Annotated in this window: 101 protein-coding genes, 1 rRNA gene and 1 riboswitch (1 of these 103 running past the window's edge); of the genes, 33 read left to right on the forward strand and 69 right to left on the reverse strand. The window is 36.1% G+C overall.

Translation table 11 applies throughout. The features are described 5' to 3' along the window. Positions 1-330, reverse strand: a 16S ribosomal RNA gene (locus ACFO7M_RS01655); the annotation flags it as partial. Between the two features lie 1,110 nt (positions 331-1,440). After that, on the reverse strand, positions 1,441-2,694 hold the full coding sequence (locus tag ACFO7M_RS01660; RefSeq protein WP_379733674.1) for an ABC transporter permease: 1,254 nt from the start codon (positions 2,692-2,694) through the stop codon (positions 1,441-1,443). 6 nt (positions 2,695-2,700) lie between these two features. On the opposite strand from ACFO7M_RS01660, the gene ACFO7M_RS01665 reads away from it, so the two are divergent. Beyond that, positions 2,701-3,936 carry an exo-beta-N-acetylmuramidase NamZ domain-containing protein gene (locus ACFO7M_RS01665; protein ID WP_379733676.1) on the forward strand — a complete coding sequence of 412 codons (1,236 nt, stop codon included), beginning with the start codon at positions 2,701-2,703 and terminating at the stop codon, positions 3,934-3,936. Between the two features lie 13 nt (positions 3,937-3,949). Here the strand turns inward: ACFO7M_RS01665 and ACFO7M_RS01670 are convergent, their stop codons facing one another. Then, the gene (locus ACFO7M_RS01670) at positions 3,950-4,447 is read right to left on the reverse strand and encodes a YkgJ family cysteine cluster protein (protein WP_379733678.1); all 498 of its coding nucleotides are present in this window, start codon (positions 4,445-4,447) and stop codon (positions 3,950-3,952) included. A gap of 70 nt (positions 4,448-4,517) precedes the next feature. On the opposite strand from ACFO7M_RS01670, the gene ACFO7M_RS01675 reads away from it, so the two are divergent. Then, positions 4,518-5,222 (forward strand): class I SAM-dependent methyltransferase, encoded by a 705-nt coding sequence (locus ACFO7M_RS01675; protein ID WP_379733680.1) that lies wholly within the window; start codon positions 4,518-4,520, stop codon positions 5,220-5,222. Here the strand turns inward: ACFO7M_RS01675 and ACFO7M_RS01680 are convergent. From ACFO7M_RS01680 to ACFO7M_RS01735, 12 genes are all read right to left on the reverse strand, one after another. Next, positions 5,212-6,369: an aminotransferase class V-fold PLP-dependent enzyme gene (locus ACFO7M_RS01680; protein WP_379733682.1), complete on the reverse strand. Its 1,158-nt coding sequence runs from the start codon at positions 6,367-6,369 to the stop codon at positions 5,212-5,214. The two genes, ACFO7M_RS01675 and ACFO7M_RS01680, sit on opposite strands and share 11 nt — an antisense overlap. A gap of 54 nt (positions 6,370-6,423) precedes the next feature. Then, complete coding sequence (locus tag ACFO7M_RS01685; protein ID WP_379718942.1) at positions 6,424-6,816, reverse strand: energy transducer TonB; 393 nt, start codon at positions 6,814-6,816, stop codon at positions 6,424-6,426. A 189-nt stretch (positions 6,817-7,005) separates the two neighbouring features. Then, a complete protein-coding gene (locus ACFO7M_RS01690; protein ID WP_379718939.1) occupies positions 7,006-7,398 on the reverse strand; it encodes an energy transducer TonB in 393 nt (130 codons plus the stop codon). A 303-nt stretch (positions 7,399-7,701) separates the two neighbouring features. Then, positions 7,702-8,097, reverse strand: a complete 396-nt coding sequence (locus ACFO7M_RS01695; RefSeq protein WP_379718936.1) for an energy transducer TonB — start codon at positions 8,095-8,097, stop codon at positions 7,702-7,704. Continuing rightward, entirely contained in the window at positions 8,097-8,729 is a 633-nt protein-coding gene (locus tag ACFO7M_RS01700) for a 7-carboxy-7-deazaguanine synthase QueE (RefSeq protein WP_379718933.1), read from the reverse strand. The genes ACFO7M_RS01695 and ACFO7M_RS01700 overlap by 1 nt, the downstream gene beginning before the upstream one ends. 135 nt (positions 8,730-8,864) lie before the next feature. Continuing rightward, the gene (locus ACFO7M_RS01705; protein ID WP_379733684.1) at positions 8,865-10,553 is read right to left on the reverse strand and encodes a tetratricopeptide repeat protein; all 1,689 of its coding nucleotides are present in this window, start codon (positions 10,551-10,553) and stop codon (positions 8,865-8,867) included. A gap of 16 nt (positions 10,554-10,569) precedes the next feature. Continuing rightward, on the reverse strand, positions 10,570-11,481 hold the full coding sequence (locus ACFO7M_RS01710; protein WP_379733686.1) for a PstS family phosphate ABC transporter substrate-binding protein: 912 nt from the start codon (positions 11,479-11,481) through the stop codon (positions 10,570-10,572). A gap of 1 nt (position 11,482) precedes the next feature. Next, the gene (locus ACFO7M_RS01715) at positions 11,483-11,704 is read right to left on the reverse strand and encodes a hypothetical protein (RefSeq protein WP_379718925.1); all 222 of its coding nucleotides are present in this window, start codon (positions 11,702-11,704) and stop codon (positions 11,483-11,485) included. Next, positions 11,705-12,526, reverse strand: a complete 822-nt coding sequence (locus ACFO7M_RS01720; RefSeq protein ID WP_379718922.1) for an energy transducer TonB — start codon at positions 12,524-12,526, stop codon at positions 11,705-11,707. 21 nt (positions 12,527-12,547) lie between these two features. Further along, positions 12,548-13,093, reverse strand: coding sequence for an ExbD/TolR family protein (locus tag ACFO7M_RS01725; protein ID WP_379733687.1), 546 nt, complete (start codon positions 13,091-13,093; stop codon positions 12,548-12,550). A gap of 18 nt (positions 13,094-13,111) precedes the next feature. After that, a complete protein-coding gene (locus tag ACFO7M_RS01730; protein WP_379718917.1) occupies positions 13,112-13,732 on the reverse strand; it encodes an ExbD/TolR family protein in 621 nt (206 codons plus the stop codon). Between the two features lie 53 nt (positions 13,733-13,785). Then, the gene (locus ACFO7M_RS01735) at positions 13,786-14,619 is read right to left on the reverse strand and encodes a MotA/TolQ/ExbB proton channel family protein (protein ID WP_379718914.1); all 834 of its coding nucleotides are present in this window, start codon (positions 14,617-14,619) and stop codon (positions 13,786-13,788) included. Between the two features lie 369 nt (positions 14,620-14,988). Here ACFO7M_RS01735 and ACFO7M_RS01740 point away from each other — a divergent pair, with 369 nt between their 5' ends. The 4 genes from ACFO7M_RS01740 to ACFO7M_RS01755 are packed head-to-tail and all read left to right on the forward strand — an operon-like array spanning position 14,989 to position 17,678. Further along, positions 14,989-16,494 (forward strand): helicase HerA-like domain-containing protein, encoded by a 1,506-nt coding sequence (locus ACFO7M_RS01740; RefSeq protein WP_379733688.1) that lies wholly within the window; start codon positions 14,989-14,991, stop codon positions 16,492-16,494. A 1-nt stretch (position 16,495) separates the two neighbouring features. Further along, entirely contained in the window at positions 16,496-16,864 is a 369-nt protein-coding gene (locus tag ACFO7M_RS01745; protein ID WP_379718908.1) for a DMT family protein, read from the forward strand. Positions 16,865-16,868: 4 nt separating this feature from the next. After that, positions 16,869-17,303, forward strand: a complete 435-nt coding sequence (locus tag ACFO7M_RS01750; RefSeq protein WP_379733690.1) for a YybH family protein — start codon at positions 16,869-16,871, stop codon at positions 17,301-17,303. 12 nt (positions 17,304-17,315) lie between these two features. Then, positions 17,316-17,678, forward strand: coding sequence for a cupin domain-containing protein (locus ACFO7M_RS01755; protein WP_379718902.1), 363 nt, complete (start codon positions 17,316-17,318; stop codon positions 17,676-17,678). Between the two features lie 40 nt (positions 17,679-17,718). Here the strand turns inward: ACFO7M_RS01755 and ACFO7M_RS01760 are convergent, their stop codons facing one another. The 15 genes from ACFO7M_RS01760 to rsgA all read right to left on the reverse strand — a co-directional run bounded on the left by ACFO7M_RS01760 (position 17,719) and on the right by rsgA (position 35,994). Further along, positions 17,719-19,062 carry an FAD-dependent oxidoreductase gene (locus tag ACFO7M_RS01760; protein ID WP_379718899.1) on the reverse strand — a complete coding sequence of 448 codons (1,344 nt, stop codon included), beginning with the start codon at positions 19,060-19,062 and terminating at the stop codon, positions 17,719-17,721. Positions 19,063-19,128: 66 nt separating this feature from the next. Next, positions 19,129-21,513: a penicillin acylase family protein gene (locus tag ACFO7M_RS01765; protein WP_379733691.1), complete on the reverse strand. Its 2,385-nt coding sequence runs from the start codon at positions 21,511-21,513 to the stop codon at positions 19,129-19,131. A gap of 111 nt (positions 21,514-21,624) precedes the next feature. Further along, on the reverse strand, positions 21,625-22,026 hold the full coding sequence (locus tag ACFO7M_RS01770) for a glycine zipper family protein (RefSeq protein WP_379733693.1): 402 nt from the start codon (positions 22,024-22,026) through the stop codon (positions 21,625-21,627). A 146-nt stretch (positions 22,027-22,172) separates the two neighbouring features. After that, on the reverse strand, positions 22,173-23,264 hold the full coding sequence (locus tag ACFO7M_RS01775) for an agmatinase family protein (RefSeq protein ID WP_379733695.1): 1,092 nt from the start codon (positions 23,262-23,264) through the stop codon (positions 22,173-22,175). Positions 23,265-23,654: 390 nt separating this feature from the next. Continuing rightward, the gene (gene kynU, locus ACFO7M_RS01780) at positions 23,655-24,935 is read right to left on the reverse strand and encodes a kynureninase (RefSeq protein WP_379733697.1); all 1,281 of its coding nucleotides are present in this window, start codon (positions 24,933-24,935) and stop codon (positions 23,655-23,657) included. A gap of 36 nt (positions 24,936-24,971) precedes the next feature. Beyond that, positions 24,972-25,499 (reverse strand): hypothetical protein, encoded by a 528-nt coding sequence (locus ACFO7M_RS01785; RefSeq protein ID WP_379733699.1) that lies wholly within the window; start codon positions 25,497-25,499, stop codon positions 24,972-24,974. 38 nt (positions 25,500-25,537) lie between these two features. Further along, positions 25,538-26,587, reverse strand: coding sequence for a tRNA preQ1(34) S-adenosylmethionine ribosyltransferase-isomerase QueA (queA, locus tag ACFO7M_RS01790; RefSeq protein WP_379718884.1), 1,050 nt, complete (start codon positions 26,585-26,587; stop codon positions 25,538-25,540). A 176-nt stretch (positions 26,588-26,763) separates the two neighbouring features. Continuing rightward, positions 26,764-27,993 carry a 3-phosphoshikimate 1-carboxyvinyltransferase gene (aroA, locus tag ACFO7M_RS01795; RefSeq protein WP_379733701.1) on the reverse strand — a complete coding sequence of 410 codons (1,230 nt, stop codon included), beginning with the start codon at positions 27,991-27,993 and terminating at the stop codon, positions 26,764-26,766. Then, positions 27,993-28,319, reverse strand: a complete 327-nt coding sequence (locus tag ACFO7M_RS01800; RefSeq protein WP_379718878.1) for a DMT family transporter — start codon at positions 28,317-28,319, stop codon at positions 27,993-27,995. The genes aroA and ACFO7M_RS01800 overlap by 1 nt, the downstream gene beginning before the upstream one ends. A 1-nt stretch (position 28,320) precedes the next feature. Beyond that, positions 28,321-28,647, reverse strand: coding sequence for a nucleotide pyrophosphohydrolase (locus ACFO7M_RS01805; protein WP_256552489.1), 327 nt, complete (start codon positions 28,645-28,647; stop codon positions 28,321-28,323). 2 nt (positions 28,648-28,649) lie between these two features. Further along, positions 28,650-30,635, reverse strand: coding sequence for a hypothetical protein (locus ACFO7M_RS01810; protein WP_379733703.1), 1,986 nt, complete (start codon positions 30,633-30,635; stop codon positions 28,650-28,652). 2 nt (positions 30,636-30,637) lie between these two features. Then, positions 30,638-32,653 (reverse strand): DUF3857 domain-containing protein, encoded by a 2,016-nt coding sequence (locus tag ACFO7M_RS01815; protein ID WP_379733705.1) that lies wholly within the window; start codon positions 32,651-32,653, stop codon positions 30,638-30,640. A gap of 12 nt (positions 32,654-32,665) precedes the next feature. Beyond that, on the reverse strand, positions 32,666-34,501 hold the full coding sequence (locus tag ACFO7M_RS01820; protein WP_379733707.1) for a DUF3857 domain-containing protein: 1,836 nt from the start codon (positions 34,499-34,501) through the stop codon (positions 32,666-32,668). 69 nt (positions 34,502-34,570) lie between these two features. Then, positions 34,571-35,023 carry a D-aminoacyl-tRNA deacylase gene (gene dtd, locus ACFO7M_RS01825; RefSeq protein WP_379733709.1) on the reverse strand — a complete coding sequence of 151 codons (453 nt, stop codon included), beginning with the start codon at positions 35,021-35,023 and terminating at the stop codon, positions 34,571-34,573. After that, the gene (gene rsgA, locus ACFO7M_RS01830) at positions 35,023-35,994 is read right to left on the reverse strand and encodes a ribosome small subunit-dependent GTPase A (RefSeq protein WP_379733711.1); all 972 of its coding nucleotides are present in this window, start codon (positions 35,992-35,994) and stop codon (positions 35,023-35,025) included. Before rsgA ends, dtd begins: the two co-directional genes overlap by 1 nt. A 63-nt stretch (positions 35,995-36,057) precedes the next feature. Here rsgA and ACFO7M_RS01835 point away from each other — a divergent pair, with 63 nt between their 5' ends. Further along, on the forward strand, positions 36,058-36,501 hold the full coding sequence (locus ACFO7M_RS01835) for a hypothetical protein (RefSeq protein ID WP_379733713.1): 444 nt from the start codon (positions 36,058-36,060) through the stop codon (positions 36,499-36,501). 24 nt (positions 36,502-36,525) lie between these two features. On the opposite strand, the gene ACFO7M_RS01840 is transcribed toward ACFO7M_RS01835, so the two are convergent. The 9 genes from ACFO7M_RS01840 to ACFO7M_RS01880 form a co-directional block, all read right to left on the reverse strand. Beyond that, entirely contained in the window at positions 36,526-37,605 is a 1,080-nt protein-coding gene (locus ACFO7M_RS01840) for a chorismate mutase (protein ID WP_379733715.1), read from the reverse strand. 32 nt (positions 37,606-37,637) lie between these two features. Beyond that, positions 37,638-38,783 carry a pyridoxal phosphate-dependent aminotransferase gene (locus tag ACFO7M_RS01845; protein WP_379733717.1) on the reverse strand — a complete coding sequence of 382 codons (1,146 nt, stop codon included), beginning with the start codon at positions 38,781-38,783 and terminating at the stop codon, positions 37,638-37,640. Next, complete coding sequence (locus ACFO7M_RS01850; protein ID WP_379718848.1) at positions 38,780-39,607, reverse strand: prephenate dehydratase; 828 nt, start codon at positions 39,605-39,607, stop codon at positions 38,780-38,782. Before ACFO7M_RS01850 ends, ACFO7M_RS01845 begins: the two co-directional genes overlap by 4 nt. Positions 39,608-39,822: 215 nt before the next feature. Then, the gene (folE, locus tag ACFO7M_RS01855; RefSeq protein WP_379718845.1) at positions 39,823-40,509 is read right to left on the reverse strand and encodes a GTP cyclohydrolase I FolE; all 687 of its coding nucleotides are present in this window, start codon (positions 40,507-40,509) and stop codon (positions 39,823-39,825) included. Positions 40,510-40,540: 31 nt separating this feature from the next. After that, positions 40,541-40,852 (reverse strand): TIGR03643 family protein, encoded by a 312-nt coding sequence (locus ACFO7M_RS01860; protein ID WP_379718842.1) that lies wholly within the window; start codon positions 40,850-40,852, stop codon positions 40,541-40,543. Between the two features lie 5 nt (positions 40,853-40,857). Further along, positions 40,858-42,384 carry a cryptochrome/photolyase family protein gene (locus ACFO7M_RS01865; RefSeq protein WP_379733719.1) on the reverse strand — a complete coding sequence of 509 codons (1,527 nt, stop codon included), beginning with the start codon at positions 42,382-42,384 and terminating at the stop codon, positions 40,858-40,860. A 32-nt stretch (positions 42,385-42,416) separates the two neighbouring features. Further along, the gene (locus ACFO7M_RS01870) at positions 42,417-42,617 is read right to left on the reverse strand and encodes a DUF2256 domain-containing protein (RefSeq protein WP_379733721.1); all 201 of its coding nucleotides are present in this window, start codon (positions 42,615-42,617) and stop codon (positions 42,417-42,419) included. Then, entirely contained in the window at positions 42,565-43,872 is a 1,308-nt protein-coding gene (locus ACFO7M_RS01875) for an ABC1 kinase family protein (protein WP_379733724.1), read from the reverse strand. Before ACFO7M_RS01875 ends, ACFO7M_RS01870 begins: the two co-directional genes overlap by 53 nt. Then, a complete protein-coding gene (locus ACFO7M_RS01880) occupies positions 43,869-44,543 on the reverse strand; it encodes a TetR/AcrR family transcriptional regulator (protein WP_379718833.1) in 675 nt (224 codons plus the stop codon). Before ACFO7M_RS01880 ends, ACFO7M_RS01875 begins: the two co-directional genes overlap by 4 nt. A 120-nt stretch (positions 44,544-44,663) precedes the next feature. Between ACFO7M_RS01880 and gldA the strand changes: the two genes are divergently transcribed. Beyond that, positions 44,664-45,560 carry a gliding motility-associated ABC transporter ATP-binding subunit GldA gene (gene gldA / locus ACFO7M_RS01885; protein WP_379733726.1) on the forward strand — a complete coding sequence of 299 codons (897 nt, stop codon included), beginning with the start codon at positions 44,664-44,666 and terminating at the stop codon, positions 45,558-45,560. Positions 45,561-45,877: 317 nt separating this feature from the next. Here gldA and metF read toward each other — a convergent pair whose 3' ends face one another. The 6 genes from metF to ACFO7M_RS01915 all read right to left on the reverse strand — a co-directional run bounded on the left by metF (position 45,878) and on the right by ACFO7M_RS01915 (position 55,619). Further along, positions 45,878-46,834, reverse strand: coding sequence for a methylenetetrahydrofolate reductase [NAD(P)H] (metF, locus tag ACFO7M_RS01890; RefSeq protein ID WP_379718827.1), 957 nt, complete (start codon positions 46,832-46,834; stop codon positions 45,878-45,880). A 40-nt stretch (positions 46,835-46,874) separates the two neighbouring features. After that, positions 46,875-49,547 carry a methionine synthase gene (gene metH / locus ACFO7M_RS01895; protein WP_379733728.1) on the reverse strand — a complete coding sequence of 891 codons (2,673 nt, stop codon included), beginning with the start codon at positions 49,545-49,547 and terminating at the stop codon, positions 46,875-46,877. A gap of 4 nt (positions 49,548-49,551) precedes the next feature. Continuing rightward, entirely contained in the window at positions 49,552-50,541 is a 990-nt protein-coding gene (locus ACFO7M_RS01900; protein ID WP_379718821.1) for a homocysteine S-methyltransferase family protein, read from the reverse strand. 84 nt (positions 50,542-50,625) lie between these two features. Continuing rightward, positions 50,626-50,745: riboswitch (SAM riboswitch) on the reverse strand. A gap of 124 nt (positions 50,746-50,869) precedes the next feature. After that, a complete protein-coding gene (locus ACFO7M_RS01905; RefSeq protein WP_379733730.1) occupies positions 50,870-52,090 on the reverse strand; it encodes a sterol desaturase family protein in 1,221 nt (406 codons plus the stop codon). A gap of 23 nt (positions 52,091-52,113) precedes the next feature. Further along, positions 52,114-54,522: a bifunctional aspartate kinase/homoserine dehydrogenase I gene (thrA, locus tag ACFO7M_RS01910; RefSeq protein ID WP_379718814.1), complete on the reverse strand. Its 2,409-nt coding sequence runs from the start codon at positions 54,520-54,522 to the stop codon at positions 52,114-52,116. Between the two features lie 65 nt (positions 54,523-54,587). Further along, positions 54,588-55,619 carry an alpha/beta fold hydrolase gene (locus ACFO7M_RS01915; protein ID WP_379733732.1) on the reverse strand — a complete coding sequence of 344 codons (1,032 nt, stop codon included), beginning with the start codon at positions 55,617-55,619 and terminating at the stop codon, positions 54,588-54,590. Between the two features lie 664 nt (positions 55,620-56,283). On the opposite strand from ACFO7M_RS01915, the gene ACFO7M_RS01920 reads away from it, so the two are divergent. Next, positions 56,284-57,231 carry a hypothetical protein gene (locus tag ACFO7M_RS01920; RefSeq protein ID WP_379733734.1) on the forward strand — a complete coding sequence of 316 codons (948 nt, stop codon included), beginning with the start codon at positions 56,284-56,286 and terminating at the stop codon, positions 57,229-57,231. 88 nt (positions 57,232-57,319) lie between these two features. Here the strand turns inward: ACFO7M_RS01920 and ACFO7M_RS01925 are convergent, their stop codons facing one another. The 12 genes from ACFO7M_RS01925 to ACFO7M_RS01980 form a co-directional block, all read right to left on the reverse strand. Then, complete coding sequence (locus tag ACFO7M_RS01925) at positions 57,320-58,774, reverse strand: TSUP family transporter (RefSeq protein ID WP_379718805.1); 1,455 nt, start codon at positions 58,772-58,774, stop codon at positions 57,320-57,322. 67 nt (positions 58,775-58,841) lie between these two features. After that, positions 58,842-61,415 carry a TonB-dependent receptor gene (locus tag ACFO7M_RS01930; protein ID WP_379733736.1) on the reverse strand — a complete coding sequence of 858 codons (2,574 nt, stop codon included), beginning with the start codon at positions 61,413-61,415 and terminating at the stop codon, positions 58,842-58,844. 132 nt (positions 61,416-61,547) lie between these two features. Continuing rightward, positions 61,548-63,191, reverse strand: a complete 1,644-nt coding sequence (locus ACFO7M_RS01935) for an NADPH-dependent assimilatory sulfite reductase hemoprotein subunit (protein WP_379718799.1) — start codon at positions 63,189-63,191, stop codon at positions 61,548-61,550. Positions 63,192-63,209: 18 nt separating this feature from the next. Further along, on the reverse strand, positions 63,210-64,904 hold the full coding sequence (locus ACFO7M_RS01940; protein ID WP_379718796.1) for a diflavin oxidoreductase: 1,695 nt from the start codon (positions 64,902-64,904) through the stop codon (positions 63,210-63,212). Further along, complete coding sequence (gene cobA, locus ACFO7M_RS01945) at positions 64,894-65,715, reverse strand: uroporphyrinogen-III C-methyltransferase (protein WP_379733738.1); 822 nt, start codon at positions 65,713-65,715, stop codon at positions 64,894-64,896. Before cobA ends, ACFO7M_RS01940 begins: the two co-directional genes overlap by 11 nt. A gap of 111 nt (positions 65,716-65,826) precedes the next feature. Beyond that, positions 65,827-66,738 carry a cysteine synthase A gene (gene cysK, locus ACFO7M_RS01950; RefSeq protein ID WP_379733740.1) on the reverse strand — a complete coding sequence of 304 codons (912 nt, stop codon included), beginning with the start codon at positions 66,736-66,738 and terminating at the stop codon, positions 65,827-65,829. A gap of 82 nt (positions 66,739-66,820) precedes the next feature. Continuing rightward, on the reverse strand, positions 66,821-67,636 hold the full coding sequence (gene epsC, locus ACFO7M_RS01955) for a serine O-acetyltransferase EpsC (RefSeq protein WP_379718787.1): 816 nt from the start codon (positions 67,634-67,636) through the stop codon (positions 66,821-66,823). Between the two features lies 1 nt (position 67,637). Beyond that, positions 67,638-68,870, reverse strand: a complete 1,233-nt coding sequence (locus ACFO7M_RS01960; RefSeq protein ID WP_379733742.1) for a sulfate adenylyltransferase subunit 1 — start codon at positions 68,868-68,870, stop codon at positions 67,638-67,640. A 101-nt stretch (positions 68,871-68,971) separates the two neighbouring features. Continuing rightward, positions 68,972-69,877: a sulfate adenylyltransferase subunit CysD gene (cysD, locus tag ACFO7M_RS01965; RefSeq protein ID WP_379733744.1), complete on the reverse strand. Its 906-nt coding sequence runs from the start codon at positions 69,875-69,877 to the stop codon at positions 68,972-68,974. A 33-nt stretch (positions 69,878-69,910) separates the two neighbouring features. Then, a complete protein-coding gene (locus tag ACFO7M_RS01970; protein ID WP_379733746.1) occupies positions 69,911-70,603 on the reverse strand; it encodes a phosphoadenylyl-sulfate reductase in 693 nt (230 codons plus the stop codon). A gap of 496 nt (positions 70,604-71,099) precedes the next feature. Then, positions 71,100-72,587 (reverse strand): PLP-dependent transferase, encoded by a 1,488-nt coding sequence (locus tag ACFO7M_RS01975; protein WP_379733748.1) that lies wholly within the window; start codon positions 72,585-72,587, stop codon positions 71,100-71,102. After that, the gene (locus ACFO7M_RS01980; RefSeq protein WP_379733750.1) at positions 72,587-73,759 is read right to left on the reverse strand and encodes a trans-sulfuration enzyme family protein; all 1,173 of its coding nucleotides are present in this window, start codon (positions 73,757-73,759) and stop codon (positions 72,587-72,589) included. The genes ACFO7M_RS01975 and ACFO7M_RS01980 overlap by 1 nt, the downstream gene beginning before the upstream one ends. 508 nt (positions 73,760-74,267) lie before the next feature. Here ACFO7M_RS01980 and metK point away from each other — a divergent pair. The 4 genes from metK to ACFO7M_RS02000 all read left to right on the forward strand — a co-directional run bounded on the left by metK (position 74,268) and on the right by ACFO7M_RS02000 (position 77,517). Further along, entirely contained in the window at positions 74,268-75,542 is a 1,275-nt protein-coding gene (gene metK, locus ACFO7M_RS01985; protein WP_379733752.1) for a methionine adenosyltransferase, read from the forward strand. An 80-nt stretch (positions 75,543-75,622) separates the two neighbouring features. Beyond that, a complete protein-coding gene (locus tag ACFO7M_RS01990) occupies positions 75,623-76,414 on the forward strand; it encodes a hypothetical protein (RefSeq protein ID WP_379733753.1) in 792 nt (263 codons plus the stop codon). Continuing rightward, entirely contained in the window at positions 76,414-77,028 is a 615-nt protein-coding gene (locus tag ACFO7M_RS01995; RefSeq protein WP_379718762.1) for a deoxynucleoside kinase, read from the forward strand. Before ACFO7M_RS01990 ends, ACFO7M_RS01995 begins: the two co-directional genes overlap by 1 nt. A 30-nt stretch (positions 77,029-77,058) precedes the next feature. After that, the gene (locus tag ACFO7M_RS02000; protein WP_379733755.1) at positions 77,059-77,517 is read left to right on the forward strand and encodes a hypothetical protein; all 459 of its coding nucleotides are present in this window, start codon (positions 77,059-77,061) and stop codon (positions 77,515-77,517) included. Between the two features lie 67 nt (positions 77,518-77,584). On the opposite strand, the gene ACFO7M_RS02005 is transcribed toward ACFO7M_RS02000, so the two are convergent. From ACFO7M_RS02005 to ACFO7M_RS02025, 5 genes are all read right to left on the reverse strand, one after another. Beyond that, positions 77,585-80,158: a sodium-translocating pyrophosphatase gene (locus ACFO7M_RS02005; RefSeq protein ID WP_379733757.1), complete on the reverse strand. Its 2,574-nt coding sequence runs from the start codon at positions 80,156-80,158 to the stop codon at positions 77,585-77,587. Between the two features lie 113 nt (positions 80,159-80,271). Further along, on the reverse strand, positions 80,272-80,802 hold the full coding sequence (locus ACFO7M_RS02010; protein ID WP_379718756.1) for an inorganic diphosphatase: 531 nt from the start codon (positions 80,800-80,802) through the stop codon (positions 80,272-80,274). A 97-nt stretch (positions 80,803-80,899) separates the two neighbouring features. After that, a complete protein-coding gene (locus ACFO7M_RS02015) occupies positions 80,900-81,604 on the reverse strand; it encodes a DNA-3-methyladenine glycosylase family protein (protein ID WP_379733759.1) in 705 nt (234 codons plus the stop codon). Next, the gene (locus ACFO7M_RS02020; RefSeq protein ID WP_379733761.1) at positions 81,519-83,987 is read right to left on the reverse strand and encodes a DUF5686 family protein; all 2,469 of its coding nucleotides are present in this window, start codon (positions 83,985-83,987) and stop codon (positions 81,519-81,521) included. Before ACFO7M_RS02020 ends, ACFO7M_RS02015 begins: the two co-directional genes overlap by 86 nt. A gap of 136 nt (positions 83,988-84,123) precedes the next feature. Next, positions 84,124-85,101 carry a pyruvate dehydrogenase complex E1 component subunit beta gene (locus tag ACFO7M_RS02025; RefSeq protein ID WP_379718747.1) on the reverse strand — a complete coding sequence of 326 codons (978 nt, stop codon included), beginning with the start codon at positions 85,099-85,101 and terminating at the stop codon, positions 84,124-84,126. A gap of 1,171 nt (positions 85,102-86,272) precedes the next feature. Between ACFO7M_RS02025 and ACFO7M_RS02030 the strand changes: the two genes are divergently transcribed. The 10 genes from ACFO7M_RS02030 (at position 86,273) to ACFO7M_RS02075 (ending at position 95,114) form a co-directional block, all read left to right on the forward strand. Next, the gene (locus ACFO7M_RS02030; protein ID WP_379718744.1) at positions 86,273-87,019 is read left to right on the forward strand and encodes an electron transfer flavoprotein subunit beta/FixA family protein; all 747 of its coding nucleotides are present in this window, start codon (positions 86,273-86,275) and stop codon (positions 87,017-87,019) included. 71 nt (positions 87,020-87,090) lie between these two features. Beyond that, positions 87,091-88,059 (forward strand): electron transfer flavoprotein subunit alpha/FixB family protein, encoded by a 969-nt coding sequence (locus ACFO7M_RS02035; protein WP_379733763.1) that lies wholly within the window; start codon positions 87,091-87,093, stop codon positions 88,057-88,059. A 104-nt stretch (positions 88,060-88,163) separates the two neighbouring features. After that, on the forward strand, positions 88,164-88,787 hold the full coding sequence (locus ACFO7M_RS02040; RefSeq protein ID WP_379718738.1) for a bifunctional nuclease family protein: 624 nt from the start codon (positions 88,164-88,166) through the stop codon (positions 88,785-88,787). 46 nt (positions 88,788-88,833) lie between these two features. Next, positions 88,834-89,658 (forward strand): thymidylate synthase, encoded by an 825-nt coding sequence (locus tag ACFO7M_RS02045; protein ID WP_379733765.1) that lies wholly within the window; start codon positions 88,834-88,836, stop codon positions 89,656-89,658. A 27-nt stretch (positions 89,659-89,685) separates the two neighbouring features. Then, positions 89,686-90,708, forward strand: a complete 1,023-nt coding sequence (locus tag ACFO7M_RS02050) for an energy transducer TonB (RefSeq protein ID WP_379718732.1) — start codon at positions 89,686-89,688, stop codon at positions 90,706-90,708. Positions 90,709-90,715: 7 nt separating this feature from the next. Beyond that, entirely contained in the window at positions 90,716-91,741 is a 1,026-nt protein-coding gene (locus ACFO7M_RS02055) for an energy transducer TonB (protein WP_379733767.1), read from the forward strand. A gap of 604 nt (positions 91,742-92,345) precedes the next feature. Further along, complete coding sequence (locus ACFO7M_RS02060) at positions 92,346-92,675, forward strand: 2TM domain-containing protein (RefSeq protein ID WP_379733769.1); 330 nt, start codon at positions 92,346-92,348, stop codon at positions 92,673-92,675. Next, complete coding sequence (locus tag ACFO7M_RS02065; RefSeq protein WP_379733771.1) at positions 92,672-93,157, forward strand: dihydrofolate reductase; 486 nt, start codon at positions 92,672-92,674, stop codon at positions 93,155-93,157. The genes ACFO7M_RS02060 and ACFO7M_RS02065 overlap by 4 nt, the downstream gene beginning before the upstream one ends. Before the next feature lie 509 nt (positions 93,158-93,666). Continuing rightward, the gene (gene ubiE / locus ACFO7M_RS02070) at positions 93,667-94,398 is read left to right on the forward strand and encodes a bifunctional demethylmenaquinone methyltransferase/2-methoxy-6-polyprenyl-1,4-benzoquinol methylase UbiE (RefSeq protein WP_379733773.1); all 732 of its coding nucleotides are present in this window, start codon (positions 93,667-93,669) and stop codon (positions 94,396-94,398) included. Positions 94,399-94,403: 5 nt separating this feature from the next. Next, complete coding sequence (locus ACFO7M_RS02075) at positions 94,404-95,114, forward strand: porin family protein (protein WP_379733775.1); 711 nt, start codon at positions 94,404-94,406, stop codon at positions 95,112-95,114. Between the two features lie 24 nt (positions 95,115-95,138). Here the strand turns inward: ACFO7M_RS02075 and ACFO7M_RS02080 are convergent, their stop codons facing one another. Then, positions 95,139-95,873, reverse strand: a complete 735-nt coding sequence (locus tag ACFO7M_RS02080; protein WP_379733777.1) for a TrmH family RNA methyltransferase — start codon at positions 95,871-95,873, stop codon at positions 95,139-95,141. A gap of 36 nt (positions 95,874-95,909) precedes the next feature. Here ACFO7M_RS02080 and ACFO7M_RS02085 point away from each other — a divergent pair, with 36 nt between their 5' ends. From ACFO7M_RS02085 to accD, 3 genes are all read left to right on the forward strand, one after another. After that, the gene (locus tag ACFO7M_RS02085; protein WP_379733779.1) at positions 95,910-98,453 is read left to right on the forward strand and encodes a BamA/TamA family outer membrane protein; all 2,544 of its coding nucleotides are present in this window, start codon (positions 95,910-95,912) and stop codon (positions 98,451-98,453) included. A gap of 43 nt (positions 98,454-98,496) precedes the next feature. Then, positions 98,497-99,564 carry a class II fructose-bisphosphate aldolase gene (gene fbaA, locus ACFO7M_RS02090; RefSeq protein ID WP_379718704.1) on the forward strand — a complete coding sequence of 356 codons (1,068 nt, stop codon included), beginning with the start codon at positions 98,497-98,499 and terminating at the stop codon, positions 99,562-99,564. 73 nt (positions 99,565-99,637) lie between these two features. Beyond that, positions 99,638-100,492 (forward strand): acetyl-CoA carboxylase, carboxyltransferase subunit beta, encoded by an 855-nt coding sequence (accD, locus tag ACFO7M_RS02095; protein ID WP_379718701.1) that lies wholly within the window; start codon positions 99,638-99,640, stop codon positions 100,490-100,492. Positions 100,493-100,535: 43 nt separating this feature from the next. On the opposite strand, the gene ACFO7M_RS02100 is transcribed toward accD, so the two are convergent. Together ACFO7M_RS02100 and ACFO7M_RS02105 are read right to left on the reverse strand one after the other, a co-directional pair. Further along, complete coding sequence (locus ACFO7M_RS02100) at positions 100,536-101,807, reverse strand: T9SS type A sorting domain-containing protein (protein ID WP_379733781.1); 1,272 nt, start codon at positions 101,805-101,807, stop codon at positions 100,536-100,538. 69 nt (positions 101,808-101,876) lie between these two features. Further along, positions 101,877-103,127, reverse strand: a complete 1,251-nt coding sequence (locus ACFO7M_RS02105; protein ID WP_379733783.1) for an ABC transporter permease — start codon at positions 103,125-103,127, stop codon at positions 101,877-101,879. 122 nt (positions 103,128-103,249) lie between these two features. Between ACFO7M_RS02105 and purH the strand changes: the two genes are divergently transcribed. The 6 genes from purH (at position 103,250) to rodA (ending at position 110,567) form a co-directional block, all read left to right on the forward strand. Beyond that, on the forward strand, positions 103,250-104,782 hold the full coding sequence (gene purH, locus ACFO7M_RS02110; protein WP_379718689.1) for a bifunctional phosphoribosylaminoimidazolecarboxamide formyltransferase/IMP cyclohydrolase: 1,533 nt from the start codon (positions 103,250-103,252) through the stop codon (positions 104,780-104,782). A 140-nt stretch (positions 104,783-104,922) separates the two neighbouring features. Further along, complete coding sequence (locus tag ACFO7M_RS02115) at positions 104,923-105,951, forward strand: rod shape-determining protein (RefSeq protein WP_073308847.1); 1,029 nt, start codon at positions 104,923-104,925, stop codon at positions 105,949-105,951. Between the two features lie 84 nt (positions 105,952-106,035). Then, the gene (mreC, locus tag ACFO7M_RS02120) at positions 106,036-106,866 is read left to right on the forward strand and encodes a rod shape-determining protein MreC (protein WP_379718686.1); all 831 of its coding nucleotides are present in this window, start codon (positions 106,036-106,038) and stop codon (positions 106,864-106,866) included. Further along, positions 106,859-107,365 (forward strand): rod shape-determining protein MreD, encoded by a 507-nt coding sequence (locus ACFO7M_RS02125; RefSeq protein WP_379718683.1) that lies wholly within the window; start codon positions 106,859-106,861, stop codon positions 107,363-107,365. Before mreC ends, ACFO7M_RS02125 begins: the two co-directional genes overlap by 8 nt. Beyond that, positions 107,362-109,311, forward strand: coding sequence for a penicillin-binding protein 2 (mrdA, locus tag ACFO7M_RS02130; protein ID WP_379718680.1), 1,950 nt, complete (start codon positions 107,362-107,364; stop codon positions 109,309-109,311). Before ACFO7M_RS02125 ends, mrdA begins: the two co-directional genes overlap by 4 nt. Then, positions 109,311-110,567, forward strand: coding sequence for a rod shape-determining protein RodA (gene rodA, locus ACFO7M_RS02135; RefSeq protein ID WP_379718677.1), 1,257 nt, complete (start codon positions 109,311-109,313; stop codon positions 110,565-110,567). The genes mrdA and rodA overlap by 1 nt, the downstream gene beginning before the upstream one ends. 7 nt (positions 110,568-110,574) lie before the next feature. Here the strand turns inward: rodA and ACFO7M_RS02140 are convergent, their stop codons facing one another. Beyond that, positions 110,575-111,375 carry a DNA/RNA non-specific endonuclease gene (locus ACFO7M_RS02140; protein WP_379733785.1) on the reverse strand — a complete coding sequence of 267 codons (801 nt, stop codon included), beginning with the start codon at positions 111,373-111,375 and terminating at the stop codon, positions 110,575-110,577. A 72-nt stretch (positions 111,376-111,447) separates the two neighbouring features. Here ACFO7M_RS02140 and ACFO7M_RS02145 point away from each other — a divergent pair, with 72 nt between their 5' ends. Then, the gene (locus ACFO7M_RS02145; RefSeq protein ID WP_379733787.1) at positions 111,448-112,140 is read left to right on the forward strand and encodes a hypothetical protein; all 693 of its coding nucleotides are present in this window, start codon (positions 111,448-111,450) and stop codon (positions 112,138-112,140) included. A 57-nt stretch (positions 112,141-112,197) separates the two neighbouring features. On the opposite strand, the gene ACFO7M_RS02150 is transcribed toward ACFO7M_RS02145, so the two are convergent. The 3 genes in view from ACFO7M_RS02150 to ACFO7M_RS02160 are tightly spaced (at most 27 nt apart) and all read right to left on the reverse strand, a layout consistent with a single transcriptional unit that may run on beyond the window. Further along, on the reverse strand, positions 112,198-114,279 hold the full coding sequence (locus ACFO7M_RS02150) for an OmpA family protein (RefSeq protein WP_379733789.1): 2,082 nt from the start codon (positions 114,277-114,279) through the stop codon (positions 112,198-112,200). Positions 114,280-114,289: 10 nt separating this feature from the next. Further along, positions 114,290-115,225, reverse strand: coding sequence for a type IX secretion system membrane protein PorP/SprF (locus ACFO7M_RS02155; protein ID WP_379733791.1), 936 nt, complete (start codon positions 115,223-115,225; stop codon positions 114,290-114,292). A 27-nt stretch (positions 115,226-115,252) separates the two neighbouring features. Beyond that, a protein-coding gene (locus ACFO7M_RS02160; protein ID WP_379733793.1) for a gliding motility-associated C-terminal domain-containing protein crosses the window boundary here: on the reverse strand, positions 115,253-115,343 show its final stretch. 2,570 nt of this gene lie beyond the right edge of the window; only the last 91 of its 2,661 coding nucleotides appear in the window; the start codon falls outside the window, past its right edge; the stop codon is at positions 115,253-115,255.

Raw genomic sequence — 115,343 nt, forward strand, 5'->3', positions numbered from 1 at the left:
GGTCCGTGTCTCAGTACCAGTGTGGGGGATCTCCCTCTCAGGACCCCTACCCATCGTTGCCTTGGTGTGCCATTACCACACCAACTAGCTAATGGGACGCATGCTCATCTTGTACCGTTGGAACTTTAGTAACAAAAAGATGCCTTTTCGTTACACTATGGGGTATTAATCCAAATTTCTCTGGGCTATCCCCCTGTACAAGGTAGATTGCATACGCGTTACGCACCCGTGCGCCGGTCTCAAAGGAGCAAGCTCCTTCTACCCCTCGACTTGCATGTGTTAAGCCTGCCGCTAGCGTTCATCCTGAGCCAGGATCAAACTCTTCATCGTATAATTTTTAAAGCTTGCACTTAATTTTGTAGACAAAGTGCTAGGTTATTCGAATCTTACGATTCCTCTTACTCTCATTTTATTTGCTTCAAACATCTCTGTTTAAAGCGGCTGTCAATTCAATATGTCTATGAACGTGTCTTCTTATTTTTTCGCTAAACATCTTTCGTTGTTTGCGGGTGCAAAGGTATAAACTCTTTTCACATTACCAAAACTTTTTGAAACTTTTTTTTGAGAAAATTTTCTTTCCGTTTTTAGTGTCAATATTACTTAAGAACCTCTCCGTTGCGGGGTGCAAAGATAACATCTTTATTTTCTTCTTTCCAAATCTTTTTGCGATTTTTTTTAAGTTTTTCTCTCTCGATTCAAACTCAATCACTTAGACTTTTTAAGAACATTATTATAAAGAACTTTGCGGTTTCGCATGTCACTTGTTGTTCAATGCGGGTGCAAAAGTACCACTTCTTTTTACATTTCCTAACCTTTTCATAACCTTTTTTGTATCTTTTTTTTACTTCATCTGAACCTCAGCAAGTTAGCTACCAAAGTTTTTTACAGCTTTGTAGCACATCCGCTAAACTACCCTATCCCCATTGCACCATACAATACACAAAGTAAGCTTTTAGCAGGAGCGATGGCATGATTTTATATCCTTTACTAGTAGCCCAACACTACCTTTATATTACTTTGATACTACTTTGATATTACTTTAATACTACTTTAATACTACTTTAATACTACTTTGATACTACTTTGAACAATTCGATACAAACCTTATACCCTATTTAGGGATTATCATCATTGTAATTCTTGTGGCAGGCTATTGAAATCACCGGCTTTACTAAGTTCTACTTTTGGAAGCAACCGCTGTCAGGATTGGAAACCGCTGACAGGGTTAACTACTTAGTTGTTTCGAATTCTACACACCTATATATTTACTCCTATATATATAGGTGTACTTTCTTTGAACCCAATACTTGCGTGAGCGGGTGAAGTGGCATCCTTTTATGGTTGACTGAGGCTCACGAAGACAACAATAAAAGATACAACGGAACACGCGACCCGAAGGGACGAAGGGACACGCCATGAATTGGATTATACCTGTAGTAACTAGGTAAACTTGATTGCTTTAACTGGAGATATTTGGGTGATAATATACGATGGAATCAACAACACAAATAAGCAGACAAAGATTGTTCCAAGGTTGAGTCCTATTATATAAAGAGGATTAATATCGACTGGCGCTACGTTTACGTAATAATTTTCAGGATTCAACTTGATGATCCCGTAGTATTTTTGAATGAGAAGCAGACCAATTCCGATGACATTACCCCACAAAAGTCCTTTTGATATTAGATGAAACGCATTGTATAAGAAGATTTTTCGGACCGACCAGTTGTTCGCGCCCATCGCTTTTAGGATTCCGATCATTTGTGTTCGTTCCAGAATAAGCACCAATAATGCGACCACCATATTGATGGTTGCGACAATAATCATAATAATTAGGATAACTATAATATTCGTATCGAACAATTTGAGCCATTCGAAAATATAGAAATACTTTTCGGCGATAGTTTGCGTGTTGAGCGTTTTGGTCGGATCGATTTTGTTTTGTGTGTTATTGTACACTTCGGTTCCTTTTTCTTCAATTTGGTTGAAATCATTAAGAAAGACTTCGAAAGAACCCACTTGATCTGCCTGCCATTTGTTGATACGTTGAATATGTCGGATATCACCGATTAGAAAAGTCGCATCGAATTCCTGGAATCCAGAGTTGTAAATCCCTACTATTTTAAAAACACGAAGGTTGGGCAGTTTGTTTTCACCTTCCTTCATGAAGAACGTATTGCATTTATCACCCACTTTCAATTCCAAGCGATTGGCTAGGTATTCAGAAATAACAATTTCATTATTCAGTTCCGATTTCAGGTTAGGTATTTTCCCTACCTTAATATATTCTTGCAAGTTTTCCCAATCGTAATCTTTCCCCACTCCTTTAAAAACAATACCCTCGAATGATTTTTCGGTTCGAATAATACCTGCTTTACTGGCTACCGCCTGAATATGTTTGATTCCATCAACAGCCGTAAACTTAGGATAAAAATCCTGATTAGTAGAAACCGGCTGAACACTGGCTTGGGATTGATTGTCTTCTAAGTTAGAGATAATAATATGTCCGTTAAAAGCAGAAACCTTTTGGCGTATTTTTTGCTGTAAACCAATACCGGTTGCTACAGAAACCATCATCATCGTTAGTCCGATTGCAATAGCAGCAATGGCAATTTTTATAATTGGTGAAGATATGCTACTTTTATGGCCTTTAGCTTTCGTTAATCGGTTAGCAATAAAATACTCTAAATTCAAAAGACAATGGTTTATAAATTGGTCCTCAAAAATACATTTTTATTCTTGTTTCTAACAATAGTGTCATGCGGAAATTGCAAGAAGACAACAGAAACTAAAAAAGAAGCGATAGATTCTGCCTCAGTTGTTATCACAGAAAATGTTTCGATTGCAACTATACAAACCGGAGCCGACAATTACAAAGCCTATTTACCTGTATTGAAAGGTAAGAAAGTGGGCATTGTAACCAATCAGACCGGAATTTTGAGCAATAAAACCCATTTGGTTGATTTTTTGTTGGCACAGCAAGTCGATTTACAGAAAATTTATGCACCCGAACATGGCTTCAGAGGAACGGCTGATGCTGGAGAATTGATCAAAGACGGCAAAGACACCAAAACCGGATTACCGATAGTTTCCCTTTATGGCAACAACAAGAAACCGAAACCTGAGCAATTAGTCGGGATTGATATCTTGATTTTCGATTTACAGGATGTCGGTGCGCGTTTTTACACCTATATTTCCTCATTGCATTATGTGATGGAAGCCTGTGCGGAGAACAACATTCCGTTACTTGTTTTAGACAGACCTAATCCGAATGGCGGAATAGTTGACGGTCCGATATTAGAAAAAGAGCATACTAGTTTTGTGGGAATGCATGAAATTCCGGTATTGCATGGAATGACTATTGGTGAATATGCTAAGATGATCAATGGAGAAAGATGGTTGAAAAATAATGTACAGTGTAAATTGGAAGTAATACCATGTTTGAATTACAACCGAAACATGACGTATAGCTTATTAGTAAAACCCTCTCCGAATTTACCGAATGACCAATCGATTAATTTGTATGCCAGTTTGTGTTTTTTTGAAGGCACCAATGTAAGTGTAGGGCGCGGAACGGAGAAGCAATTCCAAATTTACGGTTCGCCTTATTTAGAAAACCATGGATTTTCGTTTACACCGAAGCCAAATTTTGGTGCGAAAGATCCGGTGTGGAACGGAAAAGAATGTTTTGGAGAAGACTTAAGCCAAATTAAGAAAGTGAATCGTTTGGAATTACAATGGTTGATTAAAGCCTATCAAGAAAACAGTAAGACGAAAAATCCATTTTTCAATGACTTCTTCACCAAACTAGCTGGCACTAAAAAACTGCAACAGCAAATTGAAAGTGGCGTTTCTGAAACTGAGATTAGAAATTCATGGACAAAAGGTTTGGAAGATTTTAAAGCGAAACGAAAGCAGTATTTATTGTACCAATAACTAAAAATGCCTTTTACAAAGGCATTTTCTTTTTCATTTCTTCCACTATATTATAGGCTGCGGGACAGATAGCCACGTTTTTTAAAGTCAGATTAGATATTTGCTGAAACTTTTTACGGTCGGTATGCGGGAATTCTCGGCATGCTTTAGGGCGGACATCGTATATCATACAGTAATTTTCGGCATCTAGGAATGTACATGGAACGCTTTGCAACACATAATCATTGTCTTCATCAACACGCAAATACTGATCAATGAACTGTTGTGGTTTTTGACGGAAGTGTTTCGCAATGCGTTCGATATCGGCAGAAGTAAATAAAGGCCCAGTAGTTTTACAACAATTGGCACATTGCAAACAGTCGGTACGTTTGAATTCGGCATCATGCAACTCCTGCATAACATAATCGATATTCTTCGGAGCTTTCTTTTTCAGCTTGTCAAAATACTTTTTATTTTCGTTATGCTTATCTTTGGCTAACTTTTGTAATTCTTGTAATGAAGGCTTCAGCATGTAATTCGGTTTCAGAATGCAAAATTACTCAAATCAAGTCAAGAAACAATCAAATTAACACATCATCATTATGAAAGATCTTTTCGGGAAAGCTATTTTAGATTACCAAACCAATAATTCACCTGAGGATTTGATTACCGAAACGAACATTTCTGAGGCAGATGTAATGGATGTTGCGTATTTGTTTCGAGATTTTTTAGAAATGCCAAAACTGGAACAAAAAGCGTTACAACTCGCTAAAGGAAAGGTATTGGATGTGGGATGTGGAGCAGGAAGTCATGCCTTATATCTTCAGGACAAAAGACAATTAGACGTTCAAGCCATTGATATTTCGCCTAATGCGGTTGAAGCCTGCCGATTGAGAGGTGTGAAAAACGTCCGAGTCCAAAATATTCTCGAGGTTGAAAACGACACATTCGATACGATTATCTTATTAATGAATGGCACAGGTATCTTTGGGACTTTGGAAGAAACAACCAAATACCTTCAGAAATTAAAATCGCTACTCAATCCACAAGGTCAGATTTTGATTGATTCATCTGACATCATTTATATGTTTGATGAAGACGAGGATGGCGCATACCTGATTCCAGCTGATGGTTATTATGGCGAATTGGTCTTTACAATATCCTATAAAGAAGAAACCGAAGATAGTTTTCCTTGGTTATATTTAGACTACAACACCTTACAAAATGCAGCTCATGCCAATGGTCTGAACTGCAAATTGATTATGGAAGGTGAGCATTTTGATTATTTGGCAAAAATCACACTATAATTAAATCGGTTGTTTCGATAATTTCTTTCAACGCATTATACAAACGATCTAAATCCTCTTGAGAATTATAAGCATTGATAGAATAACGGATATAAATTGCATCATTCAAAGGCATTACCGGTATTTGAATTTTGTATTTGGTATATAAAACTTCCTTTAATTCTAAAGGTTTTGTTGTTTTGATGGGAATACTTGCCATTTGCCCCAAGAATTCTGAGGTAACTGGACAAATAGGATTCGTACCTACTAAATCGCAAAATTTTTGATAATTCTCCAATACAATTTGCTTACAAGTTTGTGAAATCTGTTTCCAATTATAGGATTCTAAAAAATCAACAACCTTAGGCGTACACAAATACGCCGAAATTTCATTAGTACCTTGATATTCGTGATAATCCAGAAACTGACTTTCACCCGGAGCTACACTTTCGTAACCCCAAGAAACCACTAAAGGTTCTAAGTCGTTTTGAAATTCCTTTTTCACATATAGAAAAGAACTTCCTTTGGGTGCCAACATCCATTTGTGCAACGTTCCTGTGTAATAATCAGGATTAAGATCTGTTATATTTAAGTCGATATGTCCCGGAACGTGGGCACCGTCAATAATGGTAATCAACCCTAGCTCTTGAGCCTTATCACAAATTTCTTTAACAGGAAAGATCAAAGCGGTAGCACTGGAAATATGATTTAAGAAAATAACCTTTGTTTTAGAAGTATAGCCACTCCAGAATTCTTCCAGTAGTTTCTCTTTAGAAACAACAGGTAGCGAAATAGACTGACGGACATACTTTGCTCCGACTTTCTTGAAATAGAAATTCCATGTACGATCCATGGCGCCATACTCGTGATTTGTACTTAAAATCTCATCACCAGGTTGTAGGTTTAGACTACGCATTATGGTATTTACTGCAAAGGTTGGATTGGGTGTAAAGTACAAATCTTGTGCATCACAGCCCACAAATGGAGCCAAATGTTCACGAGCTGTTTTTAAATATTGAGGTTGTTTTTTTTGGATAAAGACGACCGGATCAAATTCGAGTTCGGATTGAAACCTTTGGTATTCGTCGAAAATTGGTTTTGGACAAGAACCAAAAGAGCCATGGTTCAGAAAAGTAATGGAGTTATCTAACTGGAAAAGTGATTTCATTATATTGTTATTTCCAGTAAAAATAAAAAATCCCAACCGAAGTTGGGATGTAAATTATTTTATAATGATAGGAAAATTATATTCTACCGATACATTTTGCCCTTTCATACGACCGGGAGTCCATTTTGGACATTTCGACAGAATACGTTTTATTTCTTTACCTGCATTACCTACATCACGCAATATATTAACTTGAGATACAGAACCATCAGCACTAATAATAATACTAACCTGTACCGTTCCTGTTGGTATATTACCTTCTTCATCTTCTTGAATTTGGAAATTTTTCATCACAAACTGCATAAACTCAGACATGCCACCTGGAAACAATGGTTTCACTTCCACTGCGTCATACTGAATAGGAACTTCGATACCGTTAATTAGAGCTTTAGAAAAACTTAAATTAACACATAACATACTCAAGAATACTGCAATAATCTTTTTCATAATAATCTATTTTATGTGTTACTAATTGGGGACTAATCAAATAGCTTAAACAATAATACAAAATTGTCGTCAAAGGATGCAATAAAATCGATAAAGTGTTAAAAAAAGCTTAAAAAATACAACAATACGTACAAAAAAAACCTTTGCCATATTAAGCAAAGGTTTGATTGTCAGTATTTTATGTGTTATTTAATTTCGTAAAGTAATAGGAAGTGTATAAACTACACTTACTGGTTTTCCATCTTGATCTCCTGGAGTCCATTTAGGTGATAATGAAACCACTCTTTTGGCTTCTTCTCCAGTTCCGCTTCCAAGATCATTCAAGACTTTAATATCGGTTACAGCTCCGTTCGTATCGATTACAAAACTCACTTTAAGCACTCCACTCAGTCCTTCAACTTCAGGTGCTTTAAAATTTTTTCCGATAAATTTAATGAATTCATTAATCCCTCCAGGATAAAGTGGTCTATTTTCAACAGATTCGTAAGGAATTGGTGCATTTTTACTGATGGCACTGATTGGCGCTTGTGAAAACCCGAACTGAGTCACAAACAATACTGCGATTAGAAGTAGTTTTTTCATATTTACTGTGGTATTTTTAATTAGTAAAATAAACCAATACAGTATCTAAGTTTTTTGTTTTGGGACAAATAGCTTTTGAAAACTTCGCGTAAATGTATATAATTAATTTTTTATTAGCAAAATATTAACATTTATAATTTACACATCATTGCAATCAAAAGAAAACTTTAACAAATCATTGGTACGATAGTGAATTTTACATCTCTTTGAAACCATACTAAATAAAGGCTCTAGCTACTTCTACTCTCAACAACTATTTAGAATTAAAAAAAAAGGTTGAATTCTTGAATTCAACCTTTTGCTTTAGTTCACATTAATGTTAATAGGCAACAAAAATCTTGATCTGACTATACGTCCATTTTGTTCTCCCGGTTTCCAACGTGGAGATGCTTTTAAAACCCTAATCGCTTCCTCACCTGTACCATATCCAACATCACGTAACACCTTAATATCTCCAAGACTACCATCTCTTTCAACTACAAATTCGACAACAACCTTACCATTCAAGCCTTTTACATTTGGGTATTTGTAATTTGTACTTATATATTTACCGAATTCCGGAATACCTCCAGGATATTCAGGCATGACATCTATTCCAACAGAACTGTAAATGTTATCATCGTCTTTTGTATTATTTTCCTGAGCAAAGAAAGCAGATGAAAGAAATAGACATAGGATTAAGAACACAAACTTTTTCATTATGGTATATTTAAATATTTATGGGTTTGAAGTGAAACTCGCCATTTCGGGTTATTCATCACATAATCCACAATCAAAGGGGTTATCTCCTCTTTTTTACTCCATTCCGGTTGTAAAAATAAAATAGCATTCGGATTAACTTTTGCCGCTTGTTCTTCTGCAAAAATAAAATCATGTTTATTATACACTATAACCTTTAGCTCATTTGCAATATCGTAAGCCTCTTGAACAGGCAATTTGTTTTTCTTAGGTGACAAACAAAACCAATCCCAATCTCCCGAAATTGGATAAGCGCCAGAAGTTTCAATATGAACTCTTAAATTTTGGCTTTTCAAACGAGTGGTCAATTGGGTCATATCCCATGTTAATGGCTCCCCTCCTGTCACCACAACTGTTTCAGCGTATTTTTTGGCATTATCCACTATTTTGTCAATGCTTGTTGGTGGATGAAGTTCTGCATTCCAACTCTCCTTAACATCACACCAATGACAACCTACATCACATCCGCCGATACGGATAAAATAAGCGGCTGTTCCTGTGTGGTATCCTTCTCCCTGAATGGTGTAGAACTCTTCCATCAATGGAAGCATTTCACCTTTCTCTACTGCTATTTGTGTTTCTTTTGTAAGCATAATATTAAAATAGTCTGCAAAGATAAACAATTGATTTTAGTTTTATGCCGACAAAGTATTGCATAAATTGATGCCATCATAAGATAAAAAAACCGCTCCATATTGGAGCGGTTCATATTGCATTATAATTTAATATTATTTCAATGCTTTTTGAAGTGTTAACGCATCTGCATCAGCAGGATCTAACGCTAAGGCTTTTGTTACAAAATCCAAAGCTTTTACTTTATCCGTTTTACCGAAATATCTAGCCAATTCATTGTAAGATTCAACCATTTTACCTTTGAATTTCTCAACAGTTTCAGGGCCTTTAGTGATTACCACTTTTGTGTACTCTTCATATGAAGCAGCCATTTGAGCTTTCGCTGTAGCATCTGTCAACAATCCGTTTACTCTAGCTCTGTATAAATGAGCATCTTGAGTAGTTGGAGAAGCAGCAATCACATTTCCAAAAGCAACATCAGCTTTTTGTAATTCAGTAACATTCATATCTTTTGCATTCTTTTCAACGTTATTGAAATACAAAGAATAACCTAAGAAGAAATTATCATACAATCTGTTTTTTGATTCAGGATTCAACAAAGCAACTTCACAAACAGCAGCTGCTTCTGCATATAATTTCTTTTCAAATAATGCTTTACCATTATCACTTAATTCTCCAATTTGAAGTTTATCAATTGCAGCCGCTTTTTTGAAATTTTCCACACTCGATGCAAAAAGCGCTTGATCAACAACAGGCTTATCACTTGGAGTTGCACCATCTTTAATCGCTAATTTTTGTTGTGCAAAACCTAAATACATATAAGGACGTGCAAATTGTTTAGCTGCTGGGTTGTTTACATATTTTTCCAAATCTGCAACAGCTTCAGCATATTTACCTTTTTCATACGCGGTATAACCTGAGAACAATACAACTTTTGGATCATTCACACCTTTACTTTTCAGATCAGCAGTCGCTTTTTCCAATGCATCAAATTCCTTAGTTACAAACAAGAAATCCATTTGACGTAATTTGGAAGACAAAGAGTAATCTGTAAGACTCATGTACTTTTCATAATTTTCCAAAGCTTTTTTCTTGAAATCTACACTATTCGCTCTATCGAAAGTTGACCATCCAAAATACGTTTCAGCTAATTCTCTATAAACAGGACCATAAGACGCATTGATTTTCACTACCTCTGCGAAGTTTTCAACTGCAGCGCTAAAGTTTTTAGAGTTTTTCAATAAAACTCCTTGTTGCATTTTTGCTCTAAGGAAACTGTTATTCGCGTCGAATGCATTTCTATAGTTTGCATAGGCGTCGTTTTGATTTTTATCAGCAGCATAAGCATCTCCTAAAGCTAATAAAGTTGCTGGATCATTTAGATTAACAGCTTTTGCTTTATTCAAAACCTCGATCGCTTTTTTATAGTTTGGATTTGCTGAATTGGTATACGCTTGTCCAATATAAACCAACTGTTCAATATCTTTCTTTTTCATTCCGGCTGTAGCCTGATCAAAATTGAATTGCGCTGCTTGTGCATTACCATTATCCAAATCAATCTGACCTAAACCAATATAGTTGAATACACCGCCTTCTTTAGCAGTTATCCCTTTTTGAAAAACAATTTTTGCAGAATCCTGCACATTTTGTTTTAGATAAATATTACCTAAGAAGAAAGCGGCACGTCCGTTTTCAGGAGATGTACTTACAATGTTTTTTAAAATAGATTTTGCTTTTTCATATTGTTCAGCATCAATGGCTTTTTTTGCTGACTCAACATCTTGAGCAAAAGCAGCATATCCTAGTGCTAAAAATGCAACGCTGAAAAATTTAGATTTATTCATTTTTATAACTTTTTTATTAGTTTTCTTTTACAATTTCTTTTCGGATGATTAGATTTCTGCTTGGCATTCTTTCAGGAACTAAACCTGATTTAAGAATTATGCGTTGTCCAATCTCTCCTGCAACAAATGAAGCAAATCCCATGCCTAAACCGGAATAACCTTGATAATTTAACATTTTAATTTTTCTTGTTACAGGATAAAGTCCCGAAGCCATATGATCTTGAGTAGGCAAAGCAAATGTACCATTAATTGCTTTTACTTCCAAAACACTCACTTTATCAACAGTACTTTGAAAGTCAGGCAATGGTTGCATCAACCAATTCACACCAACAATCCCTATAGTACCTGGGTTCTCAGAGACAAATTTAATTACCTCATTATTTGTATTGAAAGAATAAATATTTTTAGTTGGCAAAGTAGTTACTTTGGCCATATCCATAAAATGCTTCACCGTACTTGAGTTGGCATTATCAAAAACCAAACCCTTAAATTTATTACTATCTCCCTTCATAAATTCAATTACGTCCTTCAAGTCAATTTTGGTACTCGAATTCCCTTTATCTGAAATAAAAGCAATTCCATCTGTAGCAAACGTTGTAACCTTAGGAGTTATTTTCTTTTGTTTGAAAAAATTACCTTCATTAGAACTTAGCTCTCTAGTCAAAATTGCCAAATCATTTTTCCCTTCTGATAAAAGTTTTACGATTTCGGTTTCCGATTTACCGATTAGAGTCACTTTAGCATCATATTGGTTTTCGAAAACCATCACTTGCTCTTCAATTACTGGTAAGATAGTTTCATCTACAAGTATAGACACTTTACCGGTTAAAATCGTATCCTTATCATTTTTAGCATTCTCCTTTAGATTACAGCTAAAAGCGCCGATAAATAGAACAGCTACAACAACCAGTACATATATTTTCTTCATATTATGATTTTTGAAAAAAGCGAATGAAACGCAGAAAAGCGTATCCTATAATAGCCACACCTAAAACCATACGGTAATTTTGAGGCATTTGTAACGGGAGTTTGTCCCAAAATAAAACAGCCAAGCCCATGGCAAGGTATATCAGAAAGAACAGTATACCTATAACGAGAAGAAATCGCTCTTTAAGCGATTTCTTCTCTAAATTATTTGAATAATTATTCATCTATTCAGCAGTAATAGTAACTGAGATTGGTAAGCTAAATCTAGCACGAACTTTTTTACCGTTTTGTTCACCCGGTTTCAATTTCGGCATTGTTTTTAAAACTCTGATTGCTTCATCTCCTGTTCCGTAACCTAAATCACGGATCACTTTAATATCTGTTAAACTACCGTCTTTTTCAACAACGAATTCAACGATAACTCTACCTTTCAAGTCCTGACCTGCTTTTTCAGCAATATCTTCAGTTCTATACTTAGAAGCTACATAAGCACCGAATTTACCCCAACCTCCTGGGTATTCAGGTTGTACTTCCAAACCAGCCGAGCTATATACGTTATTATCCACTACTTCTGCGGGCTTATCAGAATCTCCAGTTGGTTGATCGATAGTTACTTGTGCATCTTTATTCCCTTTTTGGTCTTTTTCTGCAATCGTTTTATCTTTCAATTCATCCATTGTTTTGATCTCTTCGGTAACCTTAGCAGCTTCAACTACTTTAGGTTTCACGAATTTCACCTCGTCGATTTTCGGTTTAGGTGGCTCCACTTTTTTAGGTGGTGGCGGTGGTGGAAGATTTTCTTTTGGTTTATTCAAGTCAATCAACACCACTTTTTCATCTATAGTGTTATCAGCAGAATCGCTACTAGGTAATAAATCTACTAATTTTGGTGCGCTTACAGCAATTGCAAACACAAATCCACCTAACAATAACGAACGTAATGCCGTTTTAGGATTATCTTTACGTAATTGGTATGCACCATACTTCTTATTACGTCCTTCAAACACCAAATCCAACCACTGCGTTTTAAATAAATCTAATTTCATTTTAAATAGTTGTTAGGATTATTATTTAGAAAGCAAAGCTTTCTCTTCTGGTGAAATATCTACTAGTGCATAAGTAGGCACTTTTGCAATTGCCATCTCATCCAAGATATCCACCATGTTTTTATAATTGGTTTTCTTGTCCATCTTGATGATAACAATTAACCCTTTGGTTTTATCGTTATATTTTGCTGGAACAGACTGCACCTTTTTCAAAATTTCCTGACGGATTCCTGCTCTACCATAAGTAGATTCACTTGGACCTTCAATTGGACTATCAACTCTTCCGTAGTACCATTTTACTTTATTGTTTTCTCCCAATAAAATAGTCATAGTTCTATCGTCTGCAACATCGATAGGTTTTTCATCCTCAGGCTTTTCTTCTTTATCAGGCAAACCTAAATCCATTGATTGTGGCTTTGATAACGAGGTGGTTAACATAAAGAACGTAATCAAAAGGAAAGCTAAGTCAACCATCGCTGTCAAGTCCACCTTGGCATTCGACTTTTTACTTCTTACCTTCTTGTCGCCTTTTTTGCCACCACCGGCGTCGGTATTTAATTCTGCCATTTCTTAATTTTTATACTGTTAGAAATCTTTCCCACGTAAACCAGTTACCAAATTGAAACTGTTTACATCTTGGTCTTGTAAAATATCCATCACTCGTTTGATTTGAGGATATTCTAATTTAGCATCACCCTTGATTGCGAACTTCATGTCAGAGTTTTTTAACTCTGCACTAGCCGAACGGGCGTTATAAATCCATCTTGACAACTCATCCTTTTTCTTGTCAATAGAGTCCATTGGAATACCAGGTTGAAAACCTTCTTTGTTTCTGTCTGATCCACTCATTGCGATAATTTGTTTCAAACTACCCACTGGAACACCGAAACCATCGATTAAAGAAAAACGTTTTTTCTCTTCCTCAGAAAATTTTATATTGTACTCTTGTCCCATAAGTTCAAGAGTTCTTACTCTGATATCTCTGTCAACTAATCCAAAGAATACTTTTCCTTTACCTACTGTTAACGTAGCTAATCCTGTTTCAGGTAGTTTTGTTTGCACAGTTGAATTTGGCGTATCTACAGCCAAAGGCTCAGGTTGTTTTGCAGTAGCAGTCAAGATAAAGAACGTCAACAAAAGGAATGCTACGTCACACATAGCAGTCATGTCGATTGCTCCTGCTTTTTTTTGCGTTTTTACTGCCATATTATTTTTTTTATAATGCCGTCAAATAAATAACGACAAAAACTTGTTAGTTATTATTTTAAGCTTCCTTTGAAACGTCTGTAAGTATTTACAATCGTGTTTGCTGCTTCATCAATTGAATACGTTAATGTATCAATTTTAGAAGTAAAGAAGTTATAAACAACAATCGCCAAAGACGAAGTCGAGATACCTGTAGCTGTATTGATAAGTGCTTCTGAGATACCGTTTGCTAAGGCAGCCTGGTCAGGAGTACCTGAAGTTGCTAACGCACCAAACGCCTTGATCATACCTGTTACAGTTCCTAATAATCCTGCTAACGTACCTAAAGATACTAAAGTAGATAAGATTGTTAAGTTTTTCTCTAACATTGGCATTTCTAATGAAGTAGCCTCTTCGATTTCTTTGTGAATAGTTTCAGTAGCTTCTTCTGAAGAGAAACCTTCTGCTTTCACTTGGTTGTATTTTACTAAACCTGCTTTGATAGCATTAGCTACAGAACCTTGTTGTTTATCACAAGCTTCGATAGCAGCATCAATATCACCACCATTAACAGAAGCTTGCACTTTTTTCATGAATGTATCTAAACCACCTTTACCAGCAGCTTTGTTGATAACGAAGAAACGCTCGAAAGAAAAAACAACTACCATTAATAATAATCCCATCAATACTGGTACGATACTTCCTCCTTTGTAAACCATTCCTAAATAATTCCCTGGTAGTGGATGACCTTCTGGATTACCACCTTCGAAGTTAGAAGGGTCTCCCATAACGAATTTCCATATTAACCAACCTACGAAAATACATGCTACGATTACAAGACCAGAGAAAATATCTCCTCCATTTGAACCTTGTTCTTTTTTCTTTTGAACTTTAACGTTGTTTGCCATTTTTAATAAAATTTAAATTTTTTTTAATTGATTAATTCTATTGCTTTAAATAGTATAATGGGAGCAAATTTAACCTAATACTTGTAATAAAAAAATCTTTTTTAAACTTTTATAACACTTGAAATTATGATTTCTCAAATAAAACATACTGCTTTATTGAGAATAATTAAATTTTAAATCGAAAAAAGAGAAAATAACAGATTTTTTTATTGTTCAAAAACCACATCACTGAAAATTTTTCAAGAAAGGCCTATTTAAAAACAATACAAATAAAATTTGTTTTATTTCTAAACACCCACAAAAATCAAGCCATTAAGCACTTGAAATACAAGAAAAACACTATATTGCATCTACTATTTTACATTATTTATGGAACGTATAAACGAATTTAAAAACGAAATAACACAAGGATATACCTGTAAAGGAGCATCAATCAACCTAGGAGGCGCCATCCTTGACAATGAAGCGCATGCAATTCCTGTTACTATCCCATTAAAAACAATGAACAGACACGGTTTAATTGCCGGAGCTACAGGTACCGGAAAAACCAAAACCATACAAGTGCTTTCAGAACAATTATCTCAAAACGGAATTCCCGTTTTAATGATGGATATTAAAGGTGATTTTTCCGGTATTGCCAAAGAAGGTGACGTTAAAGATTTTATTACTGAAAGACATTCTAAAATCAATATCCCATTTTCACCAAAAGCATTCCCTGTTGAATTATTGACACTTTCAGAACAAGAAGGGGTTAGACTACGCGCTACAGTCTCTGAATTTGGACCTGTGTTGTTTTCCAGAATCTTGGATTTAAACGAAACACAAGCGGGTGTAATCGCTGTCATATTCAAATATTGTGATGACAAGAAAATGCCTTTATTAGATTTGAAAGACATTAAAAAGGTAATGAATTACATTACAGAGGAAGGAAAAGAAGAAATTTCAGAACTCTACGGAAAAATTTCAACCGCTACTACCGGTACTATTCTCAGAAAAATAATAGAATTGGAACAACAAGGTGCCGACATCTTCTTCGGAGAAAAATCATTCGAAATTGACGACTTGATGCGTATTGATGAAAATGGATACGGCTACGTTAATATTGTCCGTTTGAATGACATTCAAGATAAACCGAAACTATTTTCAACGTTCATGCTAAACCTTCTAGCAGAAATTTACAACCAAATACCTGAAAAAGGTGATGTAGAACAACCCGAACTCGTCATTTTTATTGATGAAGCGCACTTGATTTTCAACGAAGCCAGCAAAGCTTTATTAGATCAAATCGAAACTATTATCAAATTGATTCGTTCCAAAGGAATTGGTGTTTATTTTATCACTCAAAACCCAACCGATGTACCAAAAGAAGTATTAGCACAATTGGGTCTGAAAATTCAACATGCTTTACGTGCTTTCACCGCTAATGACCGTCAAGCGATAAAACAGACATCCGAAAATTATCCGCTTTCCGATTTTTACAAAACAGACGAGATTATCACGTCACTCGGAATTGGGGAAGCATTGGTCACTGCACTAAATGAAAAAGGAATCCCAACTCCTTTGGTTGCGTGCATGATGCGCGCTCCTGAAAGCAGAATGGATATTTTAACCGATAGTGAAATTGACAAAATCAATTCCAGTTCCAAACTTGTTGCAAAATACGAAGAAGAAATAGACCGAGAAAGCGCCTATGAAATTCTCAATAAAAAAATAGAGGAAATTTCGGAAGAGGTTGCCGAAAAAGAAGAGGAAAAAAGAGCCAGTAAAGAACCCGGCATGGGAGAAGTCATTGGAAAATCGGTTGTAAAAGTAGTCACCAGTGCCAGTTTTATTCGTGGTGCGTTTAATGTGTTAATGAAAGTCCTGAAAAAATAAAATGAAAGCATATTTAACTATTGGCCTTTTGGTTTTATCCAATATTTTCATGACACTCGCTTGGTATGGACATCTCAAATTCAAAGAACTGAAATGGTTTGAAAATGCAGGATTATTCACCATCATTTTAATCAGCTGGGGATTGGCCTTATTTGAATACTGCTTTCAAGTTCCAGCCAACAAGATAGGATTTCAGGGCAATGGTGGTCCCTTTTCATTATTAGAATTGAAAGTCATTCAAGAAGTGATCACCTTGATCATTTTCGTGATTTTCTCCTTGCTATTTTTTAAAAATGAAAGTTTAAGATGGAACCATCTGGTTGGCATGTGTTTTTTAGTGCTAGCAGTGTATTTTATTTTCAAAAAATGAGTCTATGAAAAAATTAACATTACTTCTAAGTACTGTTTTACTAATTAGCTGCAATCAACGAAGCAATACTGAAGCGGTTAAAGAAGAAATTAAAAATATCGAAAAAGCATTTAATGATTATGCGTCAACAAAGGGAATTGCAGCAGCTTTTTATGAATTTGCAGCAGAAGACGCAGTCATAAAAAGAGAAAACGACACCTTGATTAAAGGAAAAGAAGCCATTAAAAATTATTACAGTAATCCAAAGTATTCCAAAGCCAGTGTGACTTGGAAACCTGATTTGGTGGATGTGTCAGAAGATGCAACTATGGCGTATACTTATGGAAAATACATCTGGGTAGCGACTGACTCATCAGGTACTAAAAAAGAATTTAAAGGCATCTTTCATACCGTTTGGAAAAAACAAACCGACGGAGATTGGAAATATGTTTGGGATTAAAAATCAACAATCATGAAAAAATATTTTATACAAAAATCACCTTTTGTGGTTCCTACCACTGACGGCAAACTAATTGAAGAACATCATGGTTTAGCGACTACCAATAACAGCGAGATATCCATAGCACATATGGTAGCACCTCCAGGTTGGAGCGAACCTTTTCAAACACCCGAATTTGACGAATACACGTATATCATTTCCGGTAAGAAACAATTTATTATTGAAGAAGATGTGGTAGTTTTAGAAGCTGGTCAATCGATCAAAATTGACAAGAACACACGAGTTCAATATTCCAATCCGTTTGATCAACCTTGTGAATACATTGCCATTTGCAAGCCAGCTTTTTCAATGGATTCGGTAAACAGAGAAGAGTAAAAAAAACTCCAAATTTCTAAATTGAGATTTGGAGTTTTTTTTATGCATTTAGTAATTCAATAATTTTATCTTCTACTTCCTGGCTGTCCCAGATTTTTTCAATTTCGGGTATTGCCATAATTTGCTCCATAATTCTATTCTGAAACTCACCAATAGCCAAGGCTTCGGCATAAGGTTGTGTACTAAAAGTCACTCGGCTATACAATGGCATCCACTGCTCAGGATGTTTATCCGAAAATCTCTTTTCAATTTTTTTCTGAAGAAGAAAAGCAGAATCTGCAGTTTTGGTGCTCATTTCAATAAAGTTTCGCAATGATAATTCTGCGATTGCATCAGCATTGGGTTTTCTGGATTTTTCATACTCATTAAAAATAGTATTCCAATCATCCCCATATTGAGCAATCATTTCCATTAAAATGGTTATATCTTCAAAACCGGCATTCATTCCATGACCATAAAACGGAACAATCGCATGTGCGGAATCGCCTATTAATGCAACTTTGTCTTCAAATGTCCAAGGATAACACTTCATCATCACCAAGTAGCTTGTAGGATTCTTAAAAAAATCTTCCACCAAATCCGGAATTACATCGGCTGTATCGGGAAAATATTCAGCAAAAAACTTTACTAATTTGGATTCATCATTCAATTCATTAAACGAATTTTCTCCTTCAAAAGGCATAAAAAGTGTACAAGTAAAACTTCCATCTAAATTTGCCAAAGCCATCAACATAAAGTTACCTCTAGGCCATATATGTAAAGAATTCTTATCGATTTTATGCGTTTTGTCAGGATTGGCCGGAATATGCAATTCCTTATAGCCAATTTTCATAAACTCTTGCGAATAATCAAACATACTTTGTCGCTGCATGCGATGTCTGATTCGAGAGAAAGCACCATCTGCACCAAAAACCTTATCGTACTTTAACTCTGTCCACTCCCCTCTTTCCGAATCACCAATATGCAAGGTTGCATCCGCTAAAGTCACATCCCAAATTTTATGTTCAAATTTAAATTCGACTCCAGCTGCTTCAGCCAAATCAATCATTTTACGATTGAGAACACCACGCGATAAGGAAAATATGGCTTCACCTTCTTTACCATAGTTCTGGTAATTCAATTGACCGTCTTGCAAATGAATGGCTCTCTTATCTACAGGAATTCCGATTTGACGAATTTCCTCTTCCAATCCAATATCTTTCAACGCTTTCCAGCCTCTATTTGACATCACCAAATTAATGGAGCGGCCGGAAAACTCAACCGTTCTGATATCAGGACTACGATCGTACACATGAACAGTGTGACCTTTCTTTTTTAAATAGATTGCCAATAAGGTTCCAACCAATCCGGAACCTACAACAGCAATTTTCTGAGGACTTTGCATTGGTTTTTATTAAAGCGGTTTTGCAAATTTAGGGTTTCACAACGAATACGCACATGATTTTAAGTATTATTTTGGCTCAAAAACCAATTTCGTTGAAGAAGCTTCAATTTCTTTTTTATTCAATTTCATTTTTCGGAATTTCCCTTGAACATACAGTTCAGCCTGATCATTATAATGCGGACTCATTGGGTTACCGGACTGCCCAGAAGGCAAAACACTCCATGAATTCTCAATATCCGAGAAATCAATTACACGTCGTGTGGACGGACCAGATTTCACCATATGAACGGGCTCATCCGACAATTCAAACATCGTATTATTGATTACTTCATTTCCTCCAGCAATTTCAAAAATACCAACATTGAACAAAGGACGAAGTATAGAAACACTACCCAAAGGATGCTTGTACTCTATTTTATGCACACGATTCCAAGTCCATCCCTTCACATCATCACCTAGTTGATTTTGAAGACTTCTAACAGCTTCCTTAAAAGCTTTGGTCAAAATTTCAGTACGAGTTTCTTTTTTATTTTTGGTTGCGATGTTGTCCCACCATAACGACTTTTCATTTTTAGATTGATACGCAATCGTCTGTTTCATTACATAAGTCTTGATATATTGCTTGAAAGCATCGTCCCCCATCTCATCCTTAAATGTGTTAACCAAATAAAAATAAAGCAGCTTGTTATATATAGCTGGCGATACTTCCGACAAATCATTGTTTCCTTTCCATGACTTCAGCACTGACAATGCTTCTTGTTCTTTTTGATTCAATTCAGAAACATTAATAGCTGAAACCATATTTTTAGCTACTTCTTGCGATTCCATAGAAGTATTGTCATTGATCATACTGCCTATTGATTCTTTATCCCATTCGTTCTTATTATCCAATAAATGAGTAATTCTTCGTGCTCTGTCTTTAGGCAAATAATATCCTTGATAGTTGTATCCATCTATAGCTTCTGGCATATTATTCGCAGAATACACATACCCCCAACTTGGATTTTGTGCATGTGGGTTTTTGCTGAACTCCAAAAAGGTTTTCTTATCATCTCTTCCGTTAGTACCACTTAAAATGAAATTAGGATTCACTTCTTTCTCCAGTTTGTATAATTTTCCTGAGGTAAACCAACCCACATTATTCTTAGCATCTCCATACATAATATTCAATCCCGGAGCGGCAATCAATTCAATGTTTTTATGAAAGTCTTCGATATCTTTAGCATGACTTAAACTATAAACCGCTTCTAGAATATGATTCGGTTGCTGTGTATAAATCCAATGAAACGATACTGGTTTTTGTGGTTTGAAATCTTTCAAAATTCCGTTCATAACTGGCCCATGATCGGTTTCATTGATTGTCAATTTCACCTCAGCACTGTCTTTAATCTTGATTACTTCATTACGAACTTTAAAATCAGAATAACCTTTGGCTGTTTTGTATTGATTTACATTGGATGGATTATTTTCTTCTTGAAAAAAATCAGCATCGTCATTTTCGAACATCGTTAATCCATAAGCATAATCACGGTTATGCCCTAACAATGGGAAAGGTGTTCCTGCCAAATAATACCCATACATTTCATAATCCTGACATGATATATGCGCTTCATACCAGGTACCAGGTTGCGAATACTCAATGTGTGGGTCATTGGCAAAAATTACTCTGCCATTTTTGGTCTTTTGCGGACCTACCACCCAACTATTGCTTCCAATAAAAGGTGGCACAGGTGAACTTTCCATTAAAGCCGTTACCGCTTTCGAAGCCTCTATATACTGTTGTGTTTTATCTTCAGTAACTTTAATCTTTACCGTATTGAAGGAATAATCAATACCTAATTCTTTTAGATATTCATCACCCCATTTATTTCTCAAATCGGTCAACAATGGATCTGTACGCTGCGCCATAGCAAAACTAAAAGCCATATACCCGAATGTATTGTAAACATCTTTTAAAGTGAATGGTTTTTTCTCGATACCGAGTAGAGTAAACTCAACCGGAGTTTTACCCTTTTCAATATATTGATTAATTCCATCCAAATAAGCATGAGCCAATTGATAGGCCGGACTATTCTTATCCAATTTTGCTATAGCTTCATCAGAATTTTTATCGATTCCCAAAGCCAAAAACAACTTATCATTATCCAAAGCTCTAGAACCAAATATTTCGGACAATTTTCCTGGCGCGATTCTTCGTAACAATTCCATTTGCCACAAACGATCTTGAGCATGAACATATCCCAAAGCTGTTAAAGCATCTTTTTGATTTTGGGCATAAATATGTGGTATACCATAATCATCAAAATAAACCTGAGTTTCGGCAGTAAGGTTTTTCAATGACAACTCTCCTTCATAACTTGGTTTAGTGGAGTGTAAATAACCATAAATTCCGATGGCGATTAGTACAATCAAAGCCAACATCAAGAGGAAAAATTGTTTAATTCTTTTCATTTGAAAAATTTTGTATCCAAATTTAACGAAATAAACATCGGTTTATAAAAAAAGTGTGCCTAATTTATTTAGACACACTTTTCCAACTTGGGTTAAAGTTTGTGGTAGTTATTATTTCTTACTTTCATCAATAATGGCACCTGTACCAGCACCTACACCAGCTCCAGCCAATCCGCCAATAATCGCACCTTCTCCTTTCTTATCACTAACAATCGCTCCGGTAACCGCACCTACACCAGCACCAATCACTGCTCCTTTAGCTGCACCACTCCATTTTTTCTTCGCAGGCGCCTGATTCACAACAACAACTTCTTTCTCAACCGGACGTGCCACTGTCGCACTTACCGCTTTCATCGAATCAATAATCCTTTGCTTTTCCATTTCCATTTTCATTGAATCAATGGTTGCTTGTTTCGCTTCTACTTCAAGATTTTCAACTGTTCCTTCCCTATCCGAATCCTTACATGAAATCATTGTCACTACTGTCACTATGGTTAAAGCTAAATTTTTCATAACATCTTGTTTTTAATTTATACCAACAAAGTAACTACGAATTAATATTCAGCGTGTTACACAATTTCAATTAAAGTTTACAGAATCTCAATTACATAAAAAAAGACGAGCAAAACTCGTCTTTCATTTATATTGAATCCTATCATCTATCCTCTTGGAAAACTGATTTTATTTCCGGTGTTCAATCCATTGTTTTTGGCCAAAACTCCACACATGTGGAACAACATTCTTGCACCTACATTTCCATCCCAATCACTACCATCTTCACCTGGAGCAACCTCAACTAGATCGAAACCAATGATTTCTTTTCCGCTTTCTGCTAATTTATTGAATAAATAAGTTGCTTGTTCGAAAGAAAAACCACCTGGAACCGGCGTACCGGTATTAGGACAATACCATGGATACATTCCATCGATATCGAAAGAAATACATACTTTTTGCGGTAATGACGCTATGATTGCCTCACATTGCTGTTCCCAAGTTTTTCCTTGGAATGCTTCCGCTTTTAAGTCGGCATCTGTGTTAACTAAAACTCTTCCGTTCGATTTTTGCACCACATCCACTTCCTGTTCGCAGAAATCACGGATTCCTACTTGAACAATTTTAGTCACTTGAGGAATTTGAAGTGTATTGTACATGATTGAAGCATGCGAATACGTAAATCCTTCGTAGGCAATACGCAAATCCATGTGCGCATCTAAATGTAGGATACCATAGTTATCATGTTTTGAAGCCAATGCCTCATAATAACCAAGCGGCGTAGAGTGATCACCACCCAACAACACTACTTTTTTTCCTTTGTTCATCCAATACAGGACTTTTTCTTTCACCTCAGAGTGCAGTTCACGGCATACTTTGTTGATTTTATCCAAATCCGATTGCAGTGCAGGAAACGTTTCAATATCTTCTCCACCTTCTAAAGCTTCAATGATAGGCTGTGCCAATGATTTGTATTTATCAGAATTGGATTTCCAATGTTTAGGCGCTTCGTCCATATAGATACCCAACTTCCATAATTCAGGGAAATCCTGATGATTCAAATCAACTTGAAAAGAAGCATCCATAATGGCATCCGGGCCTTCTGATGCGCCGGCACCATAACTTACAGTTACTTCCCAAGGCACAGGGATTACAATAATTTCAGAATCTTCAGCTGAAAAAGGCAATCCGAAAACGGTAGCATCTGCCAAACCCGGTTGTGACGGATCGAAGCTTTCTATAATTTGTTGTTTGTTCATTGTATTTTAAAATTTATTTTTTATCAATTTAAAATTGCCCAAAAAAAGGTCACTAATAAGAAACAAAAATAATACATAAATTATTCCTTTCATAGTATCAAAATCGGAAGTGAGGGCATACTCAATGACTTCATACGCATAAAACAGCAGAATCAGCAAATTGACACCAAAGAGAAATCTGTATTTACGATTTTCTCTGATCCGCTTAAATAAAGGAAGTGACAGCGTTACCATTTGAAATACAGAGAAACCCCAAAAAACAAAAATGCCCCATGGAGTACTTTCATGCTCTTTCATTCCCAGTGCAAAAATTGAAACAAACAGAGTTGCAATCACTGAAAGAATTAGCATTATCAGGTATGCCAATCTGTATTTAGCAATATTGATCATTTATTTTAACGCCAAGATTCCTTGTTTCAGGATTTGTCCGAAGTTGTACATATCTTCAAAAGAGCAGTACAAAGGCACCGGAGCTAGACGGATTACATTCGGTTCGCGCCAATCGGTAATAACGCCGTTTTTCATTAGGTAATCAAACAGGTTTCGGCCTTGTCCGTGAAGGAAAACCGACAATTGGCATGCTCTTTCCTTAGGTTCTTTCGGTGTGATTACCTCAAATTCGGTTCCTTCGATTTCGTTATCAATTTCGTGCAGGATGAATTCTAAGTAGGCTGTTATTTTATCACGTTTTGCGATTAGTTTCTCCATACCCACTTCGGCAAACATTTCGGCGGAAGCCAAATAAGGAGCCAAAGACAGAATAGGAAGATTACTTACCTGCCAACCATCGGCGCCGTGAACCGGATCGAAATCAGGTTCCATTTTAAAGCGGCGTTCCTTGTTATGTCCCCACCAACCTGCAAAACGAGGCAAGTTCGTTTGGTGGTGCTTTTCATGCACGAAACAACCCGAAGCATTACCCGGTCCAGAATTCATGTATTTATAACTACACCAAGCGGCGAAATCAACATTCCAGTCGTGCAATTCCAATTTGATATTTCCGGCAGCGTGAGCCAAGTCAAAACCAACGAATGCACCTTGTTTGTGACCGGCTTCGGTGATGGTTTTCATATCGAAAACCTGTCCGGTGTAGTAATTCACTCCTCCGAAAAGCACTAACGCCAGTTCATCGCCCACTTCATTGATTTTAGCCAAGATATCTTCCAGGCGGATATTATGTTCTCCATCGCGACGTTTGATTTCGACGATAGCCTCTTTAGGATCGAAGCCATGGTGTCTTACCTGACTTTGGAACATGTACTGATCTGAAGGAAACGCTTTTTCTTCGCAAATGATTTTGTAACGAGTCGCAGTTGGGCGGTAAAACGACACCATCAATAAGTGAAGATTAATCGTTAAGGTATTCATTACGGTAATTTCGGAAGGTTTTGCCCCAACGATACCACTTAAAGGTGCCGCGAAACGTTCTTGATAATCCCACCAAGGTTTTTCGGCATAGAAATGACCTTCCACGGCAAGGTTTGCCCAATCGTTCATTACCTCATCGACATATTGTTTTGTTCTTTTAGGTTGTAATCCTAGAGAGTTACCGGTAAAGTAGATTACGTTTTGTCCGTTGTGTTGCGGGAAAATGAATTCGTTGCGATAGTTTTTTAATTCGTCTTGTGCATCAAGTTGTTGCGCGAAAGCGAGTGTATTTTGAAATGTCATTTTGGTTGTGATTAGTGCTGTAAAAGTATTGAAAAGTTATGAATTATGAATTATGAGTGATGAATTATGAGTGATGAGTGATGAGTGAGTAGTACCAAGTCCATAGTCCTTAGTACCGATAAAAAAATGATTAGTACCAGTTAAAAAGTCTTTGGTACCACCTAAACAATCATCTGTACCACCTAAACAATCATCAGTACCAGTTAAAAAGTCTTTGGTACCACTTAAACAACGACTAGTACCACTTACATAATCATCAGTACCAGTTAAAAAATCTTTGGTGCCACTTAAACAACGACTAGTACCACTTACATAATCATAAGTACCACCTAAACAATCATCTGTACCACTTAAATAACGACCAGTACCACTTACATAATCATCAGTACCACTTAAATAGTTCATAGTACCAACTAAACAATCATCTGTACCACTTAAACAATCATCAGTACCAGTTAAAAAGTCTTTGGTACCACTTAAACAACGACCAGTACCACTTACATAATCATCGGTACCATTTAAACAATCATCGGTACCATTAGGAATAAAAAAAATCCCAACCATGATGATTGGGATTTTAACTATTTAGTTGATGAACTCTATTAAAGAATTAACATTGCGTCTCCGTAAGAATAGAAACGGTATTTTTCTTTGATCGCTTCATCGTAAGCTTTACGCATCAAATCGTGACCACAGAATGCAGAAATCATCATTAACAACGTTGATTTTGGAGTGTGGAAATTAGTTACCATACAATCGGCTACGCTGAAATCATACGGAGGGAAAATGAATTTATTGGTCCATCCTTCGTACGGGTTCAATGTTTTGTTTGACGACACCGAACTTTCCATAGCACGCATGGTTGTAGTACCGATGGCACACACACGTTTTTTATTCGATTTGGCTTTGTTTACCGTATCACAAGCTTCCTGAGAGATACGTACCTCTTCAGAATCCATTTTATGTTTCGACAAATCCTCAACTTCAACTGGGTTAAAAGTACCCAAACCAACGTGTAGCGTTACTTCAGCAAAATCGACACCTTTAATTTCAAGGCGTTTCATTAAGTGTTTCGAGAAGTGTAAACCGGCAGTTGGCGCAGCAACAGCACCTTCTTCTTTAGCATAGATAGTTTGGTAACGATCAGCATCTTCTGGAGTTACTTCACGGTTGATGTATTTTGGGATTGGCGTTTCACCAAGGTCAACTAATTTTTGGCGGAATTCTTCGTAAGAACCATCGTATAAGAAACGAAGAGTTCTACCACGAGACGTTGTATTATCGATTACTTCAGCCACTAATGAATCATCATCACCGAAGTACAATTTATTACCGATACGGATTTTACGAGCAGGATCTACCAAAACATCCCAAAGACGTTGTTCTGCATTTAATTCTCTCAATAAGAAAACTTCAATACGCGCACCCGTTTTCTCTTTATTACCGTACAAACGAGCTGGGAATACTTTCGTATTGTTCACCACCATCACATCCCCTTCGTCAAAATAATCCAAAATATCTTTGAATAATTTGTGTTCGATAGTTCCTTTTTTACGGTCAACTACCATTAAACGAGACTCGTCACGATTTTCTGCCGGGAATTCAGCTAGTAATTCTACCGGAAGATTGAAATTGAAATTAGATAACTTCATTCTTTACTATTTAGAAGATTAACGTTTAAAGGTTTTGCGGCAGAGCCACTTACTTTTAAACAAGGTGCAAATATACTATCGCAGGATAGGCGTTGTCAAGTGTTTTGCTATTTATTTATAGAAAAGTTGGAAAGTTAGAATGTTCAAATGTTGAAATGTTAGTATTCTCGGTACTTTCAGACCTCTGTCATTTTAAAACCCACTTGTTGTAAATCCTTCCAAAAATCAGGATACGATTTTGAAACTACTTCAGCTTCTTCGATGATAATTGGAATACGTAGAGCAAGCGGCGCAAAAGCCATGGCCATACGGTGGTCTTGATAGGTTTTGATTGCTAGTCCTTTATTGATTTCACCACCAGTTTCAAGGGTTAATGAATCATTAGTCACTACGATTGAAGCTCCCAGTTTTTCTAGTTCAGCCTTCACTGCTTCCAAGCGATCCGTTTCCTTGATTTTCAGCGTATGCAATCCGGTGAGATGGCATCCGACACTCAATCCGAAGCACGTAACCGCAATAGTTTGGGCGATATCCGGGCAATTGTTTAAGTTGTATTGTACCGTTTTCAATTGATTGTGGTTTATTTTACGAAGTGTGATTTTAGTATTTTCAAAAACAGTTTCCACTCCGAAATCCCTATAAATTGTTGCTAAAGCCGAATCGCCCTGCAAGCTATTTTGTTTATAGCTTGACAGCGTTACTTCTGTACCGATTTCAGATAGTGCCACCATGGAATACCAATAGGACGCCGAAGACCAATCGCTTTCAACAGTTAGCTGCTGATTGCTTTGCATTAAAGGCTTTGGAGCTACTGTGATTTTATTTTCCACGAAAGAAGTTGTCACACCGATTTCGTTTAACAAAGCCAAAGTCATTTTGATATATGGGATGGAAGTTATTTCACCATCGAGAGTAAGTTCCAAACCGTTTTCCAATTTAGGAGCAATGAGCAGCAAAGCTGAAATGTACTGACTACTTACATTTGCCGGCAACGTCACTTTATTTTGCATGATTTTTTGGCCTGTGATTTTCAAAGGCGGAAACCCTTCGTTTTCGGTGTATTCGATTACAGCACCCAATTGACGTAAAGCTTCTACCAAGATACTAATAGGACGTTCCTTCATCCGAGAAGAACCTGTCAACTCTACCTCTTTCCCTTCCTGTGTAGCATAATAAGCCGTTAAAAAACGCATAGCTGTTCCAGCGTGATGAATATCCTTTATTGAGTTGTCACTTTTTAATGCTTTAGTCATCACTTCCGAATCGTCAGAGTTAGACACATTGTTCAACGAGATCGTTTTGTATAAAGCCTGTAACAATAACAATCGGTTCGTTTCCGACTTACTACCTGATATTGCAATAGTCGATTGTTTGTGAAGTTGAGAAAGTTGAAGAAACAGTTTCATTATTTGGATACAAATTTCAATCCGATGATGGAAAGAATTAAGGTTGATAAAAAGAAAACGCGCCAGAACGTTGCAGGTTCTTTAAAGATGAATATTCCAACTAGCACACTACCAATAGCACCAATACCCGTCCATACTGCATAGGCTGTACCGATAGGCAATTCTTTGGATACTTTCACCAACAAAACCATACTAACAGTCAAGCACAGTAAGAATCCAATGTACCATAATATAGCGCTGTTTCCTGAAGCTTCTTTAGCTTTGCCGAGACAAGTAGCGAAACCCACTTCAAAAAGACCCGCGATAAATAGTAGTATCCAGTTCAATTTATTTTAATTTTTCGTTGTTATGATGGCGGTCGTGATCCCGTTTAGTTTTCAGGTCCATTTTTTTATCGAAAGCAGCTTGTAGATCGACTCCGGTTTGGTTGGCCAGGCACAGCACTACAAAAACCACATCAGCAAGTTCTTCCCCTAAATCTTTGTTTTTGTCGCTTTCCTTTTCCGATTGTTCTCCGTAGCGTCGCGCAATAATTCGGGCCACCTCACCTACTTCTTCAGTAAGTTGCGCCATATTGGTCAGTTCGTTAAAATAACGAACACCATGGTTTTTAATCCAATTGTCTACATCAAGTTGCGCATTTTTCAAATCCATAATTATGCTTTTTTAAGTACTACTTTTTCGGTTTGTTTTTTGATCATTTCGGCGAAGAAACTTTTTAGTTCATCGTAATCCTGAGGAGCAACTATACTCGTATTAATATCGAAAGTTGAAGAAACTTGAAGTTGCTTTCCCGTATTACTAATCATAAACTTATACGATAACGATTTATCACTTAATGTCAAACTCAACGATTGAGGTATTGATTCAACGACATACCCTTCAGGCAGATCAATTGTAAATAACATTTTTTCCTGATTCGGGAAATTAAAATCTATAGGATAGACCCTTTTTTCTTCCTTAAATGGATTTTCAGTATATGCCATAAATCCCAGAGGCAAAAAATAAATTTTATCTCCAATAGATTCATAATATCCATCATTCTTAAAAGAATACATTTCCACTATCGGTTTATTAACATCCTGTTTATTCTCTATTTTATAATCACTAATCTCTGTACCTTTCCAATCTTTTTCTAATTCAGCCAGATATGCATCTTGACTTTTCAACCCTTCATTTTGTCTAAACACCAATGCATTATAATCTGCGCGTACTTGTCTGACTTTCCCAGACACCGAACCATCCTTTTGGAACGTTCCAATCAAACTAACACTTTCTTTTGAGATTATTTTTGGCATCAAGTCTATTTCAACACAAGTCCCATCCTTTTTGATTAATTGACCGTTCCAGTTCAAATTATTAACTGGAAGCGAATAAATCGTTGTGTATTTGTCCGTTGCGTCCAGAAGAAATCGTTCTGTACCAATTTCAACTGAGGCTATTACAAAATTAATTTTTGATTTGTTGGGAAATAATGCAATGCCGTTGTCTTTCGTACTCAATAAAACAGGATTCGCATTCAATCCTGCCGTTCGCAACATCGATACCAATATCAGATTGATTTCTGCTGCATTTCCAACTTTTGATTCGTAAGCGTAATTCAAAGGCTGTTTTGGCATGTAACCATAGCTTTTATTCCAATTCATTCTGGCTTGAAGAGACGTAAAAATTTTTTCAAGCTTACTTTTTTCGGAATCCAATTGAGTTAGCCAACTTTTCAAATCAGTATTATAATACGATTGTTTTTCAATTTCTTTTCCGAATTCACGCTTTCCGTAAATGGACAAAGCAACGTCTCCCCAAGTTTTGGAAATTTGCTCCGGCTTTTCATTTGGCATTCTAACTGTTTGGAGTTCATGTTCGATTTTGCCATAGTAATTATGAATATTCGTAACAAAAGCCTCCTCTTTTAATGCAGGAATATTTTTTATCGTATAAACCGACTTGATTTGTTTGTGATAGAATCCTGCTGAACTGTTATGTGAATCAATATATTTTGTGGCCGTTTCTTCAATTGTCTCTTTTAGGTCGACTTGCAAACTACCGTTCTTAATTCCTTTATAGATATAAAACTCCGGAATCTCGGTTATATACTCCGCAAAATCTACAGGAATATCATACTGAAACTGAAAATCTGGCAGCACTGCTGCATTTTGTGATTTAAGTATATACTTCAATTCTAGAATTGAGCCTTCCTCTGCATTAGGAAACAATACCGTTTTCGCTTTCCAAAATTCATTAACCTTCTCTTCAATCTTTCCTGTCTTTGTTACTTTTTCTTTCGTAATCTGGTTGTTTTTAAAATTGTATGTAAATGCCTTAACAATTTCCACAGTTTCATCTTCTAAATTATCGTATCCTACAAAATAGGGAATTTTAAAATTTGCCCATTCTAGACCTTCTTTCTTAAAAATCTTAATTTTCAAATCAACTTCGGTAAAGCTTACATATCCTTTATCTGCAAAATATTTGAATTTAGTCGTCGCCTTTTTAAACAAAATCCCTGCAGGTGCATTTGTCTCAGTTTGGTGAACTTTTTGATTTAATTGTTCAACAGTAACGGCATCGAGCTCTAGTTTTTGAGCCGATAAAGATGGACAAAACGAAACTACTAATACTGCAATAATTGCTTTAAAATTCATTTTTACGCTTTTTTAAGCACCACTTTTTCGGTTTGCTTTTTAATCATTTCGGCGAAGAAACTTTTTAGCTCTTCGTAATCTTCTGGTGACAACACACTTGTTTTAACATCAAAAACAGAAGAAACCTGAATTTGTTTACCATTCGAACTGATATTGAACTTATAACTCAACAACTCATCTGAAAAAACAATGGCTACTGCAGTAGGCATAGATTCTACTACATACCCTTCTGGAATATTGATGATATTTAAATATTTTGACTGACTTGGGAATACAAAATCAATTGGATACTCTCTCGTTTCCTGTTTAAAAGGATTTTCAGTTTGGGAGAAAAACAATAACGGAGAAAAGTACAATTTATCACCAATTGCTTCAACTAAATTGCTGTTTTTAAACGAATAAGTTTCAACAATAGGCTTATTCAAATCACCAGTGTTTTCAACTGTATATTCTTCAACGACAGATCCGTCCAGTTCCTTTTCTTTCTTCTCAAGGTAAGCTTCTTTGGCCAACTTCCCATCGTTTTCTCTAAATAGAAAAGCATTGTAATCAAAATTTTGTGTTTTGATTTTTCCTTCGAATTCACCTTTCGAATTCATACTTGCCATCAAGTTTGTGATTTCTTTTGATATAATACTAGATGACAAATCAATTTGTGCCGAAGTTCCGTCTTTTCTGATAATTCTACCCACCCAATTTAAATCGCGAATTGGCAAAATATTAGGCAATGCATTTTTATTCGTTGCGTCCAACAAAAGAAGCGTATCAGGCAATTCGACACCCGCAATAACATAGTTAAAAGCACTTCTACTTGGATACAATGCGATACCATTGGCACGTGTACTCAAAATAACCGGACTTACATCGATACCTGCATAACGCAACATAGCCACCAACATCAAATTGATTTCAGCTGAATTTCCAATTTTATCATTATATGCTGCAGAAACTCCTTTATCACATGAATAAGAATGCATACCGTCCCAATTCATGCGTGACTTTACATAATTAAAAATAATTGCAATTTTTTCATTTTTATCTGTTATACCTTCTAACAAAGCTTTTACATCATTGTCAAAATAGCCTGTTTTGTTCAATTGCGGACCGAAATCAGTATCTTCATAAATCTTTTTCACCACATTATCCCAATCTGTGGCAAAAAACTCATATGGAGCCTGAGGAAACTGAACACTTTGCAATTCGTGCTGAATGCTTGACATATAATTTTCAATGTTGTTCACATACGATTCGTCTTTAAGTGCCGGAACATTTTCTGCGATGTATATCGTTTGATCTTCATTATAAACAAAATCATATGCATCTCTAGAAGAACTAGTTACACTTCCTTGAAAATTTGCATGGGTTCTTGATTTGGAAATAAGAGCAACTGTCTTACTTGTTTTATTCTTCGTTTCTATAAGTGGCACAGTTCCTTTTCTGTACACATTGTATTTATAATATTCTGGAATACCAACTTTACATTCCGAGTACAGTACTGGTATTTCTCTTTGAAAACTCCACTCTGGCAACGTTGAAATATAAGGTGATCTTAATGTATACTTGTACTCTATAATTGAGCCTTCTTTTACATTAGGCAACGTAATTTTTTTAATTTTCCAGAATTTATTTTTTTTCTCTGTGAATTCACCTTCCGACTTCAGTTTTGTTTTCTCAATTTTACCCTCAACCAAATTGTAGGTTACTGCTTTAGAAATCATTACCGACTGATCACTTTTCCCACCAACATAATAAGCAATTTCTTTGTTCGCCCAGTCATAACCTTCTTTTTTGTAGATTTTAATCTTAGCTTCTACCTCAGTAATTACATCGAAACCTTCACCTTGTTTGTATTCGAAATAGGTACGCCCTTTTTCAAAAATAACCGAAGCTACTGCCGATGTATCTTTCGCATATTTTGTCTCTTTTAATTCCTCAATGGTTACTTCACCCAATTCTCTTTTCTGCGAAAAAGCCTGAAGCGAAATGATCGATAGTACAGCGATAAAAATGTTTCTCATATGTGTATGGACTTATTGATTCTCTTGTAAAATTATTTTAGAATTGTCTTGTTTTGCTATTTGCTCTCTGAATTTTCTATACTCTTCATATTCAGTTGCGGTGTACATTCCTTTTTTAATTAACAGTGTTCTTTTGTACTGTAATGTATTAGGATTCAAAATTGAAACTTCTGCCTTATACGTCCCAAACTTTGTCTCGATGGTAGTGTTTTCAGGTTTAGCAGTTAATTTATTAGAAACAGGAAATTCAATTTCGATGGTATCTTCATCATAAAATCCTCTTTTAATTTCGAATCCGTTTTTTCTATTTCTATAGCGTTGCGGAATGTTATGATTCTGATTGAGAAGATTAATGTTTACCATTTTTTCCGAACCTACTTTCTGTACAAAACCTGCAGCACTCAATTTCACTTCCTCCTTGAATTCTACTTTTTCTTTATTATTTGATAATTTCACCTCATCAACGAGTAAATTATTGATGTGTGACCATCTTTCTTTATAATTTTCCTTAATCTTATCGGGAGGTAGTTTTTCAATAGGCGCAACGTTATTATACTGAATCCCAGTATAGTTTACAGTTGCAATGGTTTGCATTGAACCATCATTGTTGATTTTAACTTTACCTGTAGTAATTTGGGCATTATCTGTATTGCTATATTGATTCGTTTTCACGATTTCACCACCATCAGGTTTGATAATTAAAGCCAATCGATCATCCGTAAAATCCCCTTCAAAACCGAAAGCCTGCGTTTGACTGGTACATTCTAAAAATGTCAATTTTTGATTGTGAGGAATGGCTAGTACGGCATGATTTCCTTGCATCGAAACAAAATCTTCTAAAATATCTCTCTTCTCATCGTCTCCGTAAATAATCGCATAGTAGGATGGCACTCCAACCAATTCCAGTAATGATTTTGTATAATTACTCAATGCCTTACAGTCGCCATACCCCAATCTGTCGACATCTTTAGCCAACATGGGTTTCCAACCTCCGATACCCATTTGAATGCTCACGTACCGTGTTTTATCCTGAACGTATTGGTAAATTTTTCTAGCTTTTTTAATCGGATCGGTTTCATCGCCAACTAAAGCTTTGATTTTATTTTGTGTCTCTAAAGGAATTTCATTGCTCCCTTTCAATAATTTTTCATTCATCCAAAGACCGAAATCCTTCCATGTTTTCGCATTCCCCTCTACGCCCTCCAATTGAAACTTTTCCAATCCGAATAACACATGGGTAAACTTAAATGGCGCTTGTTCTTCTTCTCTTTCCGCAAGTAGATTTTCGACAACATATTCTATAGAATTTGCGGTTTGTTCTTTGACAATTTTTTTTCCATCAAAATTTACTTCCTTGAATTTGAAACCCAAATCAGAAGGATAATTTATTCGAAATTTTGATTTTTGGATACTTTCATTAAAATCATCAACGGGATACCATCTTGGTATAAAAGCCGTGTTCGATGTTTGCGTTTCACTTTGATAAACAATTGTAAAAGGATATTCAGTTGGCACATAGTTTAGTGATAATCTTCTGGAATCATTAATTACAGAAAAACCGTCAGCTACACTTTGGTCAAAGAAATCCTTACGTCGCAACTTTTTAATCTCTTTCCCAAAAGCATTGTAAATAGTTGCTTCAATAGCATTAACACTTTCCGTTTTATCATAATGTTCGTAGGCATCTACGTTACGCAAACCTTTTTCATTATAAACTGTTACCACTTTTTTGGTCTTAACAATCATATTGGAAATCGATTTGATTTCAATTGAAATTTCCTGAGAACGAACAACACTATTGGCATTTTGTGAGAGTTCGGCTGGAATTCCAATCACTAATAGATCCATATTTTGCGCACTTAGTCTATTAAAAGACAGCAGAACTATCAGTAAAAAAAAGGAATACAAACTCTTCATCTATTCTTTATTTTTTGTGTCAATTATTATTGTTACGGGACCATCATTAATCAAACTTACTTGCATATCTGCACCAAATTGACCTGTTTGTACTGGCTTTCCGATTTCTTTTTCCATCTGACTTACGAATTGCTCATACAATGGAATTGCAATTTCTGGTTTTGAAGCTTTACTATAAGAAGGACGGTTCCCTTTTTTGGTTTGTGCGTGCAATGTAAATTGACTCACCACGATTACTTCTCCATCACAATCTTTCAATGACAGGTTCATAACTCCATCAGTATCGGCAAATATTCTCAAGTTCGCAATTTTCGCAGCCAACCAAATGATATCTTCTTGATTTGATGCATCTTCAATTCCGATTAAAATTAACAATCCTTTACTGATTTCAGCAGTTTTTTTCCCCGAAATCGAAACAGATGCTTTTGAAACTCTTTGAATAACTGCTTTCATTATTCTACCTCTTCGTTATTTTTTCCTTCTCCATAAATATCGGTTCGGTAATGTTCTTCATCTCCTTCCAAAATCTGAATATAACTCTTATATCGCGACCATGCAATTTCGTCTTTATCCAAAGCGGCTTTAACAGCACAATGAGGTTCTTCTTTATGCAAACAATTATTGAATTTACACTGCTCTTTTAATGCAAAGAATTCGGGAAAATAATCCCCGATTTCCTGTTTTTCCATATCGACTACACCAAACCCTCGAATTCCGGGTGTATCAATAATTCGAGCATCAAAACTCAAATCAAACATTTCCGCAAAAGTAGTGGTATGTTGTCCTTGGCTATGTGAATCGGAAATCTGTTTGGTTTTCAGATTCAATGTTGGTTCTAAAGCATTGACTAATGTCGATTTTCCAACACCGGAATGCCCCGAAAACATCGAAACCTTCCCTATCATCATTGCTTTAAGTTCTTCCAAACCTTTCTTTTCCTGCGCTGAAACTCGTAAGCATTTATAGCCAATTGTAGAATAAATGTATTGCAGGTACAGTTGTTCATCCAGAATGGCTTCATCAAAAGTATCAATCTTGTTGAATACCAAAACCGCTTCAATGCCATATGCCTCGGCTGTCACTAAAAATCTATCGATAAAACTAGTTGTCGTTACCGGATTATTGATAGTTACCAACAGAAAAACCACATCAATGTTTGACGCAATAATATGTGTTTGCTTCGACAGATTAACAGATTTACGGACGATATAATTTTTTCGGTCATGAATCGTAGTAATCACACCAACGGTCACATCGGCAGAGGTATCCAAATCATAATCCACAACATCTCCAACCGCAATTGGGTTGGTACTTTTTATTCCTTTAATTCTAAATTTCCCTTTAATACGGCATTCTAAAAACGCATTGTCTTTGGTTTTTACAGTATACCAGCTTCCGGTAGATTTATATACGATTCCTGTCATGGGGCAAATATACAAGAAACAAATTTTTTATTATTTTTATTACGGCTTAAAAACAAACTAACTATGAAAAAAATCGTATCACTCTTTGCGTTTATTTGCTTTGTTAATTCCATTAATGCACAACAATATGAATTTAAAGTTGTCACTTGTGTTGAATCTATTGTTCCAAACGGATTAGGAAGATCCCGATTGATTGATGTTGAAGACAAAAGAAACCACAAAGATTTTACTTCTCAACATAGCGAAGGAAGAAACAAAAGTGATCGAGGCGACATTCGTGTTGAAAATTTTGAAGAAACGAAACTTTTAAATTTTTACAACATAGGCGGTATTCGATTTGAAAACATCGCGGCAAATGATGCCTTAATCACCTCTAAACTTAATGAATTATCCAATGAAGGTTGGGAATTATTCCAAGCCTTAAGTGGTGTGGAAAGCGATTCAGGAGACAAAGACGGTCAAGGGATTTACATTACCCGATTCATTTTTAGAAAATTGAAAAAGTAAGATAAAGCCGCTATTGGCTTTATCTTATTTATAAATCTTTTCTTGGTGATTGATACTTTCTTGGTGTATTGCTTTGAAAATTTTCAAAACAAATTCTTCACTTAAACCTTTTGCTTCACCATCTAAAATCATTTTTCCCAATATTTCATTCCAACGTGTATTTTGTAAAATAGCCACGTTTTTTTCTTTCTTGAGTAAACCAATTTGATCGGCAACTTTCATTCTTTTCCCTAGAATTTCTAAAAGTTTACCATCAAACTCATCAATTTGTGTTCTCAATTTTGAAATACGCTGATTGTAGTCATCTGTTTTATCATCTTCTTTACGAACTTTTAAATCCAAAAATATTTGCTTCAATGTTTCTGGAGTTACCTGTTGTGCAGCATCACTCCATGCTTCATCCGGAGTACAATGTGTTTCAATCATCAAACCGTCATAATTTAAGTCCAAAGCTTGTTGTGATACTTCTTCGATCATATCACGACGTCCCGCAATATGTGAAGGGTCGCAAATAATAGGTAAATCCGGAAATTTATTCTGAAAATCGATAGCAATTTGCCATTCTGGATTGTTACGGTATTTGGATTTATCATAGGTCGAAAAACCACGATGTATAACTCCTAATTTCTTAATTCCTGCGTTATACAAACGTTCTAAACCACCCAACCATAAAGACAAATCAGGATTGACAGGATTTTTCAACAACACAATTTTATCTGTATTTGCCAACACATCGGCTATTTCCTGTACCGCAAATGGATTTACAGTAGTTCGCGCTCCTATCCACAACACATCAATATCGTGTTCCAGAGCCAATTTTACATGTTCCGCTGTAGCAACTTCGGTGGCAACTAATAGTCCGGTTTCCTTTTTTACTCTCTGCAGCCATGGCAATCCTATTGCTCCTACTCCTTCAAATCCCCCGGGGCGGGTTCTCGGTTTCCAAATCCCAGCTCTGAAAATAGACACGTCAGAAGCTTTCAATTCATTGGCAACAGCCATAACTTGTTCTTCGGTTTCTGCACTACATGGCCCGGCAATCACCAATGGATGTGCCAGTTTGAAATCATCTAACCAAGTATGTAGTTCTTTTTTATTTTCCATAATATCAAATGATTACACAAATGTAATCGGTTTTAAAATCTATTAATTACTTCTTGTATTTTTTCTTCATCGACACAAAGCGAAAAACGAATATACCTTTCCCCATTCGTGCCAAAAACAGTTCCTGGAACGATAAACAAATCGTTTTCTCTCAAAATTTTATCTACAAAAATTTCGGATGACTCTTCAGTTTCAGGAATTTTAGCCCATACAAACATCCCAACACTTTCTTTATCACAATTGCAACCCAATTTTTCTACCAATTCATAAATTAGTGTTCTTCTTTTCAGATAAATTTGATTTTGCTTTTCAAACCAATTTTTACCCAATTTCAATGCTTCGACCGCGCCTTTTTGAATACCGTAAAACATGCCACTATCCATATTGCTTTTTACTTTCAAAATAGCTTCAATCAACTTTTCACTACCCGAAACCATTCCCACGCGCCAACCTGCCATATTGAATGTTTTACTTAACGAATTGAGTTCCAAAGCCACTTCTTTTGCTTCTTCAATTTGTAAAATTGACATTGGATTGTCATTCAGTACAAAACTGTAGGGATTGTCGTTAACTATCAGAATATCATGTTTTTTGGCGAAAGCAATCAATTTTTCAAACAACTCTTTACTTCCTCTTGCACCGGTAGGCATATGAGGATAACTCACCCACATTAATTTTACTTTTGTCAAATCTCCTTGCTCCAGTGTTTCAAAATCAGGTTCCCAGTTATTTGCTTCATACAAATCATAAAAAACTGAAGTCGCTCCGACCAAATTGGATACTGATTCATATGTTGGGTAACCTGGGTTTGGAATCAACACTTCGTCACCTTCATTCAAAAAAGCCATAGAAATATGCATAATTCCTTCTTTGGAACCCATTAACGGTAAAATTTCCTTATTAGAATCTAGTGAAATCCCAAAATGCACTGCATAAAAATCAGCCATTCCTTTTCTCAATTCTGGCAACCCCTGATAACTTTGATACTCGTGTGCTTTTTCATCAAATAAAGCCTTCTGAATAGCCAAAATCACTTTATCAGAGGGCGCCAAATCTGGACTTCCAATTCCCATGTTGATGATGGGTTTCCCATCCAAAATAAGTTGACGAACTTCTTTTAATTTCTGAGAGAAGTAATATTCATTGATACTCTTCAATCGATTCGCAGTTGCAATCATACTCTTCCGTTTTTATATTCACCTAATACTTTAAATTCTTTCGTTTTCAACTCCAAAATGGCTTTCGCCTTTCTATACTGATCATATTTATCAAACGTCACATCAATAAAAAACGAATATGTCCAAGGTTTTTCAATCACTGGCATGGACTGGATTTTGGTTAAATTCAAGCCACATTGATTCATTTCATTAAGTATATACGCCAAATTCCCTTGTTCGTCTTCCAACTCAAATTTCAATGAAGCCTTATTAATTTCGGTTTCAGGAATGATTTTATTCGTTGTTTTGACAATTACAAAACGAGTCGTGTTATTTTTAATCGTATGAATATCTGATGCCAACACATCTAAATCATACAATTTTGCCGCTACCGGACTCGCTACTGCAGCAATTCCTTTTAACTGATCTCTTTGAATTCTTTGTGCGGTTTCAGCAGTATCGGCACTTTCAACCAATTTGATATGTGGATATTGACTGAAGAAAACACCACATTGCAGCAAGGCGATTGGATGAGAATGTACCTCTTTAATGTCGGCGATAGTTTGTCCACTTAAAGCCATCAGTGTCATATTGATTCGGAGATAATATTCACCAATAATATGAAGGTTGTTCTGATCAATAAGCGCATAATTGGGAATGATTGAACCGGCGATAGAATTCTCCAAAGCCATCACTCCTTTTACTGCTTTTTGATGCAATAAACTTTTGACCAAGTCGCCAAATGACATACATTCCTCTAAAGCAACTTCACTATCGAAATAGTGCTCTGCCACTTGATGGTGAAATGAACCTTTAATACCCTGAATTGCGATTTTAGTTTCCATAGGACAAAAAAAAATCCCGATGTAGGTTTTACATCGGGATTGTATTGTATAATTAACTTTATTTGTTGCTTTAATTTAAGTTTACATAATAACAATCCCGCATCTGATACCAGAAGTAAAAGAAAAAATTGTTAAAATATGTAAATAAGTTGTTCATTGCTTTCTTATTGTATTTGACAAATATATAAAACTAATTTATGAATCTTAAAAAAAAATTACATTTTAAGATAATTGTGTAATTCTGTGATTTTTTGATCATTTTGAAAAACACCATCATAAAAACTAGTTACTGTTGCCGAACTTTCATCTTTAATTCCACGGGAAGACACACATAAATGTTTGGCATCTACAATAACTGCGACATCTTCCGTTTCTAAAATTTTTTGTAACTCCAAACCGATTTGCATCGTCAATCGTTCCTGAACTTGAGGTCTTTGAGCAAAATACTGAACAACCCTATTAATTTTTGATAGACCAATCACTTTACCTTTTGAAATATAGGCGACATGAATTTTACCATAAATAGGCACAAAATGATGTTCACAATTGGAATAAAACGTAATGTTTTTTTCCACCAACATTTGATTGTATTGGTATTTATTTTCAAAAAGTGCTACTTGGGGTTTATTCGCGGGATTTAATCCACAAAAAATTTCATCAACATACATTTTTGCAACACGTTGTGGTGTTCCTTTTAGAGAATCATCGTTCAAATCAAGACCTAAAACCTCCATAATTTCCCTAAAATGAAAAGCAATTTTTTCTTTTTTTTCTTCATCAGCCATAACAAATGCATCAGGCTTCATGGGTGTCTCAACGCTAGTAAACAAGTGATTGTCTCCAATTTCATCAATTGAAAAAGAGACTAACTTTGATTTATCTATTTCTGGATTTTTTGTCATGGGATATAGATGTATTGGTTTATAATTAATTTTATCTTTTTGCTATTTTATTTCCTGTGATTTGTCTTTGCAGGCTGCATTTAAATCGGTTAATTTCTGGATTGCGTTTGCGCAAATGTTTTTGGCTTACTCCTGAGTTTACTCTCTTGCGCCATAAATTAAATGACGAACGTTTTAATTCTTTTCGCATCAATTGAATTACCTCTTTTTCGGGTAGTCCAAATTGATATTCAATGGCTTCAAATGGTGTTCTATCTTCCCACGCCATTTCAATAATTCGATCAATTTCAGCTTCCTTCAACTCAGAATTTATTCTAGGCGCAATAATTTTCTCTATATTCATTTCATTTAACAATTTCTGGTTTGAATTAAAAATTGTGCTCTTTGATTTATTTTTTCTAATTCGTTTTTATCCATTTTGTTCAACAAGGCATACATCATTTTCATGCGTTGATTGTTTTCAAATCGATTTCTATTTCGATCTAAGAAATGCCAATACAAACTATTCAATGGGCAACTATCCTCCTCAATTTTGGTTTTTTTATCATAGGTACAATCCAAACAATAATTACTCATCTTATCAATATAATTACCAGAAGAGATATAAGGTTTGGTCGCCACAATTCCACCATCTGCAAACTGGCTCATTCCTCGTGTATTCGGCAACTGCACCCATTCTATTGCATCAACATACACACCAAGATACCAGGCATCGACTTCATCCGGATGTGTTTCCATCAATAGCGCATAGTTACCCAACACCATCAGCCTTTGAATGTGATGTGCATAGGAATTGTCCAAGGAGTTTTGCGCACATGTTGATACACATTTCATTTTTGATTTTCCTGTCCAATACACGGAAGGTAAAGGATAATTATTTTCTAAAAAATTACTGGTTTTTACTTCTTCAAATTTATTCCAGTACACCATTCTTACATATTCACGCCAACCTAATATTTGGCGAATGAATCCTTCTACCTGCGCTAATGCGATTGTATCTTGATGTTGATAAAAATAGTTTTCGGTTTCTTGGACAACTTCTTTAGGACTTATCATTTTCACATTCAGTGCAAAAGACAAATTAGAATGAAACAATAGCGCTTCCTCCGTATGCATAGCATCCTGATACGTACCAAAATGAGGCAATAGAAACTTTAAAAAATAGTTCAATTGTTCTAATGCTTGTTTTCTTGATTTAGGATAATTTGAAACGGGTAGTTGCTTTCCAAAAGTGGTAATTTCTTTTTCCTTCAAATCATCTAGTATATCTGTCACTTCATTTTTAAAAAGTAATGCGCTAGGAATAGTCACTTGGTTTTTCCATTTGTTTCTATTTTCCGAATCAAAATTCCATTTGCCTCCTATAGGTTTATCATTTACCACTAAAACATGGAATTTCTTCCGTAAGTACCGATAAAAATTTTCAAGCAAATAGAATTTCTTTTCCGCAACTAAGTCCGCAATTTCTTTTAAACTGCAATAAAAATGTTCGCTTTCAAATGCTTTAACTTCAAATGGAAAAAGTCCTTTGAAATTTTTAAATTCCTGATACAATCTATATTCATCCGGCAATTGATAATGCAGCGCATCTACTTGAAATTGGGATTGTAAAAACTGAATATTCTTTTCAAAAGAATGATGATTAACCGCATCGTTAATTTTAAAATAATATACTTGAAAACCTTTGGATCTCAATTCTTCGGCAAAATTGCGCATCGCGGCGAAAAAAGCCACCACTTTCTGATGATGATGTAGCACATATTCTGTTTCAGACTTTACTTCCATCAAAACATACAAATAGCGTGACACATCCTCTTCTTGAAACCAAGAATGGTTGCTATTCAATTGGTCGCCTAAAATCAATCGCAAAATCATACTTTGACTATTTTATTTAATAAATCAAAAATTTACTCCAAATGATTTATTACTTTGCTTTTTCTACATGAATCGCTGCAATATTTTACTTCTTCCCAATTTTTCTCCCATTTTTTTCGCCATGAAAATGGCTTGCCGCAAGAGCTACATATTTTGGAAGGCAAATAGGATTTATTTCCTTTATGATAAGTATTTTTCAAAGTCGTTGATTTTAATTTTCGCTTTGATATCAAACATTAAATTGTACAAGCCAAAGAAAGTTCGGTTTACATAAATAAAATGTTTTGAACCTCTATTCCCGTTCATTTTACGAAGTTGTTTGTCATTAGCAAATTTTTCACTTAATGAAGCAATTTTTCCAAAAAACTCTGGATTGGCAAAGTCAAAATCTACTTTATGAATCGGCTCGGTAAACACCGTTAACAATTCGTGAAACATGGCCGTAAAAAAATCCATTTCTGTAGGCGTATCGGTTGACTTTAAAATTTCCAATTCGAATAATTTTTTCTTAAAATAGTCCATATCCGCTAAAGCATTTGGTGTGGAAACTTCAAAATAAGGTTTGTAAAACCCTTCTGGAATTTGTTTCATACAACCAAAGTCAATGGCAATTAAATTCGCTTCTTCATCTACCAAAAAATTACCCGGATGTGGATCCGCGTGAAATTTTTTCAATTGATGAATTTGATACATATAAAAATTCCACAACGTCTGTCCCACTTTATTCCTTTTTTCTTGTGAAGTTTCAGTTGCACAAAACTCAGACAAATGCACTCCATTCATCCAATCCATTGTTATAATCTTATCAGAAGAAAATTGCGGATAATAACTTGGTAGTTTTAAATTTTCAATTTGCTGACATTCTTTGCGAACAGTTTCGCTTTGTTGCAGTTCCAACTGATAGTCAGTTTCTTCTGTTAGTTTATCTTCCACTTCCTGAAAATATTCATCAGATGTACCTTGCAAATTGAACATCCGAATGGCAATTGGTTTGACTATCGCAATATCAGTACTGATACTTTCTCTGACTCCTGGATATTGAATTTTTACAGCGAGCTCTTTTCCTTCTTTTTTGGCTCTATGTACTTGACCAATACTTGCTGCATTGATAGAATCTGCAGAAAATTCATCAAACAAATCTTCTGGATATTTTTTAAAATAATTTTTAAACGTTTTGCGGACTAATGGGGCAGAAAGCGGCGGTACAGAGAATTGTGACAAAGAAAATTTTTCCACATACGATTGAGGAAGTAAATTTTTCTCCATACTCAACATTTGCGCCACTTTTAGAGCACTACCTTTTAATTCTTTAAGTCCGTCGTAAATATCAGAAGCATTGTTTTCATGTAGTTTTTCTTTCGTTAAACTAGGATTAACCACTTTCTCACCGTAATATTTAAGGTAATTCCCGCCAACTTTTACGCCAGTAGTTACTAATTTAGCTACTCGTTCTACTTTGTTCGTTGGAATTGAATCTATTTTTTTCATTTTCTCGAATTAAAGTTTCCAAATTTTTCCTTCCAGATGAATTTTCCGAAATCCAAAATACTTTCAACAGGTACATTGTAAACCATGTCGAAACTTGCTTTTATCGATTTCTCTATGAAAACATCTGTCTTTTCGAAACTAGGCGATTTATCTTCCGTCCAATAATTGAAAATAGATAAAAATTGTAACCACACACCTTCATGTATCACCCTATTTTGAAGATCTGTAATTCTTTGATTTTCAAATTTAAAAGGTGTATCCAAAACTGTTTTGACATAATTCAAGAAATCTTTTCTTAGGGTTTTAAGCTTCGATAGATTTTTTAGTGGCATTTTTTCCTGATGCAATAAATTCATTACAAAGCTTCTATTTGCTGTAGCTACTTCGAAGAACGTAAAATAAAAACAGGATAATTTTTGAGGTGCGTCATATTGCTCATACTCCGAAGTAGTAGACAATAATTCCAATGTATATTGCAACATGTCGGAGAAAAACTGTTCTTCTAAAGCTTCAAATGAGGCAAAGTACTTATAGAACTCTGCTTCTTCCAAGCCGATACTTTTAGCAAAATCATAAACTGAATGCGGTTTCTTACCCTGCGTCAATACATAATCGGTGTAATTTGACACTATGGTATCCTTTGAAATTTCTACTATCTTTTTCTTTGCCATGATTTATTTATTTTGTTTAACAAATTTAATAAAACAATAAACAAAAAACCGTTAAAGAACCATTAATTTACAATCAGGCTATAATTAAAATTTATTACTTTTGCTCTAAATACATTTTCCATGTCAATTGAAGTTCAGAATATTTCTAAAAGTTATGGCGCACAAAAAGCGTTAGACAATGTTTCATTCAAAGTTAATAAAGGAGAGATTGTAGGTTTTCTTGGGCCAAACGGAGCAGGAAAATCAACTTTAATGAAAATTTTGACTACCTATATCAATGCTGACGAAGGCCTTGCCAAAGTGAATGATTTTGATGTAAAAGAGAACACAATCAATGTACAGAAATCGGTTGGTTACCTTCCTGAGCACAATCCACTTTATCTGGATTTATATGTAAAAGAATACCTCACCTTCAATGCCGACGTTTATAAAGTAGACAAATCCCGCATTGAAGAAGTAATAACCCTGACAGGATTGACTCCAGAATCGCATAAAAAAATTGGCCAATTATCAAAAGGATACCGTCAACGCGTTGGACTAGCCACTGCATTATTACACAATCCTGATGTTTTGATTTTGGATGAACCCACCACGGGATTGGATCCAAATCAGTTGGTTGAAATTCGAGATTTGATCAAAAATATCGGAAGAGACAAAACCGTATTCCTATCGACTCACATTATGCAGGAAGTAGAAGCCATTTGTGACCGAGTAATTATTATCAATAAAGGAAAAATTGTAACCGATAACACTATTGAAAATTTAGTTCAAGAAGTGGTAGAGCAAGTTATTGAAGTAGAATTTGACTTACCTGTGAATGCAACATTACTTGAAGAGTTACCCAACTTAAAGGCATCTAACAACACGACTGAAAACAACTGGGAATTGATATTTACTACTGAAAATGATATGCGTCCTGCTGTTTTTGACTTTGCCCAACAAAATGGTTTAAAAACTTTACAACTATCATTAAAAAGCAAAAACTTAGAAAGTATTTTTAGAGAGAAGACTAAATAATTTCATGAAGGAAAATCTCAGTAAAAACATAGCAATCACATTCTTGATTGAATTTTTATGTGGTACAGTATTGATTTCAAATGAATATACAGATTCTCCTGCTTTTACATTGTGGTTTTTTGCGACATTCGTAATCAATACCATTGCCTTATTTCTTTTAATCCGATTTAGAACCAGATTTTATATACCACTTGCTTTACTTTGTCTAGTAAGTATTATTACTCCTCCAGTCTTTATATTTTCGTCACTTATGCGAATGCAATGCTAGTACTCACAATCGCAATATCAAAAAAGGCTGCAACTGCAGCCTTTTCTATTTAAAAAATTTCTTTGGCTATCGCCTTAATATTTTCAGCTTTACCCATAGAATAGTAATGCAATACAGGGATTCCTGCTTTTACTAATTCTTTACTTTGATTGATGCACCATTCGATACCAATTTGCTTCACCGCTTCATTATCTTTAGCTTTTACCACAGCCATAATTAAATCGTCCGGTAAATCCACTTTGAATCGGTGTGGAATCAAATTCAGTTGCTTTTTGGTGGCAATTGGTTTTAATCCCGGTATAATAGGAACCGTGATTCCTGCGGCACGACATTTTTCAACATATTCAAAAAACTTTTGATTATCGAAAAACATTTGCGTGATGATATAATCGGCTCCATTCTTAATTTTTTGTTTCATGAAGTAAATATCACTATCCATGCTGGGTGCTTCCATATGTTTTTCAGGGTAACCTGCCACACCAATACAAAAATCGGTAGCATTAGAATTTTGTAAATCGGCATCTAAATACAATCCATTATTCAGATCACTGATTTGTTTTACCAATTCAGAAGCATAGGTATTTCCATCTTTTTCAGGTTTGAAATAAATTTCACTTTTTACAGCATCTCCACGCAATGCCACCACATTATCAATTCCAAGAAAATCCAGATCAATCAACAGGTTTTCCGTATCCTCTTTAGTGAATCCACCACATAAAATATGGGGAATAGCATCTACATTGTATTTATTTTGAATACCTGCACAGATTCCAACTGTACCGGGGCGTTTTTTTACAATTTTCTTTTGCAATAAACCATTTTCCAGTTCTTTGAATTCGTATTCTTCGCGGTGATACGTCACATCTATAAATGGCGGTTTAAATTCCATTAGGGGATCAATTCCGTCAAAAATACATTGAATATTCTGACCTTTTAAAGGCGGTAAAATTTCGAAGGAAAACTGTGTTCTTCCGTTGGCTTTTTCTATATGTTGCGTTACTTTCATTCTTGATTTTGAATTATAATTTATAAGTCATTCCAAATACTCAATCGGCGATATTTGGTGAAAGCCATTTCATAGCTTCCTCTTTACTTATATTTCTTCTTTTAGCATAATCTTCGACCTGATCTTCTTTGATTTTTCCGAGACCAAAATATTTACTTTGCGGATTGGCAAAATAATATCCCGAAACCGATGCGGCTGGCCACATCGCCATACTCTCAGTCAATGTAACCCCTATATTTTCTTCTACTTTCAATAGTTTCCAAATAGTCGGTTTTTCCAAATGATCCGGACAGGCAGGATAACCTGGCGCTGGTCGAATGCCCTTATAATTTTCTTTGATTAATTCTTCATTAGTCAGATTTTCATCGGATGCATATCCCCAAATTTCTTTTCTCACTTTTAAATGCAAGTATTCGGCAAAAGCTTCTGCTAATCGATCCCCCAAAGCCTTCACCAAAATTGAATTATAATCATCCAATTGTTGTTCGAATTCAGTCGCTTTTTCATCCACACCAAAACCGGTCGTCACACAAAAACAACCTAAATAATCCTGAACTTCTTCAATAGGTGCTACAAAATCGGCCAAAGCAATATTAGGAGCACCCGCCGTTTTTTGAGATTGCTGACGAAGCGTCAAAAATTGCACCAATTCTTTTCCATTTTCATCACTCACCAGGATATCATCGTCATTGACTTGATTGGCTGGAAAAATTCCTAAAATACCTTTAGCAGTAAACCATTTTTCGGCAATAATCTGAGATAGCATTTTTTGAGCATCTTCAAATAAGGAAGTCGCTTGTTCGCCCACTACTTCATCCGTTAAAATGGCTGGAAATTTACCATACAATTCCCACGATTGAAAGAAAGGTGTCCAATCAATGAAATCTACCAATTCAGATAAATCAATTGCTATCGTTTTAGCGCCAATGAAGTTAGGTTTAATTGGTCGATAACTTTCCCAATCCGTTTTGAACTTGTTCTTTCTAGCCTCTGCAATTGACAGAAAGTTTTTCTCACGACTTCTGTTCAAATAGCCTTCACGCAAGGTATCATATTCATCACGAAGAGATTTTGCATAAGTCAACTTTGTATCCGTTTGCAATAAATTAGTTGCAACCGTTACAGCTCGAGATGCATCATTGACATGCACGACTGTTTCCTTATATTCAGGAGCAATTTTCACCGCAGTGTGCGCGCGTGAAGTTGTAGCTCCCCCGATCATTACTGGTATTTTAATATTCAATTTATCCAATTCTTTGGCCAGATATACCATTTCATCCAATGATGGAGTTATCAAGCCGCTCAAACCAATGATATCCACCTTTTCTTTAACGGCAGTTTCAATGATTTTTTCAGGCGGCACCATTACGCCCAAATCAATGATTTCAAAATTGTTACATGCCAACACCACCGAAACAATGTTTTTTCCGATGTCATGCACATCACCTTTCACAGTAGCCATCAAGACACGCCCTGCACTCGACGACTTTCCATCTTTTTGTGCTTCGATAAATGGGAGCAGATATGCCACGGCTTTTTTCATTACACGAGCTGATTTTACCACCTGCGGCAAAAACATTTTTCCGCTTCCGAACAAATCACCAACCACATTCATTCCGTTCATCAAGTGATTTTCGATAACTTCTATAGGACGGCTCACCGAAAGGCGTGCTTCTTCCACATCGATTTCGATAAATTCATCCACTCCTTTCACCAAAGAATGCGTCAAACGTTCTTGCACCGAACCATTTCTCCACTCTTGTCCGGCACGTTCTGCTGTTTTTACTTCACCTTTTACACTCTCGGCAAAATCCAAAAGCCTCTCAGTTGCATCATCACGTCGGTCCAAAATAACATCTTCTACATGTTCCAATAAATCCTTAGGAATATCATCATAAATGGTCAACATTTCCGGATTTACTATCCCCATCGTCATACCATTTTGAATGGCATGATATAAGAAAACCGAATGCATGGCTTCGCGTACCGTATCATTCCCTCTAAACGAAAAAGAAACATTACTTACACCGCCACTGATATGTGCATGTGGCAAGTTTTCTCGAACCCATTTTGTACCTCTGAAAAAATCCAAAGCATTCAAGCGGTGTTCCTCCATTCCTGTTGCTACAGGAAAAATATTCAAATCGAAAATGATATCTTGGGGTGGAAAATTCACCTTGTTCACTAAAATATCATACGATCTTTGACAAATTTCGATTCGACGCTCGTAATTATCTGCCTGACCAACCTCATCGAAAGCCATCACAATAACTGCTGCACCGTATCTTTTAATCAATTTGGCATGTTCAATGAATGTTGCTTCTCCTTCTTTCAACGAAATAGAATTCACAACACACTTCCCCTGTACTACTTTCAAACCTGCTTCAATAATTTCCCATTTCGAGCTATCAATCATGATAGGCACTCTGGAGATATCGGGTTCGGCAGCAATAAGATTCAGAAATCGGGTCATGGCTTGTACACCATCCAGCATTCCTTCATCCATGTTAATGTCAATAATCTGAGCGCCCCCTTCCACTTGCTGTCTTGCAATATCGAGAGCCTCATCATACTTCTCTTCTTTTATTAATCGAAGGAATTTTCTTGAACCTGTAACATTGGTACGCTCACCAACGTTTACAAAAACACTGGTTGGTGTAATAATTAAAGGCTCTAATCCTGATAATAGTAAATTTCTTCTTTCCTCACTCATTGTATCAAACTACTTCTTGTGTTGTTCTTGGCTTATAGTTTTTAGCGATTTCTGCCATTCTTCTAATGTGATCTGGGGTTGTTCCACAGCATCCACCTATTATGTTCACTAAATTTTCTTCCAGGTATTCTTTGATAAATGCCTGAGTTTGTTCTGGAGTTTCGTCGTATTCACCAAAGGCGTTGGGCAAACCAGCATTGGGATGAGCAGAAACATTGAATGATGTATTGTGTGCTAATGTTTTCAGATAAGGTTTCAGCAAATCTGCTCCTAAAGCACAATTAAAACCTACACTCAATAAAGGAATGTGCGAGACAGAAATCAAGAAAGCTTCAACTGTTTGTCCCGAAAGAGTTCTTCCAGAAGCATCAGTGATAGTGCCTGACACCATGATAGGCACGTCTATATTTCGTTCCTCTTTAACCTCTTCAATTGCAAAAAGGGCTGCCTTTGCATTTAAGGTGTCAAATATGGTTTCCACCAATAGTACATCGCAACCACCATCCAACAAGGCTTCTACCTGTTGTTTGTAGGCAATTCGTAAATCATCGAACGTTACCGCTCTGTAACCTGGATCATTCACATCAGGCGACATGGATGCTGTTCTGTTTGTAGGCCCGATGGAACCCGCTACAAATCGAGGCTTATCGGTAAACTCATCAGCGACTTCACGCGCTATTTTTGCGGATTGGTAATTCAGTTCGTAGACTAAATCCTCCATATGATAATCAGCCATACCAATAGTTGTACCGGAAAATGTATTGGTCTCAACAATATCGGCACCAGCCTGAAAATACAAACGATGCACTTCTTTTACAGCTTCAGGTTGGGTCAACGAAAGCAAATCGTTATTCCCTTTTAACGGATGTGGAAAATCTTTGAAACGTTCTCCGCGAAAATCATCTTCCTCGAATTTGTAACGTTGCAACATAGTTCCCATGGCACCGTCGAGCACGAGAATTCTATTTTTAATTTCGGATTGAATTTTTGACATAATTTGTAACATAATAGGCAATACATGCCTGATTTGGGGCACACAATTCCATTATGTTATCTAAAAAGAGAGAGAAAACTACTCTAGTTATCTTTGCCTTACTGTACTAAAAAATAGCATAGAGGCTAGAATGCAGCACCTTCTACAAGCGTAGGGTTGCTAAGCGTTCACAGGGTCTATTCCCTCCCGCTTTCTTGATAACGATACTAAAATTATGAACGATGCAAAAGTACTAATAAAAAATGGAAAAAGAAATATTTTCCGTTTTTTACTAATAATACGATTTGAATTGGATTTTTATTCTATGCTTCTTTATTTAAATAGAAAATTACCCGTCAATTCTTTCGTATTCTAAAAAATGGTAAAAATACCATTTCTTGGAAGCACTACTTAAACAAAGTAGAACCAACGAATTAAGCATTACGAAAACAAGTAGCCAACTATCTATTTGATGACTGCAAAGCATCGTAAAGAAAAATAATCTGAAAATTTCAAGGTAGTAAATCCATTTTTTTTGTTCTAGCAATGCGCCGATATTAATTAACGTCACAATCACTATTCCTGTGAAATTAAACTTTTCAAAACCGTCCAAATCAGCAAAAGAAAATGTGATAAAAGTCAACAATAAGAACACAAAAAACAATTGGCTATTTACGTATTTCTTCAAATTCTCGCTCAAAGTCGTTTCCTTTCTTTCCTCAAAAAAAGTTTTCTCAATCTCAGGACGAATATTCTGATCCATCACTTCTGGGCTTCCAAAAATTATTCTCAACTTACCTTTAATTGTTGCTTCCCTTCTAACACCTTCAATAATTTCAAGATAATAATGAAAATGCTGCCACAAAAAACTGTATCTGTTTAAAGGATGAGTAATACCATAAACTGGCTTTTCCTCTTCTTGTTGAAAAGTCCCGAAGAGTTTATCCCAAAAGACAAAAACATCGCCAAAATTTTTATCTAAATATTTTTCATTCGAGGCATGATGAACACCGTGAAGTGAAGGCGTAATTAAAACATATTCCAACCATTTAGGCGCATTGATTACCTGAGTATGTGTAAAAAAAGAATACATCCCATGCAAAACCAAAACCAGCATTACCTGATCCGGATGAAAACCCAACAAAGGCAATAAACACCAGAAAGGCGTTCTGATAAACGCCTGAATGGTGGTGATACGGGTTGCTGCTGTAAAATTAAACTCATCACTATGATGGTGAACAATATGCGCTGCCCAAAATAAGTTGATTTGATGCCCGAATCTATGGTACCAATACCAAACAAAATCGGCAATTACAAGCAACGGCAAACAAACATACCACATTTTGGTAATTTCAAATAAGGCAAAGTTTTCATAAACAAATACAAAAACAGCATAAAATAACCCACCAACAAACAAATTGATGAAACGTTCGGCAATTCCAATAGAAATATTCGAAACCGAACTACCATATTTAAACACTTCTTGATTTCTTTTTTTGGCGATATAATATTCCAATAGAAGAAAAACCAAAAACAGCGGCGCTGCAAGTATCACTAATTTTGAACCCATTTACATTATTTCATTTACAATTATTAACTTTTATCGGCGATTCTTAAAATATCACCAAAAACGCCACGAGCAGTAACCGAAGCTCCTGCACCGGCACCTTGAATCACTATCGGGCGTTCGCCGTACGATTCCGTATAAATTTCGAAAATCGAATCAGAACCTTTCAATTGGCCTAAAGCGGAGCTTTCCGGCACAGAAACCAATTTCACTTCCAAATTCCCTTTGTCCTGTTGCAAATCACCTGAAAGTTCACCCACATAGCGCAAAACATTTCCGGCACTTTGTTTATGCTTTACCTCTTCATAAAACGCATCCAATTCAATAAGATTGCCTAGAAACGCTTCGGTTGAAATAGCGCGCAAGGTTTCAGGGATTAAATTCTGAATCTGGATTTCGTCAAACTCATTTTGCAAATCCAATTCTCGTGCCAAAATTAACAATTTTCTCGCAACATCGTTACCACATAAATCTTCTCTTGGATCTGGCTCTGTGTAGCCATTCAAAATTGCACCTTTCAACACTTCACTAAACGGCTTATCTTCCACAGAAAAATGATTAAAAATAAAGCTCAGAGAACCTGAGAAAACCCCTTTAATTTTGGTGATATTTTCACCTGACAAATGCAGCAATTTTATAGTATCAATCAATGGAAGCCCGGCGCCAACATTGGTTTCATACAAATACGACTTTTGGTTTTTTTCAAGTGCATTACGAAGTTTTTTGTAAAAATCATAACTCAGCGTATTGGCCACTTTATTGGAAGAAACCACATCAAAACCATTTTCAATTAATTCTACATAGTTTCGAACAAACTCTTTGCTTGCTGTATTATCAACAACAATTAAGTTTTCCAAATGATTTTCATCGGCAAACTTGACCACGTCCTGAATCGTGTAAGATTTTCCATTTTCGGCAATTTCGGTTTTCCAATTGTCACTCACTCCATTTTTTTTCAAAATTAATTGTGTTGAATTCGCAATAGCAAAGACATTCAGTTTAATCCCTTTTTTCTCTTCAATAGCTTTGGCAGAAGACAAAATTTGATCAATCAATGTACCACCTACCAATCCGTGTCCGAAAACAGCAATATTGATTTTTTTGGAAACACCGAAAATTTCACCGTGAATTACATTCAGTGCACGTTTCAGATCGGGTTTTTTAATCACCAAACTGATATTTCTTCCCGTACTAGTATTGTTCAACAAAATGGGAACGATTTTATTTCGAATTAAAGCAGTATATGGCTTATGAAACGTACTCAAATCCTGCCCAATGATTGAAATTACCGAAACATTATCATCCACAGTAATAGCATTCACATCGCGGGTATAAAAATCGGTTTCAAATTCTTTTTTTAGTCCTATTAATGCATCCGAAGCTCTATCAGCATTAACCACAATCCCAATTCCTCTTTCCGAAGAACCTTGCGAAATGATACTCACGCTAATTCCGTAATCTGCCATTACCCTAAAAATACGAGCATCGATACCGGTTTTACCCAGCAATCCTCTGCCTTCCAAATTAATCAAAGAAACAGTATCTAAGATCGACAAAGATTTAATACCTTCATCGGTTTGTTCGGCAGTGATTAATGTTCCCTGATTATCCGGATTGAATACATTCAGTATACGCAATGGAATATTTTTTTCCACCAATGGAATAATCGTCTTCGCATGCAAAATATTGGCGCCAAAATTAGCCAGTTCATTGGCCTCACTGAATGACAGTCTTTCAATTTTTTTGGCATCAGCAACTAAATCTGGGTTCGCGGTATAAATTCCGTCAACATGTGTGAAATTTTGAAATTCTTCTGCATTTAAATAATTAGCCAACAAAGAAGCAGTATAATTACTTCCATTGCGTCCCAAAGTAGTTGTTTCACCATCGACTGTAGAGGCGATAAATCCGGTTACAATCGAAATCGCTTCGTTATTTTCAAACGATTTTTGAATGTTTCTTTGAGTTAAAGAATCAATAGGTTGTGCATTACCAAAATTCGCATCGGTTTTAATCAATTCTCTCGCATCGACAAATCTCGCTTTCAAACCTTTTTCATTCAAAACAGAAGTCACATATTTCGCAGATAGAATTTCTCCAAAAGCAACCACCTGATCTTTTATTTTCTCACTATAATCTCCCAACAAACTCACACCTTCGAAAAGTTTTTCCAGAGTTGAAAACTCCGAAATAAACAAATCAGCATTGGTAGCGTTAGTTTGATATTCTTTAAATTCGGCAAAACTTAGCGAATAATCATTTCCGTTTTTGGCATTCTCCAAAATAGCCAAAAGTTGATCTGTGGCATTACCTCTAGCAGAAACAACTACAGAAATGCGTTCTCCGTCAAAATATTTTTTGGCAATAATTGCAATTACCTGTTCAATTCCTTTTCCGTTTCCAAGAGATTTTCCTCCGAATTTTAAAATTTTCATCGTTGCATTGTTTTAAATAGCCGGTAAATCAAAAAAAATGAACTTACCGGCTTATTGTGTTGTGTTTAGTTATTGTGTATTGTAAAAATGGATTTTAAAATAGCATTGAGCTGTTCGTATTCAATCAAAAAAGCGTCGTGCCCATGAATCGATTCAATTTCTGAATACTGAACCTTATCATTTACGGATCGCATTAATTGATAAGCATTTTGGTTTTCATCTGGCGTAAAAAAACAATCGGTTGTAATCGCTATTTGATGAATTACTGCATTCGTATTTTGTGCAAAAAACAATAAATCTTGCTTGTCGATATCCTGACCGATAGTTTTCAAAAGATGATTCATCAACTTATAAGATGACAGTGAAAAACGATTTTCTAATTGCTTTCCATGATGCAACAACCATGATTCCACCTGATACAAACCTTCATTATGACTTGTCTTGAATTTAGCCTGAAATGATTGTGGCGTTCGATATAACAACATTGCATGCAAACGTGCATCGTGTATTGGTTGCTTGGAATTATTCAGAATTTGATCCTGGACTAAAACATTTGCAATTAACCAATCTGTTGCTTTATAATTTGTCGCTATGGGTATAATGTACTCAATGGCTTGCGGTTTCAAAAATCCCATTTCCCAAGCAATCGCTCCACCCAAACTTCCTCCTATAACTGCATAAAGCTTTTCTATACCAATGTATTTCAATCCTTCCCAGAACAAATTTGCAATGGTTTTTGTTGTAAAATCTTTATAATTAACTAGTAAATTTTCTCTTTTTCCATCAAATCCGTTTCCAGGAATATTAAAACAGATTATGGTAAATTTTTCGGTATCTATAACTTCATTCTCACCAATCAAACTTTTCCACCATCCATTTTCACCCGCCACGTTGGAGTTGCCTGTCAAAGCATGATTAACCAACACCACTGGAGCCGTTCCTATCGGTTGACCAAAAATTTGGTAGGTAAGTTCAATTCCACCATTCACAATTTCCGATTTAAGCACGTAACTTTCATCTATGTAACACAAATCTCCCATACTTTTTTTTAAAAGACTGCCTTCGGGAGTAAAACCAAAGACAGTCTTAACAAACAAAAAACAAAATTATAGAGCTGTAATCATGAGATTACGGAACTTAGAATTCAAAAAAAAACCTCTGTTTTTAAGCAGAGGTTATATTGACATTTTATATAAAACAATTATGCAATAGAATCCTCTGCGGCATACAGCCACATCATGATTGTCATATAACACATTGTTGTTTTCATACCTAATTATTTACAGGGCAAATGTAGAATTATTTTCTAATTAAAAAAATATAATAGATTATTTTTCTAAATTTTACTTAAAAAATAATAATTTTAAGAATAATATTCTAAATTAACTCGTTTCAAACTAAAATAATTCTAATAATAATCCTTTTTACGTAATATTCTCTTTTACAACTTTCTTATCCTATTATGTTGACTTAAAAAATCACTCTTAAAAACCTATTCTGTGGCTCAATGTTATCGACAGGTTTTACAACAGTTGAATTTAGCTATTAGTTCCTCCAAAAAAATTAACCCAAATAAAAAGGGGTATATTTAGACAAAAAAGTTCTACAAATTGACTGTCTGAAAATCATTCATGGTTTTTTAGCTTGGTAACAATAAAACAAGCATTCAAAATAAAAAAAGTCAATTAATTCATTTTAAGGCTGTTTATTAATTATTTTGTAGTATTTTTATTACAATCAAATTTTTAAACAAAAAACAAAATGAAAACAAAATTGGTAAATGCCCTTAAGGCGTTAGTAGTGCTTTCTGCATTACTTCTGAACGGTTGTCAAGATGACAACAACTATTCGGCTCAAGAAATTTCTGTCGAAAAACAATTAATTGAAGGTTTAAAAGAAAAATTAACACCTGTAACCTCCCAAGAATTACCCGAGGCTGTTCAAAATCAGTTGAATCTCTCAAAAGCCAACCTTACTCGTTATCTAAACGACGAACTACAAATTACTGAAGTAGAAGTATTAGGAAAGATTTCCAATGCCGAAGGAATAACAACGGCACAAAGTGTTATTTCAAATGAGGAAAGCACAATCGCTTTTGGTAATATAAAAGATAAAAAATCAGTTGTTGTTGGAAAAATGAAAAAAATTCATTCTGGTAATGAATTAGCAACAACTAAAAAAAATATCAGCGAACAAATTAGTAAAGAAATACAATTGGAGGACAACCTACTAAAATTAACTTGGACAAGAAATGGCCAAAATTATACATCACTTTGTGTGTATAGAAACTCAGGAATCATTTGGGACAACATCTTAACCGGGTTAATTATGATGGATACTGAAGGAAAAGTGGAAACTTCCAACAATTCACAAGCAAAAATTACATCTAAATGGTACAAACAATGGTGGACAGCAAGCTGGCTTTGGGGTTCAGACAGAGGTGAAGTTGGTTATCAAATTACTATTTACTACACTGGATCAACCGTTTCTAACACAGATGTTAGCGACTGGGGCTATATGTCATTAGGATCAGCAAGAAGTGAAAGCAAAGTAACTAAAGAAACTGGCGCTTATGGTCAATGCCGATATGCTTTAGGTCTATGTACACCAACAGGTTCATTAAGCTTTAGCTACAGTTCTTTTTCGGTATCTTTTTCTGGACTAGGTAGTAACATTGTGAGTAACGGAAACAAATCACTATATCCTTGATTTATTTTAAACAAAATACGAAAAACTCCTGAGTATATACTCAGAAGTTTTTTATTAAATCGATGTAGCAATAATCTATCGTAAAAAACTACACAATTTTAAATAATGTTCTTACACTAAATACTATGACTAGAAAAGCCACTAATAATAATGCCGTTTTTTGAGGTAATTTACCCGCCAGCTTAGCTCCAATAGGCGCCGCAACCGAACCACCCAAAATCAACCCTAATATGATATACCAATGACTAATACCTAGCGATGCAAAAAAAGTAATGGAAGCAGCGAGTGTTACAAAAAACTCAGCCAAACTAACGGTCCCGATAACATAGCTAGATTTTCTCCCTTTAGCTAATAAAGTAGATGTCACAATCGGACCCCAACCGCCTCCACCAAATGCATCAAAAAAACCTCCATAAAAACCTAAAAAACCCGTATTTTTTAAAGGCTTTCTTTCGATTTTTTTTCTAAATGCCAGAATGATTAAACGAATTCCAATCAACAAAGTATAGCTCGCCAATAATCCATAAGTAATCGCTTCATATTTGTTTCCTAAATAAATCAACAACAAAGCACCAACTACCGCTCCGATTACACCAGGAATGGCTATCCAGAAAAACAACTTCTTGTTGACATTTCCAAATTTATAATGTGAAAAACCACTAATTCCACTGGAAAACATTTCGGCAGTATGAATACTTCCGCTAATTGCTGGCAATTTAATACCGAGTAACATCATACTTGTAGAACAAGTGACTCCATAACCTAAACCTAAAGCGCCATCTACCAGTTGCGCAAAAAAACCAACCAACAACATTCCAAAGAAAACATTGGGTATTTGATTAAAATAAGACGCTGCCTCATCGAACGTGATAAACTTCGAAACACCAAAACCAACAAAGAAAACCATAAACAGCAATGTAATCTCTAGAACCATTTTCTGATATTTCTTGGCCGCCTTCTTTTCCTTTTTTTTAGGTGATAGACTTTCAGTCACTTTATTTAAATCGGCCAATTTCTGACCAAAATCACCTTTATGTTCTTTTCGGTATAAATTCAATTGTTCAATACTATTATCAATTCCGTCTGGAATTACATCGGTAAAATATTCGCGCATTCTTTTGGCCAAAACCGGTGATTTGCCATTCGTAGAGATAGCAATTTTTAGCGCACCTTTATTCACGATCGACCCCAAATAAAAATCGCACAAATCCGGTTGATCTGCAGCATTCACTTTAATGCCTTTGCCTTTTGCTAGATCTCGAATCCTAACATTCAACTCAGGCACATCGGTAGCGATGATCACAAAGTCTTTCTCCTCGATATCCGTTTTTTCAAAAGGTCGTTGCAATAGTTCTACATTATCATTTTGGCTTCCAATTTCAAGCACTTCCGGATGAAAATAAGTGGCTACAATTGTGATTCTGACATTAGGATTTTGTCGCAACAAGGTTTCTGTCTTTTCAAGACCTACGTTTCCACCACCCACAATCAAAAAGTGAGCAGTTTCGGTTTTCAAGAATACAGGAAAAAGAGTGTTCGTCATTTTTAAAATCTATTATTGTTTGACAAATAATTGTCGAATTATTATTACTTCTACGCTTATTTAAATCTTATTCCAAAATATACTTCAACGTAATTCCATAAGTTCTAGGATCTCCCAAAACTCCGGCATAATGACCGGCATTACCAGCACCTGGCAACAACTGTTCATAGTAATCCTTGTTCAAAAGGTTTCGTGCCCAAACCGATACAGACAAACCATCTTGTGCTCTGAAACCGAATCTCCCATTGAAGAGTGAATACCCTTCAACATTCAAATACTTCGAAGGTGAAGGACTTGAAGAAAATCCGGATCTGAAATAAGAATCCAACGCTACAAAAAAACGGCCCTCCTTTTTAAGGAATTTCGCTTCTGTAGCATATTCAGAACCCAATGCACCCGACCATTTTGAAATTCCAGGAAGTTTTCCTCCTGAAACATCTTTAAAAGCTTGAGCCGAACCAGTTTCTTCCAAAGGAACTGGAGCATTTGTAAAAGAAACATACTTCCCATCAGTGTAAGATAAACTTCCCGTAAGGTTGATATTCTGCAACACTCTGACATTCCCTTCTAATTCTACACCTCTTACTCTAACCTTTTCCGCATTTGAGAGATACCCTCTATTTACTCCTAATTCTGCAGTCTGCACCTGTGTTTGATAATCCTTAATATTGGTATTATAAATTGTAACATTGAATCTTGAATTTACCATCGGATTTGTTTTTACACCTATTTCAAAGTGCTCCACTTCTTCTGGCTTGATAATAGCCAAATCGGTCAGCACCTCACCATTAGCTGTTGGCAATCCTCCTAAATTCACACCCACCGGTTTGAAACTCCTAGCGTAAGTAGCGAATGAATTCACATTCTCCTGAAACTTATAAACAACCGTTAATTGACCCGAATAATTACTATCGGAAACATTCGCATTAAATGCCTGATCAGAATACACCAACTTTTTTAAAGCTATCAAGTTAGGATCGCTCGTTTCAAGTCCGCCATACGTTTTCCTATTAAAATCAACTTCCTTTTCATCATAATTATAACGCAATCCTGGTAACACATGCAAATTTGACGTCAAAGCCCAATCCAATTGCCCGAAAATAGCCCCGCTAAACGTTTTTAATTTTGATTTTGTTCTGATTCCGTAACCTTCAAACAATCCGGGTGTTTCCCAATCCGAACTTGTGGTACTTTGTGAGAATCGCCATTGCGCATCTCCGGATTCTTCAATATGAAACGGATCTGATTTCAAATCCTGTCCGATGGCATACACTCCAAAAACTGTAGAAATCTTTTCAGACAAATTACCCGCATAGCGCAATTCTTGCGACAACTGTTGATGAACCGATGTTGCCTGAGATTTTCTCAATACGGACAATCCTGTAAAATCTCTATCATTGGAAGGATCCCAGTTCCAGTAACGCCAAGCGGTTGTCGAAGTTAATTTCCCTTCACCAATTTCACGTTCCACATTTAAGGAAACACCGCCTAAATCGTTATTGGATCTCCACGGCGTGTCGTGATCAATTTTTCTATCAAAGGCATTTAACGAAGGTAATTCGTACCCTAAATCCGCAATAATCTGATTGAACTGTCTGTAGGCGGCACGTTGTGTAGTTACCACTCCAGCAATAACCTGAGCATACCCATCCGGTCTTTGACGAGAAAAATCGGCTGATAACAAAAATTCTGTTTTTTCATTCGAAGCATACAATAATTGACCTTTAACCCCAAGGTTATTGATATCATTTACATACTTTCCGGTTCTGACATTTTCGATTACACCATCGCGTTGTGTTCCAGAAAAAGACAATCTCCCTGCCAATTTATCAAACAAGGTACCATTAATTGAACTCTTCGCTTGTATGTAACCATAATTACCGTAGCTAACTTCTGCAGTGGTTGAAGCATTGAAATTAGGCTTTTTCGTGGTTATATTAAAAGCACCCGCGGTTGTGTTTTTACCAAAAAGGGTTCCTTGAGGACCGCGCAATACTTCAATTCTCTCAATATCAATAAAGTCTAAGGTAGTTGCTGCCGGGCGCGCAAAATAAACTCCATCCACATAAAAACCTACTCCGGGATCAATACCATCATTCGTCAATCCGAAAGTAGAACCCAATCCACGGATATTCAAAGTCGTATTTCTTGGGTTAGAAGAATACAACTGTACCGATGGCACTAATTCTTTCACTCTGTTAACATTGAACGACCCCGATTCCTCCACTTGTTTGGCACTTACAACAGCAATCGGAATTGGTACTTTCTGCACTACTTCCTTTCTTCTTCTGGAAGTCACCATCACTTCCACCAATTGATTGGCTTCCGATTCCAATTCGATTATTAAATTAGCCTGATACGATGGCACTTCAACTTCTTTTGGTTCATATCCAACATTTGATACGATTAAAATTAGTGGAAACCGCAACTCTGAATTGATTACAAATTTTCCTTCAGCATCTGCAATAACAGAAACATTGGTTCCTTTAACTGCAATAGTTGTATTCGAAATAACGGTTTGCCCTAACTTATCCAAAACAACACCTGAAACTTGGGATAAATTATCCTGCGCATAAGACAACTGACTGAAAACAATCAGAAAAAAAACAATTGATTTTATATACTTTTTACTATTTTTCATTTTAATTATTATAGGTGATTTATATGTTTTAATTGCATCAGCTGAATCAGCAACAGCAACCACATAAAACCATCATCACATAATTTTGATTCAAAAAATAAGTCCTTCGTTTTTCGTTACTATTTGGTATCATTATTTTAAAATTGTACGGTAAGCATAGTCTCCGAAAGTTTCTGATTCCAGTTTTTCTTGAACATATCTTCCCAATAAAACATCTACTTCTTCTAGAATTTGAGCTTCTGTTTGTTTCTCTTTATAAATTTTGTTTAATCGTTCTCCGAATCGGTCGCCGCCCAACATAAAATTATATTGCTCCGGTCCGGTTCCCACGAAACCTAATTCGGCTACATACGGACGACCACAACCGTTAGGACATCCCGTCATACGAATAGTGATTTCATCATTGGTTAAATTGTGTTTTTCCAATAACGGTTCAATTTTGGTAACCAATTCCGGCAGATAACGCTGTGCTTCGGCCAAGGCCAGCGGACATGTAGGTAACGCCACACACGCCATCGAATTTTTACGCAAAGCACTTACTTGTTTTTCGATATCATGCTGCTGCAATAAGGCTTCAATGGTTGCTTTATCACTATTTTCAATCTCGCCTAAAATCAGATTTTGATTGCCTGAAAAGATGAAATTATTGATTTTCAATTGTGCTAAATCATACAAAAACTGTTTCTGATACGGCTTCACCACTCCATGTTCTACAAAAAGTGTATAAAACCATTTTCCTTGATGATTCTGTTCCCAACCAAAACGGTCACTTCTTTCCGTAAACTGATAAGCTCTTTCCGGCTCCAATTCAAATCCGATTCGGCTTTCCAATTCCTTTTTAAAACCTTCCACAGTCAGTTTATCAACGGTATATTTCAAACGGGATAATTTTCTATCGACTCTATTTCCGAAATCACGTTGCACCGTTAAGATTTCATACACTGCCTTTAATGTTTTTTCTTCTGTATCTGTAAATCCGATGATACTTCCCAAGCGTGAATAGGTATTCGGATTACCGTGCGTAGTTGCCAATCCGCCTCCCACAGCGATATTAAATCCTTTCAAAACATCATTTTCGATAATAGCGATCAATCCGATATCGTTGGTAAAGACATCCACATCATTACTTGGCGGGATAGCGATACCGATTTTGAATTTTCTTGGCAAATAGCGATCTTCATATAATGGATCGGCCTCAGAGGAACGCTCATATATCTTCTCACCATCAATAAACACTTCATAATACGATTGTGTTTTAGGCAAAAGCAAAGTCGAAATCTTGTCGGCGTATTCATAAATCTGTTGATGAATGGGCGAAATTTGCGGGTGCGAACTCACAATCACATTTCGATTCACATCACCACACGCAGCAATCGAATCCAGTTTTGCTGTATTAAAAGCTTGGATAGTTGGACGCAACTGATGCTTCAACAAACCATGCAACTGAACTGTTTGTCGCGTTGTGATTTTCAAAGTTCCGGTTCCGTATTGTTCTGAAATTTCATGTGTTGCCAACCATTGATCGGCAGAAATCACTCCTCCAGGAATACGCAAACGAATCATAAAGGAATACAATTTATCCAATTTCTTTGCGGCTCTTTCGGCACGACGATCACGGTCATCCTGTACATACATCCCATGGAATTTTACCAGGGTTTCATCATCCGGACGTACATTACCCGTATGATTATCCAAATCGATACTTTCCTTCAAAGTACCTCGAAGACCGTCACTTTTGGTCTTTATATATTCTACTGCTGATAATTTCTCGCTCATTTTTCTAGTAATGACTTATTAATACACGTCTTTTTGATATTTTCCGTTATTTTCCAATGTTTCCAAAACTTGTTTGGCTTCTTCTGCCGAGATATTACGCTCGTTTGCAATCACTTCCAGAATAGCTTGCTCAACATCCTGACTCATAGGACTTTTTTGGCCGCAGATGTAAATACTCGCACCGTTTTCCAACCAATCATTGAATTCTTTTGATTTCTCACGGATACGATCCTGCACATAAATTTTACGCTCCTGATCTCTTGAAAAAGCGGTATCCAACTTGGTCAACACACCGGTAGTCAGCCATTCCTGAATTTCGGTTTGGTAATAGAAATCCAATACGAAATGCTGCTCTCCGAAAAACAACCAATTTTTACCTTCGGCTCCGGTTACATCACGATGCGCCAGAAAACTTCTGAACGGTGCGATACCTGTTCCCGGACCGATAAGAATAATATCGGTTTCTTCATTCGGTAATCTGAAATTCTGGTTTTTATGGATATAGAATTCCAACTCTTGGTTTAATGGAAAATCGGCCAGAAACTGCGAAGCCAATCCTGTTTTAGTGTCTTCACCCACTTGAAACGTATTCAAATTCACCGTTAAATGCACCTGACCGTCATGTGCTTCGGCTGAAGATGAAATCGAATACAAACGCGGAGCGATAGGCAATAAAATATCGATTAATGTTTCAATTTTCAATGCCTCCGGTTTTGGATTTTGTTTTAAAATATCAATCAAATCTGCTTTTTCCAAAGTGATTGCTACTCCGAACAAATTTCCGATTTGCTCCAATGAACGTTTACTCAATCCTTTGATATTTCGTTCCAACAACCATTTTTCGGCTGTTGCTATTTGTTCTTTTATACTAATTTCTTTTCCTGCTTCGGTTCCGAAATAATCCAAAATGAATTGAACATCTTCAGAAGAATTCTTTGGCACTACTCCCAACGCATCCCCCGGCTCATAAGCTACCTCATCTTCTGATGTGATTTCAATATGATAGGTTTGCTTGTTGGAACCGGTATCGTTCAAAATCACTTTGTGACTAATCACTCCGGTATAATTTTTTTTATGAGAAACTGACGGCTCAGATTTAACTACGACCGGCTCAGCGGTTTGATTTTGAAAAACTTTCTTTAGATCGGATTCCCAATTAATAACAGCATCAGCATAATCTACATCGGCCTTGACTAACGGCAATAAACGTTTTGCTCCTTTTTCGGCTAATACTTCATCCAATAAAAGTCCGGCATTACAGAATAACGGATACGAAGAATCACCCAAACCTAGCACGGCAAATGAAACTTTACTTAAATTAGCTTCCGAAGCTTTTAGTTTTTCATAGAACGCCACAGCATTTTGCGGAAACTCCCCTTCACCTTGTGTACTCATAATAAACAAAACCAAGCTTTCTTTTTCCAGTTTTGTAGTATCGAATTGAAAAACATCCACTGCTTTGGCCTGAATCTTATCCTTTTTAAAAGAAGCTAGTAAAGTAGACGCTACTTTTTTAGAATTTCCGGTTTCGGTTCCATAAATAATTAGCGGTTTCAAAGCCACCGGCACGGTTGTCGGCACAACAGGCAAGCTACCGCCCAAACGGCTGTGATCCAGAAATCCAGCCAGGTAACCCTTGGTCCAGATAATTTCTTCGTTAGATGCATTTTGCACCAACTGTTGCAATAAACTTAATTTAGTATCAGATAGCATTTTGATAAATTATTTTGTGGTTATCGAAATAAGATTCTGTGGTATTTTTCTCTGCAAACCACTGAAATTGATCATGCAGATTGACTACTTTGCCAATAATCAATAAAGTCGGTACATATTCGAATTCAGGTAAAGGCTGTTGTTGGATTTCCTCAAAAGAAAACACTCTGGTCTTCTGGTCAGGAGTAGTGGCTTGTTGTACCACAGCAATTCCTTTTGTTGTATCAATTTTATGAGTTAAAAGCTGTTGAGTCAAAGCATCCAATCGCTGACCGCTCATATAAAACACCAAGGTATCTTCGGTTGTTGCCCAATCATTCCATTGATGAGGAGCGACTGTATTCAAATCATACAAAGTCAGAAAACGAACACCCCGTGAATAGTCTCTCGCTGTTAATGGAATTCCGGTATAAGCTGCTGCTCCAAATGCTGCAGAGATTCCTGGTATGATTTCATACTCAATTTTATTGGCTACTAAAACCTTTAGTTCATCCAAAACATTTGAAAACAAAGTAGAATCTCCTCCTTTTAATCGGAGCACCAATTTCCCTTGTTTTGCAAAAAGAACGATTAATTCATTGATATCCTGTTGAGGTGTCCAAACTCCTTTTGAACACTGTTTGCCCACATACACAATTTCGGCATCTTTACGAGCATATTCCTCTATTAATACTGGTGAAACCAATCGATCTGTTAAAACCACATCAGCTTTTTGAAGATATTTCAGCGCTTTGAGACTAATCAAATCCGGATCTCCCGGACCAGCACCAGCCAGTATCACTTTTCCTGTATTTTTAAGTATCTTTTTCATTCGTTTTTATTCTTTTTAATTGGGGCATTTCATTTCGAAACAGCATAGATTCTCCCGCCCCGTTCAAAAAAACAAGGTAAAATCTTACTTAGTAAACAATCTGATTATTCTTTAAAAGAGTCCTTCTATAGAAAGATAACGTTCACCGGTATCATAATTAAAGGTCAATACTTTGGCATCATCCGGAAGTGTAGCCACTTTCTTAGCAACCGCAGCCAAAGAAGCTCCTGTAGAAATACCTACTAAAATCCCTTCCTGTTTTGCAATAGCACGTGTATATTCAAAAGCTTCTTCTTTACTAACCTGAATAACCTCATCAATTAAATTTCCTTGGTAAATTTCAGGGATGAATCCAGCACCAATACCTTGAATTGGGTGAGGTGACGGAGCACCGCCACTCAAAACCGGAGACAATTCCGGTTCAACAGCAATCACTTTCACATTAGGGAACTTCTCTTTAACTACAGAGGCAACTCCAGTAATATGACCTCCTGTACCTACACCGGTAATGATGTAATCCAATCCATCAGGGAAATCGGCTAAAATTTCCTGAGCCGTTGTTCTTTGGTGTACTTCTACATTCGCCTGATTGGCAAACTGGGATGGCGACCAAGCATTTGGAGTTTGGCTAACCAATTCGTTGGCACGCTCGATAGCACCTTTCATCCCTTTTTCGCGTGGTGTCAGGTCAAATTCAGCACCATAAATTTCCATCAGTTTTCTTCGTTCTATACTCATCGATTCGGGCATTACCAAAACCACTTTGTATCCTTTTACTGCTGCAACTAAAGCCAATCCAATTCCAGTATTTCCAGAAGTTGGTTCAATAATGACACTTTCAGGTTTTAAAATCCCCTTTGCTTCAGCATCTTCGATCATTGCCAAAGCAATACGATCTTTGATACTGTTTCCTGGATTCGTTCGTTCCAACTTAATCCAAATATTTCTATTGGCACCATACAAACTGTTGATTTTTACAACAGGGGTATTCCCTATAGTTTCTAAAATATTATTTGCTTTCATTTCGTTATGTGTTTATTAATTAGTTGTGCTCTATGCTGTCGCCATTCAGGCTCGAGTCATGTGTTGTATTTTTTAATTTTTATTAGATTACGTAATTCAAAGCTTCCGGGAATTCACTTTTCTGTTTGATTTCGATTTCGCTTTTATGGTAAACAAGTGAACCTTGAGGAACCGAATGCGTTAACCAAACATTACCTCCTATTACTGAATTCTCACCAATTACCGTATTTCCACCCAAAATGGTAGCATTGGCATAAATGGTTACATTACTTTCAATCGTAGGATGCCTTTTAACGGAAACATTATTTTTTGAAACCGATAAAGCACCCAAGGTTACACCTTGATAAATTTTAACATTCTTGCCAATTCTTGCTGTTTCGCCAATTACGATTCCGGTGCCGTGATCGATAAAGAAATTCTCACCGATTTCAGCACCGGGATGAATATCGATTCCAGTGCGACCGTGAACGTATTCTGAAATTACTCTTGGTATGATTGGGATATTCAATTTCCAAAAAACATTGGCAACTCGATACGCTGTGATTGCAAAAAATCCAGGATAGGCAATCAAAACTTCTTCTTTCGATTTCGCCGCCGGATCAAAATTGACAATCGTTTCCAAATCATTGGACAAAACATAATGCAAAGATTCAATCTGGTCAAAAAAATAATTGGAAAACACTACGATCTGATTGGTATCGTCCGTTACTTTGGCTAAAATATCCTGAAGCTTCAATTGAATCAGCTTTTCCCTATTCTGAAAAAATCGATAGCTGTTGTATTCCTGGTCAATATCAAATAACCAGTTAAAAAGTTCGTCAACCCAGTTTTCAATCTGGATTTTATTGATTGGACTTTTTGTCCGCTCTTGATTTCTAGAATATATAGTGTATGACATCTTATAAAAACATTAAGGCTCCAACTGTTGTATAACTAGTTTCATCGATCAGGATTGCATTTCCTGATTTAGGGTTCGTATCAAAAGCATCGTAAAACAAAGGCTGGTTGGTTTTCAGGCTGATTTGTGCGATGTCATTCAATCGTATTTCCGTCTCTTCCGTAAATTCCCAATCGTTGATATTCCATTTTTGGTCAACCGACTGAATTTTTACTCTTACATTTTTAAATCGGTGTTGTAACAAATAGGTTTTCCCTAATTGAAAAGGCTGGGTATCCAACCATGAAACCCATGATTTGATTTCATTCGATTCAGTAGGCAATTTATCCGACAACACAATCGTATCTCCACGACTGATATCCACGTCTTTTTCGAAATGCAATACCACATTATCTCCTGCAGATGCTTCCGAAACTTCCTCAAGATTGCGTTCTATTTTTACAATTTTGGTTTCAATTCTTGCAGGAAGAATGGTAACTATATCGCCTACTTTATAAGTTCCGCTCAAGACCAAACCGGCATAGCCTCTGTAATCATGATTTTTCTCATCCTTCGGGCGGATTACCCATTGCACCTGAAATCGGGAAGCCAAATTTTCGGTCGTTGTTAATTCAACCGATTCTAAAGTTTCCAATAACGCCTTTCCTTTGTACCACGGCGTATTGTCTGATTTCTTCACAATGTTATCGCCTACCAAAGCGCTTACTGGGATATACGTCACTTCATCGTACTTCAATTCTTTTTTAATGGTGTCAAAATCGGATTGAATTTGGTTGAAGGTACTTTCCGAATAGTTCAGTAAATCTATTTTATTGACTGCAATAATGGCTTTTTTGATACCCATCAGCGAACCAATACTAGCGTGACGTTTCGTTTGTTCGGTAATTCCTTTTCGTGCATCTACTAAAATGATAATCAAATCCGAATTGGAGGCTCCCGTAATCATGTTTCGGGTATATTGTTCATGTCCTGGCGCATCAGCAATGATGAATTTTCTCTTCTTCGTTGAAAAGTACTTGTAGGCAACATCAATAGTAATTCCTTGCTCACGCTCGGCTCTTAATCCATCGGTAATCAAAGACAAATCGATGTCTACTCCTTCCTGTTTCGTTTGCTTTTGCAAAACGCCTAATTGGTCTGTATGTATACTGTCGGAATCGTAAAGCAATCGTCCAATCAAAGTACTTTTGCCGTCATCTACGTTTCCTGCTGTTATAAATCGTAATGTATTCATTTTGAGTTATGAATTATAAGTTATGAATGATGAGTTATGGTTTCTAATTCACACAACTCTTTTCTCTTGCTTCTTTTCTCTTGCTTCTTTTCTCTTGCTTCTTAAAAATACCCTTGTTTTTTTCGATCCTCCATGGCTGCTTCCGATAATTGATCATCCAATCGGGTTTGACCTCTTTCACTGATTCGAGTTTGGATGATGTCATCAATGATATCCTGAATCGTTTCTGCATCAGAAGGAACAGCTGCGGTGCACGTCATATCTCCAACAGTTCTGTAACGTACTTTTTCTACCACCACCGTATCGCCTTCCAATGGTTGGATAAACTGTGACGTTGCTACTAATTTATCCTGATGCACAATACACTCTCTTTCGTGAGCGAAATACAGACTCGGCAATTCGATATTGTATTTTTGAATATAGTTCCATACGTCCAATTCGGTCCAGTTACTAATCGGAAACACACGAACATTATGGCCTTTATGAACTTTCCCATTTAGAATATCCCATAATTCTGGGCGTTGTAATTTGGGATCCCACTGTCCGAAATCATCACGTACCGAAAAGATACGCTCCTTGGCTCTTGCTTTTTCCTCATCTCGACGTGCGCCACCGATGCAGGCATCAAATTCATTTTCCTGAATAGTATCCAGTAAAGAATACGTTTGTAAAGCATTGCGAGAAGGGAATCGACCTGCAGTTTCTTTCAAATTGTATTTTTTTATACTGTCTTCCACATTACCTACAATCAGTTTTTCACCTATTTCGTTAACCAATTTATCACGGAATGCAATGGCTTCAGGGAAGTTATGTCCGGTATCGATGTGTACCAACGGAAAAGGAAATTTCCCTGGACGAAATGCTTTCAATGCCAAATGCACTAAAACAATCGAATCTTTTCCGCCCGAAAACAATAAAGCGGGTTTCTCAAACTGTGCTGCCGTTTCACGAAGTATATAAATCGCTTCGTTTTCTAATTGTTCTAAATAATCGTTAGTATGACTCATGTGCTATTTCTTATTGCCAAAGGCGTTCTATCTTTATTTGTGTAATCCGCATTCTTTTTTTGATTGATCTTCCCACCACCAGCGACCTGCTCTAAAATCTTCTCCAGGTTGTACTGCTCGGGTACACGGAGCACAACCAATACTGATAAAATTCTGATCGTGTAATGTATTGTAAGGCACCCCTTTTTGCTGTAAATAATGAACCACATCTTCAGTACTCCAGTGCAACAACGGATGGTATTTGTACAATTGATTTTGCTCGTCCCATTCTATCATTTCCAAACCATTGCGGTTGTCCGATTGTTGTGCTCGCAAACCTGTAATCCAAATTTTAGCGTCTTTCAATGCTTTTTTTAGTGGCACCACTTTTCGAATGCTACAGCACTCCTTGCGAAGTGCTACAGAATTATAAAATCCATTGATCCCGTTTGCATTCACATAGGTTTCCAACTCATCAGTATCGGGATAATAAACACGGATAGGCTGATTATACTGTAAGAGGGTTTTATCCCAAACTGCATACGTTTCAGGAAACAGTCTTCCGGTATCCAATGTAAATGCTTCCACATTTTTCAAATTCTGTCCGAATATAGCATGACTAATCACCTGATCCTCGATACCGAAACTGGTCGAAAACACAATTCTTCCCTCAAAATTTTCGGAAAGAAATCGCAATCCCTCTTCCAGATTTTCTTTTTGCGCTAATTGTTCTAAAAAAATATTCATTTGTTTTTGTTTGTTGTTGTAAAAAAAAAGTCCTTTTGGAACTATTACCAAAAGGACTTTGCAGTTGAACTATAACTAAATTAAGTCTTTTCTATAGGGTAATAGCGAATCTGAGCGCTTTTACAGCACTTCTTGCAACAGCAAGCACACATTCTATAAGTTACACTATTTCCCATTTCATTTATTTTTATAATCGTATTGAAACAAAAAAACCTCTGCTGTCGGCAGAGGTTTTAAATATGTATTGTTTGACAAGTTTATGCAATACAGTCCTCTGCGGAAGTCTTCCACATATAACAACATGTAATGCAAATTGTTTGTCTCATCTTTACTTGAATTATCTCTGCAAATGTAGATTATTTTTCTTTAATCACAAATTTAAAAGAATATTTTTCTGTATTTTATTTAAAATTAAACCTTATTTAGATTTAAATTCTAAACACTTTCACTATTGCCGAATGATTTTTTACAAAAACAACACTATACAATGCTTTTATCAATCCGGAAACACTTCATTAAAAACCTTAACAATTGACGCAATAGATTCATTCCCTACAGAAATCCTCAAAATATCAGGACTCATTCCTTTTTCTCGAAGTAACGCTACTCCTTCTTCCGACTGAGTCAAATCATAATGCGCCAAATACACATAAGGCATCACCAAGGTAAATTCAGTACCCAAACTTGGGCCTTTCGCCACTTGTAGCTTATCATAGTAGTCCGCTATATTCTCTTCCAACTCAACAGTAACTAATCCCGGGATCGTTTCCGAAGTAGCAATACGAGTATAATACTCCAATGAATTTTCTTCCAGAACACTCCATACTTTTTTTATTGCTTTCTTTTGCTGCAACAAAGCAATCAGTTGTTTGGTATTTTCTGAAGACTGCTTTACTCTTTTTTTATAGCCCGTAATTTCAAATCCCAAACGCTCTATTTCTCCTTGAAACGGCTGAATTAAAAATTTCTCGAAAAAGTCAATACCTATTCCAGATTGTTCCGAAACCACAATCGCACCCATTAAAACATCTGCATGACCACAAGCGAACTTCGACAAACTTTCCACAGCTACATCACAATACTTTAAAATCGAGGCATTGAAAGGCGTAATCAATGTCGGATCCAAAACTAGTTTGACCTGGTATTTTTGGCAAAGAGCATACAACCCAACAATATCAACACATTGAATTTTTGGATTGGAAACCACTTCCGTAATCACTACCGAAACGCTACCATGATTTTCTTTAAGCCAACCTTCCAACTGGTTCAAATCATGTACATTTACCTGCAAATAAGTTGATCCACTTCGCTTTTCAATTACTTCCATCGTGTCTACATACAACCAACCCAATTGAACAATAGTATCTTTCCCTAAAGTTCTTCCAGCAACACTCAAAGCCTCACATACGGCAAAAAAAGCATTGGCTCCGGAATTGGTTAGTACTACATTCTCAGTTTTGCATGCATAAGCATCAGATAAAACCGAATGAATAGTAGTATATGCAGTATCAAAATTCAAAGTTTCCTCAAAAAAAGACTGTTGTAAAACACCCAATGTTACTAAAGTAGATTCTGCCTGACGCGAGCTGATAATCAATCCGGCATTTCGGATATAATCTTTAATTGATTGAATTCGACTATCCCCTTGATGCAACAACACGAAGACATTCCCTTCTAGTTCAATATAATCCAAGCTATCTTCTATAAGATACGACAGTATGGAATAGGCTTTCATAGAAGTAATCGGAAGCACAACCAAATCGCAAGACACTTCGAAACGTTGCACTACATAATCCAACAGCAGCTGTACTTGTTGATTCCTGAAAAAACGTGGATATCCAGACTTCATTTTAGATACTACGCGTAACTCGCCTTCTTCATAGCCAATCACATCATCAAGTGCTGGCAAACTCACAGAAACTGCATGCGGATTATCAAAAGGCACCGACTCTCCACAAGGAATATGACATAAATACTCGCTCATTATTCCACACATTTTAAAACCACTGACGCGATAGCTTGTTGCAAATCCTGAATTAAATCTTCTGTATCTTCCAAACCAACAGATATTCGCACAGTTGCTTTCGTTAATCCAATTTTTTTCAAATCTTCTTCCGAATAAGTAGCATGACTCATTCTTGCCGGAATCTCCAATCGAGAATCGGCTGTACCGAAAGACACTTTTTCACCAAACAACTTGGTGTTTTTAATCACAGCTTCCGCTAACTCTTCGCTTTCCAATTGTACTGTCAAAACGGAAGGCACAATTTTCATCTGCTTTTTTACCAACGCATACTGTGGATGCGAGGGTAATCCGGGAAATTTCACATCAATTACTTCTGGAATTTTCAATAAGTAGTCGGCCAAACGCAAAGCACTTTGTTCCTGTGTTTTCATTCTGTACACCAATGTTGGCAGACCCAACGATACTAGGAAAACATCAAACGGACTTTGTGCTCTTCCCTGTGCATTGGAGAAATACTGTAATTTTTCAACCCAATGAGGAGATTTAGCAATGATAGCTCCCGCCACAACACTGCCGTGACCGGATATAAACTTGGTTGCCGAAAACAAAGAAAAATCTGCCCCCAAATCCAACGGACGTTGTGAAGCAAAGGTTGCCATACTATTATCAACAGCAAACAAGGATTCATATTTTTTTGCCAATGCAGCAATACACTGTAGATCAACAATCTTCAATCCAGGATTGGTTGGCGATTCACACAACACCAATCGTATTGCATATTGAGCTAAGATTTCCTCTACTTCATTTTCATCCGTGAAATCGGCATAAAACGTTTTGATATTATTCTTTTCAAAAAGCACATTTAATAAACGATACGTCCCACCATAGCAATCTTTCTCCACTAAAACCGAATCACCTGACTTCAAAACTGTCTCAAACAATAAAGAAATAGCCGCAATACCGGTATTCGTACACACCCCACCTGCACCATTCTCGGCTTGGGTAAATATCTCTTCCAGCGCATTTCTAGTAGGATTATCAGTTCTTGAATAATCGTACATTTTGTCACCACCCAATTGACGCTTCAAATCAAAAGTAGCCGTATTGTAAATTGGGAGATGTGTTGCTCCATAAGCGTCTATGGCACCACAGTGTTGTGTAATGTTAGCCAATAATGTTTCCAGTTGCATTGTTGTGTTGTTTAGATTTAGTAAAAAAAAACCTCTGCTTATGCAGAGGTGAGTATAGTTTGTAATCGAATTTATACCATAGCATCCTCTGCGGAATTCCTCCACATCATCATGAATGCCATCATTGTTCTAAATTCTTTCATTGGTGTTTTATTTCAACAAGGCAAAATTAGAAATATTTTCTTTTTAAAAAACATTTGTAGATTATTTTTCTGTTTTTTGTTATTTAAATTCATTTAAATAGATTTTCATTCCAAACAATTCTGTTTAAACAAAATTAAAATCCTATGAAACAGTAATTCACGCGGTTAAATTTCAGTGAGTTATAAAAAATTACGTTAATATTAATTTACAATTCAAAATCCTTTCTTACATTTGCACTCGAAAATCGAGAGGAAAAATTTGAACTGATTGCGACCTCATTAAAAAAATGCTAAAGCAGTAACTACTACTCTTTAGGCAATCCCTGCAATTATTTCCTCACTTAATAAATTTAAAATTAAATTTTATGGCTTATTTATTTACGTCAGAATCAGTGAGCGAAGGGCATCCAGACAAAGTGGCTGACCAAATTAGCGACGCTCTAATCGATAACTTCCTAGCTTTTGACCCAGAGTCAAAAGTGGCTTGCGAAACTTTAGTAACTACAGGACAAGTGATTCTTGCCGGAGAGGTAAAATCAAAAACGTATTTGGACGTACAAAGCATTGCACGTGAAGTAATCAAAAAAATTGGTTATACCAAAAGCGAATATATGTTCGAAGCCAATTCTTGTGGCGTATTGTCTGCCATTCATGAGCAATCAGACGATATCAATCGTGGTGTTGACCGTATCACCGCTGTAACTGATTTTGAAACCAAAGCAAACGCTCAAGGTGCTGGTGACCAAGGTATCATGTTCGGATACGCTACAAATGAAACACAAGACTATATGCCATTGGCTTTAGACTTGTCTCACAAACTATTACAAGAGTTAGCCGACTTAAGAAGAGAAAATTCTGCTATCACGTATTTACGCCCAGACGCTAAATCTCAAGTAACTTTAGAATACGACGACAACAACAAACCGGTTAGAATTGACGCAATCGTAATCTCTACTCAACACGATGATTTCGCTGAAGAAACTGAAATGTTGGCTAAAATCAAAAAAGACATCATCGATATTTTAATTCCTAGAATCATTACTAAATACCCTCAGTACGCGCATTTATTCAATGATAAAATCGAATACCACATCAACCCAACTGGTAAATTCGTAATCGGAGGACCTCACGGAGATACTGGCTTAACCGGAAGAAAAATCATCGTAGATACATATGGTGGAAAAGGTGCTCACGGTGGTGGTGCTTTTTCTGGAAAAGACCCTTCTAAAGTTGACCGTTCTGCCGCATACGCTACACGTCACATCGCTAAAAACTTAGTTGCCGCAGGTGTAGCTGACGAAGTATTAGTACAAGTATCTTATGCAATTGGAGTAGCTAAACCTTGTAACGTTTATGTAAACACTTACGGAACAGCGAAAAACGGCTTAACCGATGTTCAAATCTCTGAAAAAGTAAATGAATTATTCGATTTAAGACCTTACGCTATCGAACAACGTTTGAAATTAAGAACACCTATCTATAGCGAAACTGCCGCTTACGGACACATGGGTCGTAAAAATGAAGTCGTAACTAAAAACTTTGTTTCTCCTTCTGGTGAGAAAAAAGAAGTACAAGTAGAATTGTTTACTTGGGAAAAATTAGACTTTGTTGACAAAATTAAAGCAGCTTTCGGAATCTAATTCTGAATCCAAATACCTATAAAAATCCCGATTCGTCGGGATTTTTTATTTTAGATAAATTAAATCGTAAATTAGCGGATATGAAAAAGATGTTGCTTTTACTATTTACATTGTACACTGTATTTGGTTTTTCTCAATACACTAATCCTGTCGCTTCTAAAATGGGAACGCAATTCATTCAAGCTGACAACTATTGGGGTGAAGACTCTTATAGCGCACAATACTTCACAAAAGACAATGTGCTTTTTAAAAAAAACAAGGACAGCTTCTTACAATACAAAAATGTATCTCTTGGAAAAATCACACGGGTAGATTTTCAAAATCCATTGCGCATAGTGCTTTTCTACCAAGATTTCAATACTATAGTTGCACTAGACAATCAGCTAAATGAAGTCCAAAAAAACAATCTGTCCGAACTTCCTTCAGGACTAACAGCTACCGCCGCCGGAATAGCTTCTCAAAACAATTATTGGGTTTTTGACATGAACACCCTTCAACTCAACTTATACAACTATATCAAAAACACAACTCAGCTAATTGGCAACAACTTCTCCAAAAACATCCTGAGCTATTCCACAGATTTTAATTATTTCTATTGGATTGATGAAGAAAAAAAATTCTTTAGATCCGACATCTTCGGAAAGAAAGAATTCATAAGTAACCTACCTCAATACGACCAAGTCTTCATTTGCAACGACACCTTGATTCTCTATAAATTGCAGGAAAAATTGTACTTTTTCGACGTAAAGCAAAGCAAATCAATTCCTGTGAAAGAAGTTGAAAATTCCTTTAAAAGTTTCTACTATAAAAACCAAAATTTAGCTATTTTTACCTCCGAAGGAATCACCAATTATAAAATCAATTTACCATAATGCATATAGCAGTTGCAGGAAATATCGGCGCAGGAAAAACTACGTTAACACGACTTTTAGCGAAACATTTTAAATGGGAACCACATTTCGAAGATGTAGTTGACAACCCATACCTTGACGATTTTTACCACTCCATGGAACGTTGGAGTTTCAATCTTCAAATCTATTTCCTCAACAGTCGATTCCGTCAGATTTTACAAATCCGTCAAAGCGGAAAAAAAATCATCCAAGACAGAACCATCTATGAAGATTCTCACATCTTTGCTCCGAATCTTCACGCTATGGGATTGATGACCAACAGAGATTTTGAAAACTACAAATCATTGTTCGAACTAATGGAAACTATGGTAGAAGCTCCTGATTTATTAATTTACTTGAGAAGTTCTATACCGAATTTGGTAAAACAAATCCATATGCGTGGCCGCGATTACGAGAACACCATCTCTATTGACTATTTAAGCCGCCTAAACGAGCGTTATGAAGCGTGGATACAAAGTTATACCAAAGGAAAACTTTTAATCATTGACGTAGACAATATTGACTTCGTAAACAATCCTGAAGATTTAGGAATGATTATTAATAAAATTGACGCTGAAATCAACGGGTTATTCTAACACAACACCTGCCTTCCTAAAGGCAATTACATGAAACAAACCTATAAATTGGCACTGCACTTAGTAGTATTGTGCTTAGTGGTACTTTTACCTATTATCATCTATGATTACCTATCAGAAAAGGGGAAACATGATTATTCATTTATAGGCGGATTGATCTATTTCAGTTATGCCGCCTACTGGATTTCAAAAATCAAACATACAATCACCAAAATTACATTATGGAGTATAGTACAGTTTATTTTTATCCTTTATTGTGGCGCATTCTTTGTCATAATTAAAGGTTTTAAGTATGCAATTCCTGCCTTTCTCATAACAAACCTACTATTTTTCGTTCTACTATTATTCAAAAATCCAAAATCAAAAGACGTAGTAAAATGGAAGGCTTTTCTATTAAGCCTTATCACCACTTGTCTTTTATCAATTCTAGGGTATTCCTTTTGGGTTTTCACTTTGGCAGTATCCGCCCTGTCTCAAACACGCTATTAATTCAACAAACAAACAAAGCCCCGGTTTCCCGAGGCTTTTTTATGTATCGTAGTAAAACAAAAAATGGTTACTGCTTTTTTAACGAATCAATCTTTGCTTTTACTTCTGCTTCTGTTCCGGATACTTTCGTAACTTCTTCTTTACCATTCACAACAGTAGTTATAGTTGCCGTTGCAGTTCCGTCATCATTCTTTTCTAGGATCACTTTTTTCGAAACTTCTTTTTTCATCATACCATCAGCACAACAAGCCATTTTGCATCCTTCTACCGCTTTGAATTTTCCGTCTGCATCAAAATGAGCCATACAAGCCTCTTTTTCTTCTGCACTACAACCCATTTCATCACACATTTTAGCACACTCATCTTTGGTCATCATAGCTAATTTAGAAGGATCGCATTTCATTGTTTTCGCTTCGCATTTTTCTGTAGCGGCACAACAAGACCCTTTCACTGTAGATCCATGAGCACCATTTCCTAAAATCGGCGCAATCACCAACCCTATCAAACACGTCAATTTGATCAAAATATTCATAGATGGTCCTGAAGTATCTTTGAACGGATCACCAACTGTATCTCCAGTTACCGCTGCCTTATGCGCATCAGAACCTTTATACGTCATTTCTCCATTAATCATCACGCCAGCCTCAAACGATTTTTTAGCGTTATCCCAAGCACCTCCTGCATTATTCTGGAATACCGCCCAAAGTACACCCGAAACGGTAACCCCAGCCATATAACCTCCAAGCATTTCTGCAATCAACTGATGGTTATCGCTATATACCAACAAGCCTAGCAAAACAATAGCAATCGGGAATCCAATCGTTAAAATTCCAGGCAACATCATTTCACGCAAAGCCGCTTTAGTCGAAATTTCCACACATTTACCGTACTCAGGTTTGCCCGTTCCTTCCATAATTCCAGGAATCTCTTTAAACTGACGACGCACCTCATACACCATGTCCATAGCTGCTTTTCCAACCGAATTCATAGCCAAAGCCGAGAAAACAACAGGAATCATACCACCCACAAACAACATCGCCAATACCGGCGCTTTGAAGATGTTAATTCCATCAATTCCGGTAAAGGTAACATAAGCCGCAAACAATGCCAACGATGTCAATGCCGCCGAAGCAATCGCAAATCCTTTTCCTGTAGCTGCAGTCGTATTTCCAACAGAATCCAAAATATCAGTACGAGTACGTACTTCTTTTGGCAATTCACTCATTTCAGCAATTCCTCCAGCGTTATCTGAAATAGGCCCGAAAGCATCAATCGCTAATTGCATCGCTGTAGTAGCCATCATTGCCGAAGCCGCTAAAGCTACCCCATAGAATCCTGCCAAAGCATACGATATCCAAATCGCAGCTGCAAACAATAAAACAGTAGGGAATGTAGAAATCATACCAGTTGCCAAACCAGCAATCACGTTGGTCCCTGCACCTGTACTCGACTTTTGAACAATCGCCATAACCGGTTTTGTTCCCAATCCTGTATAATATTCAGTTACGGAAGAAATCACACCTCCAACAATCAATCCAACAATAGTAGCGTAAAACACACGCATTGATGAAATTTGTTGTGAGCCTTCACCGAAGAACTCCATAGTCATTACTTCCGGAAGCATATAACGCACCAAAAAGAAACAAGACACTGCTGTCAAACCAATGGAAACCCAGTTGCCAATATTCAACGCTCCCTGCACTTGCTTTTCTTTCGCATCATTACTGTTGATTTTCACCAACATCGTTCCGATGATAGAAAACAAAATACCGAAACCTGCAATCGCCATTGGTAATAAAATAGGTCCGATACCATTGAACGCATCATCAATTTTACCACCCATATCGGTAATAACGTAATTCCCCAATACCATAGCTGCAAGTACTGTCGCCACATACGAACCGAACAGGTCGGCACCCATACCGGCAACATCTCCCACATTATCCCCTACGTTATCCGCAATAGTTGCCGGATTACGAGGATCATCCTCTGGGATTCCCGCTTCTACCTTACCAACCAAGTCAGCACCCACATCGGCAGCTTTAGTATAAATACCTCCACCCACACGAGCAAATAAAGCAATGGATTCTGCACCAAGAGAAAAACCGGCCAATGTTTCCAAAACCACAGTCATGTCTTCCGATGAAGTCCAAACACCACCCATAAAGAAATGAAAGAAAAAGATAAAAAACGAAGTCAGCCCCAAAACAGCCAAACCAGCTACACCCAATCCCATTACCGTTCCACCACCAAAAGAAACCTTCAATGCTTGTGGCAAACTAGTACGAGCCGCTTGTGTTGTTCTTACATTCGTCTTGGTAGCAATCTTCATCCCCATATTTCCCGCCAGGGCAGAAAAAATGGCACCAAAAATAAATGCCACTACTATTAATAAATGTGTTTTCACACCCGGTACAAAAGTTATTCCTGCTAAAACCAAACTCGCCCCAATAACGAAGAAAGTCAATAATCGGTATTCTGCTTTCAGAAATGCCAGGGCGCCTTCGTAAATATAATCTGAAATCTCTTTCATCTTACCGTCGCCGGCATCCTGTTTGAGCACCCAAGCCCTTTTGGCAGCCATAAAAGCTAGCCCAATTAATGCCATAATTATTGGCACATAAATCATCATTGAATTCATAAAATTGTTTTTGGTTAGTTATTTATATTCGTAAATATATGGAAATCAATACAAATAAAAAAGGCAACATTCCATAAAAAAATGTTGCCTTTTCACTAACCAAAAACAAAAAACTATCTTATACTGAATAAACCTTCTGGTTTATTTTCGATGGCATTAAAACGATCAATACACTCTTTTAAGATTTGTTGCGCTTCTTTCACATCACCCCATCCTTGTACATCAACTTGTTTGTTCTCCAAATCTTTGTAAACTTCAAAGAAGTGCTCAATCTCTTTCAATAAGTGTGGATTCATGTCTGACAAATCATTCAATTTGTTCCAAATAGGATCAGAAACCGGTACACAGATTACTTTTTCATCCGGTCCTTTATCATCTGCCATGTGGAACACTCCAATTGGCTTCACCTCAATTACACAACCTGGAAAAGTTGGCTTAGTTACCAATACCAAAACATCCAATGGATCACCATCCAATGCTAAAGTTTCTGGAATAAAACCATAATCAGCCGGATACATCATTGAAGAAAACAACATACGGTCGAAACGCATTCTTTTCATTTCGAAATCGTACTCATACTTGTTACGGCTTCCACGTGGAATTTCAACTAAAACGTCGAAAGTTTGTATTTTATCTGCAGTCATTTTACTCTCCTTTTTTATTTTGAGGGTGCAAAAGTACGCAAAAAGTTAGAAGTAAAAAGACTGTAAAGGAAAGTTTTTTTTAAAAAATAATCATTTCTTAATACTGATAGGTAATTTTCCTACCTCTTTTCTGTAAATAGTGATGCCAAAGCAAAAAAGAAGCATACGTTTTATAAGGCGACCAACGTTGTGCGTAGTCATCCATTGCTGTTTTATCATGAATATCCAACAGCTCTTTCATAGTATTTACCAAAGCAACATCACCTAACGGCAATATATCTTCTTTCTTAAGACAGAACATCAGGTACACATCAATGGTCCAGTTCCCTATTCCTTTTAATTGAATCAATTCAGCACGCACCTCATCAGAGGTTTTAGAAGATAACGTACTCAAATCAATGGTTTTCTCCAAAACCGCTTCCGATAAACATTTGATGTATTTTGCTTTCTGACGACTTACGCCAAAAGATCGAAATTCCTCTTCTGTCAAATCCACCAATGCCAACGGCTCTATAGTTAAAACTTTTTCCCGCATTCGCAAAAAGGTCGCTTTGGCCGAATCGATAGAAACTTGTTGTTCCAATATAAGCAGCACCAACGTTTCAAATCCTTCCGGTCTGGACGGAATAATTTCCGGCAAACCATAGGTAGTGATGATTTGCCGAAATATAGTGTCTTTTTTTGCTAAATACTGAAATGCTTCCTGCATGAATGAATTAGAAATAGAATCCGAAACCTCCTTTAACTGTGAATTTCTTGGCGTCAGGCAATTCCAAATAATTTCCTCTCCATGCAAAGTCAATTCGGAATACTTTGAAAATATTCGCAACACCGGCATGGTATTCCCAATACCCTTTTGTTGGCGCTAAATACGTAATTCCTGAAGCATTGATTGCTTTGTTTTCATCCGACACACTTCCGTATACCGCTTTAACTCCAACAATTTCTCTCCAATTCAATTTCTTCATGAAAGGGATTCTAGAAAAGATTCTTCCGTTAAAATGATGCTCCAAATGCAATGAAGTATATTGATCGGTGATAAATTCATAATAGTTCATCAAATTATAAGTGTTGTCAATCACAAAATACGATTGGTTACCCGGAACAACTGCCATTAAGCCCAATGGTACCTTGCCAAATATCTTTCCGGTTTCAAAAGTAGTAAACAAACGCCCCATACCTCCCATATAAATTGGCTGACGGTAGTACAATTGCAGTTTACTATAATTAAAATCGCTGTTAAAAAGCCCTTTAACTCCTTGACTGTAATTCACAAAAATTCGAGAATAATTATTATCTACTTCCAATCGCTCCACACCAAATCCCACCGTCTTGCGCTTCGGAGTATAATCAAACCCAAAAGTAAATTCCGACTGTTTGATTTCAGAAAAAACATTTCCATCTTTTATATAATCCAGACTAAAGGTAGACGAAGCGGTTTCCAATGTACGATACGAAAATCCTGTTTTGAAAATCAAACTTTTTACCGGTTCGATTTCAGCAGTGACCGATGTCAAATTCACATTGGTCAATTTACTATTATCCCCACTGGCAAATACAGAAGAAGACGCAAAGCTTCTGCCTAACACATCATTCGAAGTCGTCAGACTCACTCCAATCTGCTCCACATCTCTTCGGTTACCTACAGCAAGTATCAAACGATTCTTTTTATTCACCATCCACTTACCGGAAATTCCGTATTTGAACTTATCGTCTTTAAAACCATACGCCGTATAACCTTCTATTCTCCACAAATCATTGGCACCAAAGTAAGTTCGCGCCCCAAAACGGAGACGTTGCCCTTCCACATCATTATTTCCAAAAATGGAATAAATAGGCCCTAAATCAAAGTTTCCTTTTTGAATATAACCACTGGCCAAAATCGTCGTCAGGTTATACATCTGCTTGAATTTCTTGACCGTTTTGAGGGTATCCAACATTTTATACACACCCAACTCATCCTTACTCAGGTTTTCCATTCGGTTCTCTTCCCAGAAAGCTTCGTCCCGCTTGAATGCCTTAGGATCGAAATCATTGACACTTTCTTTATAAAACTTATCTGGTTTTTCTTCGTTGAATTTATGATCGCTGTAAATAGTCGTTCGCTTTCCATACACCCCTTTCGAAGTTTCTTTCTTACTCAAAGAAAAATCAGACATCATGTAATCTCTCTTCAATAGAAAAACAGAATCATTCAATACATCAAATTCCTGCTCAATATAAATATCTTTCACCCAGTTGATGTTCGCACTTTTTGAGGCCGCTAAATTGATTTTCTTAATCGCAAAAGTGGTATCGTTCACCCAAAAGTCTCCCTTGAATGTCAATTCATTTTTACGACGCGGATAGAACACAATGTTGTAACACCATTTGTTATCAATCATCGTACTATCGGTTAGCACATAATTGTAGGTATTGATTCCGGTTTTAGACAACGGACTCACAAAGTTCTTATCGAAAAAGTTCAGGTAGTTATTGTAAATATCATAATCAGAATACAAATCCTTGATAAAAGTTTCTACACCAGCTCCTTCACCAAGTCCAGAGTTTTTATTCCCTACCAATACCTCTTTTCTCTTCCCTTTAGGATTATCACCATACACATCGTACAATGATTCATTGATGAAAATGGGCAAATAGGTTTTCCCGGTAATCTTTGAAGTATCCACCTGTTTGAAGATAAACTCCAATCCTTTAAACACTCTATTTTTCATAAAAGCCGAATCAATAGAATTCATATCAAATTCTACTTTTTCGTACTTCTTCATGGCGTATTGATTGAACTTATACAAACCATTGGAACGCTTCTTCTCCCATATTTTTCGGAGAATATCCAAGGCCGGATTGTTCTTTTTAGATGTTTTTCCGGCATAAACCTTCACTTCTTCCAATTGGTTCGATCCTTTAAAAACGACTTTAAGTCCGTAACTAACCGGTTTATCCAATTTTATTTCGGTAGTTTGAAATCCAACATAGGAAACCACCAAAACGCTATGGTTGTTTTCCGACTGAATATAAAAACGTCCGTTTTCATCCGAAGTAACACATTCACGCGTTCCTTTAAAACACACATTCGCATAAGGTACGGTTAAATTGGTGTCATCATAAATAACACCACTCACCTTGGTCTGAGCCAATAATGAAACCGAAAATAGTAGGTATAAGAGGGCAAAAATTTTCTTCATAATAAAAAAACTCTGTCCAAACGACAGAGTTCCAAATATAGTTATTTTTTAGAGTATTGGATTTTCCGACGCTTCGATTTTTAGATTTCTATTCCCAAGGAATCCAATCATCCAACTGTCCAACAATCTTATAATCTTATTTATACATTACTTTTTTAACAGCTTTTACAACATCTTCCGCATTTGGCAACCATTCTTTCAACAATGTTGGTGAATAAGGTGCCGGAGCATCTGCTGTTGTAATACGCTGAACCGGAGCATCCAAATAATCGAACGCTCTTTCCTGAACCATATAGGTAATTTCAGAAGCTACTGAAGCAAATGGCCACGCCTCTTCCAATACTACCAAACGATTGGTTTTCTTTACTGAGTTGATGATACAATCATAATCCATCGGACGCACTGTACGCAAGTCAATAATCTCACAAGAAATACCTTCTTTTTCCAATTCATCTGCAGCAACAAAAGCTTCTTTGATGATTTTACCGAAAGAAACGATAGTTACATCTTTTCCTTCTCTCTTGATATCAGCCACTCCAAGAGGAATGATATATTCTCCATCAGGCACTTCTCCTTTATCACCATACATTTGCTCTGATTCCATGAAGATAACCGGGTCATTATCACGGATAGCTGCTTTCAATAAACCTTTGGCATCATAAGGTGTAGAAGGAACAACTACTTTCAATCCCGGTGTATTGGCAAACCAGTTCTCAAAAGCTTGTGAGTGTGTAGCTCCTAATTGTCCCGCAGAAGCTGTAGGACCACGGAATACCATCGGCATTGGAAATTGTCCAGCCGACATCTGACGCATTTTTGCCGCGTTATTGATAATCTGATCGATTCCAACCAATGAGAAGTTGAAAGTCATGAATTCAACGATTGGACGACAACCGTTCATTGCTGAACCCACTGCAATACCAGCGAAACCTAATTCTGCAATCGGCGTATCGATAACTCTTTTTGGTCCAAATTCATCCAGCATTCCTTTAGAAGCCTTATATGCTCCATTGTACTCTGCTACTTCTTCACCCATTAAATATACCGATTCGTCACGACGCATCTCTTCGCTCATCGCTTCGCAAACTGCTTCTCTAAATTGTATAGTTCTCATATAATATATGTATCTCTGTAAAATTGAACCGCAAAAATAAAAAATTAAAATGAGTTAGAAGGTGAGATTATTAGATTTTTAGGCCGTTATACTCTCAAACCGCTCAGACTGTTCTATTTTCCACATTATCACCACTCCCTATTACAGGAGATACTTCAATTTTACAGTAAAGCGCATACCAATGAAAATATCAATTTCCCTTATCTGTTTTCCATTCCTGGCATTCATAGTATTTATAATAATTTAAGCAATACAATCGCACAACATAAACAAGGATTTTGAAAACATACACAAAATCAGAAATACAAAGAGCTAAAGAACAAAAGTCAAGAAAACAAAAAATGACTATTGGCAAATACATTTCACAAACCGCAGATAAAAAGTAGAATTACATTATCTATCACCGAAACAACAAAAAATTTAAAGCAAACATTGGAATCTTACCTCCAGAAATCACGACAAAAGATAGGGGAAATTTTACCGAATTACCTATTCAGACATCTATGAAGGCATCATAAAAATAGAACCTAATCAGGAAGTTACAGACACCACCGAAATACTACTTGCTGGCTTCACAAAATATGACATAGGAAGAGCTACCGTCGTATTTTTCGATACTAAACAAAACGACTGAACTGTTTGGCTCTCAAATCTTATGATTACAAATCACAAACAGGCGAAGCGATTATTGAAAAAATCGAATCCCGAAATTTCGCAACTAAACTCAAAATTCTCAAGTATTCAACTTTAAACCTTAATCACCTAAAAAACAAAACCCATATATAGCGTATATATAGCGTATATATAGCGTATATATAGCGTATATATGGCGTATATATGGCGTATATATGGCGTGTATATGGCGTATATGAGTATTATTTAACCGTAGTAAAAAAGTAGACAAACAGGAACCAACCTAAATAAAACTATTACTACATTCCTAACCTACTTAGCATAAATCTATCTTTCCCACTGACTATCAATCACATAAAACCAAAAAGCCCACTTACAAACAAAAACAAGACCTTTGATACAGCCAGAAAAAAGTAGAACATCAAAAAAAGAAACGAAAACGAAATAGTTTTTAAAAAAATATTATGCACGCATAGTATTATTCCGTTTTTTTGCTTAAATTTGTGCTTCAATTTTGTAAAAACCAATTTATTAAACGATGAAAATATTAGTTTGCATCAGCCACGTGCCTGATACTACTTCAAAAATTAACTTTACCAATGGTGATTCAGAATTTGACACTAACGGTGTACAATATGTAATTAATCCAAATGATGAATTTGGTTTGACAAGAGCTATCTGGTTCCAAGAACAACAAGGCGCTAACGTGACCGTTGTAAACGTTGGAGGTCCGGACACTGAACCAACATTAAGAAAAGCATTGGCTATCGGTGCAAACGAAGCTATCCGTGTTAACGCGAATCCAACTGACGGTTTATTCGTAGCGAAGCAATTAGCAGAAGTAATTAAAGCTGGTGGATACGATTTAGTAATCGCAGGTAGAGAATCTTTAGATTACAACGGAGGTATGGTTCCAGGTATGATCGCCGGAATTTTAGGTTCAAACTTCGTAAACTCTTGTATCGATTTAAAAGTAGAAGGCAACAATGCTACTGCGGTTAGAGAAATCGACGGAGGAAAAGAAACCGTTACAACAACTTTACCATTGATCGTAGGTGGTCAAAAAGGTTTAGTGGAAGAGAAAGACTTACGTATCCCGAACATGCGCGGTATCATGACCGCTAGAACTAAAGCATTACAAGTGCTTGAACCAGTTGGTGCTGATGTAGCTACAAAAGCAGTGAAATTTGAAAAACCAGCTCCTAAATCGGCAGTGAAATTAGTAAGCCCTGATAATTTAGACGAATTAATCAACTTATTACACAACGAAGCTAAAGTGATCTAGTTTGAAGCAACTGTTCCCTCAAAAAGGAACTTTACACTTTAAACTTTTTAACATTAAAAATTTAAGAAATCATGTCTATATTAATATACGCAGAATCAGCAGAAGGAAAATTCAAGAAAGTAGCTTTTGAATTAGCTTCATACGCAAAGAAAATCGCCGAATCAACTGGCACAACCGTAACCGCATTAACCATTAATACTGGTGATGTTTCCGAATTAGGAAAATACGGTGTAGATAAAGTATTAAAAGTAACCAACGATAAATTAGCCAACTTTACAGCTAAAGCTTACGCTGACACTATCAAACAAGCAGCAGAAAAAGAAAGCGCTAAAATCGTTATCTTATCTTCTACTACAGATAGTTTATACGTTGCTCCACTTGTAGCTGTTAGCTTGAACGCTGGATATGCTTCAAACGTAGTGGCTTTACCTATAAGCATTTCTCCTTTCCAAGTGAAAAGAAATGCATTCTCTAACAAAGCATTCAATATTACTGAAATTGCTACCGATGTTAAAGTTTTAGCTATCGGTAAAAACAGCTTTGGCTTAGTAGAAGCTTCTGGAGCTGCTGCAGCTGAAGATTTTGCCCCATCTATTTCTGATGCCGATTTTGGTGTACAAGTTCAATCCGTTGAAAAAGGTTCTGGTAAAGTAACCATCGCCGATGCAGATGTAGTAGTATCAGGTGGTCGTGGATTAAAAGGTCCTGAAAACTGGGGTATGATTGAAGAATTAGCTTCTGTATTAGGTGCAGCAACAGCTTGCTCTAAACCAGTATCTGATCTAGGTTGGAGACCTCACAGTGAGCACGTAGGACAAACTGGAAAACCGGTAGCAACGAATTTATATATTGCTGTAGGTATTTCAGGTGCAATCCAACACATTGCAGGTATCAACTCTTCAAAAGTTAAAGTAGCCATCAACTCTGACCCGGAAGCGCCTTTCTTCAAAGTAGCGGACTATGGTGTTGTAGGTGACGCATTTGATGTTTTACCTAAATTAATTGAAAAATTAAAAGCCTTCAAGGCACAAAATTCATAATGCTTTTCTGAAGCAGTTCAAAAGAGTCACAATTTGTGGCTCTTTTTTGTTTCTACAACCCAAAGTTTTTTGTTACTTTGCAATGATATATTCACAGCCATAAAATGAGTTTAGTAAAGCTATCTATAAAAGGAATATCCTACAGTCAAACCCAGAACGGGGCCTATGCATTAATTTTAAATGAAGTTGATGGGGATCGAAAATTACCAATTGTAATTGGGGCTTTTGAAGCACAATCTATCGCAATCGCACTAGAGAAGGAAATCAAACCGCCACGCCCATTAACCCACGATTTATTCAAGAACTTTGCAGAACGTTTTGACATTGTCATCAAACAAGTTATTATCCACAAATTGGTAGATGGTGTTTTCTATTCAAGTATGATTTGTGAACGAGATAAAATAGAAGAAATCATTGACGCAAGAACCTCCGATGCCATCGCATTGGCCTTACGCTTTAACGCACCTATTTTTACCTATAAAAACATACTGGATAAAGCAGGTATCTATCTAAAAGTAAATCCCGAAACAGAAAACCCGGAAGAAAACTTAGACGATATTCTTTCTACCCCTGAAACCTTCGGCTTGGAAGAAAGTAGCAATACCAAAAGCACCTATTCCAAATTTAGCCTTTCCGAATTACACGATATGTTAGAACAGGCCGTTCAGGAAGAAGATTATGAAAAAGCAGCCAGTATCCGAGACGAAATTTCGAAAAGAGAATCATAAAAAGAATGATGCGTCAAGCATAGACTCATAGAGTAAAGGAAGTAAAATGAAACAGTATTTAGATTTAGTAAAGCACGTTTTAGAAAGCGGAAATCAAAAAGGAGACAGAACAGGCACCGGCACTAAAAGTGTATTCGGTTACCAAATGCGTTTTGACTTAAGCGAAGGTTTCCCAATGGTTACCACTAAAAAACTACATCTAAAATCCATCATTCATGAATTACTTTGGTTCTTAAAAGGAGAAACCAACATTGCTTATTTAAAAGAAAACGGGGTGCGCATTTGGGACGAATGGGCCGATGATAACGGAGATTTAGGCCCGGTTTACGGACACCAATGGCGCAACTGGAACAGTGAAGAAATAGATCAAATCAAGGAACTTATCGAAACACTGAAAACTAACCCGAACAGCCGCAGAATGCTAGTTTCCGCATGGAATCCTTCAGTACTCCCTGATACTTCCAAATCGTTCGCAGAAAATGTAGCCAACGGAAAAGCCGCATTACCTCCTTGTCATGCCTTTTTTCAGTTTTATGTAGCCGACGGTAAGCTTTCGTGTCAATTGTACCAGAGAAGCGCCGATATCTTCTTAGGAGTACCATTTAACATTGCTTCTTACGCTCTATTCACACTAATGGTAGCTCAAGTATGCGATTTACAACCCGGAGAATTCATCCATACTTTTGGAGATGCACATATTTACAACAACCACATCGAGCAATTGGGACTCCAACTTTCCCGTGATCCAAGACCACTTCCGAAGATGATTCTAAACCCTGAAGTTAAAAACATCTTTGACTTCACATTTGACGATTTCACTTTAGTAGATTACGATCCACACCCGCATATCAAAGGCCAAGTGGCTATTTAATTCATCTGATAGATTAACCAAACAACAATGAAAAACGTTCTTTTGGTAGCTTTTTTTGTGGCTACTAATTTATTATGGGCTCAAAATAATACGGATAAAACAATTTATTTAGATTCTATCGAGAAGAACACAACTGAAGGAAACCATTTTTACACCCGAATCATCAAAGAGTATTCGTCAGAAAAAGACAATTACAAAGTTTTTGAATATTACAAATCGGGGCAACTCCGCAAAGAATACACCTTAAAAGACAAAACCAATCTGAATTCAAAAACAGGCATTCTAACTACCTATTCCGAAAACGGCATCAAGAAACAAGAACAGCAAATTTCAGATAGCGAAACCGGCATCGACTATACTACCAATTGGTACGAAGGAGGTCAGCTCTATCAAGAAATTGAATCTAATAAAAAAACGAAGATTACCACAGAAACCAATTATTACACAAACGGCAACAAGCTATCTATTGAAAAGAACAATTTCAGCATACCCAATGCAGGCCTAAACAATAAAATTATCCAAGCTTGGGACAAGAACAACAATCATACAGTAAAAGACGGCAACGGTAATTATCAAATCGAAACCGATTTCTTCAAAATAAACGGCGCAGTAAAAGACAGTTTAAAAGACGGCGAATGGATTGAACAAAATAAAGCAACCGGTGAGAAAATAATAGAAAAATTCAAAAACGGTAAATTCATCAAAGGCAAAAGAATCGAACTTGACGGAACGGTCATAACGTATGAAGAACAAGAAATAGCAGCAATGCCAGCAAGAGGCTATTCTGACTTTAGTCAATTCATCGCAATGTTTTTCGTTTACAGCAAAGAAGCGCTAAAAAACAACATTAGCGGCAAGGTAATTTTGGAGTTCATCATAGAAACCGACGGAAGCATCAACAACATAGTCGTAATCAAAAGCCTAGGATATGGATTGGATGAAGAATCCATACGAATTGTAAAAGAATATAAATCTTGGAGTCCAGGAAAAATCCGAGGAAAAAACATTCGAACACGATATCATCTTCCCTTACGTCTTACCGCACAATAATTTAAAAATGAGAAAAACACTTTACATCCTCTTGTTACTTAACAATATTCTGTTGGCACAAGGTAAAAAAGATAAAAAAATATACCTAGATTCACTTAAACGAGAAACCAAAGAAACCGGCCATCATTTTTACCGAATCATCAAAGATTATCGATTGGACCAAAAAGAATACCAGGTATTAACCTGCTATAAATCAGGCAAATTAGAAGAAGAAAAAACAATCGCTTACAAAGAAGACCATCAGGGCAGTATTGGAATTATTAAACGTTTTTATGAAAACGGGAATCCAAAACATTTGTACACACCTTATGGCCTAAACGATTCAATTCAAAGTAGGACTATCGAGTATTACGAAACCGGCATCAAAGAAACGGAATTATTAGCCACGCATAAAGGAAGGAAAGCAACACTGTACAAATATTACCCGAACGGGAACAAAGAAGAAACAATCGCCATTGATTACGATTCTAACATTCCTCAGTTCAGATCCAAAACCTTGGAGTTCTGGGATGAAAACGGCATTCAGACAGTTGCCAACGGAAACGGATATTACAGTTACAATAACGAACACAAAACCATTAAAGGTCAGTTAAAAGAAGGAAACAAAGTCAACCAATGGATAACATTTGACAAAGAAACCGGAACAACCAACACAATCAATTACAATGAGACGGGTTATTTCGTCAATGGGGAAATCAAACTAAAGGATGGAGAAACGACAACCTACAATAAATACGAAACCCAACCAAGTCCCAAAAAGGGATTACAGGATTTCACACAACACATTTCAAAAAACTTCAACTTTACCAGAGAAGCCATTCAAAACAAAGTAAAAGGAAGAATTATCTTGGAATTTATTGTGGAAAAAGATGGAAAAATCACTGAAGTAAAAGTAATCAGAGGCCTGGGTTATGGCTTAGACGAAGAGGCGATACGAGTGGTTTCAAATTATGAAGACTGGATTCCGGGACAACAATTCGGTCAAAATGTACGTGCCCATTTCTCAGTACCAATTGCCGTTAACCTAAACTAAGTTAGCACAAAAAAAGATTGATAAAATTCTTCTTAACTAGACTACCGATTGACTAAAGAAGCAGCCCGAATATTATCAAATCATGAGAATTGGATTTCGGGCGAACATGAAGGTAAAAAAAGAAAAGTCTGACTAAACCTTCCTATAACGGTAAAACATACAATTTAAACCAACTAATGTTAAAACAATTTACCCATTCATTTTTATTAATTGGACTAGCAGTACTTGTTTATGCTTCTGTTTTTTTTCCTAACATTTGCGATACTTTTTTTGATCTCAACAATTGTAACGGAACAAACTACACAAGCCTCTTTGCAGGGTTATTTCTGTTTTGGGGTGTATTTTATCTCTTGTATATCTGGAAAGTGAATCTCAACTTTTCTATCGCTGCAAAAAGGCATTTTTACATCTCCATTTCTCTATTGTCTTTAAATCAAAGCATCATCGCTATATTAAATCCAGATAGAGCATCAATTGAATTCATTACAATACTCTCTTTACTATTATACATCATTTTGAGTATATTTTTAATAATTCATAGTTTTCTAACTATTAAGAAAAAAAAGTAAAGTTTTTATTATCTTTAAATCCATAAAATTAACCTATGGACACCAACCAACACGAATTGTATGAATATGCCCGTTTGCGTTTGAAGCAAAAAAAACATTTGTACTTCCACTTTGTTCTTTTTGTATTGGGCAGTATTTTTTTTCTAATTGCCAATAAATTTCTGAATGTCATGCCGGAAACCCATTGGGCACTTTGGGCTATAACCATTTGGGCTTTTTTGTTTGTTCTACACTTTATCCGAGTATTTATCACCGATAGTTTTATGAATAAAAAATGGGAACGAGAGCAAATCGACAAATTGATTGCCAAACAAGAACGCAAAATAGAGCAACTGCAAAAAGATTTAGACAAAAACAACCAATGATTACATTAATTGCCGCAGCAGGTGAAAACAACGAATTAGGAAAAGACAATGATTTGTTATGGCATTTGCCGGATGACTTCAAAAGGTTCAAAACGTTAACTACAGGGCATTTTATCATTATGGGCCGAAAAACCTTCGAAAGTTTTCCCAAACCGCTACCCAACCGTACCCATGTGATTATTACTCGAAGTAAGGATTATAATGTTCCGGAGGGCTGTATCGTAGTAAATTCATTAGAAAAAGCAATTACTACTTGTCCAAAAAACGAAACAATATTCATCATTGGAGGAGGTGAAATTTACAAACAATCTATCGATCATGCCGATTGCATCGAACTAACCCGAGTTCACGGAACTTTTGACGCTGATACTTTTTTCCCTGAAATTGATTTTCAGAAATGGCGACTGATCGAATCTGAATTTCACGAAAAAGATGAAAAACACCAATTGCCTTTCACCTTTGAAACCTATCATAAAATCTAATTTGATTCCAAAAAAAAACATCTCCGAAGAGATGTTTTTTCTAATAATATCGTTTTCGGCATTTTCAATCAATGAATAAAGTTTTTAATGTTCCACCAAAATTATATTGGCCAAAAAAAACCGAGATTAGAATCTCTAAGTTATATCACCAAATACCACTAAAGTAATATAACAAAAAACTAAAATTTCCAAAAACAAATTTAACCCAAAGAACGTTTGTGACACTTTTTATGCAATTGGGTAACAACTGCAAAAGCTCGATTGAAAATTATTACAATTAACCGTGTCTGTTAATTCTTTTTTTTCTGCCACTAATGTTTAGAACATTTTAACGAGATTATCAGATTATAAATTTAAAACATTTTTTTAATAACCACAATACCAAATAGTTAGTATTTTGAAAAATACCTAATTTTGGTGATATAAACGACAAAAAACATCAATTATTCGCCGAAATACACTCTTTTAGCTATTAAAAATTTAATTCTATATTTGTTGAAAATTTTTTTATGTCAATCAGTACAAAACCTTATAAAAATTCCGACTCAACCAAGAAGGAACAAGTCGCTCAAATGTTCGATACCATCTCTTCAGAATATGACAATCTGAATCGAGTGATTTCATTTGGTGTCGATGTTTCTTGGAGAAAGAAAATGGTAAAAATGATTGCTTCAAAGCAACCGAAAACCATTTTAGATGTAGCTACGGGTACAGGTGACTTAGCGATATTACTTTCCCAAATCGAAGGCGCTAAAATTACAGGTTTAGACATTTCTTCAGGAATGTTGGAAGTTGGTAGACAGAAGATTGCACATAAAAATCTGAACAATCGTATTGAAATGGTTTTGGGAGATGGGGAAAAGATTCCTTTTGAAGACAATACTTTCGATGCGATCACAGTAGCTTTTGGTATCCGAAACTTTGAAGATCTTGACGCCGGACTGCATGAAATACTTCGCGTTTTAAAACCCAGAGGACAGTTCGTTATTTTGGAAACTTCCATACCGGAAAAATTCCCTTTCAAACAAGGATATAATTTTTACACTAAAAACATCATGCCGCTAATTGGACGCCTTTTCTCCAAAGACAAAGTTGCCTATAAATATTTATCCGATTCGGCATCAATTTTTCCTCATGGTGAACGTTTGAACAATATTTTACGTAATATTGGGTTTATAGATGTACGAAACCTTCCTCAAACGTTTGGGGTAGCCACTATTTACAGCGCATCAAAAAAATAACAGGAATGACTAAGAAACTTTTCATCATTTTATTGATTATCGTATCAGTTACAGCAAATGCGCAGATTTTCAGAAAAAGCATGTTTGCTAAAAAACCTATTGTCAATTTGGAAAACTTTGACAAACAAAGGATTCATTTTGGTTTTTATTTAGGCATTAACAATTACGATTTCAAATTTGACAAAAAATTGGATGGACAAGATATTCTGGTTGACAGTCAAACTGGATTTAACGTAGGTTTGATTTCCAATTTACGCATTAATGATTATGTGGACTTGCGATTTGAACCCGGATTGTTTTATGGACAACGCAATTTAACTTTCCCGAACTTCACTGATCCAGTCGATCGACTAAGAGAAGTAAAATCAACTTATATCCATTTTCCTTTATTGGCCAAGTTTTCATCAAAACGACTAGGAAATGTAAAACCTTATGTAATCGGAGGACTTTCCAGCTCATTGAATTTATCTAGTAATGCAAAATCGCCAGATGACAACTCTGCAAATCGATTCAGAATGATAAAAACAAGCAATAACTACGAATTAGGATTAGGTATTGACATGTATTTTGAATACTTCAAATTTTCTCCCTCCATTCGTGGTGTTTTTGGTTTGAAAAATGAAATCATTCCGGATAATGACCCTAACAGTCCATGGACAGGAAATATAGCCAGCATGTCGACTCGCGGAATTTTCATCAACTTCGCTTTTCACTAAAAACTCAACTTATTTCAAGGTCTTTTATTTGTAGTGGATTCGTTTGAATTCACTTAATACAATTGCTGTGGCTGTTGCTACATTCAAACTTTCCGTTTGCTGTAAATCACCAAAACGAGGTATGCTTATTTTTTGAGTTATTGCATTTTCAACTGCTTTAGAAATACCATTGGCTTCATTCCCCAAAACAATAATGCCTTCTTTAGGCAAATCGCAATGGTAAATAGTGTCACCTTCCATAAAAGTTCCAAAAATTTCTTTTGAAACAGATGTAAGATAATTTTCTAAATTCACATAAACGACATTGACACGCGAAATGGAACCCATGGTTGCCTGAACTACCTTCGGATTGTATAAATCTACCGTTTGTTCAGAACACACAATTTGCTGGACACCAAACCAATCACACAAACGAATTATAGTTCCTAAATTTCCTGGATCACGAATATCATCAAGCGCAACTACTAATCCTGTGTCATTAATCGCAACATCAGATGGAATCTTAAACAAAGCCAAACAATCATTTGCTGTAGTCAATGCTGATAGCTTTTTTAAATCAGCCTCTGAAACAATTGTCTTTTTTACTTTGGAAACATTCAAAAACAAATCATGAGTCACAAATAAATGTTCTAACTCAAAATCGGATCGAAGTAGCTCGTCAATCACTTTTACACCTTCTGCAATGAATAATTGATGTTGTTTTCGGTATTTTTTTTGCTGTAGGCTCGTTATAAGTTTTATTTGGTTTTTACTAACCATAAAAAAGTGTATTTTTGAATTAAATTTCTGATTCTTTTGAATAATTCCTCTACAAAAATAGTATTAATTCTTCTAACTGCAGTGCTTATCTCCGCATGTAATGCAGTAAAAAAGGTTCCGACCAATAGATCCCTCTTAATTAAAAACAAAGTAGAGGTAGACGGAAAACTAATCAAAGACGAAGCAGTAACTTCACAAATAGTACAACAACCCAATTCTGCAATTTTAGGATTTAAATTGCGATTGCACATGTACAATTTGGCTAAAAACAATACAGATTCAATATTCAGAGCAAAATACACTAAAAACCCTGAAAAATATTACAGAAAAGCCAAGTGGTTATCTAAAAAACAAGTCAATCGATTAGGAAAATCTTTCTGGTATTCTGGATGGCATAAGTTCCTGACAAAAACTGGAGAAGCTCCGGTAATTATCGATACTATAAAAGCCAACCGTTCCACTAAACGCCTAAGAGCTCATTATTTTGATGAAGGATATTTCGATGCGGTAGCCAAATACAAAATCAACTATTTAGACAACAAAAGAGGCACAATTGATTATACTGTAACCAAAGGCAAACCGACTTTTTTGGATACTATTTCGAGAAAAATACAATCCAAAGCAATCGACTCGCTTTATTTGACTGTAAAAAATCAGTCCAAAATTAAATTCGGGCAACAATACAAAACCGAAAATTTTGATGCGGAACGCAGCCGATTAACCACACTTTTCAGAAACAAAGGAATCTATAATTTCCAACAACAAAACATCCTTTTTGAAATTGATACTACAACAAAAAAAGCGCCCGTAATTGTCACAATCAATAATCGTGAATACAAAGCTGGCGATAGCATTAAAAGTCGCCCATTCCATATTTACAAGATAGGCGAAGTCGATATTCTTACCTACGACTTATCTACAAAAAACAAAAAGCAATTTATAGACAGCGCACAGTACAAAAACTTCAACATTTACAGTACAAAGAAACTACGTTATCGATCGAAAGCATTGACTGATGCTGTTTTCATCCAAAAAGACAGTCTGTACAGTGATGACAATAGAACTTTAACACTACGTTCATTGAGTAATTTGCGAGTTTTCAATTATCCCAACATCGAATACATTGAAGACACTATAACTAAAAAGTTGAACGTAAAAATACATCTTACTGCTAAGGACAAGTATAGTTTCAGAGCCAATGCTGATTTCACCCATTCCAATATCATGGATTTTGGTATTGCAGGAAGTACCTCATTTTCCATCCGTAATATTTTCAGAGGTGCTGAAATCCTTGAACTTGCTTTACGTGGTAATATAGGTGCATCTAAAGATTTAGCCAATCCAGACAATCGTTTTTTCAATCTTTCGGAAGTTGGTGCAGATTTACGCCTGACTTTCCCAAGAATATTCGCTCCATTTAATACGGATAAAATCATTCCGAAAAGAATGTTCCCGAATTCATTAATCAGTTTGGGTTTTTCAAAACAAACCAATATTGGTTTGGACAAAGAAAATTTGACCTCGACAGTTAGTTACAACTGGATTCCAAAAAAAAATACCGATATCAAATTTGATTTGGTTAACCTGCAATATGTCAAGAATGTCAACATTGACAACTACTTCAATGTATACAATTCTTCCTATAATCGTCTGAATGATTTGGCACAAGCCTACAACACAGAACCTGAATATATGGAAAACGGAAATCTAAGAATTCCAGACGGAGCCAACGATTTCATCATAGACGCATTAACTTCACCATACTTTCCAGGTTTGGAGCCCACAACAAGCGAATTCCGCAACATACAAAGTATCAAGGAGCGCAAAGACCGTTTAACTGAAAACAACTTAATTTTCGCATCCAATTTCAGCTTCAGCAAAAACAACAAATCGGATTTTGCCGACAAACAATTTTACAGTTTCAGAGGAAAAATTGAGACCGCCGGAAACTTTTTAACGCTTGTTTCAAGATTAGCCAATCAACCTGTAAACGAAAACGGAACTCGAAATATTTTCGGACTCACCTACTCTCAATACATCAAAACAGATTTCGAATTTATAAGACATTGGGATTTAAAACATGACAAATCATTTGCTTTTCGAAGCTTTTTTGGTATTGCAATTCCGTATGGAAATTCCAAATCAATTCCTTTTTCACGAAGTTATTTTGCAGGAGGAACGAATGATAACCGAGCATGGCAATCCTACAGCCTTGGCCCAGGTAGTTCTGGCGGTCTTAACGATTTCAACGAAGCCAACATGAAGATTGCTTTAAATGCGGAATTCCGATTCAAATTTTTTGGTGATTTAAACGGCGCTCTATTTGCCGATTGCGGTAACATATGGAATATTTCGGACAGCGAAACCGATCCAACCAAAGTCTTTTCAGGCTTCAAATCGTTAAAAAATCTAGCTTTAGGTACTGGAACCGGATTCCGTTATGATTTCAAATTCTTCATCGTTCGATTCGACTACGGTTTCAAAACCTACAATCCTGCCTTGATGTCAGGTGAAAAATGGTTTAAAGAAATGCGTTTCGATAAAGGTGTTTTAAATATTGGTATTAACTATCCATTCTAAAACTAAATTTGTAATTTTGTAAATCTTATAAAAAATTAAATACATGGCACACAGTATACAACCGGGAGTTGCAACCGGAGATCAAGTACAGGAAATTTTTAAATATGCCAAAGAAAAAGGCTTTGCCTTACCTGCGGTAAACGTTGTAGGATCAAGCACTATCAACGGTGTTCTTGAAACAGCAGCAAAGTTAAAAGCACCTGTAATTATTCAGTTTTCAAATGGAGGAGCACAGTTCAACGCTGGTAAAGGTTTGTCAAATGCTAATGAAAAAGCTGCAATTGCTGGAGCAGTAGCTGGAGCAAAACACATTCACACTTTGGCAGAAGCCTATGGAGCAACTGTGATTTTACATACTGACCATTGTGCCAAAAACTTATTGCCTTGGATTGATGGATTATTGGATGCTTCTGAAAAACATTTTACAGAAACCGGCAAACCATTATTCTCTTCACATATGATCGACTTATCTGAAGAACCTATCGAAGAAAACATTCACATTTGTAAAGAGTATTTAGCTCGAATGAGTAAAATGGGAATGACCCTTGAAATAGAACTTGGAATTACTGGAGGTGAAGAAGATGGTGTAGATAACAGCGATGTTGACAGCTCAAAATTATATACGCAACCGGAAGAAGTAGCCTATGCGTATGAGGAATTGATGAAAATTTCACCTCGATTTACCATTGCAGCAGCATTCGGTAACGTACATGGTGTTTACAAACCTGGAAACGTAAAACTTACTCCTAAAATCTTAAAAAATTCACAAGAATACGTTCAGAACAAATACAATACCGAAGCCAATCCGATTGATTTTGTTTTCCACGGTGGTTCTGGTTCAACTTTAGAAGAAATCAGAGAAGCAATTTCATATGGTGTAATCAAGATGAATATCGATACTGACTTACAGTTCGCATTTACCGAAGGTATTCGTGACTATATGACTTCGAAAATTGAATACTTAAAAACGCAAATCGGAAGCCCTGATGGTGCCGATTCACCAAACAAAAAACATTACGATCCAAGAAAATGGGTTCGGGAAGGTGAAATTACTTTCAACAAAAGATTAGAACAGGCTTTTGCCGATTTAAATAACGTTAATACACTTTAATTACCTGTTACGAGTATGAAATAAGTTTGACTTAAATCATAACTCCTAACTTTAAACTCATAACTGAATTATTATGGCTTGGTTTAAAAGAAAAGAAAAAGGAATTACAACACCTACTGAAGATAAAAGAGATGTACCAAAAGGTTTATGGTATAAATCTCCAACAGGAAAAATTGTAGATGCTGATGAATTAGCCAGAAATCTATGGGTTAGCCCGGAAGATGATTTCCATGTACGCATTGGAAGTAAAGAATATTTTGAAATTTTATTTGACAACAACGAGTTTACCGAATTAGACGCTAATATCACTTCAAAAGACCCGCTTGGGTTTGTGGATACCAAAAAATACTCTGATCGTTTAGTTGATGCTATCGGAAAAACAAAATTGAAAGACGCTGTACGTACAGGTGTTGGTAAATCGAAAGGAAACGATTTAGTAGTTTGCTGTATGGATTTCGCCTTCATTGGTGGATCTATGGGTGCTGTAGTGGGAGAAAAAATCGCACGTGGTATCGATTATTCCATCAAAAACAACATCCCGTTTGTAATGATCTCAAAATCAGGTGGTGCTCGTATGATGGAAGCCGCTTACTCATTAATGCAGTTAGCAAAAACTTCTGCGAAATTAGCACAATTGGCAGAAGCTAAAATCCCTTACATTTCATTATGTACAGATCCTACTACGGGTGGTACAACTGCTTCTTATGCAATGCTAGGCGATATTAACATTGCCGAACCAGGAGCATTGATTGGATTTGCTGGACCACGTGTTGTAAAAGACACTACAGGTAAAGATTTACCGGAAGGATTCCAAACTTCTGAGTTCGTATTAGAGCATGGTTTCCTTGATTTCATCGCTCACAGAAAAGAGTTAAAAAACAAAATCAACCTTTACATCGATTTAATCCTGAATCAGGAAATCAGATAAAAAAGAAAATCCCGGAATTAACCGGGATTTTTTATATTACCTTTTAATCAATAACAATTTTCTGATTTTCAATGCCATTCCCAGTAGTGACTTTCAATATGTAAACACCTTTTGGCAGATCTTTTACATAAACAGTTGTCACCTTTTCTTTGACATTAAACGTTTTCTTTAAACACCCGTAAACATCAAATATCTCTCCCTTCAAATTTCTTAATTTTTCAGAGTTTAAAAATTCATTTTCTGCCAAACTCACATTAACAACTTCATTAGCTGGATTTGGATAAACTTTAAATTTACTTAATTTATTAGGTGCAGCTTGTTTATTAATTTCTTCATCATAATTATTTAACACTAAATCAGTTTCATAGACAGTTGAGTTTCCACACGAATTTGAAGTTGTTAATCTCAATTTAGCTGAAAAAGGAGGACATGCATTAATCATTGCTAAATTTCCGTTAGAATAAAAATCAACAAATCCAACACTACTTACCAATTCCCAACTGTGATTCAAAATATTTGTAGTTGCAAATTGGGAATCTTTTGCTCTATACTCAAATGAACAGTCACTTGTTCTCAGTGCTTCTATTACAGGATTAGGCGATCCTATGCTAATAACTTTAGATATAGTTATTGATTGTCCACATTGATTTGTTATTTTCGCATTTAGAGTGCAAAGACCATTAGTAGCATTTGTATTTAAGGTAATTTGCGAATTTGACTGGTTTACAATGTTTACACCACTAACTCCAGAAATAGACCATTGAACCGTTGCATTATTTGGCAAATTTGTTATATTGAAAATATTATTTCCCGAACATAAAGAATTATTACCATTAATCATTGCATCACTTGTAAATGTCGACGCTCTTGTAACTGAACATGAACCAACATCATACCCACTTACACTACCATTGTTGTTAGTGAAATAAGCCACAACAGAGACACTGGAAGGTGTTATAGAAGGAGAACTTGGCGTAAGTATAATTAAACTACTTGAATTAACAAAAGTTCCAGATGTTGTCCAACCAGAACCGATTGTCCATTTAAAAGACCATGTCCCATTTGTTCCAAGATCAGGAGTTAAACACTTAAAACTAACTGGAGCAGTTGAGCAATTTGGCAAAACTTGTGGATTAGCTCCTAAAAAATAACCATTCACAGTACAATCAAAATTACTTAGTGAAATATTAGTAATTTTAGCATTAGTCCTTGAATGCAACTTTGATGATTTTTTTGCTGGTACAAATGAAAAGACAGATAATGTTACAATCGTTAACAAAATCCTGCGTACGCATTTTGTAATAATTTTTTTCATGAATAATTTAAAAATTTTTTATTAATTTTTAAATATAAGAAAATACTATATAAAAAAAAAACACCGTTATCACATACCACTTCTGATTGCCTCAACAGGATCCAATCGGGAAGCAACAAACGCGGGTATAATTCCAGAGATTAGTCCAATCAAAGCGGCTAAGAAAGTTCCGAAAATGATATTGGAAAGACTTAATATGAATTCAAATTCTAAAGCATTGGTCAAAACAATAGAAATAAGATAAACAAAAAATATTCCTACCAAACCACCAATCACACAAAGTATTATAGCTTCAAATAAAAATTGCAATAAAATGAACCTGTTTTTCGCTCCTAATGACTTTTGAATACCAATCAGATTGGTTCTTTCTTTTACCGATACAAACATAATATTGGCAATACCAAACCCACCTACTAACAATGAAAAAAAGGCGATAACCCATCCAATAAAATTCATTTGTTTGATAATACCATCCAATAAATCAGTAAATCCAGACAAAACATTCATGAAGAAATTATCAATATCACCTTCTTTCAATCCTCTGTAATGACGTAATTTCTGACGCAACTCTTCTTTAAAAGCATCAATATCAACCCCATCAACAGGCTTAATCATAATAGCCGGCGTGATCATTTCATTATCATCACCGTACATTTGGCGTAGAAAATTAACCGGAATATACACCGTAGTATCTTCATTTTCATCGAAAATACCAGCGCCTTTCTTAGTCATCACACCAATTACAGTAAATCGTTGACCATACAAACGCACTTTCTTTCCTAGAGGATCAATTTCGTCGAATAAATTTTTAGCAATTTGATGTCCCAAAACAATTACTGGCGCGCCCGAATTAGACTCGGCTTCATTAAAGAAACGACCTTGGTCAAATTCTAGCTTCTGAACATCTTCTTGTTCGAAGGTTGTTGGCCCAACATTGACTGAGCTAACAGTCTTCCCTTCATATTTAATATTTTCTTTTCTGGTGAACAACTGAAAACACATAGCTTCCAAATCATTCAACGACTTCTTCAAATACTCATACTCGTCGTAAGTCACATCCGGGAATTGCTCTCTTTTCCAATCTGGAACATCCGTTGGTCCAAAAGAAAAACGAATCAAATAAATCGAATTCTTGTCCAATGTACTCAAATCCTTTTTTATTTTTCTATCCAATGAATCCACAGCAGTAAGCACCGCTATGATGGAAAAAATACCAATGGTAACACCAAGCAGCGATAACAATGTTCTTAATTTATTATTGCGCAGCGCATTGACAGCGAAACCAAAACTTTCCTTCAACAATCGGATATATATCATCATAATTTGAAAATCGTATTGAACATTAGTGTGAAAACTCCATCAATTGTTACATTTTTTTTCAGGAATCTGAATCGAAATCAGAATGAAAAAACTACTTTTGCAATACAAATTACAACAACACAATGAATACTACAAAAACAATTAAATCGGCACTGATTTCAGTGTTTGATAAGACCGGATTAGAACCAATTGTTACCAAACTTCACGAACAAGGCGTTACATTTTACTCTACCGGTGGCACCGAAGAATTTATCCTAAATCTTGGAATTCCCGTTGTTCCTGTTGAAGACGTAACCTCTTATCCATCAATTCTTGGCGGAAGAGTAAAAACATTGCACCCCAAAATTTTTGGTGGAATTTTAAATCGCCAAGATAATGAAACTGACGTTGTTCAAATGAAAGAATTCGAAATCCCACAAATTGACGTGGTGATTGTCGATTTATATCCATTTGAAAAAACGGTTGCATCGGGAGCAAGTGATGCCGATATTATCGAAAAAATTGATATTGGCGGAATTTCATTGATCCGTGCAGCAGCAAAAAACTTCAGAGACACTGTAATTGTTCCTTCAGTTAACGAATATTCATTGTTCTTAGAAATCATTTCTTCTCAAAACGGAGCAACAACATTAGAACAACGAAAAACATTTGCCGCAAAAGCCTTTAATGTTTCTTCACACTATGATTCGGCTATTTTCAATTATTTCAACAAAAATCACGAAGAAGCCGTTTTAAAAATTAGTGAAACCCAAGGAAACGTGTTGCGTTATGGAGAGAATCCACATCAAAAAGGATTTTTCTTCGGCGACTTCGAAAAAATGTTCACCAAGTTACACGGAAAAGAATTGTCCTACAACAATTTACTAGATGTTGATGCTGCTGTTAATCTTATTGGGGAATTCAAAAACGACGACCCTACGTTTGCCATCTTAAAACACAATAATGCTTGCGGAATTGCCACTCGCAAAACAATGAAAGAAGCATATTTGGATGCCTTAGCAGGAGATCCTACCTCTGCATTTGGAGGTGTTCTTATCGCAAATGGCAATATTGATTTAGCTACTGCCGAAGAAATCAACAAATTATTCTGCGAAGTAATCATTGCACCAAGCTACGATTCGGCTGCCATTGATCTTCTGGAAGAAAAGAAAAATAGAATTATCTTAATTCAAAAAGAAGTCACTCTATCCAAAACATCAGTAAGAACATGTCTTAACGGCGTTTTAGTACAAGACAAAGATTTAGTTACTGATTCGAGAGCACATTTAAAAACCGTAACTCTTACAACTCCAAGCGAAACCGAAATTGAAGATTTACTATTTGCATCAAAAATTTGCAAACACACGAAGTCAAATACTATTGTACTGACCAAAGACAAACAGTTATGCGCTTCAGGAACTGGACAAACTTCTAGAGTTGACGCTTTGAAACATGCCATAGAAAAAGCACAATCATTCGAATTTGATTTGACAGGTGCTGTCATGGCAAGTGACGCCTTTTTCCCATTCCCAGATTGTGTAGAAATTGCAAACAGAGCAGGGATAACTGCTGTAATTCAACCAGGCGGATCTATAAAAGACGAATTAAGCATTAACTATTGTAATGATAATAAAGTATCTATGGTATTTACTGGGATTCGTCATTTCAAACACTAATAAAACCTCAATATTTTCACATATTTACAAATGCATCAATAAAATTGTATTGATGCATTTTTATTTTGAATTAAACCAAATAATTTTTATACTTTTGCGTTTGGATTATACTTTTAAATACATTAACCCTCAATACAAATATGGGATTTTTTGATTTCATGACCGAGGACATCGCGATTGACCTTGGCACCGCAAACACACTAATCATTCACAACGACAAAGTTGTCATCGATAGCCCTTCCATTGTTGCCCGTGACCGCATTAGCGGAAAAATTATTGCCGTAGGCAAAGAGGCCAACATGATGCAGGGTAAAACACACGAAAACATCAAAACCATCCGTCCTTTGAAAGACGGAGTTATTGCAGACTTTGATGCTTCTGAGCAAATGATTAAAATGCTTATCCGAAGTATTCCTGCGCTTCAGAAACGTTTATTCACACCAGCACTTCGCATGGTGATCTGCATTCCTTCAGGCATTACCGAAGTAGAGATGCGTGCCGTTAAGGAATCTGCGGAACGTGTAAACGGAAAAGAAGTTTATCTAATTCACGAACCTATGGCAGCTTCTATTGGTATTGGAATTGATATCATGCAGCCTAAAGGAAACATGATTGTAGATATCGGTGGAGGAACAACAGAAATTGCGGTGATTGCTTTAGGAGGTATTGTATGTGATAAATCCGTAAAAATTGCCGGAGACGTTTTCACCAACGACATCATTTACTATATGAGAACACAACACAATTTATTTGTGGGTGAAACTACTGCTGAAAAAATCAAAATCGAAATTGGTGCTGCCATTGAAGACTTAGACTCTCCACCTGATGATATGTCTGTTCAAGGACGTGACTTGTTAACTGGAAAACCAAAACAAGTAGAAGTATCTTCAAGAGAAATTGCCAAAGCTTTAGACAAATCCATCCAACGTATCGAAGATGCTATCATGGAGACTTTATCGCAAACTCCTCCAGAATTAGCGGCTGACATTTACAACACCGGTATCTATCTTGCTGGCGGTGGTTCGATGTTAAGAGGCTTGGACAAACGTATTTCACAAAAAACCGATTTACCTGTCTTTATTGCTGAAGATCCATTGAGAGCTGTAGTAAGAGGAACCGGTATGGCTCTTAAAAATTTAAACAAATACAGAAGTATATTAATTAAATAACAATTTCAAAAGAAGAACCAACAGTTTAGCTTCTTTTGTCATTCCAATTTAGAATTAGCATTTATAATTTATTAATCATAACTGATGCAGCAAATATTTAACTTTATATTTAAAAACAGTAATCGCTTACTGTTTTTGCTGCTTTTGATAACTTCTTTAGTTTTGGCAATCCAATCGCATTCTTACCATAGAAGTCAAATGGTAAATTCTGCCAATGCTTTATCGGGAAGTGTATACGAAGAAATCAACGAGGTTAAAACGTATTTCAGCCTAAGAGATCAAAACGACAAACTAGCACAAGAGAATGCTTTGTTACGTCGCCTACTTTTTAACAAAAAAGATAGTGCTACCAAACTAATAAAGGACTCTGTAAAAGGGTATGACAAATTGAATGTAATTCAATCTAAAGTCATCAACAATTCTTACAATACTCCAGAAAATTATTTAACCATCAATACTGGTACCCTTAAAGGAATCAAACCAGACATGGGAGTAGTGAGTAGCCAAGGAATTGTTGGAGTAATTGAAAAAGTTTCTCCAAATTATGCTACAGTTATCAGCGTTTTAAACATCAAGTCTAAAATTAATGCTAAAGTTAAACGCACCAATCACTTTGGTTCTTTAATATGGAAAGCGAAAAATGCTGGTTATGTTCAATTGGTTGAAATTCCTAGATTAGCTTCAGTTAAGAAAGGAGATACAATTGTAACGGGAGGTATTTCAAAAATATTCCCTGAAAACATCCCTGTAGGTATCATCGACAAAATTTACATGGACACAGAAACCAACTACTACACTGTAGACGTTCGTTTGTTCAATGACATGACGAATTTAAACCATGTTTACGTGATCGAAAATAAAGACATTGGTGAAATTAACAAATTAGAAGCCGAAACCAAACCAAAAAATGAATAGCACTATATTATTCAATACGATTCGTTTTGTTTTGCTGATTGCAGCACAGGTGATTATTTTTAACAATATCAACCTGTTTGGCTATATCAATCCACTACCTTACGTTTTATTCATTTTACTGTATCCTGTTAACACAAATAAATCCGGATTACTAATTGCCAGTTTTCTTTTAGGATTAACATTGGATATGTTCGCCAATAAAGCTGGATTTCATGCAACAGCTTGTTTAATTCTAGCCTACATCAGACCTGCTTTTTTCCGATTTGCTTTCGGTTTAAGTTACGAATACCAAACCATTAAAATCAATGATCGTTTGTCTCCAGAACGATTCACTTTTATCACTATTTCGATAATAACACACCATTTGATTTTGTTTCTTTTGGAATTTTTTAAATTCACTTTTATACTAGATGCACTTTGGAGAACAATTAGTACTGCCCTTTTTACGTTAATTGTTAGTATCATCATTATCTATTTATTCAAGCCAAGTAAAAAATGAGAAAGCTTTTATTACCAGGTATGATAATAGTTTCTGCTATTTTAATCATAGCAAGGCTTTTTTATTTACAGATTATAGACGAAGAGTTGAAACTTAAGTCGGAAAACATTTCCATTAAAATTAAGTACGAATACCCAGAACGCGGCTATATTTATGACCGTAACGGCGAACTTTTGGTTGCCAACCAACCTTCGTATGATATCATGGTCGTACCCAGGGAAATCAAAGAACTAGACACATTAGAATTCTGTAAACTACTAAACATTTCGAAAGAAGAATTTCACAAGCGTTTAGACAAGGCAGTCGTATACAGTCCATTGTTACCTTCGGTATTTTTGGGTCAATTGAACAAAGTTGAATATGCTGCTTTCCAGGAAAAAGAAAGAAAGTTTGAAGGTTTTTACATTCAAAAGCGTTCTCTTCGCGACTATCAGGTTCATGAAGGCGGTAATGTATTTGGTTTCATAACCCAAGTTAACGAAGCCATCATTAACAAAAACCCGTACTATAAAAGTGGAGATTTAATTGGAAAACAAGGTGTCGAAGAAATGTATGAGGACATCTTACGTGGTCAAAAAGGAGTAAAACACATTCAACGTGACCGCTTCAATCGTGAAATGGGACCTTACAAAGAAGGAAAATACGACACTATCGCCATTCAAGGAAAAGACATAACTCTTACAATTGATGCTGAACTGCAAAAATATGGTGAAGCCCTAATGAAAAACAAAAGGGGCGGTATTATTGCCATAGAACCGAAAACCGGCGAAATATTATGTTTGGTTTCCGCACCATCATATGATCCAGGCATTTTAGTAGGTAGACAACGTTCCCGTAATTACACTCGATTGTATAACGATTCATTAGCAAAACCACTATACGACCGAAGTTTATTAGCAGAATATCCTCCAGGATCTCCATTCAAAATACTAACCGCTTTGGTCGGATTACAAGAAAGTGTAATCGATACTTCATCGGCTTTTACTTGTCGTGGAGGTTTCAGTTATGGACGCGGCAGATTCATGCGTTGCCACTGTGGTGGTGGAGTTCGTAAATTACACATGGGAATTGCCAAATCGTGCAATGCCTATTTTGGTAATACCTACATGAACACCATCAATCATTTCAATACACCATCAATTGGAGTAGATGTATGGAGTAACCATTTGAAATCATTTGGTTTAGGGCAATTTATGGGATATGACTTACCAACAGGAAGAAGAGGAAACATTCCAACTTCCAAAACCTACGAAAAATTATATCCAAATGGTGGCTGGAGAGCATCAGCGATTGTTTCCAACTCTATTGGACAAGGAGAAGTTTTAATGACCCCAATACAATTAGCCAACATGATGGCTACAATTGCCAATAGAGGTTACTATTACACCCCTCATATCATCAAAAAAATCAAAGGGCAACCCATTGATGAAAAATTCCGAACAAAACACGTTACCACTATTGATCCGAAGCACTACAAACCAGTTATAGAAGGCCTGTCAGAAGTATTCAAAACGGGTACAGCTTATTTCTTAGGAGTTGATGGTATTGAAATATGCGGAAAAACCGGTACAGCTGAAAATTTCGCCAAAATAAACGGAAGAAAAGTCCAATTGGAAGATCACTCCATTTTTGTTGCTTTTGCACCTAAAAACGATCCGAAAATTGCAATTGCTGTGTTTGTAGAAAACGGTGGTTATGGAGCGACCATTGCTGGACCAATAACTTCTTTAATGGTTGAGAAATACATTAAGAAAAAAGTAACCAATAAATACAGAGAAGAAAATATGATGAACCGTAGTTTACAACACGAGTACAACAAATTTTCAAAAAAATATATCGATTCCATGTACAGAATTAAGTTAAAAAAAGATTCGGTAACAAGGGTAAAAAATCAAAAGAAACTAGATTCAATAAAAAAAGCACAAGCGGCACAAATTAAGCCATAATGAAAAATCAAAGTGTTAAAAATAACATCGACTGGATTACTGTAATTATCTATACAGCACTTGTTACATTGGGCTGGATGAATATATATTCTGCGGATATTACTCCTGATTCCAATTATATTTTTGACATAACCCAAAACTATGGTAAACAACTAATATTTATTGGATGTAATTTGGTTTTGGTTTTAGTAATACTTTCCATAGATGCCAAAATTTATGAACGTTTTGCGAGTGTATTTTTTGGCGCTTCTTTAGTACTTCTTGCTGGGCTATTTGTAGCCGGAAAGACAGTCGCCGGACAACGATGCTGGTACGCCATTGGAAGTTTTACTATACAACCTTCAGAATTTGCCAAAGCCGCAACTGCATTAGCTTTAGCCAAATACCTAAGCGATTCGCAAGTCAATTTAAAAAACTTCAATCACCAACTCATCGGACTACTCATTATTGGGTTACCAATATTGTTGATTTTACCACAACCCGATCCAGGTAGTGCCCTTATATTTACAATGTTTATACTTGTATTGAATCGGGAAGGCTTACCGTCTTGGTATTTATGGAGTGGCTTCTTTGCCATCGTTTTATTCTTAATGGCGTTATTGATAAAACCTCAATATGTTGTTTTGATTACCTTCATCGGAGTTGCTGCACATTACATAAAATCAAGACCAATTAATCGAAACATAATTGCCAGCGGCGTGGTCTTCCTTTTAATGATCGGTTTTTCTTTGTCTGTAGACTATGTTTTTGAAAACGTATTCAAGCAGCACCACAGAGATCGTTTTAATGTGCTTTTTGGAAGAGAAGTGGACATGGCTGGAGTTGGTTACAACACTAATCAATCTAAAATTGCTATAGGTTCTGGAGGCTGGATTGGTAAAGGTTATCTTGAAGGAACACAAACCAAAGGAAATTTCGTCCCAGAGCAACACACTGATTACATTTTTACTACTGTTGGCGAAGAATGGGGATTTGTTGGGTCAACTGTGATGATTCTGTTGTATGTTGGCCTCTTATTACGTATTCTCTATTTGGCCGAAAATCAGAAAACCAAATTCAGTAGAATTTACGGTTATGGAGTCGCCTCAGTACTTTTCACCCATTTTGCCGTCAATATTTCGATGGTTGTTGGTATCTTCCCAACTATTGGAGTACCGCTACCCTTTTTATCGTATGGTGGATCAAGTTTATGGGCTTTTACTATCTTATTATTCATCTTTGTAAAAATGGATGCCAATAAGGTAAATGAATGGTAAACCCATTCTAAAAACTCCATTCTTTATAATCAGACGATTTTTCAATTTTATTTTCAATTCCATCAGGTAGTTTAGAAAAGAAATCAATACCTGTCATTTTTTCGATTTTATCAATAGGCACAACGAAAGTATATAAGGCATTTTCAGATTCTTCATGTGGCACCAAAAACCCAATAGCTTTATAACCACCGTTCGATCTATCGATTAGAATTTTATAAAAATATTCAGGAACAGCAACATGTTCTTTACCAATCGACTTCAAATCATCCTTTAAAACTCCACCAGTTACTACATACAAACCATCGTACTTCTTTGCCCAGTATCTAGTTTTCTGTTCCAAACGATTCCAAATTCCTGCATTGAAATCATTGCGTTGTGGAGTAATATTAGAAGTATAGAAAGTTTCATTGAATGCTTCTTTCGAAAATCTTCGATCGCCAGCTGGACATAAATGTCCGCGATCATAACCTGAACGAATATAATTTTTCCAACTTGCAGAACCCGAGTGTACTTCTGGATCTTCAATAAAATACGGACGTTTATGATTCGAATAAATAATTTCGCTTTTCTTTAGTTCATACGCTACCCATTCTGCTTGCTCATGCTCTTCAGAATACGACAAAGTGTAGTATTTATGTCGCACAATATCTCCTGTCGTGGTAGTAGGCAGAAAAAAATCATTGTCAGGTGTGGGTGCAACTTCTGAAATCTCCATAATTGATTCCTTGGGTGTTGGTTTTGTATTGTTACAAGCTAACGAAATAGCCCCCAATACACTTAGCGTTAAAATTTTTTCTCTAAACTTCATATAACAAGCGAATTATTGTAAATTTATGATGTAAATATAGACAAGAACATGTACAATCCTAAAATTAAAACTATGAAAACTAAATTACTGTTGGCTGGAGTTACCATACTATTTGGATTTTCAGCTATTGCACAAGAAACTGTTGTGTCTGATGCCGACAAATTAATTGCTCAAAAACGTCAGGATTCAATCGCAAAAATAAAAGCAACTGAATTGAAAGCACAAAAAGAAGCCGAAAAAAAAGCTCATCTAGCAGAAGTAGAAGCCAATAAAGCTGCGAAAGAAGCTGAAAAACAGGCCGATAAAGCGGCAAAAGAAGTAGATAAAGCTACAAAAAAAGCGGAAAAAGAAGCTGATATAGCGGTTAAAGAAAAAGAACGCGCTGCCAAAATGGAAGAAAAAAGAGTTGAAGCAGAAGAGAAAAGAGCCAAAGCGGAAGAGAAAAGACTAAAAGAAATGGAGAAAGAAAGAGACCGAATGGAGAAAGAAAGAGATAAAGCAGAGAAAGCTCGAAAAAAAGCAGAAAAAGAAAAAGAGAAAGCAGCAGATGCTCGTGAAAAAGTAAGAGATGCTAAGGAAAAACAAGAAGATATCAATAAAGACATCGAAAAAGAAATAAAAAAACTTGAAAAGCAGGAGAAAAAAGGAAATCTATCTCCAAATGATATCGAGAAAAGAAGAGAAAAAATTGATAAGATGAGAGAAAAAGCGGATAAGCAAAAAGACAAGATCCGAAAAGCAGAAAAAGCAGCTGATAAATATTAATCAAAAAAAAGGCTCCCAAAAATTAAGGGAGCCTTTTTTATAGACATGAATTGTTCTCTACAAATCTTTAATCACAAATTCACTTCGTCGATTAAGCTCATGTTGTTCCTCTGTGCATGATTCTTCATTTGCACATTTCACTACAGGTTGCGATTCGCCATACCCTTTTGCAAAAATTCGTTTCGGGTTGATTCCTTTATCAATAAAATAATCTCTAGTCGATTGTGCTCTATTTTCAGAAAGCACTCTATTGTATGTCTTCCCACCACGAATATCCGTATGTGAGCCGATTTCCACTACCATTTCTGGGTATTTATTCATCAAATCGATTACTTTGTCTAAAATAGGCTTAGAATCACGTCTAATATACCATAAATCATAATCAAAATAAATTGGTTCCGTTTTGATAACTAATTTATCTTTCTCTTTGACCACATCTTTTTCTTCAGCTATAATTTTATCGACCTTTTCTTTCTTCTTCTGTTCAGCGATAGCTTTTTCCTTAATTTTCGTCTCTTCCAAGGCTTTTTTCTCTGCCTCTTCTTGCTCTTTCACTGCCAAAGCTTCTTCCTCTTGCATTTTTCCCAAAGATTTTAACTCCATGGAAGCATCATTTTCTTTGTTTCTATCCTTTAGCAATTCTAAAGTACGTTGGTCTTCATTATAAGCCACTTTAGAAGCTTTTACCAAATAACCTTTTTCACAGGCGACTGTGAATTTGAAACTTCCATCGGCACCCACAGTAATCATTTCCAACTCTTTTTTATTGATAAAATCATACAAAGCAACTTGAGCACCTTCTAAAGGTAATTTAGTATCTACGTCTGAAATGATTCCTGCAATAAATTGCTTACAATCTTCAACAACAAGTGGCTTGGTTTCCAGAATAGAATAAATATCATCGCTCCCTTTCCCACCTTTACGATTGGAAGCAAAGAAACCTTCTTTAGTATCCGAATCAATAGTAAATGCAAAATCGTCAACACCTGAATTTACAGGCAAACCAACATTAATAGGCTTACTAAAATCATCTCCGTTACTATCCGAAACGAAAACATCTAAAGACCCAAAACCTTCATGACCATTTGAAGAAAAATACAACTTGCCATCTTTGGACATAAATGGAAACTGTTCTTTTCTATTGGTATTTATGCTTTTTCCTAAATTTCTAGGTGTTCCAAAACTTCCATTATTGATAGCTACCTCATAAATATCAAACGAGCCATGTCCGCCAGGCATATCAGAGGCAAAATACAATGTTTTCTCATCCGGACTCAATGCGGGATGTTCTGTTGAATAATCTGGATTATTAAAAGGTAACGAAACAATTTTTGACCACTTTCCGTCAATCAATTCGGCTTTATAAATTTGAAGGTTAGAAATCTTCTCTTTATTTTTCGCACGAGATCTATTTTTGGTGTTATTCCGTGTGAAATACATCGTTTTACCATCTGCAGAAAAAACGGCATTCGCCTCATGCATCTTTGTATTCACATCTTTCGAAAAATAATTAACAATAGAATCTTTAGCATTAATATTTTTCATTGGAATAGTAACCAAGTTCAAATAGCTCTCACTATTCCATTTGTATACCTTATCGAATAATCCAATTTCTTTTTTCACTGCCGAGAACACCAGATTATCGCCTTGATTCACTGCTCCAAACTCAGAATTTGCAGTATTGATTCCTAAGTTTTTCATAGTGTAACGTTCTCCTATTGCAGTCACATTTTCCAGCGTTTTCAAATCTTTTTCTAATAATGTAGCTCCTTCGGCATTTCCAGATTTGGCATACATATCCCGTATGGCTTGGTTCGCTTCATTATAGTTATTGGTTGCTTTCAATGTTTGGGAATAACGGAAGTAATACTCTTCCGAAATATCCTTTGCAAAATTCTTGATAAGATATCTATAATACTTCTGCGCATTTTTCAGATCGTTTGTAAAATAATAACTATCCGCTAAATTCCGAACAACTTCTAACGAGCGATTTTTCTCTACAGCCGCTTCATATAACGGAATAGCCTCACTGTAATACGTTCTGTCAAAATAGCGTTTTGCTCTGTCTAAATCCTGATCTTGAGCAAAAATATACTGCATTGAAAACACAGCGAGTAGGGTAAGCAAAATTCTTTTCATAGCAACTCTTTTAGAAGAAACGTGGCGATTTATCATAACCTTTTCCTAACAAATCCAAGTTAAACAGTAAAAACACCTCATGTGTTCCCGAATTAAACTGTCCGAGATTGGACAAAGTATGATCGTATGCATAACCTATTTTCAATGTTTTAGTAGCATTGACAGCCATCAAACCACTTACAGAATCATCGAATCGATAGGAAGCACCTAACTCAAACTTATTATTGTACAGTAGATTGGTAGACACATCGAATGTGATTGGGGAACCTGTAACAAACTTGGACATAAAAGCTGGTTTGACTTTCCACAAATCACTGACTTCAAAAACATAACCTCCTGTTAAAAACACGTGAATATCCTCTGAACCCAAAGCATTGATTCCTTGTCGTTCCTCGATATGTTTGGTTGGCAATAAATTGGGTGCTGAGAGTCCGACATAGTATTGATCTGTAAAATAGTAAACTCCTGCCCCAATATTTGGTTTAAAAGCATTGACATTTTTATTGAAAGCCTCATCGGTAGAAGGGTCACCCGATTCCAACATAAAACCATTAAAATTGGTCGAGAGGTTCGTAAATCCCGCTTTCATTCCAAATGAAACACGATGACTGTTATTCAACTGAAGAATATAAGCAAAGTCCGCATAGAAATTAGTTTCCTTTTTAGCACCATCACCAATATCATCTGTTATTATTGAAACTCCCATTTCGATTTTTTTATTCAAAGGCAGGTGACCGAAAGCAGTTAACGTTTTTGGAGCTCCTACGGAACCTACCCATTGTGAGCGGTATAAAGTTCCTAAATCCAACATCGCCTGTTTTGCTGTCGCATAGGCTGGATTAATCACACTCATGTTATACATATAGTGAGTATATTGAGGATCCTGTTGAGCAGAAACCGAATAGGCGGTGAGGAAAAAACTCAATATTGAAAGTATTTTTTTCATCTAAATTTGATTTAAGTAAGCAAAGAATTATCGATTCAGGTAAAGACGGCCTTGTAATGGAGCCTTATTATTCTTATTGAAATAAACGACGTAGAAATACACACCGTTGGGAGCAACA

It is taken from the genome of Flavobacterium sp. GCM10023249 (assembly GCF_042653365.1).
Lineage (GTDB): Bacteria > Bacteroidota > Bacteroidia > Flavobacteriales > Flavobacteriaceae > Flavobacterium.

Bases quoted from the DNA above. Each gene is read 5' to 3' on its own strand.
- dtd (WP_379733709.1), bottom strand. From the start codon at position 35,023: ATGAAAGCAGTTATTCAAAGAGTTTCAAAAGCATCTGTTTCGATTTCG.
- ACFO7M_RS01990 (WP_379733753.1), top strand. From the start codon at position 75,623: ATGAAAAAGATGTTGCTTTTACTATTTACATTGTACACTGTATTTGGT.
- ACFO7M_RS02125 (WP_379718683.1), top strand. From the start codon at position 106,859: ATGAATAGCACTATATTATTCAATACGATTCGTTTTGTTTTGCTGATT.
- ACFO7M_RS02140 (WP_379733785.1), bottom strand. From the start codon at position 111,375: ATGAAGTTTAGAGAAAAAATTTTAACGCTAAGTGTATTGGGGGCTATT.
- rsgA (WP_379733711.1), bottom strand. From the start codon at position 35,994: ATGACAGGAATCGTATATAAATCTACCGGAAGCTGGTATACTGTAAAA.
- ACFO7M_RS01750 (WP_379733690.1), top strand. From the start codon at position 16,869: ATGAAAAAATTAACATTACTTCTAAGTACTGTTTTACTAATTAGCTGC.
- ACFO7M_RS01980 (WP_379733750.1), bottom strand. From the start codon at position 73,759: ATGCAACTGGAAACATTATTGGCTAACATTACACAACACTGTGGTGCC.
- ACFO7M_RS02055 (WP_379733767.1), top strand. From the start codon at position 90,716: ATGAGAAAAACACTTTACATCCTCTTGTTACTTAACAATATTCTGTTG.
- thrA (WP_379718814.1), bottom strand. From the start codon at position 54,522: ATGAAAATTTTAAAATTCGGAGGAAAATCTCTTGGAAACGGAAAAGGA.
- ACFO7M_RS01785 (WP_379733699.1), bottom strand. From the start codon at position 25,499: ATGGTTGGGATTTTTTTTATTCCTAATGGTACCGATGATTGTTTAAAT.
- gldA (WP_379733726.1), top strand. From the start codon at position 44,664: ATGTCAATTGAAGTTCAGAATATTTCTAAAAGTTATGGCGCACAAAAA.
- ACFO7M_RS01970 (WP_379733746.1), bottom strand. From the start codon at position 70,603: ATGAATATTTTTTTAGAACAATTAGCGCAAAAAGAAAATCTGGAAGAG.
- ACFO7M_RS02115 (WP_073308847.1), top strand. From the start codon at position 104,923: ATGGGATTTTTTGATTTCATGACCGAGGACATCGCGATTGACCTTGGC.
- ACFO7M_RS01880 (WP_379718833.1), bottom strand. From the start codon at position 44,543: ATGGCAAAGAAAAAGATAGTAGAAATTTCAAAGGATACCATAGTGTCA.
- ACFO7M_RS02065 (WP_379733771.1), top strand. From the start codon at position 92,672: ATGATTACATTAATTGCCGCAGCAGGTGAAAACAACGAATTAGGAAAA.
- ACFO7M_RS01920 (WP_379733734.1), top strand. From the start codon at position 56,284: ATGAAAACAAAATTGGTAAATGCCCTTAAGGCGTTAGTAGTGCTTTCT.
- ACFO7M_RS02020 (WP_379733761.1), bottom strand. From the start codon at position 83,987: ATGAAGAAAATTTTTGCCCTCTTATACCTACTATTTTCGGTTTCATTA.
- accD (WP_379718701.1), top strand. From the start codon at position 99,638: ATGGCTTGGTTTAAAAGAAAAGAAAAAGGAATTACAACACCTACTGAA.
- ACFO7M_RS01930 (WP_379733736.1), bottom strand. From the start codon at position 61,415: ATGAAAAATAGTAAAAAGTATATAAAATCAATTGTTTTTTTTCTGATT.
- ACFO7M_RS01765 (WP_379733691.1), bottom strand. From the start codon at position 21,513: ATGAAAAGAATTAAACAATTTTTCCTCTTGATGTTGGCTTTGATTGTA.
- ACFO7M_RS01720 (WP_379718922.1), bottom strand. From the start codon at position 12,526: ATGAAATTAGATTTATTTAAAACGCAGTGGTTGGATTTGGTGTTTGAA.
- ACFO7M_RS01725 (WP_379733687.1), bottom strand. From the start codon at position 13,093: ATGGCAGAATTAAATACCGACGCCGGTGGTGGCAAAAAAGGCGACAAG.
- ACFO7M_RS02060 (WP_379733769.1), top strand. From the start codon at position 92,346: ATGGACACCAACCAACACGAATTGTATGAATATGCCCGTTTGCGTTTG.
- ACFO7M_RS01810 (WP_379733703.1), bottom strand. From the start codon at position 30,635: ATGAATTTTAAAGCAATTATTGCAGTATTAGTAGTTTCGTTTTGTCCA.
- ACFO7M_RS01775 (WP_379733695.1), bottom strand. From the start codon at position 23,264: ATGAACAAACAACAAATTATAGAAAGCTTCGATCCGTCACAACCGGGT.
- rodA (WP_379718677.1), top strand. From the start codon at position 109,311: ATGAAAAATCAAAGTGTTAAAAATAACATCGACTGGATTACTGTAATT.
- aroA (WP_379733701.1), bottom strand. From the start codon at position 27,993: ATGAAACTGTTTCTTCAACTTTCTCAACTTCACAAACAATCGACTATT.
- folE (WP_379718845.1), bottom strand. From the start codon at position 40,509: ATGACAAAAAATCCAGAAATAGATAAATCAAAGTTAGTCTCTTTTTCA.
- ACFO7M_RS01960 (WP_379733742.1), bottom strand. From the start codon at position 68,870: ATGAATACATTACGATTTATAACAGCAGGAAACGTAGATGACGGCAAA.
- metF (WP_379718827.1), bottom strand. From the start codon at position 46,834: ATGAAAGTAACGCAACATATAGAAAAAGCCAACGGAAGAACACAGTTT.
- ACFO7M_RS01700 (WP_379718933.1), bottom strand. From the start codon at position 8,729: ATGCTTACAAAAGAAACACAAATAGCAGTAGAGAAAGGTGAAATGCTT.
- fbaA (WP_379718704.1), top strand. From the start codon at position 98,497: ATGGCACACAGTATACAACCGGGAGTTGCAACCGGAGATCAAGTACAG.
- ACFO7M_RS01805 (WP_256552489.1), bottom strand. From the start codon at position 28,647: ATGGATTTGAAAAATGCGCAACTTGATGTAGACAATTGGATTAAAAAC.
- ACFO7M_RS02035 (WP_379733763.1), top strand. From the start codon at position 87,091: ATGTCTATATTAATATACGCAGAATCAGCAGAAGGAAAATTCAAGAAA.
- ACFO7M_RS01850 (WP_379718848.1), bottom strand. From the start codon at position 39,607: ATGGAAACTAAAATCGCAATTCAGGGTATTAAAGGTTCATTTCACCAT.
- ACFO7M_RS02105 (WP_379733783.1), bottom strand. From the start codon at position 103,127: ATGATGATATATATCCGATTGTTGAAGGAAAGTTTTGGTTTCGCTGTC.
- ACFO7M_RS01740 (WP_379733688.1), top strand. From the start codon at position 14,989: ATGGAACGTATAAACGAATTTAAAAACGAAATAACACAAGGATATACC.
- kynU (WP_379733697.1), bottom strand. From the start codon at position 24,935: ATGACATTTCAAAATACACTCGCTTTCGCGCAACAACTTGATGCACAA.
- ACFO7M_RS01695 (WP_379718936.1), bottom strand. From the start codon at position 8,097: ATGAAAAAGTTTGTGTTCTTAATCCTATGTCTATTTCTTTCATCTGCT.
- ACFO7M_RS01860 (WP_379718842.1), bottom strand. From the start codon at position 40,852: ATGAATATAGAGAAAATTATTGCGCCTAGAATAAATTCTGAGTTGAAG.
- ACFO7M_RS01835 (WP_379733713.1), top strand. From the start codon at position 36,058: ATGAAAAAAATCGTATCACTCTTTGCGTTTATTTGCTTTGTTAATTCC.
- ACFO7M_RS01815 (WP_379733705.1), bottom strand. From the start codon at position 32,653: ATGAGAAACATTTTTATCGCTGTACTATCGATCATTTCGCTTCAGGCT.
- ACFO7M_RS01925 (WP_379718805.1), bottom strand. From the start codon at position 58,774: ATGACGAACACTCTTTTTCCTGTATTCTTGAAAACCGAAACTGCTCAC.
- ACFO7M_RS01770 (WP_379733693.1), bottom strand. From the start codon at position 22,026: ATGAAAAATTTAGCTTTAACCATAGTGACAGTAGTGACAATGATTTCA.
- ACFO7M_RS02080 (WP_379733777.1), bottom strand. From the start codon at position 95,873: ATGGTTAGTAAAAACCAAATAAAACTTATAACGAGCCTACAGCAAAAA.
- ACFO7M_RS01995 (WP_379718762.1), top strand. From the start codon at position 76,414: ATGCATATAGCAGTTGCAGGAAATATCGGCGCAGGAAAAACTACGTTA.
- ACFO7M_RS01710 (WP_379733686.1), bottom strand. From the start codon at position 11,481: ATGAAGAAAATATATGTACTGGTTGTTGTAGCTGTTCTATTTATCGGC.
- cobA (WP_379733738.1), bottom strand. From the start codon at position 65,715: ATGAAAAAGATACTTAAAAATACAGGAAAAGTGATACTGGCTGGTGCT.
- ACFO7M_RS01900 (WP_379718821.1), bottom strand. From the start codon at position 50,541: ATGTCAAAAATTCAATCCGAAATTAAAAATAGAATTCTCGTGCTCGAC.
- ACFO7M_RS02100 (WP_379733781.1), bottom strand. From the start codon at position 101,807: ATGAAAAAAATTATTACAAAATGCGTACGCAGGATTTTGTTAACGATT.
- ACFO7M_RS02025 (WP_379718747.1), bottom strand. From the start codon at position 85,101: ATGAGAACTATACAATTTAGAGAAGCAGTTTGCGAAGCGATGAGCGAA.
- ACFO7M_RS01690 (WP_379718939.1), bottom strand. From the start codon at position 7,398: ATGAAAAAACTACTTCTAATCGCAGTATTGTTTGTGACTCAGTTCGGG.
- ACFO7M_RS01735 (WP_379718914.1), bottom strand. From the start codon at position 14,619: ATGGCAAACAACGTTAAAGTTCAAAAGAAAAAAGAACAAGGTTCAAAT.
- ACFO7M_RS02150 (WP_379733789.1), bottom strand. From the start codon at position 114,279: ATGAAAAGAATTTTGCTTACCCTACTCGCTGTGTTTTCAATGCAGTAT.
- ACFO7M_RS01845 (WP_379733717.1), bottom strand. From the start codon at position 38,783: ATGATTGCAACTGCGAATCGATTGAAGAGTATCAATGAATATTACTTC.
- queA (WP_379718884.1), bottom strand. From the start codon at position 26,587: ATGAAGTTATCTAATTTCAATTTCAATCTTCCGGTAGAATTACTAGCT.
- ACFO7M_RS01680 (WP_379733682.1), bottom strand. From the start codon at position 6,369: ATGAAATCACTTTTCCAGTTAGATAACTCCATTACTTTTCTGAACCAT.
- mrdA (WP_379718680.1), top strand. From the start codon at position 107,362: ATGAGAAAGCTTTTATTACCAGGTATGATAATAGTTTCTGCTATTTTA.
- ACFO7M_RS01675 (WP_379733680.1), top strand. From the start codon at position 4,518: ATGAAAGATCTTTTCGGGAAAGCTATTTTAGATTACCAAACCAATAAT.
- ACFO7M_RS01865 (WP_379733719.1), bottom strand. From the start codon at position 42,384: ATGATTTTGCGATTGATTTTAGGCGACCAATTGAATAGCAACCATTCT.
- ACFO7M_RS02155 (WP_379733791.1), bottom strand. From the start codon at position 115,225: ATGAAAAAAATACTTTCAATATTGAGTTTTTTCCTCACCGCCTATTCG.
- ACFO7M_RS02075 (WP_379733775.1), top strand. From the start codon at position 94,404: ATGACTAAGAAACTTTTCATCATTTTATTGATTATCGTATCAGTTACA.
- ACFO7M_RS01755 (WP_379718902.1), top strand. From the start codon at position 17,316: ATGAAAAAATATTTTATACAAAAATCACCTTTTGTGGTTCCTACCACT.
- ubiE (WP_379733773.1), top strand. From the start codon at position 93,667: ATGTCAATCAGTACAAAACCTTATAAAAATTCCGACTCAACCAAGAAG.
- ACFO7M_RS02005 (WP_379733757.1), bottom strand. From the start codon at position 80,158: ATGAATTCAATGATGATTTATGTGCCAATAATTATGGCATTAATTGGG.
- ACFO7M_RS01730 (WP_379718917.1), bottom strand. From the start codon at position 13,732: ATGGCAGTAAAAACGCAAAAAAAAGCAGGAGCAATCGACATGACTGCT.
- purH (WP_379718689.1), top strand. From the start codon at position 103,250: ATGAATACTACAAAAACAATTAAATCGGCACTGATTTCAGTGTTTGAT.
- ACFO7M_RS01760 (WP_379718899.1), bottom strand. From the start codon at position 19,062: ATGCAAAGTCCTCAGAAAATTGCTGTTGTAGGTTCCGGATTGGTTGGA.
- ACFO7M_RS02145 (WP_379733787.1), top strand. From the start codon at position 111,448: ATGAAAACTAAATTACTGTTGGCTGGAGTTACCATACTATTTGGATTT.
- epsC (WP_379718787.1), bottom strand. From the start codon at position 67,636: ATGTCATACACTATATATTCTAGAAATCAAGAGCGGACAAAAAGTCCA.
- metK (WP_379733752.1), top strand. From the start codon at position 74,268: ATGGCTTATTTATTTACGTCAGAATCAGTGAGCGAAGGGCATCCAGAC.
- ACFO7M_RS02000 (WP_379733755.1), top strand. From the start codon at position 77,059: ATGAAACAAACCTATAAATTGGCACTGCACTTAGTAGTATTGTGCTTA.
- cysK (WP_379733740.1), bottom strand. From the start codon at position 66,738: ATGAAAGCAAATAATATTTTAGAAACTATAGGGAATACCCCTGTTGTA.
- ACFO7M_RS01705 (WP_379733684.1), bottom strand. From the start codon at position 10,553: ATGAATAAATCTAAATTTTTCAGCGTTGCATTTTTAGCACTAGGATAT.
- ACFO7M_RS01670 (WP_379733678.1), bottom strand. From the start codon at position 4,447: ATGCTGAAGCCTTCATTACAAGAATTACAAAAGTTAGCCAAAGATAAG.
- ACFO7M_RS01685 (WP_379718942.1), bottom strand. From the start codon at position 6,816: ATGAAAAAGATTATTGCAGTATTCTTGAGTATGTTATGTGTTAATTTA.
- ACFO7M_RS02050 (WP_379718732.1), top strand. From the start codon at position 89,686: ATGAAAAACGTTCTTTTGGTAGCTTTTTTTGTGGCTACTAATTTATTA.
- ACFO7M_RS01715 (WP_379718925.1), bottom strand. From the start codon at position 11,704: ATGAATAATTATTCAAATAATTTAGAGAAGAAATCGCTTAAAGAGCGA.
- metH (WP_379733728.1), bottom strand. From the start codon at position 49,547: ATGAGTGAGGAAAGAAGAAATTTACTATTATCAGGATTAGAGCCTTTA.
- ACFO7M_RS02040 (WP_379718738.1), top strand. From the start codon at position 88,164: ATGAGTTTAGTAAAGCTATCTATAAAAGGAATATCCTACAGTCAAACC.
- ACFO7M_RS01820 (WP_379733707.1), bottom strand. From the start codon at position 34,501: ATGGATCTATTAGTGATTGGAATTCCAGCCGAACTCTCACAAAATGCC.
- ACFO7M_RS01905 (WP_379733730.1), bottom strand. From the start codon at position 52,090: ATGGGTTCAAAATTAGTGATACTTGCAGCGCCGCTGTTTTTGGTTTTT.
- cysD (WP_379733744.1), bottom strand. From the start codon at position 69,877: ATGAGTCATACTAACGATTATTTAGAACAATTAGAAAACGAAGCGATT.
- ACFO7M_RS02010 (WP_379718756.1), bottom strand. From the start codon at position 80,802: ATGACTGCAGATAAAATACAAACTTTCGACGTTTTAGTTGAAATTCCA.
- ACFO7M_RS01840 (WP_379733715.1), bottom strand. From the start codon at position 37,605: ATGGAAAATAAAAAAGAACTACATACTTGGTTAGATGATTTCAAACTG.
- ACFO7M_RS01875 (WP_379733724.1), bottom strand. From the start codon at position 43,872: ATGAAAAAAATAGATTCAATTCCAACGAACAAAGTAGAACGAGTAGCT.
- ACFO7M_RS02030 (WP_379718744.1), top strand. From the start codon at position 86,273: ATGAAAATATTAGTTTGCATCAGCCACGTGCCTGATACTACTTCAAAA.
- mreC (WP_379718686.1), top strand. From the start codon at position 106,036: ATGCAGCAAATATTTAACTTTATATTTAAAAACAGTAATCGCTTACTG.
- ACFO7M_RS01665 (WP_379733676.1), top strand. From the start codon at position 2,701: ATGGTTTATAAATTGGTCCTCAAAAATACATTTTTATTCTTGTTTCTA.
- ACFO7M_RS01745 (WP_379718908.1), top strand. From the start codon at position 16,496: ATGAAAGCATATTTAACTATTGGCCTTTTGGTTTTATCCAATATTTTC.
- ACFO7M_RS01940 (WP_379718796.1), bottom strand. From the start codon at position 64,904: ATGCTATCTGATACTAAATTAAGTTTATTGCAACAGTTGGTGCAAAAT.
- ACFO7M_RS01975 (WP_379733748.1), bottom strand. From the start codon at position 72,587: ATGAGCGAGTATTTATGTCATATTCCTTGTGGAGAGTCGGTGCCTTTT.
- ACFO7M_RS01935 (WP_379718799.1), bottom strand. From the start codon at position 63,191: ATGAGCGAGAAATTATCAGCAGTAGAATATATAAAGACCAAAAGTGAC.
- ACFO7M_RS02045 (WP_379733765.1), top strand. From the start codon at position 88,834: ATGAAACAGTATTTAGATTTAGTAAAGCACGTTTTAGAAAGCGGAAAT.